This window comes from Thalassoroseus pseudoceratinae (assembly GCF_011634775.1).
Classification (GTDB): Bacteria; Planctomycetota; Planctomycetia; order Planctomycetales; family Planctomycetaceae; genus Thalassoroseus; species Thalassoroseus pseudoceratinae.
Genome location: NZ_JAALXT010000004.1, coordinates 230,686 through 346,028 on the forward strand (window position 1 = coordinate 230,686; position 115,343 = coordinate 346,028).

At 54.4% G+C, this 115,343-nt stretch carries 105 protein-coding genes, 1 tRNA gene and 1 pseudogene (2 of these 107 only partly in view); 33 read left to right on the forward strand and 74 right to left on the reverse strand.

The window, feature by feature from the left end:
* Nucleotides 1-275, forward strand: partial view of an REP-associated tyrosine transposase gene (locus G6R38_RS15210; protein WP_166827304.1) — the 3' portion only. 274 nt of this gene lie to the left of the window's left edge; the window shows 275 of its 549 coding nt (coding positions 275-549); its start codon lies beyond the left edge, outside the window; its stop codon occupies nt 273-275.
* A 111-nt stretch (nt 276-386) separates the two neighbouring features.
* Here G6R38_RS15210 and G6R38_RS15215 read toward each other — a convergent pair whose 3' ends face one another.
* Complete coding sequence (locus G6R38_RS15215) at nt 387-1,067, reverse strand: hypothetical protein (RefSeq protein WP_166827307.1); 681 nt, start codon at nt 1,065-1,067, stop codon at nt 387-389.
* A gap of 366 nt (nt 1,068-1,433) precedes the next feature.
* Nucleotides 1,434-4,424: a vitamin B12-dependent ribonucleotide reductase gene (locus G6R38_RS15220; RefSeq protein ID WP_166827310.1), complete on the reverse strand. Its 2,991-nt coding sequence runs from the start codon at nt 4,422-4,424 to the stop codon at nt 1,434-1,436.
* A 676-nt stretch (nt 4,425-5,100) separates the two neighbouring features.
* Here G6R38_RS15220 and G6R38_RS15225 point away from each other — a divergent pair.
* From G6R38_RS15225 to G6R38_RS15235, 3 genes are read left to right on the forward strand one after another with little or no spacing between them, the layout of a single operon-like run.
* Nucleotides 5,101-5,700 carry a hypothetical protein gene (locus tag G6R38_RS15225; protein ID WP_166827313.1) on the forward strand — a complete coding sequence of 200 codons (600 nt, stop codon included), beginning with the start codon at nt 5,101-5,103 and terminating at the stop codon, nt 5,698-5,700.
* On the forward strand, nt 5,697-6,422 hold the full coding sequence (locus G6R38_RS15230) for a hypothetical protein (RefSeq protein ID WP_166827316.1): 726 nt from the start codon (nt 5,697-5,699) through the stop codon (nt 6,420-6,422). Before G6R38_RS15225 ends, G6R38_RS15230 begins: the two co-directional genes overlap by 4 nt.
* Nucleotides 6,423-6,438: 16 nt before the next feature.
* Entirely contained in the window at nt 6,439-7,341 is a 903-nt protein-coding gene (locus G6R38_RS15235) for a DUF1559 domain-containing protein (protein ID WP_166829079.1), read from the forward strand.
* A gap of 43 nt (nt 7,342-7,384) precedes the next feature.
* Here the strand turns inward: G6R38_RS15235 and G6R38_RS15240 are convergent, their stop codons facing one another.
* Entirely contained in the window at nt 7,385-8,287 is a 903-nt protein-coding gene (locus G6R38_RS15240) for a DUF58 domain-containing protein (RefSeq protein ID WP_166827319.1), read from the reverse strand.
* Between the two features lie 261 nt (nt 8,288-8,548).
* Between G6R38_RS15240 and G6R38_RS15245 the strand changes: the two genes are divergently transcribed.
* A tRNA-Met gene (locus G6R38_RS15245) sits at nt 8,549-8,622 on the forward strand.
* Between the two features lie 356 nt (nt 8,623-8,978).
* Here the strand turns inward: G6R38_RS15245 and G6R38_RS28450 are convergent.
* A pseudogene (locus G6R38_RS28450) lies at nt 8,979-9,878 on the reverse strand (tyrosine-type recombinase/integrase); the annotation flags it as partial.
* On the opposite strand from G6R38_RS28450, the gene G6R38_RS28055 reads away from it, so the two are divergent.
* Entirely contained in the window at nt 9,780-10,286 is a 507-nt protein-coding gene (locus G6R38_RS28055; RefSeq protein ID WP_240928220.1) for a hypothetical protein, read from the forward strand. The pseudogene G6R38_RS28450 and the gene G6R38_RS28055 overlap by 99 nt on opposite strands.
* A 21-nt stretch (nt 10,287-10,307) precedes the next feature.
* On the opposite strand, the gene G6R38_RS15255 is transcribed toward G6R38_RS28055, so the two are convergent.
* From G6R38_RS15255 to G6R38_RS15270, 4 genes are all read right to left on the reverse strand, one after another.
* Nucleotides 10,308-10,496 carry a carbon storage regulator gene (locus G6R38_RS15255; RefSeq protein WP_166827322.1) on the reverse strand — a complete coding sequence of 63 codons (189 nt, stop codon included), beginning with the start codon at nt 10,494-10,496 and terminating at the stop codon, nt 10,308-10,310.
* 115 nt (nt 10,497-10,611) lie between these two features.
* Nucleotides 10,612-11,205 carry a hypothetical protein gene (locus G6R38_RS15260; protein ID WP_166827325.1) on the reverse strand — a complete coding sequence of 198 codons (594 nt, stop codon included), beginning with the start codon at nt 11,203-11,205 and terminating at the stop codon, nt 10,612-10,614.
* Between the two features lie 70 nt (nt 11,206-11,275).
* Nucleotides 11,276-12,343, reverse strand: coding sequence for a helix-turn-helix domain-containing protein (locus G6R38_RS15265; RefSeq protein ID WP_166827328.1), 1,068 nt, complete (start codon nt 12,341-12,343; stop codon nt 11,276-11,278).
* A 70-nt stretch (nt 12,344-12,413) separates the two neighbouring features.
* Nucleotides 12,414-12,800, reverse strand: coding sequence for a helix-turn-helix transcriptional regulator (locus G6R38_RS15270; RefSeq protein ID WP_166827331.1), 387 nt, complete (start codon nt 12,798-12,800; stop codon nt 12,414-12,416).
* On the opposite strand from G6R38_RS15270, the gene G6R38_RS27860 reads away from it, so the two are divergent.
* Complete coding sequence (locus G6R38_RS27860) at nt 12,799-12,993, forward strand: hypothetical protein (protein WP_206028604.1); 195 nt, start codon at nt 12,799-12,801, stop codon at nt 12,991-12,993. The genes G6R38_RS15270 and G6R38_RS27860 overlap by 2 nt on opposite strands.
* A 96-nt stretch (nt 12,994-13,089) precedes the next feature.
* Here G6R38_RS27860 and G6R38_RS15280 read toward each other — a convergent pair whose 3' ends face one another.
* From G6R38_RS15280 to G6R38_RS15315, 8 genes are all read right to left on the reverse strand, one after another.
* Complete coding sequence (locus G6R38_RS15280; RefSeq protein ID WP_166827337.1) at nt 13,090-14,310, reverse strand: hypothetical protein; 1,221 nt, start codon at nt 14,308-14,310, stop codon at nt 13,090-13,092.
* 266 nt (nt 14,311-14,576) lie between these two features.
* Complete coding sequence (locus G6R38_RS15285) at nt 14,577-15,950, reverse strand: phage integrase SAM-like domain-containing protein (RefSeq protein WP_166827340.1); 1,374 nt, start codon at nt 15,948-15,950, stop codon at nt 14,577-14,579.
* Between the two features lie 250 nt (nt 15,951-16,200).
* Nucleotides 16,201-16,548 carry a DNA mismatch endonuclease Vsr gene (gene vsr / locus G6R38_RS28455; RefSeq protein ID WP_166827344.1) on the reverse strand — a complete coding sequence of 116 codons (348 nt, stop codon included), beginning with the start codon at nt 16,546-16,548 and terminating at the stop codon, nt 16,201-16,203.
* The gene (locus G6R38_RS15295; protein WP_206028605.1) at nt 16,545-17,630 is read right to left on the reverse strand and encodes a DNA cytosine methyltransferase; all 1,086 of its coding nucleotides are present in this window, start codon (nt 17,628-17,630) and stop codon (nt 16,545-16,547) included. Before G6R38_RS15295 ends, vsr begins: the two co-directional genes overlap by 4 nt.
* A complete protein-coding gene (locus G6R38_RS15300) occupies nt 17,627-19,582 on the reverse strand; it encodes an ATP-binding protein (RefSeq protein ID WP_166827348.1) in 1,956 nt (651 codons plus the stop codon). Before G6R38_RS15300 ends, G6R38_RS15295 begins: the two co-directional genes overlap by 4 nt.
* Nucleotides 19,583-20,039: 457 nt before the next feature.
* A complete protein-coding gene (locus tag G6R38_RS15305) occupies nt 20,040-20,609 on the reverse strand; it encodes a hypothetical protein (protein WP_166827351.1) in 570 nt (189 codons plus the stop codon).
* Between the two features lie 86 nt (nt 20,610-20,695).
* Nucleotides 20,696-20,860: a hypothetical protein gene (locus G6R38_RS15310; protein ID WP_166827353.1), complete on the reverse strand. Its 165-nt coding sequence runs from the start codon at nt 20,858-20,860 to the stop codon at nt 20,696-20,698.
* Between the two features lie 34 nt (nt 20,861-20,894).
* Nucleotides 20,895-21,302 (reverse strand): helix-turn-helix domain-containing protein, encoded by a 408-nt coding sequence (locus tag G6R38_RS15315; protein ID WP_166827356.1) that lies wholly within the window; start codon nt 21,300-21,302, stop codon nt 20,895-20,897.
* 369 nt (nt 21,303-21,671) lie between these two features.
* On the opposite strand from G6R38_RS15315, the gene G6R38_RS15320 reads away from it, so the two are divergent.
* Nucleotides 21,672-21,935: a hypothetical protein gene (locus G6R38_RS15320; protein ID WP_166827359.1), complete on the forward strand. Its 264-nt coding sequence runs from the start codon at nt 21,672-21,674 to the stop codon at nt 21,933-21,935.
* Nucleotides 21,936-21,982: 47 nt separating this feature from the next.
* Here G6R38_RS15320 and G6R38_RS15325 read toward each other — a convergent pair whose 3' ends face one another.
* Entirely contained in the window at nt 21,983-22,129 is a 147-nt protein-coding gene (locus tag G6R38_RS15325) for a hypothetical protein (protein ID WP_166827362.1), read from the reverse strand.
* Between the two features lie 662 nt (nt 22,130-22,791).
* Between G6R38_RS15325 and G6R38_RS15330 the strand changes: the two genes are divergently transcribed.
* Nucleotides 22,792-24,384, forward strand: coding sequence for a SulP family inorganic anion transporter (locus G6R38_RS15330; protein WP_166827365.1), 1,593 nt, complete (start codon nt 22,792-22,794; stop codon nt 24,382-24,384).
* A 16-nt stretch (nt 24,385-24,400) separates the two neighbouring features.
* Here G6R38_RS15330 and G6R38_RS15335 read toward each other — a convergent pair whose 3' ends face one another.
* The 4 genes from G6R38_RS15335 to G6R38_RS15350 all read right to left on the reverse strand — a co-directional run bounded on the left by G6R38_RS15335 (nt 24,401) and on the right by G6R38_RS15350 (nt 27,727).
* On the reverse strand, nt 24,401-24,823 hold the full coding sequence (locus G6R38_RS15335; RefSeq protein ID WP_166827368.1) for a hypothetical protein: 423 nt from the start codon (nt 24,821-24,823) through the stop codon (nt 24,401-24,403).
* A 41-nt stretch (nt 24,824-24,864) separates the two neighbouring features.
* Nucleotides 24,865-26,175, reverse strand: coding sequence for a DUF58 domain-containing protein (locus G6R38_RS15340; protein WP_166827371.1), 1,311 nt, complete (start codon nt 26,173-26,175; stop codon nt 24,865-24,867).
* Nucleotides 26,176-26,261: 86 nt separating this feature from the next.
* A complete protein-coding gene (locus tag G6R38_RS15345) occupies nt 26,262-27,221 on the reverse strand; it encodes an AAA family ATPase (protein ID WP_166827374.1) in 960 nt (319 codons plus the stop codon).
* A gap of 179 nt (nt 27,222-27,400) precedes the next feature.
* Nucleotides 27,401-27,727 carry an FHA domain-containing protein gene (locus G6R38_RS15350; RefSeq protein WP_166827377.1) on the reverse strand — a complete coding sequence of 109 codons (327 nt, stop codon included), beginning with the start codon at nt 27,725-27,727 and terminating at the stop codon, nt 27,401-27,403.
* 529 nt (nt 27,728-28,256) lie between these two features.
* Between G6R38_RS15350 and G6R38_RS15355 the strand changes: the two genes are divergently transcribed.
* Complete coding sequence (locus G6R38_RS15355; protein WP_166827380.1) at nt 28,257-28,604, forward strand: hypothetical protein; 348 nt, start codon at nt 28,257-28,259, stop codon at nt 28,602-28,604.
* Here G6R38_RS15355 and G6R38_RS15360 read toward each other — a convergent pair.
* The 10 genes from G6R38_RS15360 to G6R38_RS15405 form a co-directional block, all read right to left on the reverse strand.
* Complete coding sequence (locus G6R38_RS15360) at nt 28,531-29,550, reverse strand: AAA family ATPase (RefSeq protein ID WP_166827383.1); 1,020 nt, start codon at nt 29,548-29,550, stop codon at nt 28,531-28,533. The genes G6R38_RS15355 and G6R38_RS15360 overlap by 74 nt on opposite strands.
* A 43-nt stretch (nt 29,551-29,593) precedes the next feature.
* Nucleotides 29,594-33,145: a hypothetical protein gene (locus G6R38_RS15365; protein WP_166827386.1), complete on the reverse strand. Its 3,552-nt coding sequence runs from the start codon at nt 33,143-33,145 to the stop codon at nt 29,594-29,596.
* 110 nt (nt 33,146-33,255) lie between these two features.
* Complete coding sequence (locus tag G6R38_RS15370; RefSeq protein WP_166827390.1) at nt 33,256-33,522, reverse strand: hypothetical protein; 267 nt, start codon at nt 33,520-33,522, stop codon at nt 33,256-33,258.
* Nucleotides 33,523-33,524: 2 nt separating this feature from the next.
* Entirely contained in the window at nt 33,525-35,657 is a 2,133-nt protein-coding gene (locus tag G6R38_RS15375) for an AAA family ATPase (RefSeq protein ID WP_166827395.1), read from the reverse strand.
* 143 nt (nt 35,658-35,800) lie between these two features.
* On the reverse strand, nt 35,801-36,286 hold the full coding sequence (locus tag G6R38_RS15380) for a hypothetical protein (RefSeq protein WP_166827398.1): 486 nt from the start codon (nt 36,284-36,286) through the stop codon (nt 35,801-35,803).
* Nucleotides 36,287-36,530: 244 nt separating this feature from the next.
* Nucleotides 36,531-37,103 carry a hypothetical protein gene (locus tag G6R38_RS15385; protein ID WP_166827401.1) on the reverse strand — a complete coding sequence of 191 codons (573 nt, stop codon included), beginning with the start codon at nt 37,101-37,103 and terminating at the stop codon, nt 36,531-36,533.
* 47 nt (nt 37,104-37,150) lie between these two features.
* Nucleotides 37,151-38,200, reverse strand: coding sequence for a hypothetical protein (locus tag G6R38_RS15390; RefSeq protein ID WP_166827404.1), 1,050 nt, complete (start codon nt 38,198-38,200; stop codon nt 37,151-37,153).
* A gap of 94 nt (nt 38,201-38,294) precedes the next feature.
* Nucleotides 38,295-38,933, reverse strand: coding sequence for a 4Fe-4S single cluster domain-containing protein (locus G6R38_RS15395; RefSeq protein ID WP_166827407.1), 639 nt, complete (start codon nt 38,931-38,933; stop codon nt 38,295-38,297).
* A gap of 55 nt (nt 38,934-38,988) precedes the next feature.
* Complete coding sequence (locus G6R38_RS15400; RefSeq protein ID WP_166827410.1) at nt 38,989-40,143, reverse strand: acyltransferase family protein; 1,155 nt, start codon at nt 40,141-40,143, stop codon at nt 38,989-38,991.
* A gap of 286 nt (nt 40,144-40,429) precedes the next feature.
* A complete protein-coding gene (locus G6R38_RS15405; RefSeq protein WP_166827414.1) occupies nt 40,430-41,026 on the reverse strand; it encodes an HNH endonuclease in 597 nt (198 codons plus the stop codon).
* A gap of 638 nt (nt 41,027-41,664) precedes the next feature.
* Here G6R38_RS15405 and G6R38_RS15410 point away from each other — a divergent pair.
* Entirely contained in the window at nt 41,665-43,419 is a 1,755-nt protein-coding gene (locus G6R38_RS15410; protein WP_166827417.1) for a M48 family metalloprotease, read from the forward strand.
* A gap of 116 nt (nt 43,420-43,535) precedes the next feature.
* Nucleotides 43,536-43,982: a hypothetical protein gene (locus G6R38_RS15415; RefSeq protein ID WP_166827420.1), complete on the forward strand. Its 447-nt coding sequence runs from the start codon at nt 43,536-43,538 to the stop codon at nt 43,980-43,982.
* A 99-nt stretch (nt 43,983-44,081) separates the two neighbouring features.
* Here the strand turns inward: G6R38_RS15415 and G6R38_RS15420 are convergent, their stop codons facing one another.
* The 4 genes from G6R38_RS15420 to G6R38_RS15435 form a co-directional block, all read right to left on the reverse strand.
* Complete coding sequence (locus tag G6R38_RS15420; RefSeq protein WP_166827423.1) at nt 44,082-45,011, reverse strand: DNA integrity scanning protein DisA nucleotide-binding domain protein; 930 nt, start codon at nt 45,009-45,011, stop codon at nt 44,082-44,084.
* A gap of 69 nt (nt 45,012-45,080) precedes the next feature.
* The gene (locus G6R38_RS15425) at nt 45,081-45,986 is read right to left on the reverse strand and encodes a hypothetical protein (RefSeq protein WP_166827425.1); all 906 of its coding nucleotides are present in this window, start codon (nt 45,984-45,986) and stop codon (nt 45,081-45,083) included.
* A 185-nt stretch (nt 45,987-46,171) separates the two neighbouring features.
* Nucleotides 46,172-48,220, reverse strand: coding sequence for a methionine--tRNA ligase (gene metG, locus G6R38_RS15430; protein WP_166827428.1), 2,049 nt, complete (start codon nt 48,218-48,220; stop codon nt 46,172-46,174).
* 178 nt (nt 48,221-48,398) lie between these two features.
* On the reverse strand, nt 48,399-49,424 hold the full coding sequence (locus G6R38_RS15435; protein ID WP_166827432.1) for a DUF1573 domain-containing protein: 1,026 nt from the start codon (nt 49,422-49,424) through the stop codon (nt 48,399-48,401).
* 564 nt (nt 49,425-49,988) lie between these two features.
* On the opposite strand from G6R38_RS15435, the gene G6R38_RS15440 reads away from it, so the two are divergent.
* Nucleotides 49,989-52,139, forward strand: a complete 2,151-nt coding sequence (locus G6R38_RS15440; RefSeq protein ID WP_240928222.1) for a thioredoxin-like domain-containing protein — start codon at nt 49,989-49,991, stop codon at nt 52,137-52,139.
* 60 nt (nt 52,140-52,199) lie between these two features.
* Here the strand turns inward: G6R38_RS15440 and G6R38_RS15445 are convergent, their stop codons facing one another.
* Nucleotides 52,200-52,661: a PEGA domain-containing protein gene (locus G6R38_RS15445; protein WP_166827437.1), complete on the reverse strand. Its 462-nt coding sequence runs from the start codon at nt 52,659-52,661 to the stop codon at nt 52,200-52,202.
* 407 nt (nt 52,662-53,068) lie between these two features.
* Here G6R38_RS15445 and G6R38_RS15450 point away from each other — a divergent pair, with 407 nt between their 5' ends.
* The 6 genes from G6R38_RS15450 (at nt 53,069) to pheS (ending at nt 58,936) form a co-directional block, all read left to right on the forward strand.
* The gene (locus G6R38_RS15450) at nt 53,069-54,376 is read left to right on the forward strand and encodes a PP2C family protein-serine/threonine phosphatase (protein ID WP_166827440.1); all 1,308 of its coding nucleotides are present in this window, start codon (nt 53,069-53,071) and stop codon (nt 54,374-54,376) included.
* 98 nt (nt 54,377-54,474) lie between these two features.
* Nucleotides 54,475-55,734: a glutamate-5-semialdehyde dehydrogenase gene (locus tag G6R38_RS15455; protein ID WP_166827443.1), complete on the forward strand. Its 1,260-nt coding sequence runs from the start codon at nt 54,475-54,477 to the stop codon at nt 55,732-55,734.
* Nucleotides 55,735-55,769: 35 nt separating this feature from the next.
* Nucleotides 55,770-56,846 carry a flagellar motor switch protein FliM gene (fliM, locus tag G6R38_RS15460; RefSeq protein WP_166827446.1) on the forward strand — a complete coding sequence of 359 codons (1,077 nt, stop codon included), beginning with the start codon at nt 55,770-55,772 and terminating at the stop codon, nt 56,844-56,846.
* A gap of 150 nt (nt 56,847-56,996) precedes the next feature.
* Entirely contained in the window at nt 56,997-57,197 is a 201-nt protein-coding gene (rpmI, locus tag G6R38_RS15465; protein ID WP_166827449.1) for a 50S ribosomal protein L35, read from the forward strand.
* Between the two features lie 87 nt (nt 57,198-57,284).
* Nucleotides 57,285-57,641, forward strand: coding sequence for a 50S ribosomal protein L20 (rplT, locus tag G6R38_RS15470; RefSeq protein ID WP_166827452.1), 357 nt, complete (start codon nt 57,285-57,287; stop codon nt 57,639-57,641).
* A gap of 293 nt (nt 57,642-57,934) precedes the next feature.
* Nucleotides 57,935-58,936 (forward strand): phenylalanine--tRNA ligase subunit alpha, encoded by a 1,002-nt coding sequence (gene pheS, locus G6R38_RS15475; protein WP_166827455.1) that lies wholly within the window; start codon nt 57,935-57,937, stop codon nt 58,934-58,936.
* Nucleotides 58,937-59,012: 76 nt separating this feature from the next.
* Here pheS and G6R38_RS15480 read toward each other — a convergent pair whose 3' ends face one another.
* Both G6R38_RS15480 and G6R38_RS15485 read right to left on the reverse strand, forming a co-directional pair.
* On the reverse strand, nt 59,013-59,453 hold the full coding sequence (locus G6R38_RS15480; RefSeq protein WP_166827458.1) for a hypothetical protein: 441 nt from the start codon (nt 59,451-59,453) through the stop codon (nt 59,013-59,015).
* Between the two features lie 204 nt (nt 59,454-59,657).
* Nucleotides 59,658-60,929: an outer membrane protein assembly factor BamB family protein gene (locus tag G6R38_RS15485; protein ID WP_166827461.1), complete on the reverse strand. Its 1,272-nt coding sequence runs from the start codon at nt 60,927-60,929 to the stop codon at nt 59,658-59,660.
* 405 nt (nt 60,930-61,334) lie between these two features.
* Between G6R38_RS15485 and G6R38_RS15490 the strand changes: the two genes are divergently transcribed.
* Nucleotides 61,335-63,404, forward strand: coding sequence for a sigma 54-interacting transcriptional regulator (locus tag G6R38_RS15490; RefSeq protein ID WP_166827464.1), 2,070 nt, complete (start codon nt 61,335-61,337; stop codon nt 63,402-63,404).
* 349 nt (nt 63,405-63,753) lie between these two features.
* On the forward strand, nt 63,754-64,062 hold the full coding sequence (locus tag G6R38_RS15495; protein WP_166827467.1) for a hypothetical protein: 309 nt from the start codon (nt 63,754-63,756) through the stop codon (nt 64,060-64,062).
* A gap of 209 nt (nt 64,063-64,271) precedes the next feature.
* On the opposite strand, the gene G6R38_RS15500 is transcribed toward G6R38_RS15495, so the two are convergent.
* On the reverse strand, nt 64,272-64,433 hold the full coding sequence (locus G6R38_RS15500; protein ID WP_166827470.1) for a hypothetical protein: 162 nt from the start codon (nt 64,431-64,433) through the stop codon (nt 64,272-64,274).
* An 86-nt stretch (nt 64,434-64,519) separates the two neighbouring features.
* Between G6R38_RS15500 and G6R38_RS15505 the strand changes: the two genes are divergently transcribed.
* Nucleotides 64,520-64,720, forward strand: a complete 201-nt coding sequence (locus G6R38_RS15505) for a hypothetical protein (protein WP_166827473.1) — start codon at nt 64,520-64,522, stop codon at nt 64,718-64,720.
* A 4-nt stretch (nt 64,721-64,724) separates the two neighbouring features.
* Here the strand turns inward: G6R38_RS15505 and G6R38_RS15510 are convergent, their stop codons facing one another.
* From G6R38_RS15510 to G6R38_RS15525, 4 genes are all read right to left on the reverse strand, one after another.
* Nucleotides 64,725-65,969: a PQQ-binding-like beta-propeller repeat protein gene (locus G6R38_RS15510; protein WP_240928223.1), complete on the reverse strand. Its 1,245-nt coding sequence runs from the start codon at nt 65,967-65,969 to the stop codon at nt 64,725-64,727.
* 58 nt (nt 65,970-66,027) lie between these two features.
* On the reverse strand, nt 66,028-66,507 hold the full coding sequence (locus tag G6R38_RS15515) for a GreA/GreB family elongation factor (protein ID WP_166827477.1): 480 nt from the start codon (nt 66,505-66,507) through the stop codon (nt 66,028-66,030).
* 233 nt (nt 66,508-66,740) lie between these two features.
* Nucleotides 66,741-67,880, reverse strand: coding sequence for a Gfo/Idh/MocA family protein (locus tag G6R38_RS15520; RefSeq protein ID WP_166827481.1), 1,140 nt, complete (start codon nt 67,878-67,880; stop codon nt 66,741-66,743).
* 61 nt (nt 67,881-67,941) lie between these two features.
* Nucleotides 67,942-68,973 (reverse strand): sugar phosphate isomerase/epimerase family protein, encoded by a 1,032-nt coding sequence (locus tag G6R38_RS15525; protein WP_166827484.1) that lies wholly within the window; start codon nt 68,971-68,973, stop codon nt 67,942-67,944.
* 802 nt (nt 68,974-69,775) lie between these two features.
* Between G6R38_RS15525 and argC the strand changes: the two genes are divergently transcribed.
* Together argC and argJ are read left to right on the forward strand one after the other, a co-directional pair.
* Entirely contained in the window at nt 69,776-70,783 is a 1,008-nt protein-coding gene (gene argC, locus G6R38_RS15530) for an N-acetyl-gamma-glutamyl-phosphate reductase (RefSeq protein ID WP_166827487.1), read from the forward strand.
* Between the two features lie 14 nt (nt 70,784-70,797).
* A complete protein-coding gene (argJ, locus tag G6R38_RS15535; RefSeq protein ID WP_166827490.1) occupies nt 70,798-71,997 on the forward strand; it encodes a bifunctional glutamate N-acetyltransferase/amino-acid acetyltransferase ArgJ in 1,200 nt (399 codons plus the stop codon).
* Between the two features lie 6 nt (nt 71,998-72,003).
* Here argJ and G6R38_RS15540 read toward each other — a convergent pair whose 3' ends face one another.
* Nucleotides 72,004-74,664 (reverse strand): BamA/TamA family outer membrane protein, encoded by a 2,661-nt coding sequence (locus G6R38_RS15540; RefSeq protein WP_166827493.1) that lies wholly within the window; start codon nt 74,662-74,664, stop codon nt 72,004-72,006.
* 191 nt (nt 74,665-74,855) lie between these two features.
* Here G6R38_RS15540 and pruA point away from each other — a divergent pair, with 191 nt between their 5' ends.
* The gene (gene pruA, locus G6R38_RS15545; RefSeq protein ID WP_240928224.1) at nt 74,856-77,885 is read left to right on the forward strand and encodes an L-glutamate gamma-semialdehyde dehydrogenase; all 3,030 of its coding nucleotides are present in this window, start codon (nt 74,856-74,858) and stop codon (nt 77,883-77,885) included.
* A gap of 97 nt (nt 77,886-77,982) precedes the next feature.
* Here pruA and G6R38_RS15550 read toward each other — a convergent pair whose 3' ends face one another.
* Nucleotides 77,983-78,399 carry a carboxypeptidase regulatory-like domain-containing protein gene (locus G6R38_RS15550; RefSeq protein WP_166827524.1) on the reverse strand — a complete coding sequence of 139 codons (417 nt, stop codon included), beginning with the start codon at nt 78,397-78,399 and terminating at the stop codon, nt 77,983-77,985.
* 59 nt (nt 78,400-78,458) lie between these two features.
* Complete coding sequence (locus G6R38_RS15555) at nt 78,459-79,427, reverse strand: DUF1559 domain-containing protein (RefSeq protein ID WP_166827528.1); 969 nt, start codon at nt 79,425-79,427, stop codon at nt 78,459-78,461.
* A 472-nt stretch (nt 79,428-79,899) separates the two neighbouring features.
* On the opposite strand from G6R38_RS15555, the gene G6R38_RS15560 reads away from it, so the two are divergent.
* Nucleotides 79,900-81,240, forward strand: a complete 1,341-nt coding sequence (locus tag G6R38_RS15560; RefSeq protein WP_166827531.1) for a DUF1501 domain-containing protein — start codon at nt 79,900-79,902, stop codon at nt 81,238-81,240.
* Nucleotides 81,241-81,244: 4 nt separating this feature from the next.
* On the opposite strand, the gene G6R38_RS15565 is transcribed toward G6R38_RS15560, so the two are convergent.
* Nucleotides 81,245-83,149 (reverse strand): 6-phosphogluconolactonase, encoded by a 1,905-nt coding sequence (locus G6R38_RS15565; RefSeq protein WP_166829091.1) that lies wholly within the window; start codon nt 83,147-83,149, stop codon nt 81,245-81,247.
* Between the two features lie 210 nt (nt 83,150-83,359).
* Between G6R38_RS15565 and G6R38_RS15570 the strand changes: the two genes are divergently transcribed.
* The 5 genes from G6R38_RS15570 (at nt 83,360) to G6R38_RS15590 (ending at nt 88,547) form a co-directional block, all read left to right on the forward strand.
* On the forward strand, nt 83,360-84,142 hold the full coding sequence (locus G6R38_RS15570) for a PIG-L deacetylase family protein (RefSeq protein WP_166827534.1): 783 nt from the start codon (nt 83,360-83,362) through the stop codon (nt 84,140-84,142).
* Between the two features lie 121 nt (nt 84,143-84,263).
* Nucleotides 84,264-84,509, forward strand: a complete 246-nt coding sequence (locus G6R38_RS15575) for a hypothetical protein (protein WP_166827537.1) — start codon at nt 84,264-84,266, stop codon at nt 84,507-84,509.
* A 343-nt stretch (nt 84,510-84,852) separates the two neighbouring features.
* Complete coding sequence (locus tag G6R38_RS15580) at nt 84,853-85,632, forward strand: C39 family peptidase (RefSeq protein ID WP_166827541.1); 780 nt, start codon at nt 84,853-84,855, stop codon at nt 85,630-85,632.
* Nucleotides 85,633-85,647: 15 nt separating this feature from the next.
* Nucleotides 85,648-86,640 carry a sugar kinase gene (locus G6R38_RS15585; protein WP_166827546.1) on the forward strand — a complete coding sequence of 331 codons (993 nt, stop codon included), beginning with the start codon at nt 85,648-85,650 and terminating at the stop codon, nt 86,638-86,640.
* Nucleotides 86,641-86,756: 116 nt separating this feature from the next.
* A complete protein-coding gene (locus G6R38_RS15590) occupies nt 86,757-88,547 on the forward strand; it encodes an L-lactate permease (RefSeq protein ID WP_166827550.1) in 1,791 nt (596 codons plus the stop codon).
* 26 nt (nt 88,548-88,573) lie between these two features.
* Here the strand turns inward: G6R38_RS15590 and G6R38_RS15595 are convergent, their stop codons facing one another.
* From G6R38_RS15595 to G6R38_RS15715, 25 genes are all read right to left on the reverse strand, one after another.
* Nucleotides 88,574-89,710 carry an EscU/YscU/HrcU family type III secretion system export apparatus switch protein gene (locus G6R38_RS15595; RefSeq protein ID WP_166827556.1) on the reverse strand — a complete coding sequence of 379 codons (1,137 nt, stop codon included), beginning with the start codon at nt 89,708-89,710 and terminating at the stop codon, nt 88,574-88,576.
* A gap of 9 nt (nt 89,711-89,719) precedes the next feature.
* Nucleotides 89,720-90,691, reverse strand: a complete 972-nt coding sequence (locus G6R38_RS15600) for a flagellar biosynthetic protein FliR (protein ID WP_166827560.1) — start codon at nt 90,689-90,691, stop codon at nt 89,720-89,722.
* An 11-nt stretch (nt 90,692-90,702) separates the two neighbouring features.
* Nucleotides 90,703-90,984 (reverse strand): flagellar biosynthesis protein FliQ, encoded by a 282-nt coding sequence (gene fliQ / locus G6R38_RS15605; RefSeq protein WP_166827565.1) that lies wholly within the window; start codon nt 90,982-90,984, stop codon nt 90,703-90,705.
* A 114-nt stretch (nt 90,985-91,098) separates the two neighbouring features.
* Nucleotides 91,099-92,103 carry a flagellar type III secretion system pore protein FliP gene (fliP, locus tag G6R38_RS15610; protein WP_315852355.1) on the reverse strand — a complete coding sequence of 335 codons (1,005 nt, stop codon included), beginning with the start codon at nt 92,101-92,103 and terminating at the stop codon, nt 91,099-91,101.
* Nucleotides 92,048-92,626, reverse strand: a complete 579-nt coding sequence (locus tag G6R38_RS15615) for a FliO/MopB family protein (protein WP_166827592.1) — start codon at nt 92,624-92,626, stop codon at nt 92,048-92,050. Before G6R38_RS15615 ends, fliP begins: the two co-directional genes overlap by 56 nt.
* Before the next feature lie 329 nt (nt 92,627-92,955).
* The gene (fliN, locus tag G6R38_RS15620) at nt 92,956-93,510 is read right to left on the reverse strand and encodes a flagellar motor switch protein FliN (protein ID WP_206028606.1); all 555 of its coding nucleotides are present in this window, start codon (nt 93,508-93,510) and stop codon (nt 92,956-92,958) included.
* Nucleotides 93,511-93,668: 158 nt separating this feature from the next.
* Nucleotides 93,669-94,118 (reverse strand): flagellar basal body-associated FliL family protein, encoded by a 450-nt coding sequence (locus G6R38_RS15625; protein ID WP_166827595.1) that lies wholly within the window; start codon nt 94,116-94,118, stop codon nt 93,669-93,671.
* Between the two features lie 184 nt (nt 94,119-94,302).
* Complete coding sequence (locus G6R38_RS15630; protein ID WP_166827598.1) at nt 94,303-95,073, reverse strand: OmpA/MotB family protein; 771 nt, start codon at nt 95,071-95,073, stop codon at nt 94,303-94,305.
* A 181-nt stretch (nt 95,074-95,254) separates the two neighbouring features.
* Nucleotides 95,255-96,046, reverse strand: a complete 792-nt coding sequence (locus tag G6R38_RS15635) for a motility protein A (protein WP_166827601.1) — start codon at nt 96,044-96,046, stop codon at nt 95,255-95,257.
* Nucleotides 96,047-96,271: 225 nt separating this feature from the next.
* On the reverse strand, nt 96,272-96,490 hold the full coding sequence (locus tag G6R38_RS15640) for a flagellar FlbD family protein (protein WP_166827604.1): 219 nt from the start codon (nt 96,488-96,490) through the stop codon (nt 96,272-96,274).
* An 11-nt stretch (nt 96,491-96,501) separates the two neighbouring features.
* Nucleotides 96,502-98,199 (reverse strand): flagellar hook-basal body complex protein, encoded by a 1,698-nt coding sequence (locus G6R38_RS15645; protein ID WP_166827607.1) that lies wholly within the window; start codon nt 98,197-98,199, stop codon nt 96,502-96,504.
* A gap of 141 nt (nt 98,200-98,340) precedes the next feature.
* Nucleotides 98,341-98,763, reverse strand: coding sequence for a flagellar hook assembly protein FlgD (locus G6R38_RS15650; protein ID WP_166827610.1), 423 nt, complete (start codon nt 98,761-98,763; stop codon nt 98,341-98,343).
* A gap of 50 nt (nt 98,764-98,813) precedes the next feature.
* A complete protein-coding gene (locus G6R38_RS15655) occupies nt 98,814-100,592 on the reverse strand; it encodes a flagellar hook-length control protein FliK (RefSeq protein ID WP_166827613.1) in 1,779 nt (592 codons plus the stop codon).
* A gap of 47 nt (nt 100,593-100,639) precedes the next feature.
* Complete coding sequence (locus G6R38_RS15660) at nt 100,640-101,302, reverse strand: hypothetical protein (RefSeq protein ID WP_166827616.1); 663 nt, start codon at nt 101,300-101,302, stop codon at nt 100,640-100,642.
* Entirely contained in the window at nt 101,299-101,745 is a 447-nt protein-coding gene (gene fliJ / locus G6R38_RS15665; protein ID WP_166827619.1) for a flagellar export protein FliJ, read from the reverse strand. The genes G6R38_RS15660 and fliJ overlap by 4 nt, the downstream gene beginning before the upstream one ends.
* Before the next feature lie 56 nt (nt 101,746-101,801).
* Complete coding sequence (locus G6R38_RS15670) at nt 101,802-103,151, reverse strand: FliI/YscN family ATPase (RefSeq protein ID WP_166827622.1); 1,350 nt, start codon at nt 103,149-103,151, stop codon at nt 101,802-101,804.
* Complete coding sequence (locus G6R38_RS15675; RefSeq protein WP_166827625.1) at nt 103,148-103,870, reverse strand: FliH/SctL family protein; 723 nt, start codon at nt 103,868-103,870, stop codon at nt 103,148-103,150. The genes G6R38_RS15670 and G6R38_RS15675 overlap by 4 nt, the downstream gene beginning before the upstream one ends.
* 132 nt (nt 103,871-104,002) lie before the next feature.
* Complete coding sequence (gene fliG / locus G6R38_RS15680; RefSeq protein WP_166827628.1) at nt 104,003-104,998, reverse strand: flagellar motor switch protein FliG; 996 nt, start codon at nt 104,996-104,998, stop codon at nt 104,003-104,005.
* 55 nt (nt 104,999-105,053) lie between these two features.
* Entirely contained in the window at nt 105,054-106,667 is a 1,614-nt protein-coding gene (locus G6R38_RS15685) for a hypothetical protein (protein ID WP_166827631.1), read from the reverse strand.
* A 78-nt stretch (nt 106,668-106,745) separates the two neighbouring features.
* Nucleotides 106,746-107,054, reverse strand: a complete 309-nt coding sequence (fliE, locus tag G6R38_RS15690) for a flagellar hook-basal body complex protein FliE (protein ID WP_166827634.1) — start codon at nt 107,052-107,054, stop codon at nt 106,746-106,748.
* 27 nt (nt 107,055-107,081) lie between these two features.
* On the reverse strand, nt 107,082-107,492 hold the full coding sequence (gene flgC / locus G6R38_RS15695) for a flagellar basal body rod protein FlgC (RefSeq protein ID WP_166827637.1): 411 nt from the start codon (nt 107,490-107,492) through the stop codon (nt 107,082-107,084).
* Nucleotides 107,493-107,610: 118 nt separating this feature from the next.
* On the reverse strand, nt 107,611-108,048 hold the full coding sequence (gene flgB, locus G6R38_RS15700; protein WP_166827640.1) for a flagellar basal body rod protein FlgB: 438 nt from the start codon (nt 108,046-108,048) through the stop codon (nt 107,611-107,613).
* A 16-nt stretch (nt 108,049-108,064) separates the two neighbouring features.
* Entirely contained in the window at nt 108,065-108,514 is a 450-nt protein-coding gene (locus tag G6R38_RS15705; RefSeq protein ID WP_166827643.1) for a hypothetical protein, read from the reverse strand.
* Nucleotides 108,515-108,524: 10 nt separating this feature from the next.
* Nucleotides 108,525-111,020 (reverse strand): tetratricopeptide repeat protein, encoded by a 2,496-nt coding sequence (locus tag G6R38_RS15710; RefSeq protein ID WP_166827647.1) that lies wholly within the window; start codon nt 111,018-111,020, stop codon nt 108,525-108,527.
* 195 nt (nt 111,021-111,215) lie between these two features.
* Nucleotides 111,216-111,863 carry a protein-L-isoaspartate(D-aspartate) O-methyltransferase gene (locus tag G6R38_RS15715; RefSeq protein ID WP_166827651.1) on the reverse strand — a complete coding sequence of 216 codons (648 nt, stop codon included), beginning with the start codon at nt 111,861-111,863 and terminating at the stop codon, nt 111,216-111,218.
* A 126-nt stretch (nt 111,864-111,989) separates the two neighbouring features.
* Here G6R38_RS15715 and G6R38_RS15720 point away from each other — a divergent pair, with 126 nt between their 5' ends.
* On the forward strand, nt 111,990-112,790 hold the full coding sequence (locus tag G6R38_RS15720; protein ID WP_166827656.1) for a hypothetical protein: 801 nt from the start codon (nt 111,990-111,992) through the stop codon (nt 112,788-112,790).
* 27 nt (nt 112,791-112,817) lie between these two features.
* Here the strand turns inward: G6R38_RS15720 and G6R38_RS15725 are convergent, their stop codons facing one another.
* The gene (locus G6R38_RS15725; protein ID WP_166827659.1) at nt 112,818-113,957 is read right to left on the reverse strand and encodes a mechanosensitive ion channel family protein; all 1,140 of its coding nucleotides are present in this window, start codon (nt 113,955-113,957) and stop codon (nt 112,818-112,820) included.
* A 339-nt stretch (nt 113,958-114,296) separates the two neighbouring features.
* On the opposite strand from G6R38_RS15725, the gene G6R38_RS15730 reads away from it, so the two are divergent.
* Nucleotides 114,297-114,899, forward strand: coding sequence for a hypothetical protein (locus G6R38_RS15730; RefSeq protein WP_166827663.1), 603 nt, complete (start codon nt 114,297-114,299; stop codon nt 114,897-114,899).
* A gap of 103 nt (nt 114,900-115,002) precedes the next feature.
* Here G6R38_RS15730 and G6R38_RS15735 read toward each other — a convergent pair whose 3' ends face one another.
* Nucleotides 115,003-115,343, reverse strand: partial view of a hypothetical protein gene (locus G6R38_RS15735; protein WP_166827666.1) — the 3' portion only. It continues 52 nt past the right edge of the window; the window shows 341 of its 393 coding nt (coding positions 53-393); the start codon falls outside the window, past its right edge — the gene reads right to left on this strand; it ends in the stop codon at nt 115,003-115,005.

The window sequence follows — 115,343 nt, forward strand, 5'->3', positions numbered from 1 at the left end:
GAAGCACGGAGGGAGAAATCACAACAAGCCGTGATCGCAAAGGTGAACGCGGCTTATGGCAGAGACGATTCTACGAACACACCTGCCGCGATGAAGCCGACTTGAAGCGATGTGTCGACTATTGCCACGTCAATCCGCTCAAGCATGGATTGGTCGAACGGGTCGTGGATTGGCCGTGGTCCTCATTTCATCGCTACGTCCGCCAAGGCGAATACCCACCCGATTGGGCCAGTTCCGCCAATTGGTACGGCGACGAATTCAAGCACGCCGAATAAGAACAAAGTCGGCCATCCTCGTAGGCTGGGTTAGCAAAGCGTAACCCAGCATTTGGCGCGGTATTGGTACATTGAAAAGCTGGGACTCGTCCCAGCCTACGTTACTGATTGCTAGAGGTTGTACGGGATGGTCGCGTTCTCTTCTCCATGTGAAAGCCATATATCGGCGCCGTGCCAATTGGGGAAAGGCATTGCAATACAATGAACTTTGTGTTCTCGAACGAATAGAAAATGCTTTGGACGATAGGAGTATCTAGTTTTCAATTCTTCATGCACATTCACGTCTGGAAAAACGACGAGCCGTAATCTGAGTCCTCCAAGTGTGATTGTCACCCCCGACACGATGTTTGCTGATGCATGTAGTTGAACAGAGGTTGCCGATTCAGTGCGAAAGCAAGAGCCGTCCGGCGACCCACCAAATGTTGGCATATATAACCCAAGCGGTGATGTGTAGTCACTGTAGAAAAGATTTCCAATATAGGGTGGAAGCTCGAATTCAGGCGGGCAGATGTTAGTCTGCTTTGATTTATAGACCATAATCATGGTCTTGAGCATCCAACGCTCGATATCCATTCCACTAAAAAAGTATAGTTGTTGCGAAGGCATATCTTCGCATAAGGAGTTATGGATAGTTGTAAAAGCACGGAAGAAACGTGCTGCAGCAGAATCGATTGGAGACAACGCCGTATTGTGTCGACGGCAAAGCGCCTTTGTCGTGAGCGAGCTACTTCCAAGTGAAAGTTGAGCCGAAAAGTTTGGAGATTCAAATTGAATCTTTCGGTCATCAAGCACTTTGAGAACCGCACGGGAGATGATGTGATCTCCTGAGATTTTTTTGCAACAGTCTCCTGTCCATCGGAATACACATTTTCGATTGGAGTGATGTGTTGTTGGTCGTGGTGGCGTCAGGTTTGCTGGCCTCAGTTGCACATTTCCATCACGCAGGCAGCACGCTCCAAACTTCTTTCCGCTGCCACAGCCACATGGCGAGTCAGGTGGATATACTAGTTCGAATTTTGGAGGCGTAACTGCCATAAGGTATTGTCACAAATGCAACGGTATTAGCGAGTAGGCTGGGTTAGCGGAGCGTAACCCAGCTTTTTGTTGCGTGTTGATACCTCGAAGAGCTGGGACTTGTCCCAGCCTACCGTTCTACGACTAACTACAGCCCATTGAGTTCCCGCAGTTATGGCATAGGTAACAATTCCCGTTACGGACTGTAATGGCTCCGCAGTTGTCGCAGGTGGGGGCGTCGGATTGGAAGCGGGCGAATTGTTCGCTGCGGTTGTTGTCCGGGGCGGCTAGGCTTTCCCGTTCAATCGTGAGCGTGGCGGTGGGTTCGGGTTTGGGGCCGTGTCCGTTGCCATTGCCGTTCCCATTTCCATTCCCGTTGGACTTAGTCGGTTTGCGACCGGTGAGTTCCCGGTTGATCGCCTTCTCGATGTAGTTCTGAACGGCGGCGGGGGTGTCGGGGACATCGTCGGCCGCAACATCGCGGTTAGGTGTGTTCGCTTCGCGGTAGCCGGCGAGGAATTGAATGCCCATCCAACGGTAGATGTAGTCCACCACGCTTTTCGCCTGGGGGATGTCCGGGTTGCCGGTCCAGCCGGACGGCTCGAACCGCATGTGCGTGAACTTGTTGATCAGCACTTCCAACGGCACACCATATTGCAACGCCATGCTGGTGAGCGTGCCGATGGTGTCCATCAAACCGCCGATGGTGGAACCTTCCTTCGCCATCGTGACGAACAACTCGCCCGGTGCACCGTCTTCGAACAGACCAACGGTGATGTACCCTTCGTGTCCGCCCACGCTGAACTTGTGCGTGATGCTCTGACGAGTCGAAGGCAACCGACGCCGCACAATCTTGCGAGCCGATTCGTAATCGACCGGAGTCGGTTCGGCGGGTTTGGCTTCCTCCGCTTTTTTGCCTTCCTTCTTCTTCGTGTTGAGCGGTTGAGATTGCTTGGAACCGTCGCGGTAAATGGCGAGGGCTTTGAGTCCCATCTTCCAACCAGCGGTGTAAGCCTCTTCGATGTCTTCGACGGTCGAATCGGCAGGCATGTTGACGGTCTTCGAGATGGCTCCCGAGAGGAACGGTTGAGCGGCCGCCATCATCGTGACGTGAGCGAGCCACTGAATGCTGCGAGTGCCATTCGCTGGTTTGAAAGCACAATCGAAGACGGGCAGATGCTCTTCTTTGAGATCGGCAGCACCTTCGATGGTGTCGTTCTCGTCGATGTGGGCCACAATGCGATCGATAGCGGCTTGGCTGTAACCCAAGTTCGACAACGCCATCGGCACGGTGCGGTTGACGATTTTCATCATCCCACCACCGGCGAGCTGCTTGTACTTGACGAGAGCGATATCCGGCTCGATACCGGTGGTGTCGCAATCCATCATGAACGCGATGGTGCCGGTCGGTGCAAGTACCGTCGCTTGAGCGTTGCGATAGCCGTACTTCTCACCACTGCTGACCACGGCATCCCAGACGCTTTTGGCGGCATCGCGGAGGTAATCGGGACAGGAGGAGTGAATGTCGTTGACGGCATCGCGGTGCATCCGCATGACATCGAGGAACGGTTCGGCGTTGCGTTCGTAGTCTTCGAACGGCCCCATGTGCCCAGCGATTTCGCTGCTGGTGAGGTACGCTTGGCCGTTGAGCAGGGCGGTGAGGGCACCACACAGACCGCGACCTTCATCGCTGTCGTAAGCGTAGCCCATCGACATGATCAAGCTGCCGAGGTTCGCGTAACCCAAGCCGAGCGGTCGGTAGATGTGGCTGTTCTTGGCGATCTCAGCCGTCGGGTAACTGGCATGATCGACGAGAATTTCCTGAGCGGTAATGAAGATCGCACAGGCACGGCGGAACCGTTCGACATCGAACGTGCCGTCTTCTTTGACGCACTTCTTGAGGTTGATGCTTGCCAGATTGCAGGCGGAATCGTCGAGGAACATGTATTCGCTACACGGATTCGACGAGTTGATCGGAGCGGTGTTCTTACACGTATGCCACTTTTGAATCGTGTCTTCGTACTGGACGCCCGGGTCACCACAGTACCACGTGCCCGAAGCGATTTCGTGCATCAGGTAAGAGGCGTCGTATTCCGGGCCGTCGACGCTGGGGTCCGTCACCCACCGCGTCGTCCATTTGCCGCCGGCTTCCAACGTCATCATGAAGCGATCACTGAGACGCACGGAGAAGTTGGAGTTCTGGAACATGATCGAACCGTACGCTTCACCGTTGAAGCTGGAATCGTATTCGCCGGAGTCGATCAGCGTGCGGGCTTTGTTCTCTTCGTTGGTCTTGGCTTGGATGAATTCCAGAACATCGGGGTGCCAATCCTTGAGGGTTTCCATCTTGGCGGCACGACGGGTCTTCCCACCGCTTTTGACGACCGCACCGATTTGGTCGTAAACCCGCATGAAGGACAGCGGACCGGATGGCTTCCCACCGCCGGAGAGTTTCTCGCGGCTGGAGCGGATCGTGCTGTTGTCCGTTCCCGTACCAGAACCGAACTTGAACAGCATCCCCTCGGCGCGTGCTCGATCGAGAATGGAGTCCATGTTGTCGTCAACGGATTGAATGAAACACGCCGACCCTTGCGGGTATTCATACGACGACGGTGCCCGCTCAACTTGCTTGGTCTGCTTATTGAAGTAGTAGTTGCCAATGCTGCCTTTGATGCCGTACTCGTGAAACAGACCGACATTGAACCACACCGGTGAGTTGAACGCCCCGTGCTGATGAACGCACAACCAGGCAAGTTCTTTGTAGAAGTTCTCGGCGTCGGCATCAGATGCGAAATAGCCGTCGGCTTTCCCCCAGTCGGCGATAGTGCGTGCGACCCGGTGAACGACCTGTCGGACGCTGGTTTCCCGTTCTTCGGTGCCAGGTTCACCGTAGAAATATTTGCTGACCACCACATTGGTCGCGAGCGGCGACCACGACTTGGGGACCTCACAGTCAGTTTGTTCAAAGATCAGATCGCCGTTTTCGTCTTTGATCTGAGCGGTTCGGTGGGTCCATTCGACGGTATCAAACGGATCAGCACCTTCAGGGCAGAAATATGGTTCAACACGTTGGGCAGTCGTTTGAGAAGCGGTGGATTCAGCAGAGGAAATGGGGGAATCCGACTGAAATTGCATGAGAGGTCCTTCAGTGCAATAAATCAAAGAGGGTGAACGGCGATTGTGAAGAAATTGCGAATCCGTCAGCGACTCGATCGTAGCGGGTCGAGACGTCGGTCTCCGTTCCAAACGTATTGCAGCGTGTGATGCATTCACATTCCATTAACAATCTCTCAGTAGATTGTCCAGCGGAATGGACCACAATCGGTGGGTGGAGTTATCAACAAGATACCCACATATTGTGGGCATCCATCCTCTCAGATCTCGATCAATCTTTCAACATAATCATGAAGAATCTTCACAAAGATTGGTCGGTTCCGAGGGCCCACCGGGAGGGAAACAATGCTCAAAGCCAAGACTCCGGAGCACTTACATTCTTTCGACCGGCGGAATTTTTTTTGGCGAATCGCGAGCTTGAACTGCCACACAGATTAAACATACGTACCGCAATCTATCCACAATTGAATTTGGTGTCAAAAAGAATCGACCAAATGTGCGGAGATCTATGGTCTGGACGCGGAAAATTCTGCGACAACAACAAAGCCAAATGCATAATCCGACACCCAACACAAGCACAGTCCCGGGTGTTTCCATCGGACAATTGCACTTTCTGCTGTCCAAAACACCCCTAGAGTTGCAACGCTGTGCCATTTGGGTAGACTGCATCTGCCACACGACTTGCAAGGGGATTTTGATGGACTCACTCCGATTGCCGATGAACCCCACGTTGCGACACGCCGCGCGTTTGCCGTCCAGAACGGAGCAGTGGGCAACGATGGCCGACTACGTCATGCTTGTCGGTTTTGGCGTCTTTGCTGCGACGTTCACGATTCTGGCAGACTTCAGCCTGAAGCTGCCTGGCCACGCGATCTTGCGAGTTGCGTTGCCGTTCGCCTGCGGATTGGCTCTTGTCCCGCGACATGGAGCCGGGTCCATTATGGGATTGGGAGCACTTTTGGGAGCAGGGGCATGGATCGGCATCGGTCATCGTGAACTCGGTCCAGGAGCGACAACAAGCCTGCTGCTCACCGGCCCAATACTGGACTTGATGCTCCGACGTACGAAACCGAACCAATCGTTGTATTGGCGAATGGCCATGGCCGGTCTGCTGGCCAACGCGGGAGCGTTTTTCGTTCGAGGCGCGGTGAAGTGGGTGGAATCTCCGGGAGCGGGCAAACCGATCTTCGCTATCTGGAGTGGCAAAGCTCTGGTCACTTATAGTCTCTGCGGTTTGATTGCGGGGTTGATCAGTGCATTTCTGGTGTTTCGTTGGCGCTCGGATTCGTCCTCATGACGGACACACTGTTCCTGGTTGGTCTGGATGACACCGACACGTTGACCTCGCCCGGTACAAATCGGTTGGCCAAAGAAATCGTTGACGAACTCTCCGACCGGTTCACTTGCGAGATGATTCTTCGACATCAACTCCTCGACGACCCTCGAGTTCCCTACACGAGCAAGAACGGTTCCGCCTCAATTTGGTTGCGTGCGTGCCCGCATGTTGAATCATCGCCGGAAGCTCTCCGAGATGAACTCCAAGACCGTATGCGGCACGGTCTGCAAACACGCTTCGTCACCGGCAGCGACCCCGGCTTGGTGGTGACCACACGTGTTCCGCCAGCCGTCGTTGAATTTGGAAAACGCTGTCAAAGAGAGGTCGTTCGTCAACCCGATGCACGCGAACTCGCCAACGAGTGCGGTTTGATGCTCGAAGGGTTGGGTGGAACGGAAGACGGCGTAATTGGGGCGCTAGCTGCAATCGGACTCGCCGCGACTCGGTCGGATGGGCGAATTGTCCGGCTGGGAGACCGTCGCGACGAAATCAACGGTCCCCATGCGGTCACAGAACTCCACAATCGCGGCGTAGTCGTTCGCGAAATGTCGAACCAGCGAATCGTCAACAGCGGTACAGTCGAAGTCGGCAAGAAGTTGCGAGCAAATCTTCGTGATGGTCAACCGACTCTGTTTGTTGAGTCGAACGATTCAGAACACTGGCAAGCGTTGAAGCTGCCTTGAAAGTCCAGAGATTTCAATGACGCACCACATAGCCCCCCACAATCGTCGTGGTTTCACACTGATTGAGTTACTAGTGGTCATCGCCATCATCGCCATCCTCATCGCTTTGTTGCTACCGGCTGTGCAACAGGCTCGCGAGGCGGCCCGTCGTGCTCAGTGCAAGAACAATCAGCGTCAGCTTGGGCTCGCAATCCACAACTATCAGGGCACGTACAATAAATTCCCAACTGGAGTACTCGGCACGTCCGGCACATCGAGCGCGAGCGAACCGCTGCATACTTGGTGCACCCTGATTCTGCCATTCGTCGAACAGAACAACCTCCACGATTCCTATAACTTCGGTGTTCCCTACGATGACCCTGCGAACGCGGACGAAGTCATCGTTCAAATTGGAACGTACCTTTGCCCCTCGCAACCGGAAGACGGAATCGTCGACAACCTCTACGGTCCGAACCACTACGCAGGAAACGCGGGAACAACACCGGGAACCGATGACGGAATCTTGTTCCCCATGTCATCCATTAGCTTTCGCGACATCACCGACGGAACCTCGAACACGCTGGCCGCCGGCGAGTTGTCCTTCGAATTCGGTGGTTGGGCACGTGGTGCCTACGGGGGCGGAAGCGGAGGTGGTGGTGGAGGCGGCGGAGGCGGTGGAGGAGGCGGGCAGGGGTTTGCTCGGGGCGTGCTGCGATGGTGGAAAGGCAGCCCGAACTGTGCCGTCGCCGGTCTCAACCCCAAGCCCTCAACGTGTTCCAACAATGTCGAACAGCGATTTCAATTTTCCAGTCCACACCCCGGTGGCGTGCACTTCACGTTTGCCGACGGTCACGCGACATTTCTGAGTGAAAACATCAATATCGACACGCTCGAAGCGCTCACGACCCGCAACGGCGGTGAAGTCATTCCCGAGTACTAGAGCAAGATTTCACGATGTCCGACATTTTGGAACATCGCCCCGATCACCGAATTCGTTCCCGTCGCCGAGTGAGAATAGCCCGCAACGCGACGTCCAACGGCCAATCCGTCCGCACGAAAACGTAATCCATATGTAGGCTTCGACACCCCACACGGACCTGCGACAAAAAGCTCTCGAATTCTTGCCGATACGCCTTCCGCAACGCCTTTGGATCCGTCATCTGATTTCCTGCCTGCTCAAGCCCCTTGAACAGCGTGGGGTCTTCGAAGGGGAAGTCTTGCTCAGCCGGGTCGACAATGTGCAGCACACTGACGTCGTGTCGACGATGACGGAAATGCTTCAACCCCAGCAATAACGACTCAGGGTCGTCGAACAGGTCGCTCATCAGAATCACCAAACCGCGTTTACGGATTCGCTCGGCGAGACTGTGCAAAATCGGCCCCAACGCCGTCTCCCCGGTCGCCGGTGCCGTTTCCAACACATGCAAAACATGCTTCAAATGTGACGGCTGACTCGATGAACGCAGGAAATTCGAGACGTCCCGATCAAACGTCGCCAAACCGACCGCATCCTGCTGTTGCACCACTAACCATGCCAGCGCCGCTGACAAATGCCGAGCGTAGTCCAGCTTCGACATGGGCACACCGTCCGAACGATACTGCATCGATTCACTCGTATCCGCGAGCAGCCAACACGCGAAGTTGGTCTCTTGCTCGTACTGTTTGAGGTAAATCCGATCGCTCTTGCCATAGACCTTCCAATCTACATACCGCAAGTCATCACCCGGCACATACTCGCGGTGCTCAGCGAACTCAACCGAAAACCCGTGAAACGGACTTTGATGAGCCCCCGAAACGTACCCCTCAACGATCAATCGCGCTTTCAAATCCAACCCGCTCAGCCGAGCGAGGGTCGCGGGATCCAAATAATTCGGTGACTCAGCCACTTCGCGACCCCGTATCCTGAAAATTTGTCGACACTCGAATGCACCCGCACCCGATGAAAAGCGATTGAGGGAAACAACTCCAAAAATCCCCCCGCAAAAACGAGCGGATGCGTTTGCCCGAACTCATCCGATTCACTATAATCCGCTCTTCCTCGAAGTGAAACAATCACCCACCAGGGAAATTGTCTCAAATCGCAGGGAGCGATCAGGCCAGGCAGTGTTGTCCGTCGATAACAACAATACCTAGCATGCCCCAAGTTTGGCGGTGTAGCTCAGTTGGTTAGAGCAGCGGAATCATAATCCGCGTGTCGGGGGTTCGAGTCCCTCCACCGCTACTTTCACTTTCACCGGATATAGGCGGACAAGAGCGGTCCAAACCCTTGTTTTCATGGGGTTTGGGCCGTTCTTCTTTGATCGATTCGGCCTGCGGATTTCCGCTCGTTTCGGACATGGGCGGACATGCCCGGCCGTCAGCTTGTACAAGAAAATGGCAAGCTTTCGGGTTCGCATCGGCGGCGGAGTCGTGATCGGTGCCCGTCGCTCGAAGCAGTTGTACAGATGTTTCCGGTCGGTTGGGCGAACTGCTCGGTACATTCGGAAGTTCATCCAATGCCCCGGCCATGTCACGAACCGACAGGTGCGTGTACCGGTCCATCGTAAGTGTGATCGTCGAATGCCGGGCAAGTTGCTGGGCGGTCTTGGGATGCACGCCAGCGGCCGCCAGCGATGAAATGAAGTGATGTCGCAGGGCGTGGAAATCGAACACGCGGCCATCACTGTCGGTGGCTTGCAGAATGTCCGACCGTTCGCGTCGCTGGCGTTCAGCTTCATTGGGGGCGGTTTTCAGCCAAGCTTTGCGAGCGTCGGATAGATCCTTGCGAAGCATTCGGGCAGCCCGTTCGATCCACGTTCCCGGCCACAACGGGCTATTGTCGTCACTGTCGCGACAGTCGAGCCACCCCTGGAGAGTTGCGGCCACGTCGGGGCGGAGCGGTTGCACGTCCATCCGACGGCGTTTCGAATAGGCGGCTTCAATGGTGACTGTCGGCGTCTCGCCATCGAAGTCGAAACTTCCCGGTGTAAGGCTCGCCAGTTCGTTTGCTCGCAGTCCGCCATACGCGGCGGTGAGATAGAGCATCACCCGATCCTCTCCCGAGAGCCCGCGAAACGATCGAGAGGATTTGGAAGTCGTTTCGATCAGCCAACGGAATTCCTCCGGATCGGCACTGCGGCGTTCCCGGCGAACATCGGTTCGTGGGTTCTGACCGGTTAAATGGTCGAGTGTGTTTTCCGGCCAGCGGCGTTCCTTGGCTAGCCATGTTCCAAACTGCTTCATCGCGGCCAGATAGTAGTTGCTCGTCTTGATACCGATGTGTTCGGCGTCACGTTCGTCCGCCAACCAAGCGGCCACCCGATGGGCTTGGATATCCGCCAGTCGATCGAAACCGCAGCCGTCACAAATTGACTGCACACGGTAGCAGGTTTGTTTGACGTGCTTGGGACTATTTCCCTTCGCCTCGAGATGGCGGCGGAAGTCTGCCAAGTGTTCCGACAGCGGGCGTTTGCGGTGATCTTCGAACGGGTCGACCATCCCTTGTCGCTGGCGTTCGGCTTTGCGTTTGAGTTCGACCAGCATGGTCTCCGCAGCGTCCTTGTCAGTCGCGAGCGGAACTTTCTGCAGAACATCATCGGCGTCCCGGTACCGCCCGTAATACTTCTTCGACTCGAGCTGGTAGCGTTGCCCGTCATCGGTCAGTGGGGCGGTGATGGTTCGGCCGCTTCGTTGCTTGAACCGGACGAATCGCTGGGCGGACTTCACGCCGTTCCGCGTCACCGTCTTGGTGACAATTTCGGCATCGGCGGGAACGGGTTTCGTGTAGGTCTGTTTGAAGACTTGGGCCATGAATGGTCATCCCTTCTGGAACACGCCGGCCGACCGCCGGCCCGGGTTCCAGACCAGACCGACAGCCAACCGGCAAAGGATTGGACGGTATTGTAACTTCCATCCGGTCGAATGCGATCAACTTGTCAATTCGGGACCGGATGCAGGAACTTCTTCCTCTCGATTTAAATCGACGCGGCTGACGGGAATCTCCCGGGGAGCTTCGATACCAAGCTTCACAGCTCGTCGAGAGAGCTGCAGAACTTTGATGGTGATGTCTTCACCGATGAAAACCGTCTCGCCATGCAATCGCGTTAAGACTAACATTCGTGAAATCCTTCTGATGACGTGGGTTTGGATGCGGCCGGCCTGCAACGCGGTGCAGGTCGGCCGGTTTGTTTTGCCAACTGTCGCGGCGGAGCACGAGCTGAACACGGTCGCATTAGGGTTGCTCCCGTTGCTGAAGTTTCAGCAGGAGTACACGGCGGCAGACTTTATCGCTGCGGACCGTGTCCGCCGTCCAATCCCGACCGAACGCGGACGGCCAACCGGGAAAGGCAGAACTAGCAAGCAATTCGATTTCCTCGACGGCAAACGTGTCGAGCTTCTCCCCAAATTGCCATTCTCGCTCGATGTTCGCACTGCGTTCGTTTTGCCGAACAGCCCCCGGCGGTAGTGCACCCTGTGATCCGGCAAGCGGAACGCCTCTCGTCTTCTCTGGAATGTTCCGGGCGAACTCGGCCGTCACGTAAACCCGAGCGTGATGGCCTGAATCGGTCGAGCGTTTCCGGCTGGTTCTGACGATGCGACCTTGGCTTTCGAGTTCGATTCGTCGTGGTCGTTCGCTGTTGCCGTCCATCCTCAAGGCGGCCTGAATTTCCGCGTCTGTGGCTCCGTGCCGTCCTTGGCTGCGAACGAAATTGAAAATGCGTTCGCGGTGATCGTTCGTGGAATGGCGGTCTCTTTCCTGTCCTCCGTGAACCGCTGGGGCGGGTTTCCGTTCGGAAGCTTCTTCGTCGCCGAATAGATTTTTCATGGCTCAACATGGCTCCGTCGATGGCCAATACAATCGAACAATCGCAATTGGAATTCCGGGTCAGAACGCTTCATCGGTGGGCGGCCTTTGAGTAGGCTTCCGCCAACTGCTTTCCGAAACGTTCGAGGAACGCCGCGGTGTCGTGCTGGCCGATCTGTTCCCACGCTGGCCACAGTCGGTCATCGTAGGTCCGCAGCGTCTTGACCAGGGCTTCGAGTTGCCGCGGAGTACGTTCGCGAAATCGCTTCAGCCGTTCGATTTCGCCATCCGTTTCGGTCCCGGATTCAGTCGCTTCGAGGTACTCGGCGGATGGCTTCGACCAGAGTTTCGGGTCGTCGATCGACTGCCCCGGTCGAAGTTCCCGGATTCGCCGATGGAGTTCGCCCGGTCCCCATGCTGGCGTTCCGTCCGGCGTGCATTTCGAACGGCAATAGTCGATCACTTCATGGACAAATCCCGCCGAACAGCCGGCTCCGCGAGCGGAGTCCAGTGCAGACCGGGGGTGCAGAATTCCAAACTCTTTCAATTCCCCCTCCACCATCTCCCAACTTCCCGGCGTCGCGGGCTTAGGGGGTGGCTTAGAAAGATGCTTAGACAAAGCTTCTGGGTGCAAAATATGCGGGTGTGGGGTGCATATTTTGCAGGGGTCACCCGCAGGATTTGCGGGGGTGGGGTGCAAACTATGCGCCCCCTCGGCGTTGGCTTGCCGGTGTGCGAGGTACTTCCGATAGGTCCGAAACTGGCTTTGGCAGCCATCATGATTGGAGTTCCACAACTGGCGAACACGCCACTCGAATTCCGCGGCGTCTCGCATCTCGGCGATGCGAAGGCGGTACGTGTTGCAGGAGCGACCGGGCCGCGGTCCGTAGACGATCAGAAAACCGAGGCGCTCGGCTTCTCTGATGGCGTTCTGAACCGTCCGGTTGGATTTCACGGACATTTCGCGGGCAATCGTCGCAATGGTCAGAAAGCATTCGGTCCCATTGCTGGCGTGATCCATGAGTACACGCAGGAGGTGTTTCACGTTCGAGTCATCAGTTAGCCATTCGCGGAGGATGCGACGCCGGCCACTGAAGTCGAGTTGGAGTTGGGGGTCTGGGCGATCCGACTTGCCGCCAGAGCGTCTTGAGCTTTCCATAGTCGTGATGATCCTTCATCGGGCATCGAAACCCGACGAACGCGCATAACGTGGCGGTGTTCGTCGAGACTCATCGAGACGGTCGGCGGGCGAGCCGGTCATTTCTTTGCGCTTCCAGTGCTTCCCATTCCTTGCGGTCTGGGAGTTCTCCGGTTCGGTGGGCGGACGCCAACCAGCGGACGATCGTTTCTCGGAGCCAACGCGGCGCCCTCGTTCCCAGATTGATCGGGCGGGGCAGTTTGCCAGCGTTATTCCACCGACGGATCGAGCGAACATCCACACGCAATTCGCGGGCGAGCTCTTCCTGCGTGAGCGTCAGCGGCGGGGCGGTCGGTTCACTCGGCTTGTCGTCGCCAGCGGGATCGGCGGCGGGAGCATGCGGTGAATCGGTGTCGGTCGTGTCGGTTTCGCCGTGCGGGTCGTCTGCACGCACAACGCGGAGAGGACTACCCGACATGGCGTGCCTCCTTCGCCGACTCGAGCCAGCCGCGTTCCCGAAGTGCATCGATGATCCGCGGAACCTCCTGCGAAGTGATCGCACGTTTTCCGCCGAACCGTTCCGGCTCTGGCACATTGCCGTCTTCGAACAGGCGTTGAACCCGCCAAGTCTCTACGCCGACGAGTTTGGCGACTTGTCGCGTCGTCAGTAAAGCAGCCATTGAAAAACCCCTGTGTGTTGAAGGTCACAACAGGAGCATTTTCAGGAGGTCACCGGGTGACAGAGCAACGGGTGACAAGGGGTGATATCACCCCCTATTTTGTTGTGCTTCGAGATTTTTCCGCGCCCGCTTAATGGCGTTATAGACCACATCACGCCCGTTCTTCGTCCCGTCTGTTTTGATCTTCTTCCATTTCTTCGGACAGATGCTCCGTCGTTCTTCGTCGGTCTTGGCGTTCCATCGATCGCGAATCTGGGCAGGCGTCAGGCCTTCGTTGCGCCATTCAAGAAACAAATGGTCCCGGCCTTCCGCGGGCGGCCTTTGCCGGGTTTGTTTGGCAGGCTGATGGCCTTGTTCATTGCAAACCTGTGCACTATTCGACAAGTCCGACAATGCTACTGCAGAAACGTAAATCAACGTATCTGAGTCTGGAAGCCGAACCGCCAGCGGCCCTACGCCATCGTCGTGCTTGTAATCGGATCGAGGCGCAGGTTCCACGCTCAGCGGTGTCGATGGTGTTGGTAGTGGGCTTTCACTTCTCGGAAAGCGCAGACGGAGCATGTCAAGCAAATGCTGAAATTCATCGAGATTCTGCACCGCTAGTGGTAGGGGAGGCAAGTCCTTAGATGATCGACGCCCAATCGACCAAAGTCGACGGAGTACGCGTTGGTAAAAGGTGGTAGCGAGTTGTTCGCGAGCGGTACCGGGAAAACTTTCAAGCCAGTCAAACCATTTACTGCGATGTGAACCCAACGCTTCGACACCTCGCGTCAACGGAGTGGAATTCCCTAGCAAATAAAGAAATTCTGGTTCGTGAAATTCGGGGATCGTCGGCAGCTGGTACGCTGAGTTGTCAAGCGGACACTGGATGCAGCCGCGTGGAATGAAGATGTTGCGAGCTTCCGAGCCAACAGCTTCAAGGCACACGTGGATCGCGTCAACAGCCGCAGGCTGCCTCTTGAAACTAGAGTTTTCCACATGAGGGGCACAAAGCTGAAATACTTCAATCCAGTCACCGAGGTTGCTGCGCGTTACTGCCTGTTCTGCTAGAAACGCGATCGACTCAAAAAGCATAGCCATCGCAGTCTCGAAGAGTTCTTTCAGCAACCTCACGCCGTTCCCTTGCAGCGGGCCTGGCAGCTGCGAAACATTGAACATTGCATAACGATGAGCATACCTCAACGCTTTCAAGAATCGTGCGGTTTCAACTTGAACCAGCTGGGGCGTGGTTCGGTTCGATGGTTCCCATAGTGGCTTGAAAAGCAGGCTGTACTGCATCGACTCCGCCCATTCAAACTCCGGCGGCAACTTCCCACTCATTGCCTCCACAAAGCTGTCCGGGTAACGGATCGACTGACGCACGCTCGCGCTCATCTTTGGGCTTTCTTGTTTCTTTAGAGGGGTCGGCGGGCGGGGCACGAGGAAAACAAGAAAACCGCGGCCTCACCGCCCTCCGTTTACATGCCCTCGTTGTGATCAGTAACGTGGGCAACCCGTGGTTTGCATGATGCGGAACCGAGTGCGGGTTTTCAATCCCATTCTCAGATCCTTCGATTTACAAGCTCGAGCGGCCACTAACCGGCGTCCCGGTGGGTTTTCTGAACCGAAGACGGCGGCGCAGGCCGCGGTAACACATCTGCGGCGTGGATAGTGTTCGTGATTCTCGGATCGAGATACGCTTTCGTCGTCGCTTGCGATGAATGCCCCAAATGATGGGTCGCGGCGGCGATCCCTTGTTCTCTCGCCAAATAACTGGCACTGGTCCGACGGATTTTATGGAACAAGTCGCGTTGCCCGTGCGGGAGCGCAGCGGATTCCAAGAGCCCTCGAAGTTCCCGACAGCACCAACGCTGAGCCATTCGAGTGCTGAGCTGCCAGGGAACCGGAAACAAGGACTCGGAGGTGAAGTTGACCACCGCCGCCAATGCCGTGACGGTTTCACCATGCAGACGGAAGAGCTGTTCGGCCTTCTGTTTTTGATGATCTGCAGGAACCCGCAACCATCCCGTGACCAAATCCACGTTGGCAGGTTTTAGGTGCAGCGTAGCCGTCAGACGCAAACCAGTGTCATAGAGTGTCAGCAGTAACGCCCGCCACCAACGATTCGCGGGAATGCCTTCGATGGAGCCTTTGCAATTGTCCGCAGCCTCCAGCAATTGCCCGAACTCCTCGATCGTCCAACACTGGGGAAGGCGTTTCGGCGTCGGCAGCATTTCAACATCCCGGGGAAGTTCGTCGACCTTCCGTTTCTTCCAAGCGAAACGCCAGACCGCCAGGATGTTTCGCAGTGAGATGTTGGCCGTCGCCGGCGACTTGCCTTGTCCGTGTAGCCACAACGCGAATCGCTCCAGCAGATCGTCAGAGAGATTTGTGAAACGAACTTCCGCGCCGTGAAACACAGCCAGTTGATTCAACGAAGTCTGCATTCGTTCGGTTGACTTCTTGGACCGATGTTCCAGCCGCCGCGGATAGTAGACCGTTTCGAAGAAGTGCCGGAGAGTGCATTCGGAGTTGTCTGAGATGCGATAGAACTCATCGGGTTTCGGTTTCCTGATCCCACCGCACTGGCGGCAGAGGTCGCCTTTGTGAACAATCTTGGTAAAGCCTTCCGGCGTGAAAGGGTTGTCCTCGAGAAGTCGCTCAGATACGGCCGCGTTGAAGAATCCCGCCGCTCGCCGATAAGCACGTTGGACGGTCGCGTCGGCCAGCTTGCGTTCGCCCGCCAGATAGTCGCGGAACTTATTCGTGTCATCCCGGGTGATCGAACTGAGCAGCGTTCTGTCGCCGAAGAATGCGAGCAAGTCACGGTACACCTGCCACAACATCCGCTGCGCGCCGGGCTTGAGTTCCGTTCGGCTTTCGATGTGAGAAGTGAGAAATTCGGAGAGGGTCACATCGTCAGGATGTGGATACGCGGCGATCTCGCCGCTACGATGGGGTGCAGCCATTTTCGTCTCCATGTTAGACGGATTTGGATAGGGGCGCCGGGGGCCGCAATCCCCCGGCGTTCTGCTTTCATCACACCGGACTCCGAGCTGAAAGTCAACGGACAGAGAGTGGAGCCAACTTGAATGCATATGATCTCGACCATCCGCGACGCTGACACGCTAGAGTCGTCCGTGACGGCATTCATTCGTTCCGCCGCATAGTGACGGTAGTGCGAACACGCTCAATGGCCTCGTCAAAGTTAGCGTCGAGTTACTGTTCCCAGATACGGATCACACACGACCCGTCGGCCCGCAGACGCCGAAAGTTACGACGGTCACGTACCCGGGTCTGGGCGATTTTCTTTCGCCAAAATTCCGACAGAGAATCTTCCCATTTCGGGAAACGCCATCCGTGCCAGAAGTCGCCGTCGATGGATACGGCGACCTTTTCTGTTGGGAAAACTACATCCGGCCGACCTGGAAGACTGCGAACGTGTTTGCGAAAACGGAAGTCTTCGGCGTGGAGTGCCGAGCGGACACGGCATTCCAGTTTCGTGTCGCATCCCTTCACGCGGGACACACAGTGGCTTCGTTGCGCGGGCGTCAAGTTGTCAGTCATGCCGGACCGGATTTCAGATGTTTCCGAATTTGTCGTGCATGTGCGGCGACGAGCGCCGGTGGAAAGGCGTTGCCGATCATCTGAGCAGCCGCGAATTTTCCTCGCTTCAACGAAAACCAATATGTAAGTGGAAAACTCTGCAACAATGCTGCTTCACGCAACGTTATCGTACGGTCGGCCTCTGGATGCAGAAAACGCCCTTTCGAGGGATTCACGCAGCCGCCGGTGATTGTTGGGGCAACATCATCCCATGCCATTCGGCCGTAGACATCTTTAAAGCCATTGCATCGGCGGTGGCAGGCTAGTTGATGCTCGTCGCCTGCATCCATCCGGCTCCCACCATCGCGAGGTATCATTGCAATCAGCCGAGCGATTTTTTCGCTACGTACTTCCGGAAGGTCATGCAGAGCATCACCCGAACGACCCGCTTCACTTAACGATGCGATTGTGCTTCGAACGGTGCAGGGCACTTTCGATTGATTGGGTTCGGGAAATCTAATCGTACCGATGCGACTAGCGATTAAAATCACGCGTCGTCGTCGTTGAGGAACACCGAATTCAGCCGCGTTTACAACCTTTGGTTGACCGTAGTAACCAAGTTCTTTCAATTCTCGACGGACGCGGGAAAAGCGATAGTCACGTCGTAGGTGAGGTACATTCTCAATCATCACAACCCGCGGTTGCATAATGCGAGCAAACCTTACGATCTCGAAAACAAGGTCTTTATTTGCCTTTTCATATAGTCGCTTCCCACCGTTAAGTCGCTTCAGGCTAGAAAATGCTTGGCACGGCGGGCATCCGCTGAGTAGGTCTAGCTCGCGCGGTTGTAGGCCAACGGCATCAAGTACGGCGCTCGGATCGACATCGCGGATATCGTCGGCCCACACTTTGACCGTCCGGTGATTTTCTTTGAAGGTCTCAACGGCCAATGGATCGTTCTCGATGCCAGCAACTACTCGGAACCTCGCATTGCGCAAGCCCAGTGTGGTACCGCCACATCCGCTATATAAATCCACGGCAGTCGGCCAGCGTTGATTGCACGCCGGAAGCTCTGCGCCCACACATTTCAGTGAATCGTTCACGGATCCGACTCCCCAACTCCGCCTGCCCGATCCTCTGCCGAACGATGCGAAGAATCAGTTTCTAAGATGTGACGTGTCCTTGCTACTTCCTTTTGCTTGGCTAGGAAGTAAGAGTTTTCAAAGTCACCCTCTAAGACTGCACGATAATGTTCGTAAAACATTTTCGCTCTACGGAACAACTCGGTCCAGGTCAGTACTTTGAAGGTCTCCTGTTTCAGATACTCATCCCATTTCACTTTAGGGACATCTATTTTCCCTCCGTAAACCAAAACCCTTTGGCAATTCTCGTGAGCACGCATCAGTTCAATTTGATAGTCCTCCAGTCTTCGCAGTTCCGGGAACGAGACCGCGACTCCGGGACGTTTCATTTCGATAATGATTAAATTCGTTGTGTCCTTCTCAAAAGCCAAGAAGTCTACTCGTTTCAGTTTCATTTCTTCAGGGCAATCCCGCCGACCCCACTCTCGGAGCTGCGCTCCCACATGTTTCTCCTCTGTGAAAACCTGCCAATCTGGGTCGAACAGCCAAGGATATTGTGCGAGCAAGTCGTGCAAATTGTCGTAACTCAGTTTTGACGCTGTTTCGGGTGCATTGCCGATTATCATTCGGTGGAGTTTATCAATGATGCCCAGTCGCCCCTTTACGATTTCCAAAATGGCCCTGCTTTCAAGAACTTTCCAATCGTGCAAACGGGCGAGTGTTTCCTCGAGTCGGTCTGGATCATCGCTAGCGTCTTGAATGTCTTCAATCACATCATGGAAGGTTCGGAACTCGTAAGCCCTGATCAACGAACTGGCTAATTCTCGTGTCCGGTTGTCATCTCGGTCTGACTTTTGTCCCAGCACTTTTAGAAAGCTGCTGATTTGTCTCTTATTACTTGGGTCGAGCATCGCAAGTCGAGGTGCGAATTCAGAGTCGTTTAGGATCCACTGCTGTAGTTTCCCCCCCATCATTTCACCGCATTCAACGAGCAGCCGTCGAGTCAAAGCTTCTCCCCAAACACGTAGCGGTCGCAATTCTTCCTTTTCCCAATCCAATTCCTGGCGATCCGTAGAAATGAGGTCGGTTTCAAGGTCGTCGAGATAATCGGCAATGATCTCTCCATGAAGATAGCGGGTTGAGTGTTGAGAAGACGCAGTGGATTCGACTCGAAAAAAAAACGGCGGTGCTTGAGCGGTTCGCCCATGCGCGTATATTGCGAAGCCTTGTGACTCAGCTGATCGTATTGCACGCTCAGCGAAGGCGTAACGGTACCTGACAATCTCGCCGCCAGGTAATTCTTCCTCCTGAAATTCGCCGTCATCTGGGAATTCGTGCATTGTCGGTATTTCGGGATCTGATAGTGGTTCTGCGTTGATTTGAACCTGCATCTCGCCCCGAGTAGTTCGAGAGAATCTCCGTGCAAGCGTCACGCGCAATGACTCAATATCGATCGGAGTTGTATGTCTCAAACCGGAAAGCTCGATGCATGTGCCTGACTCCGGCCATCCCTCTCGTCGTGGTGCTTCACTCCACCGAAACTCAATATCTTCTGCCTCACCGTCGACCGTTCGTAAACTTTCCAACGGCATTTCGAATCGGATTGCGTTTGCCATATTGGAAGTCCAGGTGGTAATAATTACACGGGACGCCAGCCCGAATCCCGCCAGTTTACCAATGCCTTTTCGTCCCATCACTTTGCGGCCGTGGCTTATGTCTCCCCCCTCCGCACGACGATTCCGGCCAACAACTAAGTAACTATCTTCGATCGTCGCGGCGTTCATGCCCTCACCGTCATCGAGCACCTCAATGATGCTATCCAACTGCGAGTAATCACTCTCTGACGGTATTGTCACCCGGACATTTTTTGCTCCAGCGTCCCAGCAGTTTGCAATCAACTCGGCGATTGAAGGAGCGCGATGCTTGTACATCTGCGTGCCTAAGTGTTCAATCGTTCGGCCAAGAATCTTCATTCGAAAGATCCCGTCCGGAGTTGGTTTCGTTCCGGTTTTCGCCATAAAACGCCTCTGAAGTTGACTTGGCCGCGCGTACCAAGAGCCGCCCCGATTGTTGTCACACACGCGCAGGGACGGCTCCTGTAATCCCACGTTGGGGATGTGGTCGGTGAATTGGCTCCAGCGTGTGTGACGCGTACTATTCTGCGGGCGGTTGGGACGGTGTTCAAGTATTCCAAGTGAAAGAATCTGGTTTCTTTGAAGACACCGCGCGGTCGTGCTGGTTGCGTTGCGAAGAGTGACCAACCAGATGCATGTTTCGGATTGCGGTCTTAGCTCATCCCAACATGAGGAACGGGGAGCGGCGGGACCTTTGCCACTCCCCGGAGGAACCCCGAACTTTGGGGATGCGCGGAATATCGAATCAGAAGGGAGTCCGGTCAATACGCGATGTGCGGACTATGAATTGGCAGGATCAAACACCGGCTGCTGCTGCGCGTTGTCGCAACTTCTGCATTTGCTCTTTGATCCGCTTCATGGCGGTTGCGTTCTCGCGGACCTGGTCGGCCCGGTCGTTCGACGTGCTCGCTTCCAGCCTGGCTGCCAAGACTTCCGGGTGCCCGACGATCATTGCTTGCGTGATCTTGCCCGGTACGTTCGCGGTCGCAGCGGCATCGATAAAACCGATGCCAACCAAACGCTGGCGCACATCGGCTTGCAATTCTTCGGCACGCGCGAACGCGGCGGAACGAGCGGTGGAGCCTTCTTTCTGCTCGGCTTCGTAGTAGGCTTGCAGGTCGATCCGGAGTTCAAGTTCTTCTTTGAGAATGTCGAAGAACATGCTCTGAGGCATGTCCGCTAAGAAGATACCTTCACTCGACACGACTTCAATCGGTGTTTCGGTCATCTGGCGTTCTGCTTCGTCCCAACCGTCGCGATGGGTTTGCAGTTGCTCGATCCGTTTCACGAGTTCGGCGCGAGTTTTGGCGGTCGGTTTCGAGTGCCAGGGCATTTCGGGTGGCTGCGGGATGCGTGTCCATTGCATCGGGGGTTCCTCCATGATGGTTGGGTGAAAGAGCGGAACGGCAACCGATGGGTTACACGCTCCGCAGTTGAGCTTCGGTTCGGCAGTTACTTCTTCTTCTTTGGGCGGCGGTTCGGCAACTCCATGCTGGCAGCAAACGCTGCCTCTCCGGTGTTTAACCCGGCCATCTGGAACCTGCGTGCGCGGGCTCCAAATTTCGCTTCGCTCAATTTGCGTCGGCGACGCGAATGAGCATTCCTGTCGGTCTTCATGCTGGTTTTTCCTTCTAGCGGTTCACGATTGATGCTACCCAACATCGGGCGGCGGCGTTTCGGTTGATATGGTTTCGGCGAACAACTGCTTGGCCAACTCGCAGCCGGCTTCGGTCAATCGGACGTGTGTCGTCCGGAACCGGCGTTCGGTTGAGCAACAATTTACACGACGCAACAGACCGTCGGCTTCGAGGCGTTTCAACGTTCGGCTAAACGAAACCGTTTCCGAGTGACTCGGCGGTCGATTCAACCAGTCAGCCAGATCGTAGCGAATCCCGAACCGTCGGTGGTCGCGCATCGAAAATCCGGCTTGCTGAATCTCCCGGAATTCTCGCGTGACTCGGCAAACCTCCACCCATCGCTTCGGAATGACTGCAGCTCGTGCTTGAACCGCAACCAAAACGAGCTTGGCGTTCTCGCTGAGTTTCTGCCGCGTTTGCATTTTTTTTCGTCCCGGTCGGTTGATAAAGAAAGACAGTTACACACTGCGACGCCCACGGCTGGGCGAAACGATTTCGATTCAAAAAGTAGTACCTATGGGGGGCTGTGTTGACTTGAGCTGGCTCGATGAGTGTGTGATAGCTATTGCCCTCTATATATAGGCGGGGATGGGTACCTCGCTCATCGATCGAGTCGTGCAGCTTGATGAAATGGGCAGCTAGTGTGGTTTGGGTAAGACCATTCGCGACGCCACAAAAGTCGTGTTTCCGCGGTTCGGACGAGCGACTACCATTGCTTTGGACCAGCGGCTCAACACATCGAAGTCCAGGTCAGTACGGCAATTACCGTCACGGCAGCACAGGTCGAGCTTATGAGCCTGATCACACAATCACGCGAAGAGCGAGTCGCAGAACGGGACGACTGGCTTGAACAGTTCCGAATTGAATTTCTTCGGGAAGCGCGGGTACTTGGCGAAGACGGCGACCAACTATTTTCGATCCTCGTGCTGCGTACGATCTCGGAGCAACCCTGGCGTTCAATCGCTCGTTGCTTCCAACTGCACAAAAACACGGTGCAACGAAAATACGCGGCGGCGGCCACGATTGCACAGCAGATGGGTTGGCAGGACTTATGACCCCGGTGGAGATTTCGGGGTTGGTGTGCATATCCGACGCACGGGAACTACGGGCCTGTCGGATCGGCGGCGCTGACCATCGCAAGTATTCCGGCTTTGATCGCATCCGGCAGTTCCGACCATGCGGAAACTACGCGGGAGAGGTCGGGATCCGTGGGCAGGGCGTCGTGGCAAGCTTTTGTACAAGAACTCACCGGCGGTTCTTCTAAGTGTTTGTCGTCAGTCACTTTGGGGAATTTCGCCTTCGGAATCATAATCCGCGTGTCGGGGGTTCGAGTCCCTCCACCGCTACCTTTTCTTTAGCTAATGCGAATTGCGGACGGCTCAGACCTGCGTTGTCAGGGTTTGAGCCGTTTTTCTTTTGGAAGTTGCTCTCTTGGGGCACTTCCTCGTTTTCCATAGGTCGTGTGGTCAGACTGCGTGAAAACGCATGAAGCTTTGAGAAATTCACGCTCTTAACGGTGGTGTGGATGTCCTTCGTTCAGTTTTTCGCAAAACTTAACGTGACATTCCGTCCCAGACCCGCTATTCTCTCAGTCCTCGCCCGGATTCCGACCAAACTCTGTAACTCACCAATATGTTTCGACGTGACTAAGCTCTCACCACCGTGATGCTCTCATCCATTGCACCCGGAATGGTCATCTCAAAATACGCACCACCAACGATGGTTTGGTCGGTTGTTTAGCGTGTTTCCAGATTGGTCGTCCTGGCACCGCTGTCATCATTGCTGATTCTCTTGCCTTAGCGCTCACGATCGCGAAATCAGTGTTCGCCGATTTGTAGTTTCGTGGAAGTCCTGTTCATACGCTGACGGTGCGCGTCGTTGGCCTACTCTCTTGTTGGAAGTTGTTGTTCGATGTTTGATTTGTCTGCAGCCCGCCAAGCGGGTGTCAAAGATGAAATTCTGTCCGGCCTGACCGTGGCGTTGGCGTTGGTGCCGGAAGCCGTTGCCTTTGCATTGATCGCCGGGGTTTCACCGTTAACCGGTCTCTACGCAGCCTTCACCGTTGGTTTGATTACTTCGATTTTCGGCGGCCGGCCCGGCATGATCTCTGGTGCCACGGGGGCGATGGCTGTTGTGGTGGTCACATTGGTGAAAGATCACGGTGTCGATTACCTGTTCCCGGCCGTGGTATTGGCCGGGCTCATTCAGATTTGCGTTGGTCTTGCACGTCTTGGGAAGTTTGTGCGTCTGGTGCCACACTCCGTGATGCTCGGCTTTGTCAACGGATTAGCCATTGTGATCTTCATGGCTCAACTCCCGAACTTTCAGGTCACAACGGCTGTTGTTAGTGAAAGCGGTCAAACGGTCGCGACGGAGACATCTTGGATGACGGGAACTCCACTGGTGATTATGCTGAGTCTGGTCGGTCTCACAATGCTGATCATCTACGGATTGCCACGCATCACGCGGGCCATTCCCGCATCGCTTGCGGCGATTCTCTCCGTATCGCTGATTGCCGGATTTGCACTGCCAATGTTCGGATTGGAAACGCCCACCGTGCGTGACTTGGCTGGCTCCATCAAAGGTGGTTTTCCCAAGTTTCAGTTCCCAAGTGGCGACATGACATGGGCTACTCTGTTCAGCCAAGAGACATTGCTCCTTATTCTTCCGTACTCGTTGATTCTTGCCGGTGTTGGCCTGATTGAATCATTGATGACGCTCACCCTGATCGACGAAATCACCGAAACCCGCGGGCGTGGCAATCGGGAGTGTATCGGGCAGGGGATGGCGAACGTGGTCACGGGTATGTTTGGCGGGATGGGCGGATGTGCCATGATTGGTCAAAGCCTGATTAACGTCAATTCCGGTGGTCGGCGGCGACTGTCCGGCATTGTGGCGGCGGTCTTCTTGCTGATGTTCGTGATGTTTCTTTCTCCGCTCATCGAGCGAATCCCAATGGCCGCGCTTGTCGGTGTGATGTTCGCCGTGGCAATCGGAACCTTTGAATGGGCGACTGTTCGCACGTGGCGAAAGATTCCCGCGAGTGACGTCCTCGTGACGGTGATCGTGACAGGCGTGACCGTGTTTGCCCATAACCTCGCCTTGGCAGTATTGATTGGCGTGATTGTTTCGGCTCTTGTTTTCGCCTGGCAGCATGCCACACATTTGAGTGCAGCCGTCCAAACGACCGACAACGGTGCGAAACAATACCAGTTGCACGGCCCGTTGTTCTTCGCATCAGTCGCGAGTTTTCGTGACTTGTTCGACCCCGCCAATGACCCTGAGGAAGTTATCATCGACTTCTATTTTACGCGGGTCTACGACCAATCGGCACTCGAAGCCATTCACGCGGTTGCCGAACGATATGACCGAATGAACAAACGATTGCGGCTACAACATCTCAGCCCGGAATGCCGCACACTCTTGCAACGCGTGCAGAAGTTCATCGAGGTCAACATCTCCGAAGATCCGCACTATCACGTTTCAACCGATCAAGCGATTTGACCTCTATCGCTCATCACTAGTTTCGCGTTTGATCCGCGTTGGACTCAATGCTTTGGCATCGGTATAGCGATCGGATCAATACGCGACCTGTTTCGAGTGGTTTCGTCCCACCTGGAAACGCATGCTCGTTGAGTTCGCTGGTCCTCACATGACGGAACGACCTACGTTTGTCATTAGAATAGTCCCAAAGATCTTCGGGAACGAGCCGACCGTCGACCTCAACGACTTCCCAAGTAAACCAGAACATATCCGCGTCTTCAGGATTCTTCAGGAGGGCGACAGGCGTTCCATCGATCAAGACAAACCATTCATCAAACTCATCCACAGCAGGTTCAGGTGAATCGGGCTTCTTATTCCTCCACTCATCAAAGAGGATGCATAAGAATATTAAGACGAGTTCGAATGCCACTGCCGTCAAGATTTGCATTGGTATCGGCATCACGATGCCCCAGCCCGATACACGTTGATGTCTAGTGAACTCTACAACAAGTGTCTCGCTTTGATGTCGAGGTATTGATTGATGAGGCTCGAGGAGAGGTCTTCGGGTAGACAGTCGACGACCTTTAGACCAGCATGCTCGAGCCGAGCGACTTGCTGCGTTTGGGCGGCGATCATTTCGGCGGCAGCGGCAATCTGAAAGGCTTCCACACCGGTTTCCGGCTGGGTATCGAGGCGTTCATAGAGCGGAACGTTTCGCAGGAACGCACCGAGCACAAGATGCGGTGTTTTTAGTTGCCGCAGTGCCGTTGCAACCGATTTCATGTGGACCTCGTCGAGCGAATGCGTCAACAGAACAACTAATGCACGACGACGGTGACGCAACCGAAGTTGCTGAACCATCTGCGTGTAATCGGTGGCGTCGAGTGTCGGCGTGAGATCGTAGGTTTGCCGGACAAGTGATTGAATCGCCGTCGCTCCTCGCAAGAGCGGCACCCAACGATCCGGCTTGCGTCCGCAAACCAGCATGCCGACCGAATCGCCTTGTCGAAGAGCCACGTAACTCAGCAGAATCGCGGCATTCAACGCTCGATCGAAGTGCGTGATGCCTTCAGACTCGTTGCACATGGAACGGCCGCTATCGAGCAGAAAAATGATCGTCTGATTCTTCTCGACAACGTACTCACGGCTGATCAACTCCCGTTGCTTGGAAGTTGCTTTCCAATCGATCGTGCGGTATTCGTCGCCACGACGGTACTCGCGAAGCCGATCGAAATCAGTCCCACGACCACGCAACCGGGACAATCGCACCCCCGCTTGCGAAAGTCGGTTTTGTCTCGCGAGAAGTTCCACGCCGTGGACCGCGCGGATGTCTGGGAAGATTCGCACCGTTTGTGGGAGTTGGCGTTCTTCTTGGATCGTCCACAATCGGAGTTGACTGCGAAGCCGCAAAAACACCGAGCCAAAGTGATTCGGGCCGCGACGATGCGGACGGATATGGTAAACAACGCTCTGCGTGCGTTCGGAACGCAAGCGCACGGAGAACGGCAGATCAATGGTGTCACATGGAGCAGGGGGCTCGTCGTGAACTTCGAGGAAGACCGAAAAGCGATTGGAATTCCGAAACCACAATGTCACCGCGTTGGTCGCCCCTACGCTGAAGACTTCGGCCGCCTCACGCTCAACGGTAATGCGATTCAACCGAGGCGAGATCAATAAATCGATCACCGCAACGGCGAGGACCGACATCGTCAATAGCACGCCCGCTGAGATCAACACGGGCTTGAAAATTCCCACAACCAGCGGCACCCCCGCGATCGCGAACAAGGCCAATAAGAATCCGCGGGGCATCATGGGAGTTGTCCGTCGCTGGTGATGAGCCGTCGAGATTCGTTGACCACACACATCTGACAACGGATGACGAACGACAATCTACAAACTTATTGCCTTGGCGCTTCCACACTGTCCAGAATTTCTTGGATCACATCATCCACGCCGACGCCCTCGATTTCTACATCGGGTCGGAGTCGCAAACGATGTCGCAGAACCCAGGGCGCGAGTTGTTTGATGTCGTCGGGAACCACGAAATCTCGTCCACGGCAAGCCGCAAGCGCGCGCCCCGCGATGAGCATGTTCACACCGGCTCGCGGGCTTGCACCGACTTCGACAGCATGCCAACGCCGTGTGCGACTGACCAAAGCAGTGATGTATCGAATGATCGACGGTTCAACAATCACCTCACGACAGACGGACTGCACTTCGGGAATGTCGCTGGCTTGGAGGACGGTCGTCACGTCGAACAGATCCAAGTTGCGTGTGTCGCGTCCGGCAGCGTAGTGGCCGAGAATGTCGGCTTCTTGGTCCTCGCTGGGGTAATCAACCAAGAGCTTGAACATGAAGCGATCCAACTGGGCTTCCGGCAGTGGATACGTTCCTTCTTGCTCCAAGGGGTTCTGAGTGGAAATCGTGATGAAAGGCGGTTCCAAACGGTATGTTGTCCCATCGACCGTGACTTGTCGTTCCTGCATCGCTTCGAGCAATGCGGACTGCGTTTTCGCCGGCGCACGGTTGATTTCATCCGCCAGCAGCAGATTTGTGAAAATCGGCCCGCGGTTGAAATGGAACTCGCCCGAATTCATCTCGTAGACCGAATGCCCGGTAATGTCGGATGGCATCAGGTCCGGAGTGAACTGGATTCGGCAGAATTCGCAGGACAACACACGACTCAAGGTGTTGACGAGCAGCGTCTTCCCAAGACCGGGCACGCCTTCGATCAGGATGTTGCCTTCGCAAAACAATCCAACCAAGGTCGCTTCGATCAATTCATCTTGGCCGACCATGACCTTGCCCACTTCGGCCAACGCGCGGTCGAAGATGGTTTCAATCTGTCCAATATGCATCGGCCAACCAAGTGGGTTTGTTGTCAGGTTTTCGTTGTGGGCGTTCTCGCCAGCTCTGACGCTCGATGGCGTTATACCCACAGACTTCGTGGGATTCCCGTTTGCTTCGAGTGTGAGAAGTCGCACTCGAGTGCACGCGAATCCAACTGTTACCTTTTACCCACAACAAACCACCCAAATCAACCGTGATAGAGGATGTCGCGAGGACGTTGCACTGTGAGGCGTTCGTAGGAAATTACGAACTCAACCTCTCCCAGCCGCAACCGATCGCCGGGCAACAAGGGGGCTTCACAAACTTTCTGATCGTTGACGAAGGTTCCCCCCATCGATTCCAAGTCACGGACACGCAGGGTGTCGTCTTCGATGGCCATTTCGCAGTGATGTCCGTCTAAGGCATCGCCGATGTGTTCGGCGTCGTCGGAACTTCCGAGGACGGCCGGAAAGCGATCAAGGACCACACGCTGAAATTGACGGGAGCCGTTCTGTCGATACAAGCGGACGCGCATAGGTACAAATGAAGAGTCAGAGGTATCGGACTAGAGCGCTATGGAAATGGTTTCCTCAGGCGTTTTCGTGTGGGGATCCTAAAAACGGCTGAGCAGCTCTTCGACCTCAATGTGGTATCAGCAATCCGTTTCTTGACCATTTCATAGAGGGGATAGACCTCAGCAAAACACAATTTCTCAGGGAATTCAACGGCAGATTCGGCGTTTACGGGGAATTTCCCGATTTTACCCTCCGATTGTCTCCTACGAGTTGACCCTAACCAACATTAGTTCACATTGACGATCGGTCAACACCGTTTGGAACATCGACGGTTTCGCTTCGCGAGAGTGTATCTAATACGGATTTCTTGCAAGATTCGTTGAGAACAGACGCCTTTACGGAATGAACCTGGCCACCCATAGCCACCAATAAATTTGTTGATGTGACTCCCCAGCCACCAATTCGACTGATTTCACTTTGAGCTTTGGTCGATGGTATGACACAGAAGATTAGTCGGAGTACGCACCGAATCGATTTGGGCCATACCAAATGAGAGTCGCTCTTTCCTTCAATCTGTTCCTCCTTGCCTGTCCATTGCTGACGGGGTGCCAGTTGCATTCCGTTGGGCACGATGCTCTCCAGGCACACGCGGAGGTTGAAGACAGCTACGCCGATGTCGTAGATGCGATCGGGCAACTCAGTCCCGTGGCCCGTCCTTGGCACGACGAAGACCGGTTGGCTTACTACTCGCGTCCGAAGTACCTGCGGACGGCGGCGGCGGAAGTGGATCACGCCTATGTGGTAGAACCGCCGGAATCTTCGCTCACAGCCCCAACAGCGTCGGCACCTTCTCCCGTAACAGGGCCATCTCCTGGTGTGTTTCACCCAGGTAGGTAAGAAGTTGGAGATCGTCGCGATTGACGGTTCCACCATGCATCAGCCATGCCCGCACACGAAGTAACTTATAGAGCTTGACCAACTTGCGATCGCTGATGAACAGCCGGTCCTCCCGAACGAGCGTTTTCACGAGCCGTTGATATTCCCGAAAGACATCGTCCGGGAAAAACAATTGGCGGTCGTTCCGCGGTTCGCCTTGGCTGGCATGCTCTCGCTGACCAAATAGGTAAGTCAGATACCGCCCGGCCTTCAGAATGTCTTCCAGCGTCGCGTGCCCTTCCATCCATGGGCGTTGATTGAGTGAACGATGCACTTCAGCGTCCAAGCCGGCATCGATCAACGCGGTGAAGTGGTCATCCGCGACGGATAGACTTTCCGCCTTCAACACGAAACGGTCTTTGAGGGCCGACAACTCACCATGCTCTGGAACCTCGTTGGTCGCGGCGAACAGGATTCGCAAATTGACCGGCTGCGGTTTCCCGTCTTGGTAGAACTTCTTCTCGTTGATGATGGTCAACAAGATATTCAAAATCGCCGAGTTCGATTTGAAAATCTCGTCCAAGAATGCCAGCCGAGCCGTTGGCAACTTGCCTTGTTCACGCCGGATGTACCGCCCCTCGCGGAGCTTGTTGATGTCGATCGGTCCGACGATTTCACTTGGCTCGGTGAACCGGGTGAGCATGTACTCGAAATAATCGTCTTCCGGCAAACCGATTGCATCCTTGAACTTCAAGATTAAATCGCTCTTCGCCGTTCCAGGCGGACCGACGATGAGCAACGGTTCCTGAGCGACGGCGGAAACCACCATCAGATCGATCAACGATTGCTTCTGAACCAGAAACCGTCCCAAACTGGTCCGCAACCGATTGAGTCGCCCGCGAATTTCTTCGGCTTGGTCGCGAAGTTCTTCAAAGGTCCAATCTTCCGTCGACGCTGCTGTGCTCATGGTGTTCCGTGAAGTCGGAGATGCAAAGTTCTATCGGGCTGACTCAAATTCCAGCAACATTACGGGCGTGTTCCACATCGTGATGAATGCGGCGGCGAATGAAGTATTCATGCTCTTCTAGCAACTGTCGACCTTTGCGGTCGAGCGTGAAGTCATCACTAATCATTGCCAGCACGACGGTTTCGACAACGTCCAGCAGGGCGGGGGAATAGTACCGTTCACACGCATCCATAGCCCCACGGATCATGTTGCCGCCAGCTTTTGGTTGTGCAATTTGATCAAGCTTGTCAAACACTTCCTCGAATCGCGGCAATGCGAATTCGACCGGGGCTTGTTCCAAAGTGGCCAGATACACACGAAGTAAGCCCAACCGTTCCAATGGCTTGAGAGTCTTTTGCTGGAACAGAAACTCACAAACCTCGTTGACGGTTGCTTTGGCATCATCATGCTGGCCGAGGTAAAACCGACCAGCGGCGACATTCAACATCAGAAAATGCCGACGCTTCGTGTTGATCAATTCGCGTTCAGCGTCGGCTGCATCTGCGTTTGCCACTGAACCCGTCTTGGCGGTTTTCGACCGGCTTCGCGATTTTGTGGTTTCTTCGGTTTGATCGAATTGGTTCGCTTTGACCAACCGTTCGATTTGGTCGAGCATCTCGGCAACTTCCGAACGCATCCCCAATTTTCGCAACCCGTGAACCGCTCGTTTGATGAGTGCACCGAAGGTTTCCGCCGTCTCGGATCGACTGGCCTTTTCGAACAACACATGAAGCCGATTCCAGAACGTCTGGACTGGACCGCTGAGCCCAAAGTGGGCGGCCACCTCGATGGATTGTTCCAGAAGCACGGCTTGCTGGTTGGCATCCACGAGCTCGTCGAGTGTCGGCAACACCCGATCCAGCAACTCCCGCGCGTGCGACTCCCCCAATCGCGGTGCGAATTCGAGAGCCGATGTCAGAAGCACTTTGCCACCGAGCGGGTCAAAATCGATAGGGGCGGTGTTACCATGCTCGTCGAGCAGGTCGAGTAGTTTCGTCGCCAACGCATCCCGATCGTTGAGATCGATTAACTGTTCCAATTGGCTCGCGAGTCCGGACTCAGACGAGGTTTGATTCCCTTGGTAGAACCGTGCCCAAGCGTTGACCTGCTCGTGCGGATGCAAAATTCTCGATTGCCGCCGTAGCTTGTTCAAATAATAACCGGCTTCGCGGCGAGACTTCTTCTCCGCCACCGACAGGCCATCGGTCGGTTCAAAGAACGTGAGCAACTCTTCCGAGAGACGATTACCAGCAGCTTGCCCGTCCAAGGCCTGTTCGATGCGTTGCCCAAACGCGTCTGCCACCCACTGGTGAACCACATCCGGTTGGTCTCCGGTGTTGAGCAAGTCCTCCCGCACGGTGTGAAGCAACTCCCGAGCTTCATCGCTGCGGTTCATTCGAGCCAAACCGTAAGCGGTGATGAGATTTGCATACGCCGCCGTCTTAGCATTTTTCAGTGTTGGACGGGTTTCGCTTTCTTCCTCGACCCAATGGCGGATTTTCGGTTGCAATTCGACAAGTCTCTGGCCGATGGTTCGATATCGGTCGCCGGTCCGGTTGCTGGTTGACCGCAGGAATGCGGGCAGGTCAAGTTCGGGGGTCAATCCTTGTGCGTAAAGCCGTTCCAAAATTCGGTCGCGTGCCCGAGCCAAGGCCAAGACATCGTTGTCGGCAAGTTGTGAAAACGAAAGCCAAGCCAGCCATGCCACGCGGATCGGCAGCAACGATTCCGAACGCTCCAAGACGGTTTGCACACGCGGCAAATTCTCGGCATTGTCGATTCCCGATCCCGAACTCGCCGCTGCAATCAGATGAGCCGCCAATAGGTTGACTTCGCTCGGGCTCAATCGGTTTTTGGCGACCAGGGCTTCGAAGTCATCACCGCCGACGGCCGGCTCGCCACTCGACTTCGTTTCCAGATCGAACCAAGCATCGGCCACCTCTGCCGACACGGATGGTTCATCCCAGACCGCGTTCGCCCAGCAGAGTGCTGCATCGGTATTTTGTGACAATCCGGCGTAAGTCGCGGCCAACTCCTGCCACAACTCTCGCCGTTCGGGAGAATCGAATTCCGCGTCCGAATCGTGAAATGCCTGTCGTAGTTCCTGAAGACGAACCTCCAACTCCGACGGTTTCACCACTCTCCGAGTCCGACGAGAACTCTTCGGACTGGCTGTCGGAGCCGGCACCGCCACGGCCTTTTTCACGCTTTCCGATTTCTGAGATGGCCGCCGCTCTTTCGTTTCCGTCGATGCCGAACCTTGCGATTGTTGCTCCGGTTCGCTGCGAGTCGGAGCGGCATCGCGTTCCGATCGCCCATCGCCACACACGAACTTTTCGAAGTCGAACTGCATCGACTGCGTCCATTCCTCTAGTGCTTTCCGGTCGTTATCCAATACGTAATCGACCCAATCCGCGAGCGGACGGAACGCCGAATCCGAAAGGCTCTGCGGTTGAAATGAAGAATCGTCCGTCGGCATCAACCAGGTGATTTCCGCGGAATCGTTCGCAAGCAGATTCTTGACAGCGTCTCGACGTAAGGGGGGATGAATTCGCCGACCAACCGGCACGAACAGGTTCGGCAACTTCAAATACGGTCGGCAAGCCACTCCGTCCAGGACCAAAACCGGCGGCCCCGAACTTCCGGGACGTGCCCGCACAACAACCGTTCGCGATCTATCTGCAGATTCCAAATCCCCGACGGCAAACGCCAACCGGGAAATCAACCGATCGTCCGAATTCCGAACCAGATCGTCGAGTTGTTCGGCTCCCTTTTCCGTCAACACCCAAAGTTCCGCAGCATCGTCGGCGTGCCCGTTCACCAATTGCAGCGAGACGTTCAAACGGTCGTCGAGGTCAGCGGCCGAAAGCGATTGCGGGTCGGTCGGCAAATGCAGATCGAGCAGCTCGTAGATATCACGAAACCGACCTTCATCAAGCGTTGTCCATGAACCGTCCGCAGCGATCAACACCACCTGACCGTTCGGTGCCATCACCTGCGAAGCCAACGGGTGCCGATATCCGAACTCCACCCAAACCCGAGAGCCGGTTTCCACAAACGCCCGCGGACGAGAATCCGACTCGGATTCATCCTCCAACGCCCGCAACAACGAGTAATACGGCGGACCGACAACATGCAGTAACGCCACTTCGCCGCCAGCGGCCTTCACCCGCCGAAAACCCTGACGATCGTTTCCCAACCGCAACATCTCCGTGGCAATGTCGGCCAACTGCGTTGGGTCCGGCAGTAGAAACAAGACAGGCGTGCGATCTGCGAGTTGCGGTGCGGTAGCCGTTGCTTCCGCTGGAATGACCTCTGGCCAACACGACACGCTTTCGGGCGAACCACCCGATCCGCGAAAACTCTTTCGCTCGAGAATTCCCAGTTCCTTTAGAGCGTTCGCGTCGAAATTGGCATCGTCATCAAGCGGACGCACCCAAACCCGACCGTCATCGGCAGTTGCTGTTTCCGCCGGTTGCGTGCTGACCTCTGGCGGGATGACGCCGGACGTCAACGCTAGCGAAAGCACATCGAGATTCGGAAACAAAAGGATCATGAGCGACGAGTCGGATCAGTCTTGCAGGTTCAAACATATCACCGAAGCGATAGTATAGAAGCTCGCGACCGCTTCGCCCACTCTGCTCGGTTCCGCTGGAAACAAAACCGTCAGGCTCCCTCGGAGTGTTCTTCCCGATTCGCAGCCGGAGAGCCGATCGGGATTTCGGGAATATCGACTTCTTCCTCACGTTCGACGATCAATTTCCCCGCTTCGCCTTCGGAAAGCAAACCGCCTTCGATCAGCCGATCAACCAATTGCCGATGCATCTGCTCGTGTTCGTGCGGCAGCGAATCCGCATCGGATTCCAGCGTGACCACAATGTCCTTCTTGTTCGTTTTGGGATCGACCCGCAGCGTGATGGTCATTTCAGCCATGTTTATTGTTCGCTCTTTTCTTCGCTCGGAATGTCGCGACCGGTGATCTCGCCCAGCGTTTTTGCGTCGATCACTTTCTTCTCCAACAGCAAGTCCCGCAAGGTCTCAACGAGTGTTTGATTCTCTTTCAGGAAATCGGAAGCCCGTGAACATGCCTCCGCCAGGAGTGTTTTCACGCTGTCATCGAGGCGTTCAAGTTGCGTTGGCGACAGTGACCGATACCGCCCCGGAAAGCGTTCGTCGTCTGACTCATACCGCACAATTCCAACGTCATCGCCGCCCATGCCGAACTCTTCGACGAGTGCCCTCGCGATTTGAGTAGCACGCCGAAGATCATCCGCCGAACCAATCGAAAGATCATCACACAGCAGTCGTTCGGCTTCGCGACCACCCATCAGAATACATAGGTCATCGAGCAGTTGCCCACGTGTGACAACGTATTTGTTGGTCGGGTCTTGATACTTGACGAATCCGAGCGCCCCGGCGGCATCGCCTTGGATCGAAATTCGCTCAATCGGCGTCGCATGCTCGCAAAACAGCGAACAAATTGCATGACCCGCTTCGTGCGTGGCGACCACGGTTTCCTCGCGTTTGGTCATTTGTGGACGGTCGATCCACTCGGTGAGTGCCCGTTCGATGTCTTCGGGTGACGTTGGTCGGTCGATGTCCTCTCGCAAGCGAATCCGCGCGAGTGCCCGACAGAGTGCATTGATATGGTCGCCACTAAAGCGTGTGCCCAGGACCGCTCCCTCGACGAAATCGCCGGTGCGTTTGACGGCGTATTCCAGCGTGGTGTCGGTCATGTCGAGATTCATCGAGCGATTATAAATCTCCAAAATCGCCCGACGATCATCACGACCGGGATAGGGGATGTGCAGATGAAACTCAAACCGCCCCGGTCGCAAGAGAGCCGGATCGAGACTTTCCACAAAGTTTGTTGTGCCAACTACGAACACGAGTTCTTCGGAGTGGAACCCGTCCATCTCGGTCAGCAACTGGTTGACCATCGAGTGTTCCACCCCCGAACCCGTGTAAGTCCCGCGAGCGGCGGCGAAGGAATCGAGTTCGTCGAACACAATAATCGATGGGGCACTTTGCCGAGCGCGATGGAAGATCAACCGCAGGTTTTCTTCACTCTCGCCAACCCATCGACTTTTGAGTTCCGGTCCGGAGACGACCGTAATCGCCGCCCCCAGTGCCGTTGCCATGCCCTTTGCGAACAGCGTTTTCCCCGTTCCCGGCGGTCCCCAGAAAATCATGCCTCGCGGGATCAGCGATTCCATCTTTTTGATTTGGTCGGGATCGGTCTGTTTGTCCTTGGCTTGCAGGACATCCAGAATCTCGGCCCGCAACCGTTTCTTGACTTTCGCATAGCCGCCGACGTCGTCTTCGAGATCGACGTTCGGAACTTCCAAAGTCCCGCCGAGCGTGGCTTGTCGAACTTGCTCGATGGCGTGTCGCGGGTTGTTCGGGTAGTCCTCACCTTCCAGCGTCGAAAGCATCTTCCGCAACCGGGCAGCGTTCATGCCGGAGACGTGTTTATACAGTGCCCACGGATTGAAATCCTTGCCGAACTTACGGGCCTCCTTTTGCGTGATGAGATGCTGCAATCGCTCGCGACCGATGCCGAGCAAGCTGTACCGCTTCGGAAAGAGATTCTCGATCACTTGCGGCAACGGAAACGACGGATCTTTGAACCCCAGCCAAACGAGTTCCGGATTTTCGTAGAGCAGGGGAATGACTTCACGTGCTTCCGATGTGAGCCCGCCTTGACTCGTCGTGAGCAAATCCAAGTGAGGCAACACAACGACACGTTTCTCGACCGCACCGCGAACGGCGTTTCGCAATTGCGAGATCAACGTGCCCACAAACGACGGCGGCCCCATCGCCCCGGCTGACTCATTCGGATTCGGTCGCCCGTCGAGAAACAAACATTTGAGATCATGTTCTCTTAGTCTTCCTCGTACCGACATAAACACAAAGGGAGCCAAGTCCTTCTCACACTCCACCAACGCCGGCAACCCCCGCACCAAGTCCCCCGCCATCCCCGCGAGTTCATGCGGATAAGCGAGATCCACCGCTTGTGGCGTTGAAAGCTCTTGTGGTAGTGATGATTCAGGAACTAGTGTCGACATGAAAACTCTATCTTTCAGGGCAGTCTCTTAATTCAGCATCGTAGGTCAGGCTGTGCCTGACATCGCATCAGGAATCGTCAGGCACAGCCTGACCTACTTCAATTGCTTTAGCCAACAGTTCGCGTATTTCCCACCACCGAGGATCATTGAAAGACGGACGCCCTGACCGGGTCTTCAATCGCGCCGAGCAATCGCCGCGCGAACTCCGTAAGCTCATCGATATCAAAATTGTGAGGATCATATATTGTTTCTAGACTTTCGAAATACTCGAACTCCTTTTTAAGATACAGGCGATTCGCCAAAGCTAGGACTTCTCGATCTCCACAAGAAACCTCTAAATAGTTTCCAAGTCCTTGCTCCACCGCTATTTCGAGCGCTTTCTCCAGATTGTGGTTTAGTTTCTTGCAATCATTGCGATTGAATCCTACTGAGCGCAAAAACGCCTTGAATGAGAGTTCAATGGAATGACAAACGAGATAATAAGGTATCGGCGAAAAGCGATTCTTAGGCGGTGCAAACGCATCCGCAGCAGCAAGGAAGTCCGTAGCATAATGCCGCGACCAGTACCCATCGACTCGCATCACCGCTTCATCCGGTTGAATCACGACATTAACACGCTTCTCGTCCATACTACATCTTGCCCTGTTTGTGCCTTACTCTTGAAACTGCTAGAAAACGCTTTGTCGCAGGCTAAGACTTGTCCCAAAATATGACTACGAAGCATGCGGTTCAGCTTGCAATATTGCAGAGTTAACGAGCAATGCATGCTTGCGGATCACTGTTTAGGTGCTCACTTGTAGGGTGCGTAACGCTTCGCTGCACGCACCCTACGACTGACAACTGCCCCCCCACCACTGACAACCCACAAAACAATCAAACCTCTAACACAATCGTCAAGGAGCCGCTTTCGCGGTCTTCGGTGAGTTCTTTGATTTGACCGAGTTGGCTTGCTTTTTCTTTTAATGCATCGGCGGTGACGCGGTTGACGGCTTGGTCGAGGTCGCCTTTGAGGTCTCGCAACTCGGCTTCCAAACGGTCGGTGAGTTCCTTTTGCAATTGGCGTTCTTGTTGGTCGGCTTGACGGTTCATGTCGTCGACGGCTTGTTCCCGCAGCGAGGCTTCGACGTTCTCACGGGTTTGAGCACCCCAATCATCGTAGACGTTGCCGGACTTCTCGGCTTCCAACGTGACTTCATTCTCGGATTCAATGCGAGCCGTCACCGTGGCGGTTTTCGGATCGACTTCCACAACCACGCCGTTCTGTTCGCGTTTGAGCACGTCGCCATCGCGTTCGAAGCCGAGGTTCACCAACTCGGCTTCCAACAACTCGGCCATGCGTTCGGCCGGTAGGATTTCGAGCAGTTCGAGTTGTGTACTGACATGGTCGCTGGCGCGGATGACCCGTTGCAGCGATTCGCTGACTTGAATGCGGTAGGCACGACTCATGAATTCATCCTTTGAATGAGCTTTCGGATTGGACCGGAGCGAATTGCTCAGTTTGCGATATCCGCCTGCGACGCCAACCGACGCGAACGAGCGGTGACGGTGTCGCCGTCGAGTTGTTCCCAATCCAACTTCCAATGCTGGGCGATTTCGTATTCTTCATCATAATAACCGATGCTGCGGGCCCAGTCGTTCCAATTCATCAACCGCTCCGCGAGCGTGAATGTTCCAAACGCCTGCTGATACAATTCCGCACGCTCGGCCATGCGAAAATCGTCGAGGTTGACCTTTTCCAACCACGGCGTTCGAGCGGTTTCGTCATCGGGCAGAAGCTGATTCCAAACATCGAACAAGAAGCGAACTAAATCCCGACGCTGAAGTTTTTCGACCGCCGTGAGATACTCATTCAGCAAATTCCGGTGGAACCGTGACGCAATCAATAACTGAGCCGGTGAACGAATTTCGCGTTTCGCTTGCTCCGTCATGATCCACGAACCAGCCAGACGCGATTGCATCACTTCCAAGATGGCCAAGCCGGCCTCGTCGGTGAGCCAAGGTTCCATGTCGGCCGATTGTTTCGGTGGAGCATCGAGGAAATCACGGGCATGAAGCAACTGAACGAGCAGATTCTCCCGCATGACCGGCCAAGTCTGCAACTCCTTGCCCAACCCGGACTCGTGAAAAGCGTCGTAGATGGCAAAGTGCAGCCAGCGATCACCAAGTGTGAGGCTTTTCAGCGGACGCTTGCGGAAAAATGGATGACCGGCGGAGAATGTTGTCATCCCGATGAGAAATTCAACGGTTCTGGATGAGAAACTCAGTCCCAATCGGTCGCTCGATGTGCGTTCCCAGAGTCGGCCGGTCGCTGAGCGTTCGCCCCGCAGGAAGCGTTCGCGTCGCCAACCGCCCAAACGAGCCAGTGTCGACACCGTGCCTTTCGCGAGGATATCTTCGATCACGACAATGGCATCGCGGCCCAGACATTTCGGAGCATCCATGTCCCGCAGAACGTTTTTCACCGCCCGCTCCGTCGTCCCCCGTCCGAAGACGGCCTGCAAGATTTGCAGCAAGCTGTTTTCAAACCGATTGACGACACGCATGCGAATGCCAGAAGTTCGAGGATGGTTGGCGGAACGTCGAGGATAGCAAACGACACGGAAACTTGCATTTGCCAGACCTGTTCACTCAGCAGGTTCAGCTTTCTGACGAAGGTTTGATTCGCCGCCAGACTCCGACTGCCGATGGGGCGGGAAAACCATTGACGGTCACTTGTCCATTCTGCAAACGAATTTCGAGCGTGTCGGATTCATCCCAAGAGGCGGAGTCCGGATGGTACCGCTCGGTCAGGAAGTGAATTTGCTGGTTTTGTGAGCCGATCCAACGTCGGGTAGTATCCGGTTGGTCGCGGAGATACGGCCCGTCGACGAGCAAGTCCGTCTCGGCGAGTAGTTCCTGCACGTGAGCTTCGGGCCGAGCTTTCAATTCATTCAGAGTGAAGCCGGTGAAGATCATCACGCTGCCGCCATGATCGCGAACCCCGCCCGCAAAGACCTCGACACCCGGATGCGAAAAAGGTTCGCCTCCGAGCAAGGTGACGCCTTCAATATGCGGATTCGCTTCGACCGCGTGGCGGAATTGCGTCAGAAGCTCTGAGACGCCGACCGAATGACCGCCGGAAAAGGGGAGCATTTCGGGGTTGCAACAGCCGGGACAACGGAGCGGGCACCCCTGCAACCACACCGCAAACCGATGCCCGGGACCTTCCGCCTGCGTATCGGCGACGATTTGTGCAACTTGGAGGATAAACGACGATGAGTTCGATGTTTCCGACATGCGGGTATTGTATGACCGCTGTCAAACACGAGACAAGAGCCGGAATCAAGGAAAGCTACTCGGATTGACTGTAGGAGAAATGCCGTTTGAGGCTCAACATGGGACGTTCAACAAGAAGATAGAGGATTGCCGAAACGAGTCCACTCAACGAAACCGTCACCGCAAACAGAACGAACCATGCGGGTAAACCCGAGTTCTTTGATGCTAGTAACAGCTCTTCTCGATATCCCCTCAGAGCGATATAAAAAATGATGTAGTGGCAGACATATAGACCATAACTCAGCTTCGCGACAGGGCGGAAGATCCTCCAGGAAAGAAACCGTACGGGAACGGAGTTGGGATGGCTAATCAGAAACCGCAGTAACGCCGGAAATACAAGGGCGAAGAAACTCGTCAATAAACATGCAGCGAATTTATGAATGCCAGGGAGGTTCTCCAACCCTCGCAAATGCATCAAGGCGAGCAGAACGAGTAGGCCGACCCCGGTGAGCAAACTGTGTAACAACCGTGTATTGACGGCTGCCGGGTTGCGAACCATCCAAGCCACAAGTCCGCCGCCGAGCAGTGCGTCGACTCGTAATGGCGTGGCGGTATAGATAGGAAAACTATGAATACATGAACTAAAGTATAGATTATATTTCCAAGCCATCGATGCACAGATTCCAACCAAACAAATGGTGCCTAGATGTCTAACAGGTATAGTGAAGACCACAAGTGGCCATAGCAAGTAAAACTGCTCTTCAACGGCTAGGGACCAAAAATGATTGATTGTAGCAGGGTATACAAACTGATTGATCTCCCAGATATACCAATTGAACGTGTAGGTCCAACACCAGGGTTCGGCCTGTTGGGGGGTAATTGGGGTGGTGTGAATAAACTGAGGCAAGACCCAAAAAACAACGACCAGCCAAAAGTAATACAGGGGGAACACACGCAGCGTACGGCGTGCGAGGAAAGTCGACCAGCGTTTGGAGTCATCGCGAGTATCTAGCAAGATTCCAGTAATAAGGAACCCCGAAAGAACAAAAAAGAGATCGACGCCGCACCACATTAACCCAACGATCCACGACAACCAAGCCGTAGCACCATCTGTCGGGACCGCCAAGCAGTGGAACAAGAGTACAAAGCCGATGGCAATCGCTCGGAGACCATCGAGTTCCGGTTGATAGATCGCAGACTTCCGCGAACTAGGATGAACATCACTCGTCATTTGCTAGGCCTCCCGGCGAACAAGCAAGCCCGTGGAACTGCAAAACAGACCGCTGAACGCTATGAGTTTTGGTTCGCAAATGCGAGACAATCGCGGACGATAGAAACAGTAAAGATGATTCGAGTGGATCCTGCATAGCGATCATTTTAAGACCGCAAGACAGGCAGACACAAGCGGCAAATTACCGAAGACAATGATTAACGAGCAACTCAAGCCGAGCGACCAGAGCCAAACGCTAGGATTCGTGTTTGGCTCTGGTCTCTGGTGACTCGACTCTGAACTCAACTTAGTCCTGAAGTTCCACGTTCCAGTACGCTTCGCTGATGAATTTGCTCCAACTGTCGATTCGTTCGCCTCGGGTGGCGTAGAATGGTCGCCAGTTGGGGCGGACGGGTTTCTTCAGCAATGGCATCCCGGCTTGATGGGGAGTCATGTTCGCTTTGCGACTATTACAGTCCACACAGGCGAGCACGCAGTTTTCCCAACTCGACGTTCCACCCTCGGATCGGGGGAGAACGTGGTCGATCGTGAGTTCTTCTTTGCCCGGTTGTTCGCCGCAATATTGGCAGGTAAACCGGTCGCGTTTGAAGATGTTTCGACGGCTAAAAGTGACTGTATTCGTCGGAACACGATCGTACCGCGTGAGCGAAATCACCTCCGGCACACGGAGTCGCGAGCTGACGGTCCGCACGACCGGTTCGTCATCTTGCGGAGCGAGTTTCGCCCAATCACTCCAACTGTAAAGCTGATAGTCTTGCGGATCGACAATTCGAGCCGTTCCGTTCCAGACCATCACTAGAGATCGCGAGACCGTCGCCACGCCCACCGGTTGCCAGTTCCGGTTCAGCATCAACGTCGGTCGTTGCAACACCGCCGAGACCATCACGTCCTCCTGGAATTTCACCGAGTTGTTGACCGCTCGGTGTCCGAGTCGGTTCGGTGACCTCAAGGAAATTGACCAAATATGTTTTGGGAATTGCCCGCTCACAACATTTCGGTCGTTGCCCTCAGACGTTTGCCGAAGGGGAAAACCTCAAACTGTGAGTGTTTTGGTCAATCCACAAAAAAACCCGATGCCGAGACGACACCGGGGTCCTATCATGCGGACTGGCCGCTGGACACAATACTCGTCTGCAATCGCCCCGGACACACACCGTAGTCCCGCGTTCGTTTCAGAACGCTGGTTCCCAACGGAGTGGGTCGCAAGAGAGAGATCGCAGATCGTCTTGTCATCGTCGTCTTGGTATGGTTTGCAGGTGTAGACCCGTCTCGCACCGGGAAGGTTCGCGACAGATGTTTAACGCATCCTAGCGAAACGATCGGGAAATTACGCCTTCGGAATTGCGAATTCTTATTCATATATTGTTGACGCGATGACGTCGGTCGGCAAGTCCACGAGGACATTCGAATGATAAATTCAACGCCACGAGAGAATTTCTCTGTCCACGACTTTCGACTTTTCGACATACCAAGGGATACAATCCCACCAGTTCATCGAGTCGGTGGAAAAAGGGAGTTGGTATGAGAACCGTGCTGTTAATGGCTCTAATCGGCCTCGTCGTCACACCGTCGGCTTGGTCGGCAACGCCGATCTTCATGGCGTATTCGAACGAGCAACGAGCAGAGATCGACCTGCAAATAAATGCCGGTCAGCCAAACGAGTCTGGAGCAAAACCGTTCTACGGAGGCTTGGCCGGCTGGGCACTGGTGAAAACGCCGTTCCCGCTGGAAAAACAATTCGAAGAAGCATCTCGGCAACACAAATTGATTCTGAAACGGTCCAGCGTTGTCCCCACGCCACTAATGGCCCAAGCAACGCTCGAACGGCTCGCTGATGAATTGCCATCGACATGGGCCGACCACGATTATGCGTTGATTGTCGTCGACCGTCCCGGTTGGCACGCATGGACGGTCGGCGGACGTTGGTTGTACATTTCTCAGGATTACCTGTCGGCGTTGACGATCGAACCCGAGGCAGCCGAATCCCGATTGGCTTTTGTGCTGGCACGGGAACTTGGACACATGGTCCGCGGGCACTGTCGTCGTGGCTACAAGCTTTTTGCACTTCAGAAGCAAGCCGAATCCAAGATCAAAGTGTCCGTCGATCGGGTTGCCCTGGCTCGATCGGCTCAGGCAGCGGTCAAAATGGCGGGCGGTCTGCTGGAATTCGTGTACTCCGCACAACAGATTCGGCAGGCGGATTTGTTTGCACTTCACCTCCTCCGCAACTCGGGCTACGACTGCGAAGCGGGATTGGATGTCGTCCGCACATGGGTTGCCATCGCGGAAGACAAGGAATCCGATCTGGCGGCCAACGCTCTGCCGACGACTCCGCCCCCCACCGAACGTTTGCGTCACCTCCGCCATGAGTGGGATGGCGTTTACGAAGACACCCAGTATGGACTGTTTCGCTACAATGCGAGGAAAGAAACCTGGAAACCGTTGACGCCGAAATCCTTGCCGGCGGGAAGCCGCCCGATTGTGCTCGTACATGGCATGGAGACGCGGTTGGAGACCTGGAATGCTGTGCTCGCCAAGGTCGCGAGCGATCCAAACCTTCAAAACCGTCCGATTTTGGGTCTGCACTATCCTGGTGACGGCAGTTTGACACGAGCGGCTCACGCACTCCGACGGCTGACAAGGGAAGTCGAAATCCACATTGGTCGAGCGGACTTCCTCTGTCATTCCGCCGGCGGTCTGGTGTTTCGTTACTACGCGGAAGTGCTGGAAGGACCGTACCGGAATGCGTTGCTGGTGGCGACGCCGCATCAGGGGTCGAACCTCGCGAAATTGCGACCGCTTTTGGAAGTTGCTCAGTTCGCCCGTGATCTACGGTTGGGATACTCCGAGGCCCTCCGCCGCACCATCCTTGATGGCGAAGACCAAATCAGTTTTGACCTGGAACCCGAAAGCCTGTTCCTACGCTACTTGACTGAGCAGGGCGGTGATCACACACGTTACACCGTTGTGCGGGGACGCGTTCTCGGACCGCTCGCATCGTTCGCCGTGAGCACAGCCGCCGACCAAATGCGAACCCGCATTATCCGCACATTGACGAAATCGAACACCGACAATCCACGGCAATCCCAACGAAACGCCACCATCGAGCAACTCACGCTCCCCCCGGAAATCCTCGACGGTGACCTTCTCGTCGCCACCCAAAGCGCGATTCTCGCCGGCGTGCGGGAAGACGTTACATTGAAATTCAGCCACGACGATCTCATCCACAAACCGGAAGCCGTGGAAATCCTCGTGGAGTTGTTAAACGGTGGGTAAGTTGTTGGAATCCGTCCGCATCACAGTCGGCATTCCCATCAGCTGGGACGAGTGAAGTATGACCTCTTGATCACGAAGTGACTGGATAAAATCGGAATCGAAGGGCAAGCTACGCCATGACAGAACAAGAGTGGCAACCCAGCGAAGATCCAGATGCTCTTCTTGTCGAGTTCAGGGGTGTCGGGAACGATCCTCGCCTGCGAGAATGGTGTTGCGAGTGTTTGCGACGTGTCTGGGAACATCTTGCCGACGAAGGACGCGAGGCGGTCACGGCTTCCGAGCAATTTGCTCGTGGCGCGATCACGGAAGCTGAGCTAGCCGTTGCTCGCGAAAAAGCGGAGTCGGCCGTTCGCAAGCTGACAAGCTACGGAGAAAAAAACGCACAACGAGCCGCCGCGCAATGTGCTAGCCAGGAAATCGATGCTCTTGGAATCGCCCGCTTCATCGGTTGGGGAGCAGCCTACGCCATCGGTAGCCCCGAGACCTTAGAAGGCCAGCAACAACTTGCCCGAGAACGAAAGGCTCAGCTCGAATTGCTTCGCCAAATCTTCGCAGTGAATTGACGCCAGAAATAAATAGCCCTGCACCGAAATGCCTTAGTCAATTTCGGCTTCTCGATTTCAACCAATCCGGTCCTGGTCCCTGGTCTCTTGTCCCATAAGTCAGTCGTCTTTCGGGGGTTCGGTGTCGAATTCGGTCCATTTCATGCCGCGGTCGACGGGTTCGATGCGGAGGACGACTTTGCCGTCTTGAAAGATTCGCACGGTGCCGGTGGATTCGGAAACCGCGATGGCGATGGCGTCGCTGGATTTGCTGATCGCTGCTGAAGCCCAGTGCCGAGCACCCAAACCGGCCGAGAGTGTCAGCCCTTCGGCAGGTGCGTCGAGAATTCGGCCCGCCGCCGCGACCACCCCTTTGCTGGTGATCACGAATGCCCCGTCGATCTGAGCCAACTCCTTGATGCTCTCGCGAACTTTCGGACTCCGGACCATACACTCTTTCTGAGTGTACCCCTTGAACGGATCGTGCACGCCTTCGTGGGACATCTTCATGACCTGCAGGTGATCGCCGACAACCATCAACGCCCCGACAGGTTTGCCCTCACGACCTTCGCGACCGATCTCGACCGCCAAATCGACGCACATCCGCAGCGTTTCGAGCGGAACTTGCGTTTCGAGCCGTCGCAAATCCCGGGTCGTCAATTTGGCGAGGTGTTCCGCCAGATTGATCATGCTGACGGTGTCAATGTGCTCTCGTTCGAAGAGCGTGTAGACGGCCACGATTCGCGAACCGCTTTGCAAAAACTCGTCCGCAATCGCTTCGAGCAGAGCCTGACTGAGTTGCACCTGCCGAGTTTCCGGTTCGTGCAGCAACGGAACCAAGTCGAGCTCGTGCTCTTTCGCGGCTCGCATCACGTCCGACTTGTCGCTAGAAACCACGAGCCGAACGTCTTTGAGGATAGATTGAACCTCGGCGAAGTCGTACGGTAAGCTAGCCAGCATCACGACGGCTTCGGCATCGACTTCCGAAGCCAGTTTGCGGGCGGCGATGAGCAAACTGCGTAGCTGGGGCGAGATTTCCACGGGGTTCATGCACACAGTGTAGAAAATCGGCCGAACGTTTCAATTCTGCCCGCCCCAATTTCCGGTTGGCTTCGACAATCAACGCTTGACGACGGTGTCTTCACCAGACTCGGGGATCAATTCTTCTTTTCGCAGGCTTACAGCTCGCATCAAGCTATCACTTCCGATCACACCGACTTCGGTGCGATCGATGATCACGGTCCGACTGACGAGTTGTCCCCGCTCGACATCAAACACCAATGTTCCCGATGGAGTCCGTTGCAACAGTTGGACTCGCACGCCGCCATCGTGAACCGGCGTGATCAGCGAAGTTTTGAATTTGATCGTCGCCAAACCATTTTTCAAAGACGACAGTTCGGAAACCCGAAGCAAAGTCACCGTCTGTTCCAAATGCCGGTCGATGTTGACACGAACCTTGAACGATTCACGCCAGGTGTCTCCAACGGTGAGGGGTTTCTCGGGGAAGACGGCGAAGATGTTTTTGGCGGGGTCATTGTCGGCGGTCGGAGAGGTTACGGGCTTGGTGACGCGACGCTGAAGCGACTCGGGCAACAACGGCTTCGACGAGACCAACTCACCGTTCGGCTGGACTTCTAATCGAGCTAGCGGTTTGCCAATGGTTTTTGCGATGGCGGCAAATCGCGGTGACACTTCTTCGTCCAGCGTGCTGTCATAACTTTCCGGTTTAGCGTTACCGAATTGAGCGGACATTTTCACGCGATCGGTGGTCAACTCCAGGGTTGCGATGCCATCCTCGTCGATTTTCACGACGCGATAATGCTGCTCGCTATCCGATTCGTCTTGGACGATTTCCGTTGACCGCCCTTTGACCGTCTTGAGCTTTGTGGAATGCGTCGCGTGGTAACGGACGGTGTCACCGACTTCAAATTTGTATCGCAGACGCATCCCGTCGGCATCGTCTGCGATGGTTGGTCCACCACAGCAAAGGGAGGCAACCGCCAACAAGGTGAGGAGAATACGCATCGGGGGAGGCTCCATCCAGGTGAATCATCGATTCGAGAACTTGGGGTGCCACTGGCTCCGCCAGTGTCTCGGCAACTCATGACTCAGTGTGCCACAGTTCACAGAACTGTGCCACACCGTCTTGAGCGGGTTCTAACAAATCCCCCTCACCGCGGCGAGAGGGATTTTGCAGATTTTTCAATCGGTCAGTGCACCCGCATGCCGGGGGTCGCTCCGTCGTCGGGATTGAGTAGGAAGATATCTTTTCCGCCCGGACCACACGCCAGCACCATGCCTTCGCTGGTACCGAATCGCATTTTCCGGGGCTTCAGGTTGGCACAACAGACGACGAGCCGACCGACCAAATCTTCCGGGTTGTAACAACTCTTGATGCCCGCGAAGACGTTCCGCCGTTCGTCGCCGCCCAAACTGAGCGTGAGTTGCAACAGTTTGTCAGCCCCCTCGACATGACCGGCTGCGATCACGCGGGCAACTCGCATGTCGACTTTCATGAAGTCATCGATCGTGCAGAGTTCGCCGCTCATCGGTTCTTTTTCAAGGGCTTCCGGTCCGTCGTTGTATTGCGAGGCTGCGTCGGCTTTAGCGTCCTCAGCGGCGGCTTCCTGCGATTCATCAATCATGGCTTGAACTTTCTTGGGGTCAACGCGTTTCATCATATGTTGGAAGGGGCCGACCGGCGTTCCCGTAAGCGGGGTTTGCGAGTCGTCCCAGTGTTGAATTTCTTGGCCGAGCAGGGCACCGGTTTGCTCCGCGAGTTTCGGCAGCACCGGCGTCAAGTAGACAACGATCTGCCGAAACAGATTCAGACCGACCGTGCAAATGTCTTTCAGTTCGTCTTGTCGGGATTCATCCTTACGGAGTTTCCACGGCTCGCGATTCTCAATGTACTGATTCGCCGCATCGGCCAGCGAGAGAATTTCCCGCGTGGCGGTGTTGTAGTCACAGCGTTCGTAAGCGTCCGCGATTTTCTCACCGGCTTTCGCCGCATTCGCGAACAACCCGCCGTCATCGGGATACGCTGCCGACAATTCCCCACCGGCGACAAACTTCGCACATCGGCTGGCAATATTGACAACCTTCCCAACGAGGTCCGCATCGACTTTCGTCTGGAAGTCGGTGAGGTTCAAGTCGAGATCGTCGACTCGTGGGCCGAGCTTGGTAGCGTAGTAATACCGAATGTAGGCCGGATCAAGATGATTCAAGTACGTTGATGCATTGACGAAGGTGCCTTTCGACTTCGACATTTTCTCGCCATTCACATTGAGAAAACCGTGAATGTGCACCTTAGTCGGCAGATTGAACCCGGCGGTTTTCAGCATCGCTGGCCAGAACAAGCAGTGAAAATACTGAATGTCTTTGCCGATGAAGTGGTGAATTTCCGCATCGGAGTCGGCTCGCCACCAGGAATCGAAATCTTCGCCTTCCTTCTTGCACCACGCTTTTGTCGATGCCATATAGCCGATCGGAGCATCAAACCACACATACCAGTAGTTGCCGGGACTGTCGGGGATCTCGAAACCGAAATACGGAGCCGGTCGCGAAACGTCCCAATCCCGCAGGGCATCACTGAGGAAGTGCCCGTTCAAATAGTTGGCAACTTCGGATTGGAGATGGTCATCGGACTGTGTCCACTCCGTGAGGAAGTCATGCAGTTGTTCGATCTGGACGAACAAGTGTTTCGCCGTACGGACCTCAGGCGTGGCGCCGGAAAGTTTGCTGACGGGATTGTTCAATTCAGTGGCCGAGTAGGTTGCTCCGCATTTGTCGCAACTGTCGCCATATTGTTTCGATGCACCACAACTCGGGCATTCCCCCTGCACGAAACGATCCGCGAGGAACGTTTCCGCTTCCGGGTCGTAAAGTTGTGTGACGTCCTTTTCGATGATCAAATTGGCCTTCCGCAACGCGGCCCAGATCTCTTCGCAGAGTTCCTGGTTCTCCGAACTGTTCGTGCTACCGAAGTTGTCGAACTCAATGTCGAACCCGCTGAAGTCCCGCAGGTGGGCTTCCTGCATATCCGCGATGACGGCTTCCTCGCTGCGTCCCTCTTGGCGGGCGCGGATCATGATCGCGGTGCCGTGGGTGTCGTCGGCACAGATGTAGAGACAGCGATGCCCCCGCAGTTTTTGGAACCGCACCCAGATGTCCGTCTGGATGTACTCCACGAGATGACCGATGTGAATATGGCCATTCGCGTAGGGCAGGGCGGCGGTGACGAGAATCCGACGGCTCATGAAACGTCCGGGCTAGAACAGCGTAGAAGAAAGAAGATGTGACCAACAACTTGGCCGGTATCATCTTCGACCCCGCCCCGCGTTTCAAGGTTCGCTGGTGATTCGAAATGTGAGAACGCAAAAAGCCCGCCGAACGAGTCGGCGGGCTTTCGATTGTTGGGGTGCCACGATTTTCGACTTAGAACGATGGTCGCCCAACGCTCGTGACGACATCGGCGGAGGCCGTGAATTGCACGGGGTCTTTGCGGCCAGCGATGGTGACGGTGAAGATTTCTTTCACGGTGCCGCGATCTTCCGGGGCGGTGAAGGTTAGCGGGATGATGTGTGTGGTGCGGGCGTTTTTGGGCAAACGAACTTTGAAGCAGCCCAATTCGGACTCGCACTCGACCTTTTCGATCTCGAAGGGTTCTTTGCCACGGATGACCACGCTGAACGGTTTGTCTTGACCGGAATTGACCAAACCAAGTTTCACGTCCGGCGTAGCGACGGTGATGTCGGACTCGACGCGGCCTTGCACCAACAGGGGCACGTATGGTGTCGTGTCGTTTGTGACGAGCATGATTCGCTCACGAATCATGCCGGCGGGGGCATCGGGAGAAACTTTCACGTTGACGACATAATTCGCCGATCCGTTGCCGCGGGACACTTCTTTCACCTCGGCTTTGATGTATTCGCTGCCGGTTTTGACGTCTTTGATTTCCCAGTCACTTCGTCCGGCGTACGCCACGTCGACCGTTTGCTCTTTGCCAGCACCAAGATCGATCGTGCCAAATTCCGCCGCTCCGGGTGTGAATACCACGTCGCTGCGAATATACGCCTTCAACGGCAACTTAACTTCCGCAAAGAATGGACGGTCGAAGGTCACAACCAAATTCGACTTTTTCTCGTGCTTGTGCTTGCGGGTGTCGAGTTTGACTTCGACATACCCTTCTTCCAAGCTTTGGAACGTCGTTTTTGGCGGGTCTTGAGCAATGGAACAACCGCACGTCGTACGGACATTGCTGATGTGCAGCGTCTCTTTGTAGAGGTTCTTGAATTTGAAGCGGTAGCTGACTTCCGCGCCCCGCGCGACGGTGCCGAAGTCATGCTCTTTCTTCTCGAACATCTTCAAGGCCCAGTCGGTACTCTGGGCGGAGAGCAGGGCCGGAGCCGACAACACGACAGTCCAGGCCAGCAAAACGGTGCGTCGAATGGTGCAAACCATGGTAAACTCACGTGTTAGGAACAGCCGTCATCTTGGGATGAGAACGACCGATCAATAGACAACGGTCGGATGAAGCAATCGAAGGGTCGATGAAAAATTCGGGCATTGTGGCACTCCGAATTCGATACCGTCCATGATTGTCAATCCAAGGCGTCCCGCCGTCGGTGGGGTAAATCACAATTTGATCAAAAATCGGCCCACGGGATTGTGGAGAGTGGTTGTGAACTCTGATCGAACACACCTTGCTCTCTATCTCCGAAATTACCCCGTTTGTCGGCATCTGTCAACGTGTTCTTTTTCGGAACACGCGTGGGGTTCTCAATGTTAACTTCAACTCCCTGAATATCTTACGCAATCCCACACAACCGGAATTGAGTTTTTGATTCAATCGCTACAGATAGATCAACACTCACCGATAATTTTAGCGAAAAGCACGCCGTGGGGGTCGGTTTCTAGTTGAAATCCGGATAAACTGACGTTTCGAAAATATCTTGAGACCGCTTCGCCCAGCAACTGCCTGACGACAGTTTCGGCGATTGATCTCCGTCATTGAAGGATCGTGACATGAGTTTAGAGTCTTTGAGTTCGCCCCAATACCGTCGATGGTCGACACGGCTTCTGTTGATGACGCTCTTTGCAATGGCGTTCAGCATTCACTCGACGCCGTCCGCATACGCTCAAGATGACGATCCGGCCCCCGTTGCCGACAAACCGGACAAAACAAAGAAAAAGGAAATCGAATACCCCCTGCAAAATCGTATTCGGATGCCTGCCGACGTATTCGATGGGGCCGTCGATTGGCTGAATGTTTCCGGGCCGATCGAATTGAAGGACCTCCGTGGCAAAATCGTCCTGATCGACTTTTGGACTTATTGTTGCATCAACTGCATCCACGTCTTGCCCGACTTGAAGTATTTGGAAGAGAAATACGAAAACGAATTGGTCGTCATCGGTTGTCACTCGGCGAAGTTCGACAACGAAAAAGAGACTGCCAACATCCGAGATGCAATTTTGCGGTACGAGATCAAGCACCCTGTGATCAACGATGCCAACATGCGGATTTGGCGACGGATCGGTGTGCGGTCGTGGCCGAGTTTGCTCTTGATCGACGCCGAAGGCCAAGCGTGCTTGTTGTTGTCTGGGGAAGGGCACCGGGAAACCCTGGATACCGTAATCGGTGCTCTGGTGAAATATCATCGAGCGACCGGAACGCTGGACGAATCCCCGATGCGGTTCGATCTGGAACAGAACGACACGAAACCCACGTCGTTGCGTTTCCCCGGTAAGGTCCTCGCGGATGCCGACAACGATCGGCTGTTCATTTCCGACAGCAATCACAATCGCATTGTGATCACACGATTGGATGGTGAACTTCTCGATGTGATCGGTTCCGGCAAGATTGGTGAGGCAGATGGTTCCTACGACGAAGCGTCGTTCGATCACCCACAGGGCATGGCGTTGGTTGATCAAACGCTGTACGTAGCCGACACGGAAAACCATCTGATTCGCACGGTCGATTTGCAACGAAAAACCGTCTCCACACTTGCTGGCACAGGTAAGCAAGCCCGTTGGGGAAATCGGGGCGGGAAACTCAAGACCAGTGCCATCAGCAGCCCTTGGGACTTACTACATTTTGATGGCGTGTTGTATATCGCGATGGCGGGTCCGCATCAAATTTGGTCACACAAACTTGGTTCGGATTCGATCGGTGTCTTCTCCGGTAGCGGACGGGAAGACGTCCTCAACGGCCCGCATGCATCAGCCGCGCTGGCTCAACCATCCGGACTCGCCACCGACGGCAAATATCTTTATGTGTGCGACAGCGAAGGTTCATCGATTCGGCAACTTGACCTCGACCCCGACGGCAAAACGGAAACGATTGTCGGTCCGTCGGAAATGCCGCGTGGCCAAACACTGTTTGCCTTCGGAGATATCGACGGCAAGGCCGACGAAGCTCGGTTCCAGCACCCACTCGGTATCGCACACATCGACGGAAAACTCTACGTGGCTGATAGTTACAACCACAAGCTTCGGGAAGTTGACATCAAGACCCGTGAAGTCACGACATGGCTTGGCGATGGAACCCCCGGTGACCAATTGGAACCCGCCGCTCGCGTAAGTGAACCAGCAGGCTTGGCGATTGCCAACGGTCAACTTTACATCGCCGACACCAACAATCACCGGATTCTGGTTGCGGACCTCAAGACAAAGGCCGTCAAACCGCTCGACATCCCGAAACTCTCGCCTCCGAAAATCGCCGACACCGCGAGCGATGACTCTGACACGCCACTGGAAGAAGCGCCTGAGCAAACGGTCGCTGCCAACCGTTCTGTGACCTTGAAGTTCAAACTGAACTTGCCAGAAGGTTACAAGGTCAACAAGCAATTCCCAGCTCGCGTCAAAATCGCTGCAAAGCCGGATCAAACGGTGATCGTGAGCAACCAACTCGACAAACGACAGCCGCTTGATATTGCGGATGGCGAATTGACTTACGCTCTCCCATTAACCGGCAAAGAGGGTTCAACGACCGCCGAGCTTTCTTTGAATTACGGATACTGCCGAGATGGAAAAAGCGGGTTGTGCAAACTCCACTCGGTCCGCTGGACGATTCCACTAACGGTCGCCAAGAACGCGAAAGAGAGTCAGATCAACCTCGCAATGCCGATCCCCAAGACCGCACCGATCGGCGAAGCGAATCCATTCAAGATTGAGTAGTGTCCGCCGATGTCTCGACGAGTGTGTCACGGGTTCCATGAGTTGTGACACACCAATCGACTATGGTCCGATTTGAGATTCGAGTCGCAATCCGTTGGCTCGGTTGCCGAGATCTTCCAGCGGAACCTGGACTTGCGGTTGCATTTGATAGAAGAACTCGTTGCGGTTCGTCGTTTGATGTGGCCACAAGTTGTCTGCGAAGAACTCAATCGGCAAATACTGATACCACGGTCTCGAGACTTTCTGATGAACTGTCAGCGTCTCGAAACCCGGTTTGACGAGTTGAATTTCATGGGTGCCGTAGTAATAAAAATCCATTGAGTACGGTGTGTAACCACGCTCGGTGCCGTCGATCAACACCAACGCGCCGGGCGGATCACTCCGGATTGTGAGCCGACGATGGACACACCCCGTCTGCCAAAAACAAAGGAATGTCAACAGACACAACCCGGCCCACCGCGATCCGATTGCGAATCGTGACGGTTCCGCGTGCTGGGAATTTTCTCGTGCAACGCGTGCCATAGTCGACGGCACCTGTGAGGTAATCGGAATTGGATTGGGAAACCGGGGCAAACCGGTGGCATTCGACGAGTCAGAGATGAGAGCGCGGGATTCTAGCCATCATTGCGAATCTCGCCAAGACCAAACTGAGACAACTATTCTACACCAAAATCAGAACGGTGATTTCAATAAGTTTCCGCGTTTCGGCTGGCATTTCCCGTCGTTCAACCTCGCCAACTTCCGAAACCGCCCCACAGAGTAAACTCATGGCGGGTCCCCATATCGAAGCTCATGAGGTTAAATGATCCCTTGATGGGACGCTCGAATCCCAAACTCTACCGTTTCATTCAGTAACGACGATGACTTAGAATACAATTTTGATAGAACTCCTCCGAGATCGGCGCTCCTTCTGACCAAGCTAACTCGGCATGCAACATGGACGAAAAATCCAGTACGCCTCTTTGAGCGATGTCGGTTTCCGACGTCGACTTAATCAGGATACGTTTGCGGTCCAAATTGCGTCCGATGCCAAACGGTGGCAGGAGTTTGGTCATCTTTTCTTGGTGGCTGACGGCATGGGCGGACACGCCGTCGGGGAATTGGCCAGCAAAATTGCGGCTGAAACCGTTCCTCATGTGTATTTCAAATCGACAGGGGAATCTCGCGGCGAAGCCCTTCGCGATGCCATCGAACAAGCAAACCATGCCATTCACGAACGTGGCACACAGAACCCCGATTTCCTCAATATGGGAACGACATGCACCGCCGCCGTTCTGGGCCCGGATGGTGTCCTGTTCGGGCATGTCGGCGATAGCCGCGGTTATCGCATTCGGAACGGGCAAATCGAACAACTGACGTTTGACCACAGCCTGCAATGGGAATTGATCCGCACGGGAAAACTATCGGCTGAGGAAGTCCAACTTCGCCAGCCCCGCAATGTGATCACCCGATCTCTTGGACCGTCGGCCAACGTGAATGTCGATATCGAAGGCCCATTCCCGGTTCAAGAAGGCGACACCTATCTACTGTGTTCCGACGGACTTCCGACACACGTCAGCGATGAGGAAATCGGAATCGTCGCCGCGAACTTGCCGGTGGCGGAGGCGTCGCGGTTGCTGTCGCATTTGGCGAATTTACGGGGTGGGACGGACAACACCACCGTCGTGATTTTCCGAATCGGTGAAACGACAAGCCAGAATGTCTTAATACCGCAACCGGAACCGTTGCGAGAAAAATCGGCCCACTCAAGCAACTGGTGGCCGTTGCTCGCGGCTTGGTCGGTAGCGTGTTTCTTTGCCTTCGGTGCGATGGCCTATGGATTTGGGCACCCCGATTGGGGTCGAAACCTGATTGGCCTGAGTGCATTGACGGGCGAAGCCGCCTGTTTGTACTGGCTCCGATCCCGAAACCAGCCTCAACAACCGAAGAGCAAACCGAATCAAGCGTCTTCCGCACCGTACCAAACGGCCCCCGCGATCCTGACCGAAGAATTCCTCAGCGTTCTCACCGGACTCGAACAAGAGTTACAACGCACTGCGGAGGACGAAGCCTGGGAAATCGACTGGAAACGTTACAATCACGCTGTCCAGCAGGCTCAGTCTGCGACCGAAAAGTTACAACTTCAGCAGGCGTTGGATTCCCTAAGCGTCGCGGTGGACGTACTGATGCTAGGCGTGCACCGTTTCCGCCGCCAACGCATGCTCAAGAAGCCCCCGCAAAAGCAACCCCACGATTGAAGGCTGTTTTCGGCGTCGGTGAGAGAAGTCTCGTTGACAGTCTTTCCCCAAGCGTCGATACTGCATCGCTTCATACCGACAGCTTCGATGAGTGCTTTATGAACGATTTGGCAGAATACACAGCGAAAGTCGCCCAGCAAGCGCGAGCGGCATCACGCGAATTGGCATTGGTGACTGGTGAGCAAAAAGCCGGCTGGCTGAGAAAATCCGCCGATGCCCTGCGTTCTCGCACGTCGGAACTTCTGGAAGCCAACGAAAAAGATATCGCACGCGCTCCGGAATATGGTCTGACCTCCGCGGAAATTGATCGGCTGCGTCTGAGTGAGCCCCGTATTGCCGGAATTGCAGAAGCACTGGAACAAATCGCGTTGTTGCCAGACCCGGTTGGTGAGATTATCGAAGGCGGTGTTCGCCCGAACGGCTTGATGGTTTCCCGTGTACGCGTTCCGTTGGGCGTGGTGTTCTTCATTTATGAATCACGTCCTAATGTGACCGTCGATGCCGCTGCGTTGTGCGTCAAGAGTGGCAACGCGGTGATTTTGCGAGGTGGAAAAGAAGCATTCCACAGCAACCAGGCGTTTCACCGGTTGCTTGCCGACACACTCACCGCATGCGAACTGCCGACGAATGCCGTTCAGCTGGTGGAAACCACCGACCGAACTGCCGTCGGGCATTTTCTGAAGCGGTCCGAGTTCATCGACGTGACCATTCCCCGAGGAGGTCGCGGGCTGATCGAACGGGTCACCGCAGAAGCCACGATGCCGGTGATTAAGCACTATGATGGCAACTGTCATGTGTACATCGATGCCCGCGCTGATCTCAAAATGGCCGAGAATATTGTGGTCAATGCGAAGTGCCAGCGACCGGGTGTCTGCAACGCCGCCGAGACGATGCTGGTCCATTCGAGAATTGCAGCGGAGTTTCTACCAGCAGCTGCAACCGCGCTTCGTGACTCGGGCGTGGAACTTCGAGGCTGCCCACGGACTTGCGATATCGTCTCCAATTGCCAACCGGCCACGAAAGAGGACTGGAGGACGGAATACCTCAGTCTCACCCTCGCCGTCAAAGTGGTAGACGACTTAACGGAAGCCATCGGCCACATCAACGAATTCGGCTCTCATCATACGGACGCCATTGTTTCGCAAGACATCACCGCGATTGAGCGATTTTCGGCGGCGGTGGATTCTTCGGCGGTTGTGGTGAATGCATCGACGCGGTTCAACGATGGTGGGGAATTGGGCCTGGGAGCGGAAATCGGAATCAGCACGGACAAGTTCCACGCCCGTGGCCCCTGCGGTTTGCGGGAACTCACCAGCTACAAATACATCGTGCACGGCAACGGTCAGATCCGAAACTGATCCAACCGCAACCGTGAGCAGAGGAGAAGCCAAGGATGGCGGATGTTCTCAGTCAAGGCGAGGTCGAATCGCTCCTGGCGGCGCTCGGGCCTGGCAACAAAAAGAAAAAGAAGAACAAACCGGCGGCCGCTCCCGGAAGTGGCGGACGGGCCATCAACGTCTACGACTTCAAACGGCCCGAACGCGTCAGCAAAGAGCAGATGCGCGCGTTTCAAGCCCTGCACGATGGGTTCGGCCGTGAGTTCGGTGCCTCACTGTCTTCGATGCTGCGGACAATCGTCGAAGTCAAACTCATCAGTGTCGACCAACTGACATACAGTGAGTTTGTCTTCAGCGTCGAAAACCCGACGTGTTTCAACTTAATGCGATCGGACGGACTCGACGGGCACCTGATCCTCGATCTCAACCCGACGATCATCTTTCCGATTTTCGACCGACTTCTTGGTGGCGGGAAAGAGTCGCGACATGCGATCCCTTCGCGACCGCTCACCGACATCGAAACACGCCTCGTCGGTCGCATCACGGACCTTGCTATCAAAGGTCTCGAAAATGCCTGGGACCGGCTGTGTGAACTCAAGCTCTCCGTCGTGCAAGTCGAGAGTAACCCTCAGTTGGTGCAAATTGTTCCGCCGAACGAGGTCATCGTCCTGATCAGCTTTGAACTGACGATGGGCGATACACGCGGAATCATGAACTTGTGCATCCCATTCAACACCATCGAACCGCTGGCGGGGAAACTATCTTCAGACACTTGGTCCGCGTATACGAAAAAATCAGCAGACACTCGGCAACGACTCAACCTGGAAACGCACATGGGCAGCGCGGGAGTCGAGGTCATCGTGCACTTGGCCGAAACCAAAATTTCCGCCGGAGAGTTGGCGACATTGGCTGTTGGCGATATTATCACGACAGAACAGGAACAGACCTCCCCCTTAACTCTCTTGGTGGAAGGTCATCCAATGTTCACCGCCTACCCAGGCGTGTTAAAATGGAAAAAGGCCGTTCGGATTGGTGAGGTCATCTCGCGTCCGCAGGATCTGGTCGAGCAGAAAGTTCGGGAAGCGGAGGCACAAGCCGCTGAATCCGGAGCTTCTATCGAGCCCGCGGGGTGAAACCCCGAGAAATTTGAACGTCGCGCGGATTTTTCCACCCGCACAGGGTATTCATTGCCGACTGGCTTGCTATACTCCTTGTTTCCCCGCTGGAATCGGCGGGCGAATTTCGCATTGAATCAACTTAATTTAGCCTGCAGCGTGCTTGTCATGCCTAAACAAAAAACCCACAAGGGAATGAAGAAGCGTTTTCGTGTGACCGCTTCCGGGAAGATTAAGCATCGTAGCGCTTACCGTGGTCACAAGCTCAGCCACAAAAACGGCAAGCGTAAACGCCATCTTCGTGCCGACAACGTCGTCACGGGAACCGAAGCGAAAACCATTATCGAAGCGTTGGCCCCCGGAATGTAATCCGCTTGGTCTCGGCCAACGAGCCGGCCAAATACCGGGATCGTTTCTGTATTCGTCCTCAACATCGATTGATCCGTTGGATTTGACATGAGAGTTACATCGGGGAAGGCGCGTCATCGCTCCAAGAAGCGTCTGTTCAAAGAAGCCAAGGGCAATCGCGGCGGCCGCGGCAAGTTGCTGCGGAGCGTCAAAGAAACGATCATCCGGTCCCGGCAATTCGCGTATCGAGACCGTCGTGTCAAGAAGCGCGACTTCCGCGCTCTCTGGATCACGCGGATCACAGCGGCTTGCCGTATGAACGGTTTGTCGTACTCCCGATTCATTTTTGGCCTCAAACAGGCTGAAATCGAGCTGAATCGGAAATCACTCAGCGAACTCGCCTACAATGAACCAGAAGTGTTCGCCGAAGTTGTGAACGCTGTCAAAGCCAAGCTGGACGGCTAAGGCAACCAGAACTCGGCAAGTCCCAGGATGCTGGCAAGCGAAGTTCTCGTTCGAACTCCTTGCCGCATCGCCTGCGCAAACTCAGAAGGCCGGAAATTGAGTGTTTGCCAGGGTAGGGGCCTCACACGCTGAATCGCGTTTAGCCTTTGTGTAGCGTTTCTGAACGGGTGGTTCCGAACGAATACGCAGTTGCATGAGCTAGACGGCAACTAGCGGTGGTTTCCGTCTGCGTTTTCGGCCTCCGCATACACGAGCCACCTCAAGCACGACAACTTCTGAACGCGGACCGTCACATGGATGCTTTGGAAGCCTTCTCCGAATACGAAGCCGCTGCCATTGAGGCATTCCGAGCCGCGACATCGGCCGAGGAACTGGAGTCGGCTCGTGTCGAATTTCTCGGCCAAAAGAAGGGCCGGCTTCGCGACCTGCAAAAAGCCGTCGGTAAATCGAAGCCGGAAGATCGGCCGGTCGTTGGCAAAAAGTTCAACGAAGTCAAGCAACGCGTCGGCCAACTTCTCGAAGAACGGCAAGCCGAGCTGGATCAACCGGCGGCGGCACTGACCGCAATTGACCTCACATTGCCCGGTGAACCTCTAGTGCTCGGGCGACGTCATGTGATTACGCAGACAATTGACGAGTTCAAAGAACTCATGGGCCGATTCGGGTTCACTGCGGTCGAAGGTCCGGAAATCGAGGACGAAACCCATAATTTCGTCGCCCTGAACATCCCGGAAGAACACCCGGCTCGCGATCCGCTGGATAACTTCTATTTCGCTGCCGCGGAAGCTGCGGCCGGTGGACCGGTCTTGCTGCGAAGCCAAACATCAACGGTGCAAATTCGGGTGATGGAGCAGAGCAAGCCTCCGATCCGAATTGTCTCATTGGGACGCGTCTACCGACCAGACAAAATTGACGACACCCACCACTTCATGTTCCACCAAATGGAAGGATTGATGGTGGGGGATGACGTCACGATGGCTCAACTGAAGACAGTGCTCAGCCTGTTCGCGAAGTCATATCTTGGCGACGACGTGGAAGTTCGGTTCCGGCCATCGTTCTTCCCATTCACCGAACCGTCTGTCGAAGTGGACGTGAGCTGGCAGGGCGGTTGGATGGAAATTGGCGGCGCCGGAATGGTTGACCCCAACGTGCTTCGCGCAGTCGGGTATGATCCCGAAGAAGTCTCGGGTTTCGCGTTCGGTTTGGGAATTGAACGGTTCTGCATGCGGCGACACAACATCACCGACATCCGCCGATTCCACGAAAACAACGTGCGATTCCTAAGCCAGTTCTAAACCTACGCTTGGTTTCGCATTGCCGCAACCGGCGGGTATGCGCGGGCTGATCTCATGAACTGAAAGCAGTAGGGCGTTAAGACTTTCGGCTCGGTTGTACGAACTGAATCTTGCCGCCGCAGTACTTGCACGCAACTTTCTGACCGATGTATTTCCGGGCAACTCGCAGTTCTTCTTCACACTCGGGACATCGCGTGTAAAAGAACAGCGAGTTCAATACCGGATCGCCCAAATCGGGAATAAACCCTTCGCGACAGAACTTGCAACCGACATGCTCGCCAAGATATTTCTTGGCAATCCGCAGTTCACGCGCGCAATTGGGACAGTCGATAAAGTATCCCTCGGGTTCGACATCCACCATCGTGGCAATCTCCTGAAGCGGAACAAATGCCGGAATATCGACCGTGTCGGTGTGCAAATCGTCGTTGAGTAAGCAACGGCAAGTTCGACACCGGACCAGATTGGCCGGCATGTCATCACCACAGTTCGGGCAATCGCCCCCGGGCCACGCAGGCATGAACGCTTCCTTGGCGTTACAAAGTTCACACGAAACGGAAGACAAGGTCAAATGAGACCATCCCCCCAATTACCAAACACGACATCCCTGGGCCCACGGAAGATTGGAACCGGTTCGTAGTTCATCTTCGGTCTTGATGCGTATTTACCCATGATAACGAATCCATGGGGCGGTTAACATTCTTGGATTGTGAAAACCGGGGTTTTACCGGGCAGCATCCGTTTCGGATTTCGAGGAAACCTTCAACGTCATCAGACGGTGGAACGTGCGAAAGTAGATTTGGTCACCTGAGACCGCGACCGTCGCGTGGCTGGGGTCGCCCAACTCGACTTCACCGAGCTTCTCGAATTCCGGACTGGCCTTCACAATATGAACCGTGCCGGACTCACTCATCGCATAGAGCTTGCCGTCGATGCAAATTGGCGAGCCGCTGTAGTTCCCGCCGACCCGTTGGGTCCAAATGTTCTTTCCGTCTTCCGCCTCGATGCAGCTAACCACACCGTTGTCATTCCAGAGGTAAACATGGTCCCCATGTGCGATCGGCGTGGGAACATATGGCAGAATACGTTCACGCTGATACCGAATTCGATCGGCCCCGTCTTTGAAAGAATCTTTGGTGAGTGAGGGATCGACGGCAATCATCAACGCGCCTTTGCCGCCACCACCGCAACTGGCGAAAATCAAGCCATCGCAATAAACCGGTGACGCCACAGTTCGCATTGGGAATTCGCCGGTCTCCCAATTCTTATGCCCAGTATTCGGATCGAGACTGCTCACGCCCGTGGCTCCGCTGACACAAATGAGTTGGGCCGGTTCACCGTCACGTTCCAGAATCATCGGCGTCGCATAGCTTGTGCGACGGTAATCACGCACGGTACTCCAAACCGTTCGGCCGGTCTTTTTATCGAGTGCGACGATCGAACTTGGCCCCATTTGATCGTTGGGAAGAATCACGAGATCCTTGTAGATAATTGGAGACACACCTTGTCCATGCTGGCTCGTGAATGCCCCTAAACGGCGTCGCCAAACCAATTCTCCGGAGAAGTCGTAAGCCGTGAGCGTGTAGGTTTCTTCATCGGCAAACGCCACATAGACGTGTTTCCCGTCGGTGGTCGGTGTGCTCGACGCCCAACTACTCTTTTCATGTTTGTGACTTCGATTCAACGCAAACATCCGCGACCATTCTTGTTCGCCGGTGATTGCATCCAGACAGAACAAATAGCGGACGGTTCCTTCGTCGATGGCCGACGTGACGAACAATTTGTCGCCCCAAATAATCGGAGAGGAATGGCCAACCCCGGGGAGTTCCACATTCCATTCATAATCTCCCGGACTCCATGTCACAGGAGCCCCCGCCAGCGAGACCACTCCGGTTCCATTGTCTCCACGGAAGCGGGACCAATTCTCGGCGGAAGCCGAGTTGGCAATTGTGCACATTAGGACCAGTAACGTCAGTCGTGAAAAAAGTGGCGACATGTTCGCTCCCGTATAACACGTGAAGATATTGGAAAAAATCACCGTCTGACCGTAGGGTGATCGCTTGGTCATCCGCAACGGTTCCGGTCATAGAATGGACAATCCCACCCGCAAGTGCAATGGTGACGCATCGGAACTGACCAACGTGTAACGGTTGTGATTAGTGAGTTGGGAACCTTCGCGCGCTATCGGTCTTGAACGGTGCGTTCGGAATGGGGTATCCTATGAGAGCTAGGCACGTCGAATTCCGCTCGCGACTTGCAAGTAATGGCCAGTACGGTTCCAACATACTCCAAGCAGGCACAGTCCCGTGGGGGTACCGCCACCAACAGGACATTTCGCAGCCATCGCGGAAACAGACGACCACAATAGGTCGAGTGTCTCCTTTCTATTCCGACTCCGATCATGTCACCAAGCTCTGATCCTTTGACAGCCACATCCGAAACAACCGCTTATCTCGTCGTACGTGATGGTTCGACGTGGCGGGATGTCTTTCGTCTGTTGCCCGGTCAAGTCACCACACTTGGGCGAGCCCCGACCAATCGCGTCGTCTTGCGTGACGATGTCTGCAGCCGGAATCACTGCGAAATCTTTTACAGTGAATCCGCATGGACGCTACGCGATTTGAAAAGTCGCAACGGAACACTGGTCAACGGCGACTTGGTTCATGACGACTGGGAACTCCGAGAAGGGCAGGTCATTCAGATCGGCTCGTGTGCGATTGGTTTCACGCACGACATTTCCAAACCCTTCGAGGCATTTGAAAACGATCTCTTGGAGAAACCGGCTGGCGATACCGTGGCTGGCTATTCCGGTGCGAATGCGGCAGACGATCAATCCGGAAGTTCGGTGTTGGAAGGTGGCGAGATCGTCCATCGGGCATCGAGTTCGCGGTATGGCCGCACGGAATCGGATGAACTGGAACTCTCGGAACGAACCAATTTCGAGTTGGCTCATCTCTACCGCTTCGGTCTCGACATGGGTTCCGCAAAAGATGCGGTCTCGTTGTGTCGGACGGGCATCGAAGGTTTGCGATCCACCACCAACGCTGGGATCGGTGCGATCTTTCTACTCGCCGAACCTGTCACACGCAACGCCGATCCGGAACAACTGTCTCTCGTCGCTTACGATTGCGCGGAAGATCAAACGCTGGAACGCGTCTCTACGAGTCTGTCCCGCATTGTCTTGGAAAGTCGAGAAGCGATCCTTGCCAGAGACGTGACCGACGACAGCGCTTTGGCTGAAAGCGAAAGCCTGAACAATTTTGCCGTCGAAAGCGTGCTGTGTGCACCGATACAATTCGAGCAAACGATCTACGGCGTGATCCACTTGTACGCCTTGAGTATGGACAATCGGCTTTCCCCTGATGACCTGGAGTTTACCCTCGCCGTCGCCGACCAGATGGCTCTTGCATTGAAGAGCCTGACAGAACGGGAGTCCCTCGCCACGACGGCAGCGCGGTATCGGGACGAAAATGTCACGCTGCGTCGTCAATTGGAACTCGACAGCCAGTTGGTCGGGAAGAGTGCCGCCATTCGTAGCTTACGCGAGACGATCACGCGAATCGCTCCAACGGATGCAACTACGCTGATCCGAGGCGAAAGCGGGGTGGGCAAGGAGTTGGTTGCTCGAGCGATTCACGAAAACAGCGGCCGACGTCGCGGGCCATTTGTCTGCATGAATTGTGCCGCGCTCAACGAGAGTCTTTTAGAAAGTGAGCTGTTCGGCCACGAGAAAGGCTCGTTCACCGGTGCGGTGGGTCGAAAGTCGGGGAAATTTGAACAAGCAACGCAAGGGACCCTGTTCCTTGACGAAGTCGGCGAGATGAGCCCCATCATCCAAGCCAAGTTTCTCCGCGTCCTGGAAGGGCACGCATTTGAGCGGGTTGGCGGGCATGAACCGATCACCGTCAACGTTCGCGTGGTTGCAGCGACCAACCGCGATTTGGAAGAAGCAGTTGCCACGGGCGACTTCCGGAAGGACTTGTACTTTCGGTTGCACGTGGTCGAGATTTCCGTGGTTCCCCTCCGAGAGCGTAAATCGGATGTTCCACTCTTGGCCGACTATTTTCTCGACCGCAGTGCCCGACGATCCAAACGCAACGTCACAGGATTCAGCCGTCAAGCCCTGCAAATTTTGATGGACTACGATTGGCCTGGGAACGTTCGCGAGTTGCAGAATGTGGTCGAACGGGCCGTCATTTTGTGTCGCCAAACAGAAGTCCAGGCCGAAGATGTCCACCTTTCCGGTTTGGGCGTCTCCGAAAGTTCCCAGACCTTGCCCACCACCCATTCCGGGCAATCGGAATACCGCGAAATCTCTCTGGAACAACACGAAAAAGAACACATTCTCGCCACACTGGAGCACACGGAGTGGAACAAGTCGAAAGCGGCTCAAATATTGGGTATCGAGCGATCGACACTTGACCGAAAACTGAAACGTTACGACGTGCAACGCCCTACACCGGGGGGGTAGTACAAGCTATGTGGCTCTTGTCCACCTGATCCTGGTTGTCAACTGCTCAGTAAATCCATTGCGATGTGAATTTTTCTTGGATTTTTGTTGACAATTCTCCGATCTGCCCTGACAATCCTGTCACCATATAAGTTTTGGTCCAGCCCAAACTCTGCCCGCGTACGGCACACTTACTCTCCGCGTTTCCCCGTGAGTGTGCCATCAGCGCGAGTCTTCCTTCCGGGGAAAATCATGGCCTTCTCACCGGATGCCATAAGAATTTTCCCACATTGTTCCTGAGCGCGTGTAGTTTATTGGTCTGGACATTCTTTCTCCCACACAAGCTGACGATTTTAGGAGGTCAGGGACTGTGAGCAATGCTTCGTTCTCATATCAAGCCGACGACGAGTTAGAGCGACTCCCGGAAGATCAAGGTGTCGCGTACATCTCGGATTATGAAGGCTACTTCGAAGATGAAGACTTCGATCCACTCAGCCTAAACCCACACACCCCGACTGAGGCAAAACCCGGATCGGAAGACAAGGTCAAAATGCTCGCCGCCCGATACGCCGCCGGTCTGCCGCTTTGGCACGACAGCGACTGTTACGACCACGGTCCTGAACATATCGAGGACGAGGAAGACGAGTTCGACGACGCTCTGGAATTTCTCGAAGACTAGTCGCCGAGATTGCTAACGACCATTTTTCAAGCCTCCGATTTTGTCGGAGGCTTTCTTTGCGCGCAGACCTTTGGAAATGCGACAACTGATTAAGTCCATCTGGGAAATTTCGACGGACCGAACGGCAAAACGATCATAGAGTGTGTGAGAGGAACTAAGTTTTTCACCGTTGATCGAAATTTGCCAAGTCGGGCAGGAAACCCAATCAATCATGAGGCAAACTCAATCAGACCGTATGCCAACCGCCGTTCCGGTCTTTCGGTTTCTTCCGATTTTGGCATGTGACTTGCGAAGATTTCGTTTGAACCGATGCCCTGGGCATCAAGACTACCGAACTTCACGGTTCCACCGTTCTCTTTCCTGACTCCCATTCGGAAATCATTCGCCTGGAGATATGATGTCGACCTACTGCCTCGATTTTGCATTGACGACTGATCCATCCGGAACCGTTGGCGCCGTGGCTTCAGCGGATGAGATGCTCCACAGCGTTCGATCCCTGACTGGCCAGCGAGTTCGCCGACTGGAGATCCTCTGCGAGGGAAACCACATTCTCGTAACGGGGATCTGCCGCGATTGGGAAACGAAACAACTCGTCACACAAGCCATTCGCAGCGCGGAACCCGGTGTGCTGGTCCAGAACGAAATCCGGATTCACTGAGTTCTCAGGGAGTCGCCGAGACACGGTACAACTGTGTCTCAGTGCGGATTAGCAGGTCTTTCTCAGCAACCGCATACGAAGCCAACGTGCGTTCCTTCATGTCATTTTCAGCGAGGACTTCGTATTCCTTCGAGGCTCGAACGACGGTCCCGACGCCTTGCTCACTCTGGAAATAAACGCGTCCCTCACTATACAACGGCGACGCGGAATAATTCCCACCAAGCCGCTTCTGCCAATGGACGGTCCCCGTCGCCGCGTCTACACAGGTCCCGATACCACGATCACTGACGAGGAACACCATCCCGTCAACATAGACAACCGATGGCGTATGCGGGGCACCTCGTTGGAGTTTCCAAACGATTTCAGCCTCGGAATCTTGCGTGCCGGGACGAATGGCCAAGAGCTGAGACGTGTTGTAACTTGTGGCGAGATAGAGCAATCCGCCACCGTACACCGGACGCGGAATCACCGAGTAGCCGGAGTAGGGCAGTGACCACAGTTCCCGACCATCCTGTGGTGCGTATGCGACGACCTGATCGGTCGCGGGGCTGATGATCTGGGTTTGGCCGTCCACTTCGATCGCCAACGGCGTGCTAAAGGAGAACTTCCGAGAATTCTTGATGGCCGGCCGATCTTTTTTCCACCGAATCTTCCCGGTCGATTTGTCCAGGGCGACCACAAATTGCACATCGGAACCGTCACAACTGAAAACCAGCAAATCATCGACCAGAATCGGTGACCCGCCGGTCCCGTGTTGCATGCGGTAGTCAATTCCCGTCTGACGCCAGAGAACTTTGCCATCGGTTGTCAGGGCAGCGGTTCCGTAGGCACCGAAGTGGACGAAGATATGTTCGCCATCGGTGATCGGCGTTGGGCTGGCGTGGCTGTTCTTTTTGTGCATCGAAGTGTCTCGCGGCGCGAAGACTTCGACATTCCAGTTGGGTTTTCCCGTCGCGACATCGAACGACAACACGCGAAGCTTCTGGGGACCGGATTGATCATCCTCCGCCCCGACCGCTGTCGTCAGGAAGATTTGCTCACCAAGCACGATCGGCGAAGACCACCCCAAACCGGGAACCGGTGTCTTCCAGACGACGTTCTTGTCTGGCGACCATTCGACTGGCAACCCGCTGACTGTGGCGATGCCTTCACCAGTCGGCCCACGAAACTCCGGCCAATTGGCGGACTGCCCCATTGTTGGCCAAACGAGAACCCAAACGAGTGCGGCGATCGAAAAATGATTCTTCATGACAACTTTCCGTGAGTCAGAACGGAGGGCAATCGGTTTGGGCAGGGACGGCCCCGAACTATTCGGGATCCTCGATCTTCGTGATTTCCATATTGAGTTTGCCACTCGGAATCTCAATCTCGACCTGATCACCAACCTTCTTGCCGGTGAGTCCTTCTGCGATCGGGCTATTGGTGAGGATCTTCATCGGCTCACAAGAGTAATCTTCCTCGCCCGGACCGACGAGTTCGTATTGCTCTTCCATTCCGTCGGACAGATCTTTGACGGTCACGACCGAACCGAATCCGACAACCCCCTTGGGCATCGCCGAGCGATCGACGATATAGCAGCTGGCGAGCTTGCTTTTGAGCTGGTGAATTTTCGCCTGGATCATGCCCTGGGTTTCGCGTTGCCCGTGGTATTCGGCGTTTTCGCTGAGGTCGCCTTCTTCACGAGCGAGCTTGATCAGCTCGGCAACTTCGGATTTCTGGACTTCGAGCTTGGCAATGTCCTCTTTGAGTTTGTCGTAGCCTTCTCGGCTGATGGGTTGCCGATCCATGACGGTCTCCGCAAGAGTGATTTTCTAGGCGGTTGAGAAACACCGATCACGATGAAAAATCGTCGCGTCAAACACTCCGCAACTGCGAGAGCCGAAAACGCGAAGCAATTACCGCGAACGGTCATGTGTCAACGAAAGCCACGATGGCCGGTGCGCGCAGGCACTCGACCATCGTGGCGTGTCGTTTGAAAGTTGAACTATCGTAGCGACTTAATCGCCGGACATGCAAGCAGCTAACTAATTTCCACCCACGAATGATCATGAGCGCTCTTTAGCACGGCGTCGCAAATCTTTTGCGTTTCCAAGGCATCGCGGAACGTCGGTGCGACAGGATTTCCTTTTTCGTAGCCAGCGAGGAAATCGGCAACCTGGTGAATGAAGCTGTGTTCGTAGCCGATCTGCAAGCCCGGGACCCACCAGTGATCGAGATACGGCTGATCGCCATCGGAAACGTGAATGTTCCGCCAACCACGAACCACGGAATCATCGGCGTGATCGAAGTATTCCAGTCGGTGCAGGTCGTGCAAATCCCATTTGAGCGACGCTTTCTCACCATTCACTTCGAAGGTGTAGAGAGCCTTGTGACCGCGAGCGTATCGTGTGGACTCGAACAGCCCCAGCGAACCGTTCTGGAAGTGACACATGAAAGAACAAGCATCGTCGATTTTGACGGGTTTCTTCTCGCCGGTTTCGGCATCGGGCCGCTCTTTTACGAACGTCTCGGTCATGGCGCTGACGTCTTTGACGAGACCGTTCAGCCAAACCGCGGTGTCGATGCAGTGAGCGAGCAAGTCCCCCGTCACACCGGAACCGGCGGCATCAGCGTCGAGTCGCCAAGTGGCGGCACCACCTTGCGGGACGTCTTCGTTGATTGTCCAGTCTTGGAGGAAGTTTGCACGATAGTGGAAGATACGACCCAAGCGGCCTTCGTCAATCAACTGCTTCGCGAGCGTGACGGCGGGAAGTCGGCGGTAGTTGTACCACACGATGTTCGGAACGCCGGCCTTCTCGACCGCTTCGCACATTTCCTCGCCTTCAGCGACATCCATCGCGAGTGGCTTTTCACAAAGAATCGCCTTACCAGCTTCCGCCGCAGCAATCGCAATTTCCTTGTGCAAATTGTTCGGCGTACAGATATCGACTGCATCGATATCGTCTCGCTTCAGCATTTCCCTCCAATCGGTTTCGACGGACTCATAACCCCAAGTGTCCGCGAATACCTGGGCCTTGTCTTTGTTCCGAGCACAAACAGCTTTCAGGACCGGCTTGTACTCAAGTTCTGGGAAAAAGTGATTCGCCGAGGCATACGCATTCGTGTGCGCTTTGCCCATAAACCCATAACCAATCATGCCGATATTGAGCGGCTTCGTCATTGTTCTTGACTCCTAAAAGTTTGATTTTGTTTCATGTATCGCATGCAGTGCGGGAAAGTTTTCAACTCCAGCCGTGTGCGTCGCGGACTTCCATCATGGTTTTGAGGATGGTGTTCCAGGTTTCCGGTTTTTCGAGCATCGCGTTGGGGAACATGCAACCGTCCCAGCAGATGTGTTCGATGCCACGTGATTGTGCGTCTTCGAGCCAATAGCCCGAACACTTCACGATATCGAGTTTGCCGTTCGGATCGTCGGCGGGGCAGTGGCGACCGGTTTTGTCGTGACTGCCAGTGCCATGCACGCTGCCGTCATTCTGGGCAACATGGAAATCGATCGTCCACGGCCGCAGGGCATCGGTCATTTGTTTGTAGGCGGCCCAGAATTCCTCTTCCGAGTAACCTTCGCTGAGCAATTTGTGCTCCGGGGCGTTGACGCCGAGGAGATACAAATACGTGTGAGCCAAGTCCGCTTGGAAGCCGAGCGTTTCAGGCATGTCGACGGCTTCGAGCAAGTCGACCATGTTCTTCCAAGAGTGCATTCCCGCCCAGCAAATCTCGCCTTCCGCGGCTAACCGTTCACCATGATCGGCGGCGATCTTGGCGGCTTTTTGGAAGGTGTCGGCGATCCGCTTCGTGTTGGCTTCCGGGTCTTTGTACCACTCGTCCGGTCCACCGGCGGAGTCGATGCGAATCACACCGTACTTCCGCACGCCATGCTCGTTGAACACTTTCGCGATGCGACAGGCTTTCTCAATGGCAGTGAGGAACTTTTGCTGTTGCTCGTCATCACCCATGGCCGAATCACCAACGGTTCCCGGCCAAATCGGAGCCACGAGCGAACCGACCGTGAGGTTGTGTCCCGCGATTTTGTCCGCGATGGCTTTCAATTCGTCATCGCTGGCATCGGGGTCGGTGTGGGGATGAAATAGGAAGTAGTCGATTCCCTCAAACTTTTGGCCATCGACTTCGGCGGCGGCGGTCAGTTCAAGCATACGATCGAGACTAATCGGTGGTTCGGCATCTGGCTCGTCGCCGCCTTTCCCAACCAATCCTGGCCACATGGCGTTGTGCAATTTCGGAAGCGTGTGGGGCATTTTCGTGTTTTCCTTCTCGGCAATTGTCGACCGAAACAAATCCAAACCGACGGCATGCTGCCGGCTTGGGGACAATGGGCATGTCGGTTAATTCATGAAGTATCGCGTTGGACGCAGTTTCCGGCTCGGTCGAAGTCAGAAAGACTGGCGTCTTCCGGCGGGAAGGCCGGTTGAAATCTTGTGTGGCTCGTGTGAACCGGCATTCTGACTGTTTCGGCTGGGAATTTCAAAGCCGTGAGAAATCCGAGTCAATCGAAGACGTTTCCATGTGACAACTTCGGTTTCGGCGAATGGCTGGGGACGGTCAAATCGCTTATGATAGATGCATCGAACACCGTCCTTGACGCGAGAATAGTTGACCTGAGCACCGTAACCACTCCTGTGCGGAGCGATTTGAACTCATCGACGGTGAATTCGTAGGAAATCCTGTGAGAGGTGAACAAACCGTGTGGACTGCTGGGAAAATCCTTGCGGCGGTTCGAGCATACGCGAAAACCAATGGCGACTGGGCGTTTTTCGATAGAGACGGCTACCATTGTCAGGTCGAAGCCGCGAACCGAATACGATACCCAGTTGTCTCTCAAATCTCGGCAAGGTGGTTGGTGAGGGTGTTCAGACTGGCCATGCAACGTGTCTGGATTGAACCGGGGAGCGATTAACACGACGCCTCGCTGACGATCAACGGCAACTTGACCGGCGACGATGTCTTGCCAAATTTTGCCGCACCGATTGCGAATCTTGTTCCCAATACGCAACAATCCGCCTAAATCGATTTCTTGTTTTGAGCTTGGACACAATCATCATGACCCGCGTGGCAATTTTGGGGGCAACCGGTTACACGGCTTACGAATTGATCCGTATTCTCCTGCGGCATCCGCAAGTGGAGATCACCGCGGTCACCAGCCGAACCGACACGCGGCACATTACAGCCGTGCATCCGGCGTTCCATGGGATGCTCAATCTTTCGCTGGAGAACCTTTCCGCAGACGAATTAGCCAAGCGGGCGGACTATGTGTTCTGCTGCCTTCCGCACGGCGCTAGCATGGAAACGATTCCCAAGCTGATGTCCGCCGGGGCGAAAGTCGTTGATTTGAGTGCCGACTACCGCCTCGATAGCCCCGCCGTTTATGAGCAGTGGTATGGCCTGGTGCACACCGATCCGACACGGTTGGGTGATGCGGTCTACGGTTTGCCGGAACTCTTTGCCGACAAAATTGCGGGGCAAGATCTGATCGCCAATCCCGGCTGTTACACCAGCACCTCGATTTTGGCTCTCGCACCGCTACTGGCTCAGAAGCTGATCAAGCCGCAGGGCATTATCATCGATGCAAAGAGTGGAGTCAGTGGAGCAGGGCGGACACCAAAGTTGACGAACTTGTATTCCGAGGTCAACGAAAGTTTCACCGCGTATGGGGTGGGAAACCATCGCCACACACCCGAGATCGAACAGGTGCTCACTACGGTTTCCGAGCAAGAAGTCGGCGTGACCTTCACACCACACTTGGTTCCGATGGACCGTGGAATTCTTTGCACCATTTATGCTCAGCAAACTGGTGATCTCGGTCAAACGGAATTGCTGGAACGAGTCCGTGCGTTCTACAGCGGCAAACCGTTCGTGCGGGTGGTCGAGCACATTCCCGTCACGAAACACGTGGCTCACACCAATTACTGCGACATCACCGTGCGTCTTTCCCGAGGACAGTTGATCGTGTTCGCCGCACTCGACAACCTCGTCAAAGGAGCCGCCGGAGTCGCGGTGCAGAATTTCAATTTACTCGCGGGTTATTCGGAAACGACAGCCCTCATCTAAGTAGAGAGCGATCAATGTCTGAGGAAATTTCGTTGCCACAAGGGTTTCAGGCGACTGGTCTGCATTGTGGAGTGAAATCCGATAGTAGTCTCAACGACCTCGCGGTTTTCGCTTCCGAACGACCATGTGCATCGGCTGGTGTGTTCACGCAGAACCGCGTTGTCGGAGCGCCGGTGACGATCTCCCGCGAACGCACACCGAGTGCGTCGGCACGAGCTGTTGTGATTAACTCCGGCAACGCCAATGCCTGTACCGGACAACGCGGACTAGACGATGCCCGCACGATGACCCAGCAAGTCGCCGAACGCCTAAACTGCCCAGCGGATGACGTATTGGTTTGCTCGACCGGTATCATCGGGCATTTCTTGCCGATGGACAAACTCAGCGACGGCATTCCTCAGGCGATGAACAATCTCGCGGCGGACACGTCCCACTTCGAAGCCGCCGCCCGAGGAATGATGACGACCGATACCTTTCCGAAGATCGGTTCACGGACTGTGAACATTGGCGGGAAGCCGGTCACACTTTTCGGTGCCGCCAAGGGGGCGGCAATGATTGCTCCGAATATGGCGACGATGCTCTGCGTTGTCCTCACCGACGCCGCTCTCACGGTCGCAGATGCCGAACGGATGTTGAAACACTCCGTCGATCGCAGTTTCAACAGCATCAGTGTCGATGGCCATACCAGTACCAGCGACACGGTTCTGCTACTCGCCAATGGAGCGGCTGAAGTCGGCCCGACAAATGCCGACGAATCGCAGGCCTTGCTCGAAGCGCTCGACGATCTGACGGCGGAACTCGCTCAGATGATCATCCGTGATGCCGAGGGAGCGGATCACTTCATCACGCTCGACGTCACCGGCTTGGCCACCCGCGAAGACGCCTACCAAGTCGCCAAAACGATCGCCGAATCCGCCTTGGTGAAAACAGCCATCGCCGGAGCCGACCCGAATTGGGGTCGCATCATCTCCGCCGCCGGATACAGTGGCATTCCCGTTGACCCGGAAAAAATGACGCTCCACATCAACGGCACGCGCATCTTCCAAAACGGCTCCCCAACCGACTACGATGACGCCACCGTCTCCCAAACCTTGCGAGACAACCGTGAGGTCCACATCGAACTCGAATGCGGCCTGGGCGATGCAAACGTACGTTTCTGGACCAGCGATCTGACCCAAGAATACGTGCGACTGAACTCGGAATACACGACGTGATCAACTCTACAAAGACGGTTCAATCAGCGGGTCATCCATTGGCAAAAGAGAATTCGTGCCTTTGGATGGATCGACGAACTGGATGTTCGAGCCATCTTTAAATTGCGGCATGAGCTTGTCGAAAGAATATTCTTCGAAGTCGACTTGCATGAATTCCGCAGGTTTGGGTAGGTGGCTTTTCAACCGAGTTTCAACCAACTCACGCAGACCGGATTCCCACGCCAACACGATTGATTCGATCAATTGCTCTCGCGGTCGATCTTTCGGCACGGCCTGAATTCGAGCGAACAGCGTCCGACATTGTTCCCGCTGTTTGTCGGACTTGATCGCGGCAAGAAGTTCCTCGATTTCTTCCGGTGTGAATTCCTGCAAGGCGGTAAAAATCGGATCGCAGACTTTTAGGAACATCGCATCTTTCGACAAAACCGGCTTCAACTCCCGTCGCAGCGATTCGGTATCTAACCGACTCACGCCAGCTTTGGCAAATTCGATTGCTTGCGGTGACTTCACCAACGCGAACAATTCAGAAACATACAAACACGTCAGCGGTCCACAATCGTCGGCTTGCAGTAATTGAGAAAGGTTTTGCCCCGCCTCCGCAAACCGTCCCGTACAGAACAAAGCCACATTCCATCCAACGCGTCCGGGGGCTGTGTCTTGGTCGAACAGGGCATTGCTGATTTGAAACACCCCACGCGAAATCGGCTTGGCCATCCCAAACAACATCTCGTTCAATCCTGGTAGGCGAATTTCGCTGCCATCGGTCGGGGACGGCAGTGTGAATTCTGCCTGCTCGTCGTTCTGCTTCCAGACTTCTTGGCTGAGTGTCTCAAGTCCCGAAAAAGCATTGTGACGAGAGAGGTTTCGGAGACACAAAATCAACGCCCGATTTTGCGACGTCTCGGAAACCCGATTCTTTTGGGTGGCTGCGGAGGTATCGCTGACGAGAACCAATTCCTCGAACAGAAACCCGACCCATGTCGACAGAGGTGTGGTTTGAGATCCTGAGGTGAACTCTTGGGTTTCTTGACGGATTGATTGGAGTCGCCGCTGAAATTCGCCCGGTACGATGGTCACATTCGGTTTCGCCCCTACAGGAGCTTTTCTGTTGAAAGCATGGAAGCCCATCGGCCGACCCGTTGCAAAATCCATGCGGGCCGGGTTTTCCGGCGAGCCGTACACGACTTCGTCGCCCTCGCGATGAGGGTTGTCCTCCTCATCCCGTCCGGCCGCGATGGCATGACTGGCCGGATATTGAAAATCAAACCACTGATCAGGGGCCGGTTCCCCGAACTCATCGTTGACTCCAACAAAGTTCGGCATGCGATGACTGTGAATCCCACAACCGCCTTGCAATGAATGCATCCAGCATTGATTTTCCTCATCCCATTTGTACCGCAAACCGAGTGACAGACGGATGTTGCCGGGAGACTGCAAACGAACGCGGTTGCGACTATGCCAAGAAATCATTTCCCAGCGGTCTTCCTCCAAAATGAGTGTCCATCGGAGTCGCCTTCCTTCATCGCGAGATTGCGATTCGACATCGAGTAGAATTCCGTTTTGAGAAGATGCGATGACGGTTTCTCGCAACGTCGACTCGAAAACCCCCTTTTGACCGACATCGTCCGCCGCTTTCGATTTCTCGGCTTGATACACCAGATCGTCGTCAGATTGATGCCAATTCTGCCACCACATCGAATGACGCAACATCGCTTGATCGATCTCCGTCAACTCCTCGCCCAAATACGGGCCGCGAGGTTGTTCAATGACTTCAACGACTAGCTCGCACGGCAACTCTTTGGCGATCGAGGGTAGAACGTACAGGCGAGCTTCGAGGAAACAATAGGAGTCCAGCAATTTTTCTCGCCATGCATCAAGTCGGGTTTGGCTAATACGCTCACCGGTTTCGATCCCAAGGAACTTACGAATTTGATCGGGGCTATGATGCTCCACCCCATGAAAGGTGACCGTCTTGACGACCGCGGTCGGACCTTCGTTCGTGATCGTGATTTCCAGATTCGCTTTGTCTTCGACGAGAACCAATCGGCATTCGAATTCCGGATAGAAGAACCCCTGAGCTTTCAAACCAGTGGCAATAGTCTCGTGAAGATGTTTTTCGGGATCGAGATGAAAGTTCGCCCACTCATCGCGATTCCATTTTTTCAGATCGCTTTGAATCTCGTCCGCGGGGACCGCTTTCTTTTCTATCTGCGCCGCCAAGTACCGAGCTTGCTTGGCGAAGGCGGATTCGTTGGAGGGATTTTCGACGAACTCCGTTAACGCCGCCCCGTCCACACTCTCCGGTCCACGGACCGTCACCGCGCCAGCGCGATAACGCGGGCCTTCGGTAATGTGGACTTGAACGTGATCTTTGCAAAAGTTCACGTCGACTTCCGGCTTCGTAAAACCGGCTTGTTTGTAGCCGTCGATCAAGCGACCGGAGAGCACGAGGGCGAATTCGGTGCGTTCGACGTCTGCGGCAGCGGCGAGAAGGTAATCGAAATCGTTCGCAAGTGCATCCCGAAGTTGCTCGGCTGTGAAGGTTTTTAGTCCTTCGAATCTGATTCGTTCCAGTTCACCCAGGTTGCCGACGAGTTCGGCGACCAATGCCGATCGACTGAGGCTGAAGATAACGAAACACAGGGAAAACAATCGCCAACCGTTCATCTGTCGGCCTCCTTGCCAACTTGGGGAGTTGGTTCTGGTTGGATGTTTAGTTCTGCACACCGGGATTGTGGTTTGGGGGTAAAAACTGGTCAAGATCGATCGTGTCTCTGCCGCTCACGCGGTCCCGTTGCTACAATCCCGTTTTGGACTTTTGGGTGTGGATGACTCAATCGGCAAAGGATGCAACACGCGTGGCGGATACGGAGAAAGTGAAATCGGTGGCCGATATCAATGCGGAGACGCAGCGGATCGGTCAGCGGGTTTGGGATCAGATGGAGCGTCGAACGCCGTCGATATTTGATCGGCGATGGTGGGACGATCGGATTCTGTCTTGGGCGATGTCGGATGAATCGGTCAAGGTGCAGATGTTTCGATTCGTCGATGTGCTGCCGATGCTCAAAACACATGAGCAAATCACGCAGCATCTCCAAGAGTACTTCGACGATGTGCGGCGGTTTCTGCCGTGGGCGGCTCGGATCGGCTTGGACATCTCCCGCCCGAATACGGTGATGGGGCGGATTGTCGCCGTCAATGCCCGCTCGAACGCTCGCAACATGGCTCAGCGATTCATCGCCGGCTCGAACGTCGACGAGGTACTCCAATCGGTTTCGAAACTACGGAAGCAGGGGTTCGCGTTCACGTTGGATTTGCTCGGCGAAGCGGTCATCAGCGAACCGGAAGCCGAGGCGTATCAAGAGCAGTATCTCGATTTGATCAACGGACTCGGCCCGCATGTGAATGCGTGGTCGGAAAACATGCAGATCGACACCGACCAATACGGTCCGATCCCGCGAATGCAGTTCTCGGTCAAGTTGTCCTCTTTATACAGCCAATTCAAATCGGTTGATCCGCAGGGCACGGCCGAAGGTGTGAAAGAGCGGTTGCGTCCGATCTTGCGGGCGGCTCGTGAGCAAGATGCGTACATCCATGTCGACATGGAAAGTTACGCGACTAAAGACCTCACGCTGGAGATCTTCAAAGACGTCTTCATGGAAGACGAATTCCGCGATTTCCCGGACGTGGGCATCGTTATTCAGGCGTATTTGCCGGAAGCCGAGCAGGACTTGCAAGGGCTGCTCGAATGGGTTCGCGAACGCGGCACACCGATCTGGGTGCGACTCGTGAAGGGAGCCTACTGGGATTACGAAACCGTCCACGCCAAAGCCGCCGGTTGGCCCGTTCCCGTTTATCGCCAGAAATGGCAATCCGACGAGAACTTCGAACGGCAAACGCGGTTTCTGTTCGAACACTACGACGAACTCCGGCCGCAGATTGCCAGTCACAACTTGCGAAGTTTGTCGCACGCCATTGCAGTCGCCAAGCATTTGGACGTTCCCAACTCGGCCTGGGAAATTCAAATGCTTTACGGCATGGGTGGCGAGATGGCTCAGATTTTTGAGGAAATGGGCTACCGCGTCCGTGTCTACACACCATTCGGTGAACTCATTCCCGGCATGGCATATTTGGTTCGACGATTGCTTGAAAATACGTCGAATGATTCCTTCCTACGACAGAGTTTCCGCGAACACGTTTCGATTGAGGATTTGTTGATGAGCCCCACGGAAGTCGGCCAGAAAACCCCGCCCCCCGCCGAAGAACCCGTTCCCGCATTCGTGAATGAACCGCATTCGGACTTCAGCGACAAAACCGTCCGTGCCGCCATGCAGGAGGCGCTCGACGATGTGGAGGCTCAACTCGGGCGGGAGTATTCGCTGGTCATCAACGGACGGGCGATTGACTCGAACAAGACCATCACGTCACGGAACCCGTCCAAGAAATCGCAGATTGTCGGACGGGTCGCCTCGGCGTCCCCGGATCATGCGACCGAAGCGATTTCAGCGGCACGGCGGGGGTTCAAAAGTTGGTCACGCACCGACCCCGAACACCGGGCGGAATATTTGGAACTCGTCGCCCGCGAGATGCGAGAACGCAAATACGAACTCGCCGCGTGGGAAGTTTACGAGTGTGGCAAACCCTGGGCGGAAGCCGATGCGGACGTCGCGGAGGCGATCGACTTCTGCATGTACTACGCCATGCAAATGCGAGAAATGGCCAAACCTCGCAACGTCGATGTGCCCGGCGAAGAAAACGAATACTTCTACCGACCGCGTGGCGTGGCCGTGGTGATTGCCCCGTGGAATTTCCCGCTCGCAATCCTCACCGGCATGACGGCGGCGGCACTGGTCACCGGCAACACGGTGGTGATGAAACCGGCGGAACAATCCCCGGTCATCGCCGCCAAGTTGATGCAAATTTTTCAGGACATCGGCCTTCCCGACGGAGTCGTGCATTACCTGCCCGGCATTGGTGAGGAAGTCGGTCCGGAACTTGTGGGCAGCCCAGAGGTCGATTTGATTGCCTTCACGGGATCACGCACGGTGGGACTGGGAATTTACGAACAAGCGGCTCAAACCGATCCACGTCAGGAGAACATCAAGCACGTGATCGCCGAACTCGGTGGGAAAAACGCGATCATTATCGACAGCGATGCCGACCTCGATGAAGCCGTGACCGGTGTGATTCAAAGTGCTTTCGGATATTCCGGCCAGAAATGTTCGGCGTGTTCGCGAGCAATCGTTTTGGATGACGTCTACGATGCCTTTCTCGAACGATTGGTCACAGCGACAGAGAGTTTAAAGGTCGGACCGGCGAACGATCCTGGCACATCAGTCGGACCGGTCATCGATCAGGAAGCGTTCAACCGCATCCGCGAAACGATTGATTCAGAGAAAGAAACGGAAGATGAAGACCAGGAACTCGCGCTCGCCGGCGATGACGGACCTGGTAAGAAGGAAGGGTACTACATCGGTCCACACATTTTCTCGAATGTGAACCCGAGTTCGACGCTCGCTCAGGACGAAATCTTCGGCCCGGTTCTTGCGGTGATCAAGGCGAAGGACATGGACGAGGCGTTCGACATCGCCAACGGCACCGAATTCGCGCTCACCGGCGGCATGTTCAGTCGCAGCCCGAAGAACTTGTTGCGGGCACGTCAAGAATTCCAGGTCGGTAACTTGTACCTGAACCGCAATTGCACGGGAGCACTCGTCGATCGCCAACCATTCGGAGGCTACAAGATGAGCGGACTCGGCAGCAAAGCCGGTGGACCGGATTATCTGTTGCAGTTCCTGATCCCGGTCAACATCACCGAAAATACCCTCCGCCGCGGCTTTGCACCGCCAAGCGAAGACGACGAACCGGCGACAACAGATACCGAGTAGTCACCTCAATAGGTAGTATCCATCAGTTGATCAATGAAAGCAGCATCGTTGGGAAGGTCTCCCACCGATGCTGTTTTTTGTTTGCCAACGAAAAACACTATTCGCTTTTCATTTCGACTGCCACCGTATTCGAACCTTCTTTGACTTCAACTTTAATATCCGTCATCGATTCGTTGCGGTACTTGTCGGGGATTGATTGATCCACAACAACCGGTGGCGGTGGAGAACCGTCGGTCGGCATCGGTGGTGCAACAGGCGTTACGAATACGGAATACGTTCCGACTTGAATCGGCTCGGAAATCGAAAATTTCCCACCAGTACTGATCTCCGCATTTCCGGCTTGCCCGGTTTGTAGATCAATCAAATTGACGATGCCTTTTTCGTACGGTTCACCGTCAAGCGTAACCGTGCCCTCCACAGTTCCCGTGGCCGGACCGGAAGAGCAACCACTGATGACGCTCAGCGTGAGCGCAAACATCGTGCAGGCGAGAGTATGACACACCAACCGTTTCATAGGTTATCAACGCTTCCTATATGAAAAGTGAAATGAAAAAACGGACCGTGTCTGGTTGGTTAATAGTCGCCGATGACTTCGCCGTCCCACTTGATGCACAACCGCTTGAGGGTCATGAAATCGATGTTGTCGGTCATGAAGAACACACTTCCGTCAGTCCGCAAGACGTTCAATCCACCAGGGTGGAATGAATTGATGATGGTGTTATTGCGATACATCGTGTCCGTTGCACCGGTCTGGACGATATCGGAGTTCGGAGCGAATCGGACACAAGTCGTCCCCGATTGCCAAAGGTCACTACAACTTGACGCGGTAATTGGATTCTCATGACGAGCACCATGCCATCCACCATAATAGTTCGCGGTACGGTTCTGGCCATTTGTGAAGCCGGACTGCTCAGCAATGATGATCGTATTGGATGTGCCATCAGTGGCGGATTCGATGCCGTTCACTTCGTTGGCTGACAGCATTCCGTTGTTACACGACCAACCATGGCCACAGTCTCGATATCCCATATCAGGACCAGGCACGGGTGGGGCCGCTCCTTGGATTCCAACATACTGGTGATTCAATCCCCGTTCGGGATTCGACCAGCTATGCGGGTTATCAAAAGGATCAAGCACACTTGACGGACACAAGAATGTGTCAATTTGCAATCCACGCAACACTTCGTTGCCAGCGTAGCTGTTGCCGGCGAAACTTGAACCGTTCGTGAAATCCAGTTGGTCGAACACATTGTTTTGCTCAAGCCCTGGCAGGATGGCCGTTCGCCAGTTCGTGCCGTCTTTGAGAGACCAATCGGCGTTGGTCATTCCATACGCACCGAACGGGAACGACTGATTCACATCGTGATAATTGTGAAGTGCCAGTCCAAGTTGCTTCAAATTGTTGTTGCACTGAGTTCGTCGAGCCGCTTCTCGCGCCTGTTGGACCGCCGGAAGAAGCAGGGCAATCAGGATCGCAATGATTGCGATGACCACAAGCAATTCAATTAGCGTAAATCCACGTCGTTGTTGTCTGTGTCGCATTCGGCCCTCGCATAAGATAAGGATGAAGTGAACCCACGTTTTTGGGTAGAAATGCGAAGCAAGGTACTGAATAATACCTACATTCATCCGCAGTATCTTCGAGAATGGGAAATCTGTCAAAACAAATTAGACATTACCGATAAAAAAGTGCGTTCACTCTGAACGAAGATTCCACACAATTACCACCATCGCGAGTCCAAATCACACAGTCTGACGACGATAGCGGGGCACACGTTGTTGGGATGAGAATAACCGTGACGGCCCTACGGACTTCTCTTGGCATCCTCATGGCCAAAGGGAATTGTGGCGATGATCTCCGAAGGTCGCGGCGAAGAATGCAACGATTGTTTAACACGATCGAATAGCCCACCCCGCCCGATTCGCCAAAACTTGCATCATGGTGTATTGATATATACAATGTTTAAACATCAAATAATCTCCCCGCCGATCCTCATCCTTCCCGAGGGACCAGATGCTTTCCATTACAGGACATGGTGACAAACTGTGTGACGGAGTGACTCGTCGTGATGCCTTGCGATTGGGGGCGTTGTCGGTTGGTGGATTGACGCTGCCGAACTTGCTGCGAGCCGAAGCTGAATCCGGGATTCGCGGTTCGAAGAAGGCCGTCATCATGATCTACATGTGTGGTGCTCCAGGGCATCAAGACATGTACGATCTCAAAATGGATGCTCCAAGCGAAATCCGTGGTGAGTTTCGCCCAATCCCAACCAATGTGCCGGGCATCGAAATCTGCGAACACATGCCGCAACTTGCGACCATCATGGACAAGTGTGTGCCACTACGAAGCGTGTATGGCTCTCCCAACGGAGCGCACGATTCGTTCATCTGCTACACCGGTCACACCACGCGAAACCAACCGGCCGGTGGTTGGCCATCGTTTGGTTCGGTGACATCGAAAGTGCTCGGACCGAAGAATCCCTCGGTTCCGGCGTTCGTGGGGTTGTCTCCCGATGCTCGTCATCCGCCGTACGGTTCACCGGGGCTGCCAGGATTTCTGGGGGTCGGCCATGCGGCATTTCGTCCGTCTGGTCCAAGTCGCCAAGACATGACTCTGCAAGGAATTACGCAAGATCGCCTCGGAGACCGCAAGCGATTGTTGGCGAGTTTCGATAACCTTCGCCGTGACGTGGATGCCTCCGGTACGCTCGATGGGATGGACGCCATCACCGAGCAAGCCTTCGATATTCTCACTTCGAGCAAACTTGCCGATGCTTTGGATATCTCCCAAGAACCCGCGGAAGTTCGCGAACGCTATGGCAAAGGCGATCCGAAAAACTACGGTGACGGAGCCCCACGGAACCAGGAACACTTTTTGATGGCTCGCCGATTGGTCGAAGCGGGTTGTCGAGTGGTGACGCTCAATTTTGGACGTTGGGACTTCCACTCCAACAACTTCAGCGGCATGAAGAAAACGCACCTGCCACAATTCGATCAGGCATTGGCCGCCTTGATTGAGGACCTGCACATTCGCGGATTGGCGGACAATGTCGCAGTAGTCGCTTGGGGGGAATTCGGTCGCACGCCACGGATCAACAAAGATGCCGGTCGCGATCATTGGCCAGCGGTTGGCGGTGGACTCCTGGCTGGTGGCGGCTTCCGCACGGGTCAGGTCATCGGAGCGACTGACCGACTCGGCGGCGAAATCGCTGACCGTCCAGTCCACTTCGCCGAGGTCTTAGCCACTTTGTATCGACATCTCGGCATCAATCCAGAAGCCGTCACACTTCCTGATCTCTCCGGCCGTCCTCAATATCTGCTTGAGAAGACCGAATCACTGCCGGAACTGGTGTAGTTAACTACAGTTGCGAACCAACAAGTCGCACGAAGCCTTCGAGCGCGTAGAACTCCGGTAAACCGAGATCGTTATACACCTTCGCCGTATTCTTGGTGCGTTGTTCGGCTCGAACCCAGAATTCGCGTTCGTCGAGACCGGGGTAGAGAGCGCGGTCTTTCTGGCTTTCATGTTTGAAGATCGCCATCTTCTTTCGCAGCATGACTTCCGGACTCAGCGGAACCGCCCGTTCGATTTCGTATGGTGGAAATTCCTGCCATGCTCCGCGGTACAACCAAACTTCCGGCTGCACCGTTTCGGCGACGACGGGCAGGGCGTGGAGAATCGCTTCGGCACACACGCGATGTGTCCCGTGAGGGTCGGCCAAGTCGCCCGCCATGTAAATCTGATCGGGGTGAACGTCTCGTAGCAACTCGGCGACAATGGAAATGTCGTCGTCACCGATCGGATTTTTCGTGACCGCTCCCGTGCGATAGAACGGCAAGTCCAAGAAGTGAAGCCGACTTCGCGGCACACCGGCCGCTTCCGCCCCTGCAATGGCTTCGGTTTGTCGAATGAGTCCTTTGATCTGCAATGCTTCCGGCGTATCGGGATCACTCGGGCGTTTGGTTTCGATCTCGTGCCGCAAGCGAGTATAGAGTTCGAAACCGTCATCAGTCCCGACACCGAACATTCTTTGGAACTGCTCGACATAGTCAATATGCCGAAGAGCATCGTGGTCAAACACCGCGATGTTCCCGCTGGTCATATACGCAATATGCACCTCGTGTCCTTGCTCGGCGAGCGTAATCAGGGTGCCCCCCATGCTGATCACATCGTCATCCGGATGCGGGCTGAACACGATGATCTTCTGCGGCGAATCTCCTGCCGGCTTCGTACAAATGCCGTCCAAGAGCGATTGAAACACCCGTTCGCGAATCTGCGAGACCGGTCCACGTTCTCGAAGCAATCCATGGAGCCGATGGTGCATGAAATCGCCGGACTCCAACTTCAGCAACGGTTTTCGAACTTCCTCGGCGAGCCAAATGACTGCCCGTTTTTCTTCGGCATCGGTCCAGTCGACATCGGATATCAACCAAGGCGTGGTGATGGCGGTCAACCGTCCGGCAGCGGCTTCATCGGTGACGACCACCGCATTGCGATGCGTTTGTAGAAAACTGGCGGGTACATTCTCACTCACGCCGTCTTCGACAGCTTTGCGAACCACAGAAGCCTTGTGCTCACCAAGTGCCATCACCACAACTTTTCGAGCCGACAGAATCGTGCCCAGCCCGACGGTCACACCTTCGACCGGCACATTTTCCTCGCCGAAGAAATCCGAAGCGGCGGCATGTCGGGTCCGGGGATTCAGGGCCACCAACCGTGTGCGGGAACCGCGTTCACTACCGGGTTCGTTGAACCCCAAATGCCCGTTCCGTCCCACACCGGCCACCAGCAAATCGATTCCACCGGCCTGCTCGATTTCCCGTTCATAATCTTCGCATTGACGCTCAACCTCGGCCGGATTTCCGTCACTGGGAGGGAAATGGATATTTTCCGGCCGAACATTCACATGGTTCAACAGCGATTCCCGCAAGAATCGCTGCTGACTTTGCAACGATTCCGCCGGCATCGGTGACCACTCCGCCAACGCAAATACCACAACCCGCGAAAAGTCGAGTCGATCGTCTTGATGCCATTGCACGAGTTGGCGATACACCGCCGACGGTGTGGACCCCGCCGACAACGCAATCACCGTGGGCATGCCCGCCGAATTGTGCTCCCGAATGAGACTCGCAATGACCAAAGCCACATGCTGACTGGCATCTGTGGGACGACGAAACACCAACGTAGGAACTTTCGTGCACCGCAATCGATGCGGTGGACAAGGACCTGTCGATTGGGCAGTGGACTCAAGTATCGAGGACATAATGACCAAAAACGCCAAGTTCAAACCAAAAAAACAGAAACCCAATGCGTGACTCCAAGACAATGCCATCGGGTTGTGTTATCGTACCGAGCAAACGCGATCGGACCAACGCTCAAAGCGTCTCGGACCGTGCTGTTGGCCGATTGTCGTCTCGAAAACTGAATTTGCGCTTTGTCAATTCAAAATGAAGGTTCGACTTCAGGTTCCAATATGGCCAGTTTGAGTACTCCCCCACGTGTGATGGCAATTCACGCTCATCCGGATGACATCGAGTTCCAATGCGCGGGGACGTTGGCACTTCTGAAAGATGCCGGCTGCGAAATTGTGATGATTACCATGACGCCCGGCGATGGCGGCAGTGCGGAAATGGGCAACGAAGAAATCGCCGCCGTCCGTCGGCAAGAAGCGATCGAGTCCGCCAAACTCCTGGGCGCTGAGTGCGACTGTTTAGAGTTCCGCGATCTCTCAATCGTGCATGACAACGACAGCCGCCGCCGGGTCTCCGAAGCGTTGCGACGACACCGACCGGACATCGTCTTCACCGCGCCGCCGATCGACTACATGAGTGACCACGAAGTCACAAGCCATCTCGTCCGTGACGCGTGTTTCTCGGCTTCGGTCCCCAATTACGCGACCAAGCAATGGGATCCGGCACCGATCACAGAACGGATTCCTTACCTGTACTACGTCGATCCGCTCGAAGGAATCGACTACTTCGGACGGGATATTCCGCCGCAGTTCGTCGTCGACATTTCGACAAAATTCGAACTCCGCCAAAAGATGCTCGCCTGTCACGACAGTCAACGAGCTTGGCTGCGAGCCCAACATGGTGTCGATGAGTACATGACCAGCAGCGAAACCTGGGCGAAGAAACGCGGCAGCCTCATCAATGTGGCTCATGGGGAGGCCTTTCGGCAACACCTTGGGCATCCGTATCCGCACGACAACATCTTGTTGGAACTGCTAGGCGAGAACCTTGTGAAGGCACTTTAGACGGAATCGGTCGCAAAACGCTCGACAGCGCCCGGGAATTCCGGCAGAATGTCCGTTGGTTCACGATTCGAGTTCCATTTCGCACCCGATCAATGGGCGATCTCGGAGGAAAATATCCATCATGACATCAGAAACCTCAGCCACCACGGAATCGGTTGCCGACGCGCAAACGCCAGATACCCCGCCCGAGGGAAAACTGTCCGCCGACGAACCGTATTTCGATGAGGCGGAACTGAAGCAATTTGATGCCGACGATAGCCTCGCGGGGAGCGCCATCGGGAAGATGCTGACAATCCTGTTCCTTTACACGATTGCCGTGATGTCTATCGCAGCGATTTGGACGTACTACGCCATCTACGCTGACTAACCAGAACGAGGATCGGAAGAAATTTCGTTCGGTGCACTCATGAGATTTCTTCCGAATTCGGGAAAACTCGGCGGTGAAGTGACGGTTTCGCTCAAGAAATTCCATCTCTTAGTTAGAGTTGGCAGACGCCTTCGGGTCCGTTTAGGTTGACTTTGCCGATTGTGCAAGTCCATCATTTCGAATCCGAAGGTGAACACCGGATGGAGACGTCTTCGGTCAATCACCACAATCGATTTGACCGATTCGTTCTATCAAACCCAACCAACGCCTTTCTGCGTCGTCGGCTTCTTGCGCGAACCGGCCCAATCGCGACTGGTCACTCACTTCAACAATGGTGACTGCCATGTCCAAAGCATTTCGAACATCCCGACTTTCTCGCCGAGATTATCTCCGCGGTGGTGTCCTCGGTTTTTTCGGCTGGCTGCTCAGCCCGGTTCCCGCCCATGCCGAATCTGCCCGTCACGCTCGTTCGATCGACGATGGTCGCCTAATGGTGCTGCGGAATTTTCCGATCCTCAAGCAGCCCGATCCGATTAGCTGCGGCCCCACATGCTGTTCGATGCTGCTGCAATACTACGGAATTCACGCCAACATCGAAGACGTGAAACAAACCGCTGGCACACGACTGCTCAAATTCGGCAAAGATGAAATCGGATTCACATGGCCCAGTCGCGTGAAAAAAGCGTTGTATGAACATGGCCTCGAATCCGAGATGAAACGTCGTGCGACGCTTTCGGACGTCGTCGATCTCATCAACCGCAACCGTCCACCGATTATGCTGGTTCGCAGTTCCGCTCGGACTTGGCATTACGTCGTGGCGATCGGCCGTCGTGGTAATACACGGTTCCGCGTCGCTGACCCGTTGGGACGTGAATATTGGCTGCGGGCTGAAACCCTGGATCAGGCATGGTCTTTTGACGGGGACCTTCGAGGCCAGAGAATCGAAGGAGCCGAGTGCCAAATCTGTAGCGGCAAAGGTCGAATCGCACTGGCGAAGTGCCTGTTCTGTTCCGGTGATGGCCACCTGCCTGACATCCGACGGAAAGTTGTGGAATCCAACCTCATCGAACGAGTTGCGGCAAGAACGCTCATTCTTCCGTCATACTCGGCGACCCCATCGTAGAAAAACGGCTGACGCATGAAGAAGCCACAGAATGTGGTTGTGTTTGGCGAACTGCTCATGCGTTTGGACGCTTCGCATTCCAACCGCTTTGTGCAAGCCGAAAACTATCAAGCCTCGTTTACCGGTGGCGAGGCAAATGTCGCTGTGGCACTTGCACAATGGGGCATCGTTAGCAGTATTGTCTCACGCGTGCCATCACACTCCATTGGCCAAGCCTGCGTGAATCATTTTCGCCGTTACGGCGTGCGAACAGAGTCCGTCCTTCGCGGTGGCGACCGTCTGGGTTTGTTCTTCGTGGAATCTCCCGTACCGCCACGAAGCGGCCAGGTCATCTACGATCGAGACGCGACCGCATTCCGCACACTTCAACCGGGAGATATCGATTGGGACTTGACTCTCGCCGATGCCGATTGGTTCCACTTCACCGGCACAGCCCCTGCAAACGGCGAGAACGTTCGCGAGGTACTGGCAGAGGGAATCCAAACCGCGCGGAAACGGGGCGTTACGATTAGTTTCGATTGCGGGTACCGCAGCCAACTTTGGACCATCGAAGAAGCTGCCAAAGTTCTCCCACGCTTCATGGAGATGAGCGATGTCTTCATTGGTAGCGAACACGACGCGCGAACCTTCTTTGATGTCCATTCGCAGGGAACAGAGAGTCTGCGTGACCTTAGCGAGAAATACACACTCAAAACGGTCGCATATACCGATCGGAACATCTCCTCGTTAGGTATGCACCGGTATCAAGCCACCATTCATGAGAATGGCAAGACGGCTACCAGTCGCATCCACGAGGTCACGCCTCTAGACCGCATCGGCACGGGAGACGCATTCACCGCCGGACTCGTTCTCGGTCAACTTCAAGAACGGTCCCTGCAAAGTACCGTTGAGTTCGCAACGGCTGCGGCAGCGCTCACACACTCAATACACGGTGACTTTGCCTTGCTTTCAATTGATGAGATTGAAGGCTTGGCAAACGGCGACTCGATCGGACGCATCCGGCGTTGACGATCAACATAGGCAGTCTCGTCGATTCCTAGCCCTTGGATGCACTGACTCGTGAACGAGCCAGCAACCTTGTAAGATGTCAGAGTCCTCTCTGACAAACCTGCAAGGATTCTCTGATGTCACCAGGCCTGCTCGCCGCCCTCGCATTACTACCAATTCTTAGCGTTGTGCTGTTCCTAGTCATCCTGCGATGGCCTGCCAGCCGTGCCATGCCAATTTGCTACATCACAGCAGCTTTCCTGGCATTCTTCGTTTGGCAGATCCCCCTCGACCAAGTCGCCGCTGCTAGTCTGCGGGGGCTAGTGATTGCCGGCGAGCTGCTCTACATCATTCTCGGTGCAATTCTACTGTTGAACACGCTAGAGCAGAGCGGAGCACTCAACACCATCCGTGAGACTTTCCGGAATATTAGTCCTGATCGACGAATTCAAGTCATCATCATTGCTTGGCTATTTGGCTCGTTCATCGAAGGTTCTGCCGGATTCGGAACACCCGCAGCAGTCGCTGTCCCCCTGCTAGTCGGACTTGGATTTCCACCGATGGCCGCAGTTGTCTCTGGGCTGATCATTCAAAGCACGCCCGTCTCGTTCGGAGCCGTTGGCACCCCGATTCTCGTTGGCGTCAACACTGGATTATCCGGTGACGCAACGATCGAGGCATTCGCAATAGAGGCGGGTCGTTCCTGGCCGGAATTCATTGCATCAATCGGTTTTCGGGTTGCGATCATTCACACAATTATCGGAACACTCATTCCACTGGCTCTAGTCGCCATGTTGACGCGATTTTTCGGAAAAAACCGGTCATGGGCAGAAGGCTTGCAAGTTTGGCGATTCGCCGTCTTTGCCGCGTTCGCAATGACGCTTCCTTACCTCGCCGTCGCCTACTTGCTAGGGCCCGAATTCCCTTCGCTCATTGGTGGACTATGTGGCCTAGCGATTGTCATCCCCGCTGCAAACCGACGCTGGTTGCTGCCAGCCGGCGACCTCTGGGACTTCGAGCCGCCCAGCGATTGGGACGCGAGTTGGACCGGGTTGGATGTTAGCAACCGAAAACCGACACCAAGAATTATTACAACGTGGTTAGCATGGACACCCTATCTACTCGTCGCCCTACTACTAGTCGTGACGCGAATCAAATCTCTCCCACTTCTCAATTGGATTCGTTCGTTCCAGATTCCGGTCAAGGAGATACTAGGAACATCAATCTCGAAAACGATTGAGCCCCTCTACCTTCCAGGGACCATCTTCATACTTGTTTCCATGATCACCTTCGTACTGCATCGCATGGCCTGGCGAGATTATCAACATGCTTGGGGACAATCACTTAAGACGCTTGCAAGAGCATCTGTCGCGCTGCTATTCACCGTGCCGATGGTGCAGGTTTTCATCAACACTAGTGGCAGCCAAGCCGGCTACGCGGAGATGCCCATCGCACTCGCCAACGGTGTGGAAAACATCACCGGAGCCGCATGGCCCCTGTTCTCGCCACTGATTGGAGGCATCGGAGCGGCTGTCGCTGGCAGCAATACGATCAGCAACATGATGTTCTCCCTCTTTCAGTTCGAAGTTGGGCTGCGGATTCAGGTCGATCCCGTATGGATTGTCGCGTTGCAAGCCGTCGGCGGCGCTGCGGGGAATACGATTTGCGTTCACAATGTTGTTGCCGCATCTGCAGTTGTTGGACTAATGGGGCAAGAAGGAACGATCATTCGCAAGACAGCGGTGGTCTTCACTTACTATGTTGGTCTCGCAGGTTCCCTTGGCTACGGTATTGTCTGGTGGAACAACCGCGGACCTTGGAACTTCGGCTCAATAGCCTTCTTGACTCTGGCGATCGCAATTATCGTCTGGATCCGACAAAAACTGAAGCACACTAGCAACAGAGCGTCCGACACATTCGATAACTAGATGGGGTGTCACAAGAGGCAACTCCCCTACATTCCTGCCAAGTCTTCAGGCTTCCGGCCAGTGAGACTATACACATAAGCAAGAATCTCAACAAACACCTCATACATCTCGATGGGAACTTCCCGCCCGACTTTGACTTGGTGATACAACGCACGGGCTAATGGCTTCCGTTCAATGATCGGAATGCTATGTGCCGCCGCGATCTGACGAATCTTAAGGGCGATTTCTCCTTGCCCTTTCGCGACCACAATTGGAGCCGCCATCTTCACTGGGTCATACTTGATCGCCACAGAGATGTGAGTCGGGTTGGTAATGACAACGTCAGCAGTCTCGGTTTGCTGAATCTCGCGAGCTTCAGCCAGCTTTCGGTGCACTTCACGACGTCTCTGTCGAATATGCGGATCACCATCAAACTGCTTCATCTCGTCACGAATTTCCTGCTTTGTCATCCGCAGATCTTGCGTATGCTTCCAACGTTGAAACGCCCAATCGGCCACACCAAGCGCGATCAAAGCTGCGGCCATCTGGAACGCAAGTGTGACGAGGCTATCACGAACGCCACTCCATAATTGCCCCGCAACTCGCGTTTCTCGAAACCCTGTCTCCGCGAGTTCAAAGCGATTAGGATCCCATTCGAGGTGGCCCAACTGGAGTAGTGAAGGAAGGATCGTGGAAATAAAGAACACTGCCACTGTCACAACAATCGCAAGCTTACCGACACTCATCCCCAGTTTGGCAACCGCTTGCACCGAATAAATCCGACGAAACCCCGACAGGGGATTCAGGCGGGAAAATTTTGGCTGCAATGCCTCAGTCGAGTATAAGAATCCGACTTGCATGACATTCAGACCGACCGCCGCTAACAACATCAACATCATTAACGGTGCGATCGTCAACAGAAGCCGCTCGGTAGCGTTTCGCAGTAACGCCAAAACGTTATTCTTATCAATCGGAGCGGATGACGCATTGGCTAACGCCTCCGCAAGATGCTCACATAGTGATTGCGTAATCTCAAAACCAAAAACTAGGATCGCTGTCGCGGCCGCCAGCATCAATCCTGAAGCCGTCAAGTCCGAACTTTTCGCAACTTGCCCCTGTTTACGGGCCTCGCGGCGGCGATTCTCTGTGGGTTCTTCGGTGCGATCCTGTGAAGTATCAGCCATAGGGAGAAACTAGGAGTTAGCCATTGCAGTTGTCAAATGGCGAATAGTCAATGGGACAAGATCGATGACTAGCCTCGCCGCGCCCGAGAACGAGAGTGCAAACACAATTAGCGTGGCCGTTGCTCGAATCGGAAAGCCAACAACCAGCACATTGATTTGCGGAGTCGTATGCCCCAAAAACCCCATTACTAATGCGATTAGGGAAGTCGTCGCCAGCACGGGTGCAGCGACCTGGATCGCGATGACGAGCGACTGATGGACTAGATCAATTAGCAAAGAAACAACGCTAGTCGAAACCCAAGCTTCGCCAACCGGCAAGATTTGAAACGTGTCTAACAACGCCGACAGGATCATAAGATGACCGCCGAGGGGTGTCATTACAAGAAACACAGTCATTCCAAACATATAGATTGCCTGGCCACCAAGACCAGAGTTCGTTCCTAACCCTGGGTTGAACACTTCTCCGAGTGCGGTCCCCGCTTGCTGATCGATCATTTCACCGGCGAGCTGCAGACCGCATAAGACGGTAAAAACGCCTAATCCCAATACGAATCCTAATGCGATCTCCCCCAGGATCGTTCGTGTAAAATCGAGAACGGTCAATGGCAGTCGCCAGATCGTTGCGAGTTGCGGAATCCCAACGGAATCCTCACCCCAAATTTCGACCGCAACCCGATATCGCCCCTCCCAGTTCTCAGGAACTTCATCCTGACTAATCCGCTGATCATGATTCCGATCGACAGCAATCAGAACTTTCTCTTCTTGAATCGGAATCAACGGTGCGACGACTACGGAAAGACTTACTGCAAACAGTGCACGAACCTTGATCGGAACGGCCGGCGTCCCAAACAGTGGCCCGAGAATCATTAAGCCACTCAGCCGAATAAAAACCAGCACCCAGATATAGAACCGTACCAGCAGCGTGTCGACTAGACTCGATGACAGAAAGTCTGTGAGTGAGGGTGATTGTAAGAAATCCATAGTCGATTGAATCACGAAGAACTTTGAGTCAGATTGGGTGCCACATTCTCAAAGACTTCTTGCGAGTACTCAACGACCTGCTCAAGCGTCCAAGGAAGCACAAACAGTAGGACAGCCATCATCGCGATGATCTTGGGAACAAAACTGAGTGTTTGATCCTGAAGTTGTGTCACCGCCTGAAAGATGCTGATTGCGAGCCCTACGATCACAGCAGTCAACATCACCGGCAAGCCGATGACGAGGGAAAGCAAAATTGCGGAACGCATCAACTCGGTTGCTTGGTCCGCAGTCATCGAAGTATCCGTTTCTCTAATGATTTCCCACAAGTGACGACTTCGCCAATCCGTGTCTCACCTGTGATTCCCACGCAAAGATTTCGTACGGCGACACTGTCCAGCTATATCTTGCTATCGGACGCTTTCGAGCAGCATCCCCACTGTCAAATACCAGCCATCGATCATGACAAACAAGAGTAGTTTGAATGGTAGTGAGATCAGAACAGGGGGAAGCATCATCATCCCCATACTGATCAGTATCGAAGCAATGACCATATCAATCACGAGGAACGGCAGATACACCTGAAACCCGATGATGAACGCCGTCTTCAACTCACTCAGCATATACGATGACACGAGCACACTGAGTGGAAGGTCATCGTAGCTTTGGGGTTCGACATAATTCTGGAACTCCGGGCTATCAGGAGCTGGACGCTGATATTCAACGAACATCCAAACCGTATCACCATTGCCCGTACGTTCAATCTGGTCTGCCATGAAACGACGAATCGGGGCGGCAGTCCGTTTCCATCCGCGTGCTAGTGTTTCGTCACTAGTGTCGCCCGGCGCGTTGAGCTCTCCACGTGTGTAGGGCACAATCCCTTCGTCATAGGCACGTTTCCAGACAGGCCCCATGACCATCATCGTCAGGAACAAACACAGAGAGATTATCACTTGGTTTGGTGGAAGCTGTTGTGTTCCAAGGGCCTGCCGCAACAACCCCATGACAACGATGAATCGTATGAAACATGTTGTCATAATGAGAACTGACGGAGCTAAACTTAGCACTGTCAGCAGCAATAGAATTTTCAGAGTCGAAGGCAGTCCACGAGGCGACAGCAATTCGGGAGCATCAGGCAGTTGTCCCGGTACGGGCTGTGGTTCAGCAACCTCTTGCTGGGGAGCATTCGGTTGGGCTAGGGGTCGTTGCGGTTGAAAGCCTCTCGGTCCGGGCGTTTGCTGTGAGTAGCCAACGTGAGGCGTGAGAAGTCCGCAAATACCGACGACAAAGACTAGCCAGCGTCCATTCCTAACCAGTGGATTCCGACTAAACAGCTCTGTTAGAGATCGAAAGGTTCGCCTATGCATGAGTACTCGCATAGCCTTCCATGACGGATGGATCATGCTGCTCAACATGTGACGTAGCCTGGTCGTCCTTTGGAGATCGCATCCAGAAATCGCGAAATGTCGCGGAATTGGAAGCGTCTGTCGTCGGCATTGAACATAGTCCATTTAGCACATCGACTTCGGCGGCATCGGAGATCTCTGTCAGGGTGTGCATACCGTGGGGCGAGAACCCGAGCACAATGATTCTTGATCCGCACTTGAGCAGCGTCAAAGAATGCCGACTATCTAACGCCTTCCGCCCTAGGATGTTCACGGCTTGGCTTGGCAGGGTATGAGTACCTACGGGAGAGAATCGCCGCCAGAACTTGGCGATCACGATTATCAATCCAATGACAACAGCCAACGCAACGAGCGTTCCCCACGACGAATTGGAATGACGGCTGGATTGTTCGTTCGCGGTGTTGGCCAAAGGTGAATCAGGCCGTGCCGGTAGGGGTCGACTCGGAACCGCACTCGGTGGCTGTTGAGGACGCTGTATGCGATTCGAGAATGGCGATTCCTGGGCAAATGCGTCGGCTGCTACTACCAGCATCGATACACATATCCCGGTCGCCAACAAAGTGCGACGCATTGCCGATCCTTCCAGAAGAAATTCCCCGGGCCATCCAATGGCTTTTCATTTCACACGAAAGCTAGGGCGAACTGTGTTGCCATCTTGAGGTCGGGCCACCCCAATTTGACACGACTAGCATTCCGCGTCCGAGGGTTTACAACGGATCGGTGGATTCTGTCAAGAACGGATTGCGCGCGAAGTGTTGCGAACGACGCAAAACACGAATCAAATGTCCACGTGAACTCGGGAGTCATATCCGAACGGCAATTCTTGATACCGTCGGGCACAATTCGCTTGGCAACTGCGGTCTAGATTGTTGGCGAGAGAATCTCAGCCACACGCACGCAGAAGTTGTCGTTGAGAACGAGGACTTCACCGCGAGCCACCAGGCGACCATTCACGAGGATATCCACCGGGTCACCCGCAAGTTTGTCGAGTGAAACAACGGACCCCTCTCGCAGCTTGACGACATCCTCGATGAGCAATTCCGTGCGACCGAGTTCAATCCGTAGATCGAGTTCGACATCTTGCAGGAAGTTCAACGGCAACGCCGTACTAGACTGGCCCGCCGCCGAATCGAACGATTCCATCTGATACGGCTTCGCCTGCTCAGCGTTGGGCGAATTTTCGGGCCGTGCACTCCCGCTGAGAGCGGCGGCCAAGTCGGCTTCCGCCTGGTTCAACAGCTCTTCGGTCTGAGATTCAGCCTCGTTCGATTGAGCCTGAGCGAGAAGATCCTCGATCTCCCCCGCATCAATTTGCTCAGACGGTTCAATCGGCGGCTCGGAGGCGGAATCATCCGCTGCCCCCAGCAAGGCTTCTATCTCGTCGGGCCTGAGTAAGTCATCGTCCTGATCGGCCACGTCCGTGTGGTCTCCGCTATCGGCTAGTTCAGCCTAGACTATCAACGTCAATCACTTGATGCACTACACTGACAGGGTAGGGCAACATGCTTTCGCAGTCATACACCCGCCCAAACGGAATCGAACCACGTCGCTGGGCGATTGCGACGAGTGCATCGTTATTGTTCCATCGTGCGAAAATCACTCACAAAGATTTCCGTCACCATGCTTTGTCGCATGACTTTATTGATTTTCTCTTTGATCTGCCGTTTGACGACATTCAGTTCAGGGTCTTGGATGTCTTCCATGCCACAACTCCGAGCAACTCCCACGACCGCCTCTCGGATACGTGCTGGCATCGTCTTGTTGATCGCCTCGTCGAAGTTGATATCTTGCCCCTTTGGAATCCCAGCGACCAACTTAAAGCGGATGTGAATCACCGCTCCCGGAGCCGCCACCCGATTGCTCACATTGAAGGTATCGATTGGAACTTCGACCAAGTCCAGTTCGGGTTCCTCTTCGATGGGGGCTGCTTCTGTCTCGGCTGAAGCGGCTGGCTTGACGAGAAAATACGTCGCACCGGCGGAGCCAAGAATCGAGACGACAGCGACGATGATCAGCTTCAACATATCGAGATCAATGGGTTTGAAGGGTTCATTCCCACGGAAATCAAGACGATCCCGTGGTCCGAAGTAAATGCGAAGTCAGGTTGCTGAAAGGACAATCGACTCACTGAGCAATGTTTAGAGGTTTCTCTCCTTCAACTTAGCATATGGCGAAGGAAACATAGAAAAGTTACGCAAATTAACAGCTTTAGTTTTCAGATTCGTCCGGCTGAGAATTTTCAGCGTTCCTATAACTCGCAATCGTAAATACGTCAACCCGACGATTTTGATCCTGACGGTTCGCTTCACGGGTCAGGAGGTGAGTTTCTGTATCGCCCGCAGCGCTGATTCGCATTTTCTTTCGCCCGACTCCTTCTGCGATCAAGAAGTTCGCGACCACCGTTGCACGCGCAAACGCTAGATCCATTTTGTCCGTCAATACCGGCTGAATCGGTTCATTGCCGGAACGATGGATACCATCGACCGGCAACGGTTCGCGTGTGGTGTGACCTCGAACCACGATCAGGCCATTGTGTTCGATCAGATCCTCGGCGATTGCGCTGAGGTTCTGCTTCATACGGGCTGAGAGCGTTGTCGAGAAACGGTCGAAAAAGACAGGCCCCCCGAGTGTCAAGTGGTTACCGTGATTGATTCGTTCACCGCTTGTATGTTCGCCAGCGTTCCCAGTCGAATCGCGACCAGCCTGTTTGATCCCACCTTCAGACGTGTTTCCTTTGGAGCCACGTTTGCTGAACTCACTTGTCGACTGGAGAGACCGACCGGGCATGCTGGCCCGTCCGTCCGTGTTGCCGAACGACTCGCGTAATGCATCGAGGGCCGCCCGCACTTCGCCGTTATCACTTTTGAGTTCACTCAACGACACCAGCATGATGAAGAAGGTCAGCAGCAACGACATCATATCGCCGTAAGTGACAACCCATTCTGGAACGCCTGGGGCATCATCTTCTTCTGCAGCCATGATTGAACTCTCGATCCTTGAGATGCAGAGCCAACATTCGAATCAACGCACCGGAATCGGCTTTGAATTGAGAGCACCATTCAGTCTTCGGCGTTCATGTTGAATGCAAGTGATCCGATTGGTTCTTCTAGCAAAATGCAGAGGATATTGGTGAACCGAACGCGACGAATTAGCAATCACGTTAGGCCGCGGCGGCTTCCGCGTTCTGATCCGCCTTGGCTCGTTCGGATGGTGGAAGCATCGTCATCAACTTTTGCTCTAACACGCGGGGATTGTCACCATCTTGAATGGCAACCAAGCCACGAACAATCACTTCGCGGACCTCCATCTCCCGCTTGCTGTAAAACGCTAGTTTATCGGCAAATGGCAGAAAGAAGAGGTTAGAAACGATAGCGCCGTAAAGCGTCGTGATCAAAGCCACGGCCATCCCTGGACCAATCGCTTCCGGATCGTCCATATTCCCAAGCATGATGATCAGGCCCATCAGAGTCCCAATCATTCCAAATGCAGGTGCATAGCGACCGACGGTGTCCATCAGTGTCTTACCCGTCTTATGACGATTCACAATGGCATCCATTTCGGCCCGTAGAATCCCCTCCATCAACTCAGTGTCGGTCCCATCCACAGCCATTTGAATTCCAAGCAATATGAATGGGTCTTCGATGTCGTCAGTCCGACCCTCTAACGCTAGGATCCCCTCTCGACGAGCCAGTTCTGCGAACTCAACAAGTTGATGGATAACCGGAGTCAGCGACTGTTGCTTCGGAAAAAAGCTCTTTAGGATGACCTTATGAACTTGGAGCACGGTCCCGATTGGGAACGCAATAAACGTTGCCGCGATTGCCCCTCCGACCACAACGGCTAGCGATGGATAGTCAATAAACGCGGCGAAACTCGACCCCGGTGCAATCATGATGGAGAGGAGGAGCAGGGCAATCCCCGCGACCAATCCTCCGACGGTTGCCTTATCCATCGCTTCGCACTTTCCGCTGAGAACTCACGCTCAAGAAACCAATTAGGAGGGCATTAGACCATCGACATACAATTCTAAGTTCCTGTAGTTGAGACTTAGAACCGCAGAAAGTTCAACTAAGAATTCGAGCGACAAAATGTGACAACGATTCCCGAATCCCCGACAACAAAACGATCCAGCACAACCAGTTGCAATCGACTGTAACTTCAACCGTCTAGGCTATAATCATGCGGCGGGTTTCCCAACGTATTGATCGACCAGATTCCCATTGGTGAGCCGACGGTACGCTAGACTTCGTTTCACGACTTCGGCAACGCTCTCGCGAACGATAAACCGATCATTCGTGGTCAATGTCACAAAAGTGTCAGGACGACTTTCGACCATCCGGATCAACTCCGCATTGACAACAAACTCCTCACCGCCAAGTCGCGTGAGCTTGATCATCGTCACCCTCTCTATCGACCAAGAACAAGAAGCTCGTCGACGAGTGTCTGTACTGAACCGATCACACGAGCGTTCCCACGATAGTTTGTGGAAGCCACAATGAGATCAACAAGATTTCGACCGACATCTGTATTCGATAGTTCAATCGCCCCCGACCGCACGGTGCCGGCCCCGAGGCTTCCCGGTGTCACGATGAATGGGGGACCACTCCCCACACCTTCCATGTAGTTCGACCCGCCGGCTTCAATCAGGCCTTGCGTGTTCGAAAATCGAGCCAGCGTTACTTGCCCGAGGGTCCGAATCACACCATTGTCAAAAATCCCGTTGATTACCCCGGTCTCATCAGTCACAAAGCTTGTGAGTGTCCCCGGCGCCGATCCGTCTTGAGACTCCAAACCGAGGATACTGCCCCCGGAAGACAGACCGGAGACATTCGAAAAGTCCACTTGGATCTGCATGGGGCTAATCGCCGCCGTCGAATTCCGGTCGATTGAGAAGGTTCTCACCCCGTCCCCAACTAATTGTCCCTCGCCATCGAACGTGATTGTGCCGTCGCCTAGCACAGTGCTCAAATCACTATCATCATCGCTCTCGAAGAAATAGCGAAAAGTCGTCGAGCTAGGAGTACTAGACTCAAGATACGAAGACATCCGCACTGTGAGCGGTTCCCCGAGGGAGTCAAACACCACGAAGTCGGTGACTGCACTTTCACCAACGGCTGTTTCCGACTTTTGAAAGGCCAAGCTCGTTGGCTCAATCAACGCCCCGTTTGTTACGGTCAGGTCCGAAGTAGCAACGTTGATGTCATTGGCTGTTCCTCGATTGCCCAAGATCTGAAGTTCACCAGCGCCCGTAATTGTCACGCCCGGATTAGTCCCGGTATTCCCGTCCGCCGGAACCGTCCCGCCGCTGTGGATACCAAGTGCTCCCTGAATCAGATCCATAAGGTCTTGAACGGTCGAGGTGGCTTCAATTGTCATTGACTGTGGTGTCTGTGTCCGACCGCCTTTCCGCCCGCCGAACGAGACAGTTTCCCCAACCGGAAACAGTGCGTTGGCTCCTGAATCCACAAGGTCGACTAATAGGGAACCGGCGTTCGCGGCGCCACCGCTCGAAGAATCCGTCATTGCATCACTTGTCACAAGTGCCCCGTTCGCGCCGACGTCTCCCCCAGGGTACAAAGCACCATTTAACTCGACATTACTAGTGCGTTCAGCAACATTCAACTCACCTAGAGGGATCTGAATATCAGTAAGCTGAGTGGTCACAAGATTGAAGTCTTCGTCGATTCCGTAGCCTTGGACATGTAGTCCATCGGCATTGACCAAGGTACTTGCACTATTCAGCGTGAAGTTACCGTTTCGGCTATAGACGTTTCCAGAAGGCCCATCAAGAATGAAAAGCCCGTCGCCTTCAACCGCCAAATCCGAAGGACTAGTACTGTTTGTAATCGATCCTTGGCTGAAGTCTTTCACAATGGCCGAAACATTAGCCCCCAAACCGATCTGCCTAGGGTTGGTCCCGCCATCGCTGGCTGTGGGACGGGAACCGACAGAAAGCGTTCGCGAGAGCTGAGTCGCGAACTGCACATTCGAGGCTTTGAAGCCTGTTGTGTTCGCATTAGCGATATTGTTGCCCAGGACATCGATTGTGGTTTCATTCAACGCCAAACCATTGAGTGACGTATTCAATGCCGATGTGAGACCCATGTAATCCTCGCTATACTCAACCTACGATTCCAGCGAACAAAGCCGGCATCTTCTATAGTTATCGGCGAATTTGCATTGTTGAACGACCAGAATCTGAATCGCATTGTCAAACTGGACGCCCAAGCGGCATTGCCGAGCGGTCTACGATTCGTGAATCGTATGGACTCCAGAAACCGGGACACTGTCTTCACCGACGCCGATGAAGGCTTGGCCCTCCGCCACAAACGCTCGACTCACCACACCAGACACCTCTCGCGAACCGGCGGCTGTTTGCACAGATGCTGTGATCGTTTTTCCGATAAACGAGGCCGCCGCGGTTAGCTGTTGATTATTGGTAATCGAATTCAGTGTCTCGCCAAGTTCGATATTCGATTGCAGTGACCGCATCTGCGAAATCTGATTTAGTAGCTCGTCGTTGCCAGTGGGTTCGAGTGGGTCTTGATTCTGGAGTTGCGTGATCATCATCTCCAGGAAGGCTTCTGATGTTAGCCCGTTCAAACCTTGCACGCTTTCCGTGCTACTTGCCGATGTGCTTCCGGTGGAGCCGGTTGAGGTCACATTCATGGAGGAATCTCACTCAGAATACAGATTGGACTTGATTGCGACGATTCGCTTTAAACTTCAATATCGATACCGACGAGCGAATGAGTTCGATCGGGGCTGAGAGCGGGCTCTGAAGTGGGTTTCTCGTCGGGCGTTTCTATTCCATCAGACAAGTTTCTCACAGAAGCCGCCGCACGCCGTTGGTCTTGATGCTGTCGTTGTTGTTGAGAGGTGGCCTGATCCTGAGCAAAACTCTGCTGCTGGGAATCACTATTTGAAGACTCGCTACGTTGAATTTCGACTTGTGTCGAACTACCAGTTTGCTGCGAGAGGGCCTCTTGAAGCTGTGGAAGATGATCTAACAACAGACGTTGCGCGGCTGAAGATTCGACTTGCATTTTCGCCGAAACCTGCCCGCCTTGCGTATGCACTTCGATACTCAGCACACCAAGTTCCGGCGGGTCGATCCGAATCCGCAAGGGGCGACTTGACTGTTGACGCCCAGCGGACTCAACGGCTTCCGCCACCCGATCGACAAGAGTCTGCAATCGTGGTGTCGTGTCTCCATCGGTTTTGGCTGTTTCACCACTAGGAGACAACGTAGTCCGATTTGTTACCTGAGGAGCGGTCTCACTGGTTGAGGTGGTTGCCTCCACGGGCTTCACATCAGAACGGCTTGATTCGGGTTCGTTCGCTTGGGTTTCAGAGATCGTACTCGCGGCTAATTGGACATTGCCGCGTCCCCCGTTTCCAGACTGAGAATCAATCGGCTGCGAACCGTTAGCCTGGAAGCTGTTCGGTTGCGAAAGATCACTCTGCACGGTGACAGCCTCGGTGGCTCGCCCGTTTTGCGGTTTCGACGAATGTGCCTCCTCGGCGGAGTCGATCGCTTGTTCCGGTCCCGGTCCCGTGGAATCCTGAGTACCGAGCGTCTCCGAAACCGCTTCGGTGCTGGTGCCAACGGACTCGTTGAGTTTTCGTCGTGACTTGCTACCACCCAAGTCTGGCTGATCCGATGTCGAAGCTACGGAAACCGACTGCTCGACAACATGAGTTGTTTCAGAAGATTGAACAGCATCGCTTTGGATCGTGACGGCATTTTTCTCGGGACCGGTCGCATCGCCTTTAGACTGGGAGGGGGCCTCATCGTTCGTATTTTGTTGTTGGCCTGCGAATGTCTCACCGGGCTCCGAAACGTGACTATTCGTGATTTCGTTTGTGTCGACAGCCGATGAGTCAGCGGGTTCGAAACTTTCCGTATCAACTCCATCTGACTCTTGATTCGCATCGAACAAAGCCGTCAATTCCGCCGACGCAATCTCCTCAATCTCAGTCGGGCTTTCGAGTGCGTCCTCAGTTGTGCCCTCTGGGGGCGTGGTATGTTGGGTCGTCGTATATTGCGCGACCAACCCGACGGGGGCTTTCAGGACGGATTGGTCCGTCGCTGGAGCAGGGGTTGCATCAGTCTTAATCGCGAATCGGAGTGGGCGGCCCGTTGGCTCCGCTGATGCAATGTGTGTCGTAACCGACGGGACGAGACTCTGCTCACCATCAGCAGTCCGGTCTGCATCATCGGCCGACAATTCAAGTTCCGAGTCACGACTGGAAGGTTTCTCGTGGCGAGCAGTATCGGCCCGAGGTTGCGGCCGCTGAATTTCGTTGGATTGCTGGTCGGCTGCCTGCGGCGTAGTGGTGTCTTTGGGTTCGGCTGAGTGTCGTTGCTGGAACTTCTCCGCGAACACTGAAGGCTTGGAATCTTGAGACGAATCCCGATTCGCCGGTCCGGAAAACAATCCCAGAGGGTTTGTCCCCCGAGTCGTCTGCTTCAACAACCCAACTTCACTCGACATCCGGTCGACTCCTGATACCGCACCGGATGCCCGAACGCCCAGACCTTTTACCGAAGTGGTTGCTTTGGTGTTGCAGCGGTCTGTTCAGCAGTTCGAGTGGCGGAGATTTCCGGTTCGCCACGGCTCAATGCGTCAAATATTTGCGCACTCCGCTGCCTCTGTTCGTCGTCACCCTGACTCATTTCCTTGAGGATCTTTCCCAAAGTCTTCGCCGGAAGCTCCTTGAGCAGGACCAAATTTCGATCCAGATCCAATGCCATCAAATAAGGAACGGCATCTCCAGCCGACAGAGAACTCAGGACCGATCGAGCCTGCTCGCTCGCTTCCGACTGGATTTCCTCACGAATTCGTTTGAGCTCCGCTTGGAAGGTTTCATGTTGAGTTTGAAACTCTAGGCGATTTTCCAGGATTCGTTGACGTTCACGGACGATCATCTCCGCTTGCTGTGTGAGTTCGCGCGCTCGCGTTTCGAGGTCGAACGCCCTGAGAACCCGCTGCTGCATAATCAAATTTGTGTCGATGCCACGATCTTCAGGCACCGCCTCGTCAGCGAGAAGTTCAGACGGTTCTTCGTCCCAAGCCAGACGGACACGTTGCAAACGCTCTGGCGTCAGCTCACCGCTAAACCACAGCCAGGCGAGCCCACCTGCTTCAGCAAGCACGATAATCAAGCAACACATCCCGAGTATCGAGATCAGCTTGCGAATCATGATGTTTCCTCGATGGGACGGGTATTGAGCCAGGCTTCATCACGCTGCAACTCGGCCTTTTTCTCTTGATTGAAATAATACTCTTCACTCTGTTTGTCACGAAGTTTCTCGAGCAACCGGACTTCCTGCTCGGCCGTTGCGAGTTCCGCTTGCCGTTGCTCGACAAGTTTGCCAGCCTCGGTCACTTCCTGCTCGGACTGACGCAGATTCTGCCCAAGATGAGCCAAATAATGGCGTTGACGGTTCAAACGATTGATATCAATCCGCCCGCTCCCCATCTGCCGGACTTCCTGTTCATGCCGGTGAATGTCATCAGCCATTTGGTTCCGACGCGTGTCGAGTTCGCGTTGCGACGCAAGGGCATCCGCGAGATCCTGGCGAACAGCATCGCGTTTACGGATACGAAGATCAAGCAGCGCTTGCAGACGAAATCTAAAAGCCATGACCAGCCAGATTGTTAAACAAGAGACACATCCCAATAACGGCAAGACAGCATTCACTAGTTTTTCGCAGTGGAGTCCTTTTTGGCATCCATACGTGGCAAAGATGCCCGCACAGTTTCGAGTTGGCATAACTCCGCGATTGACTGTTTGATTGGTGTTTGCTCAGTCGGAGACTGGTGGAGAAACTTGCGGATCGCATCATCCATTTGCAACGACTGGTCCACAAGAACATCAGAGCCACGACGATAAGCACCGACTGCAATGAGATCCTCTGCTTCCTTGCGTGCCGCTAGCATCCCTCGCAGACTATAAGCAGCTTGACGATGTTGCGGTATCACTAAGTCATTCATGGACCGACTAATACTTTGAAGCACATCAACTGCAGGCCAGTGGGATTGATGCGCTAGCTTACGAGACAACATCACATGGCCATCTAGGATCCCTCGCACAGCATCAGAAACGGGTTCATTCGTATCATCGCCTTCCACAAGGACTGTATACAGCCCAGTGATACTGCCACGCCCATTCAACCCGCTTCTTTCGAGAAGCCTAGGCAGAATCGAGAACACACTCGGCGGATACCCGCGAGTTGCAGGAGGTTCGCCGGCGGCTAAACCAATTTCGCGACCAGCCAAGGCGAAGCGTGTCACACTGTCCATCATGAGCAGCACGTTCTTACCGAGATCCCGAAAGTACTCAGCGATTGCAGTCCCTAGGTAAGCGGCTCTCAGACGCAGAAGCGCCGGTTCATCACCGGTCGCGACGATGACAACACTACGTGCCAAACCTTCTGGTCCGAGATCGCGTTCTAAAAACTCGCGAACTTCACGACCACGTTCACCGACGAGCGTCACGACATTGACGTCTGCCGAGCTAAACTTGGCGATCTGCCCCAAGAGTGTGCTCTTCCCAACACCACTGCCTGCAAAAATTCCGAGTCGTTGACCAACTCCGCATGTGAGAAAACCGTCGATCACCCGCACCCCCGTCTGCAACGGGGTTTGAATTCGCGGCCGCTCCAATGCTGGTGTTGGTGGTGACTGCAAATTGACACATGTGGGGCAGGGCGTACGCGGACCGCCATCAATCAACCTTCCGCGTGCGTCGATGACCCGTCCTAATAATGAGGGACCAACACGAACAGTTGGCGACGATTGCCGCAATCGAACTCGATTCCCTCGCCGAACACCCGCAAGATCGCCATAGGAAAGCAGCAACGCCTCACGATCCCGGAACCCAACAACTTCCGCATCGATAAGCTTTCCATGCCCACGCTCAATCTGACAAACCGCCCCCAGCGGCGCAGGAAATCCCGCAACCGAAGCCGTCAGCCCAACGACTCGTGATATGTGGCCGGAAAGCCCAAAGGGTACAGATTGGGCCAACTGCTGATGATAGTCCATCATAGTTCGTCAGCCTCAGGCAGAAGTTCCTCAATCAAGCGATTGAGTTGCGTTTCGATTCTCGCGTCCATCTCGCCGTGTTCGGTTCGCACCACACACCCGCCGCGGCTGACAGATTCATCATTCAGAATCTTGGCATCACCCGCAGACTGAAACATTGCACTTAGGTCGACTTGTTGCTCATCGAGAAACGCCGCATCTTCGGGGTGAAGATAGATGCAAACACTGTTCTCTCCCGACGCCATCTCTAGTAATTCCTGAAGCAACTGAATGACATTCTCTGGGTGAGCGGCAACTTCCCGCCGAATGATTCGTTCCGCAATCGCAACGGCAAGATGAATCCCTTTTGACTCCCATTCCGATAGCCACTCTAAACGTTGTGCCGCGAGTGTGTCAGCAACTGACTGAATCACAGGGATTGAAGTTCGAGTCTTCGCCTCAACCTGCTTTCGCACCTCGGCATCAATCCGCTTCTGAATTTCCTGTTCTGCTTTCGAGATGCCTGCTTGGTAGCCCGCTTCGTATCCTTCGGTATGTGAGGTTTTCTTCAGTGACTCAACTTCGGCTTGGGCCTCAACAATCATTGCTCGAGTTTGCTGCCGAACTTGCTCAACATACTGCTGACAACGACTCTCAAGATCTTCAAAGTTGTAGGCAACCTCATACTGTAGAGAATGGGCAGTGCCGGCTTTGAGAACACGTTTTGTTTCGGGATTCCCCATAACAGCAGACTTTTACAAGAACAACTCAAGCCAGAAGAACGACAGAACACCGTGATCAACAATCAGAAGAGATAATTCGTCCTGAGCTTCGCGTGATCAAAGCTAAGTAAAACGATCGAATGAGCAGAGCGACTATGAAATGTACTGATCCCCTTCTGCCCCCCCAGACACTTCGATTTCCCCTGACTCTTCCAGCCTACGAACGGTATCCACAATTTCCTGCTGATTCGCCTCCACATCGCTCACTTTGACAGGGCCGAGGTATTCCATTTCTTCTTTCAATAACTCAGCCGCACGTTGCGAAAGATTCCCCAGCACGCGATCGCGGATCTCTTGTGAAGCCCCCTTAAGTGCGAATGACCACTGTTTGCTATCAACCTCTTTGAGCAAGACTTGAATCGCTTTGTCATCAAGCTTCAAGAGATCGTCAAACACAAACATGAGTCGCTTGATCTCATCGACTAATTCGCTGTCATCGTCCTCGAGCGTCTCCAAAATGGCCTTATTGGTCATGCGGTCCGTCACGTTGAGAATCTGAGCGACCATCGGTACCCCACCGGCCTTCTCAAGCTGCTGACTGAATGAAGACTGCATCCGTTTTCGTAGTGTCCGCTCCACGTCTTCAACAACTTCAGGGTTTGTTTGCTCCATGCTCGCCACGCGGCGGATGACCTCGAGCTGTTTACTCGAAGGCAAACCGCTCAAGACTTCAGCCGCGAGTCCCGGTGGCAGGTGAGACATGATCAACGCAATTGTCTGCGGGTGTTCTTCCTGAATGAACGTAATGAGGTTGTCAGCGCCGACCTTCTGAAGAAAGCCAAATGGCACTGAACTCAACGATTGACGAACGTTGTCAAGAATCGCGTCAGCACCGTCTTCCCCGAGCGATTCCCTTAAGAGCTGGTCGGCGAAATCAATCCCGCCACGTTCGATATGGGATCGAACTTTCGCACTCGTCGAGAACTCCTCAATGACACGATCTTGCTCTTCCTCGGGCACATCATTCAATCTGGCAATCTCTAGCATCAATTTCTCAACGAGATCCTTCCGCACCTGCCCTAAGACGGAAGCAGCTAACTGCTTGTCAAGACTGAGAAGCAAAACCGCAGCCTTTCGAACTTCGCTCATCACCGCATCCTTGTCTCAGAGCATCGTTACAGCATCCAACAATACGCCGCCAACATCAGACTTCTTGCAGCCAATCCGAAATAATATTCGCCGCCATCTCAGGGTTCCCTCGTACCATTTCTTGTAGTGTCTCTCGTTTGGTTGGTTCAGGGGCTGGTGCAGCCGTTTCGGTCTCCGACTGAGTTCCACTGTCAAGCAGATCACGACTCAAATCAATTTCCTCGTCTGGCAGTTTCGGAAAGTTTTTCCGAAGCATCCATAGCACGAAAAGAGTGAAACCAGCCAATGCAATGGAACTCCCCCACTGTTCTGTAAAGCTAGTTGCTTGAGTCATCAATGACGGAGAAATGTCGGGAATGTCAGGTTCAATGGCATAATAGCTACTCACATTAATCGCCGAAGCTGGCGAGCCCATCGGAATCAAAACAGCCACCGTTGATTGAACCTTCGCCAACTCCTCGGTTTCAATCACTTTTAGTGCCGCGTCGAATTGTGATTTTTCCTCATCTGTCGTCCCTGGAATCAAGCCTCGCTTTTCGGCAATCGCCTCATAGTAGTCGTGCGGAAGCTTAATCGATACCTGAACCGCTTTCGGCATCGCGGCAAAGAACTCTTGGTTGGTTACTGTGAAAGAGGGAACGGTTGTTGTCGTGGTATCCTCTTCGGCAACAGCGCGTGACCGTTCCGGTTCACTATTCAAATCAAGACTGCGAGGTTGATTGTTCTGAACTCCGGGCTCTCCACTCACACGTTCCTGGCGAAACTTTTCATCACGAATGCGGCTGGCTGAAAAACTTGTGACTGTTTCCTTGGGGTTTAACTTCTGGCTGCGTTCGATATGCGATTTGATATCGTTAATATCGACATTGACGGAGACGATTGCTCCTGGAACATAGGCTAACGCCGCTTGAATCCGCGACTGATACTCCTGAGAAAAGTCGCGAATCCGTCGCATGATGGTCGAATCAAAGGGACTGTTTTCGGGAACCGGTTGATGGGACGTCCCTGTCGACTGATCAAAGATCGTCACGTTCGCCTTCTCAAGATCAGGGATCATCCCCACAACTGCGAGTCGTAACGACTCCACAAGTTGCGGAGTGAGCTGTTTTCCCCGTCGCGGTCGAACGCTTACGGTCGCCGTGACCCGTGTGTCGTTGTGTGGCCAACGTCCCGGTTTCGACCGAGCCCAGACACAACTCGCATGTTCGATGTCGGGAACGGCCTGAATTGTTCTTTGAAGAACATTGGCCAACGCAATACGACTACGCTCCTCTGCCGTCCGAGCACTCTCAAAAACGCCATTGGACTTCTCAAACTGTGTCGCGAGTTCGGAACCCCATCCTTGTGGAAGACTTCCTCCCTCGAGCAGCGCGGCGTTATAACGTTCGGCCTCTGCCTTTGGAACCATCAGTTTCTGACCGTCGCGTGCGAAATCCGAAAGGCCTGCGTCGTTCAGTGTCCGCTCGGCGTTAAGCAACTCCTCCGTGGTAAAGGTCTTTCCCCATGACAACGGGATCCTGGATGTCGTCGGCCCTGCGAACATGAGGTACCCGAATCCCGCGACAAGCAGACAGGCCACGACCACAAGCGTGCCCTGCTGGCTTGGCGGCATCGCTTTGACCGACGCAAGAATACGTCTGCTAACCGTTTCTGGTGGTGTCGCTGCCATGGTTCAGTTCAACTACTTGGAGAGACTCGTGCTAGGACAATCACTGACTTTGAATACTGATTAGATCAACGTTATCATCTACATCCGAATCTGCTGAACCTCGTTATAGGCTTCTAGCATCTTGTTGCGAACTTGTATCATTAGTCGCAATGCCAGATCCGCTTTCTTCACCGCTGACAGCACCTCAACCTGTGTGATGTTCTCACCTAACATTTGACTTTCGATCGCCTGCTGCGATTGATGTTCCAATTCCGCCGTGTTTCCGATCAAATTGACTAGCAGTTCTTGAAAATCCCCAGACGCAGGACTTGTCTGAGAAACCGAACGAGATTCGGTCAAATCCAGCAGTTGCGTCGGAAGTGCAGATGGCGTGATTGGTGAAGTCATCGGCTAACCTATTCTGTCAGTCAATCTCTATGCGATAATCTGCAGGCTCATTTCAGCCAACTGTTTCGTGATTTCCATAGCCGAGATATTTGCCTCATAAGCCCGCCCGGCTTCCATGGCATTGACGAACTCGGTAATCACATCAATGTTCGGATAGGTCACGTATCCATCAGCATCAGCATCGGGATGTCCCGGCTCGTGGACTCGGCGAGTCGGGCTCGATCGGTCAACATCAACGGTATAGCCCACACCGACTCCGGACTGCGGGGATGCCGACTGTGGCTCTGGATGAAACGACACAAAACGCCGCAAGAATGGCGTTGCTTCGCCATCCGCATTTCGAGTCGCGTTCGCATTCGCGATGTTACCGGCGATGGTATCTAGCCGCTGTCGTTGTGCGACTAGCCCGCTTGTACTGATATCCAGTAAACCTAACATCGATCAACTCCCCAATTGGAACCAAGTCAACGTGCTCTTGAAGCCAGACACTAACAACCAGACGACATTGGCGATCGCACCAAGCATCGGAATGTCTTGATAGTCCCGATGCTGTAGACTAAGGCCGTTCGCTAATCACAGCCTGTAGCAAATTTGTCTGAGCTGTCATCAACTCGATGCTAAACTGTTGAAGCATCGAGTTTTTAGTCATCTCAGTCAGTTCCCGTTCAATACTTCGGTTACTTCCGTCCTGAAACGATTGCGATCCTGAGCTGACCTCAACGGCCTCATAGAGTTTCTGAGAGATCGGCTGAGTCATCACAGGAGCAGCCGTATCACCTCGTTCCGATGGCGACGTCGGATTCACTTGATTTCGCCCCGCAATCTGTGCACGCAAGGCCTCCTGAAACTTTTTCACAGGCAGGTCGCGTGTCCGGTAGGACGGTGTATCAATATTTGCAAGGTTTCCCGCCAGAACCTGCTGACGCTTTTCGCCAAAGGCAGCGATTTTCTCGAGCAGCGGTAGGGTACTGTGTGATTCCCAAACTCCTAGCATTTCTTCCTCCAGTCGTCTACTTGACGATATCAATCCGTGAAGCTGGCTCTGAGCTGACCATCGCCTGGTACGCTGCTCGAACATTGCTATTTTGCGATAGCTTCTTGAGCTGAATTGCCGTCTGGTCTCGTTGAGCCATCAGCAATTCTTGACAGTGCGTTTCTTCCTGAGCCAATTCGCTAAAAAGTTGCTCGACTTCACTCAGTTTCGATTCCACCAAACTCCGATCGTTGGGAGAGAGTGTCTGACGAACACGTGGCCATTCTTTGAGGCGTTGGTTGTTCGGAGATGTCGAATCATGCAAACGATCGAGAATACATTGTTTATGCTGCAAGGTTTCGATGAGTTGCGAGTATTGCCCGCTCTCAATCAAGTTTCGCTGCGATTGCGAGAGCTTAATCAATTCAATGCCGTAGTTCTGTCGAATTTCGGCTGCATGCAGAATCTCTTTTGCGACAAGGCTCATCGTGGCACCACTAGTTTTGAGTGACTCGAAGACGAACTTGCAACGCCCAGTCGATCCATTCCATCCATTCGCCTCTCGACCGAAAATTCGTCGACGTAATCTCGAACGCCTCTTCCGGCATACGCTGCAGAATCACTTTCGCCTGCTGCAGCATACTCTGGGCCTGATCTGGCTTTCCAAGTTCGTCGTAAGCCGTGGCAATTTGAAGGTAGGCCGTAAAAATTCGAGGCGTTGTTGGATACTCATTAACCGCTCGATTGAGCGTTTCAATAGCCTGCGCGTATTCTCGGAGGTCAAGTTCAACCTCGCCAAGACTAAACTCACTATCAATGAGGATATGTCTATGAACTTCACTCAGACCGGTCGCATCTTTTTTCGCTTTGAGCCGTTGCCGTAGATTGACTAACAACTGTTTTGAGAGCGCCAAGTGTCGTTGCCGCTCTGCTTGTAATGTTCGTTGCTCAGCATCAATGCTAGTCGCGGTGAGCTGCGAGTTCCGTAAGTTCGCAATGCGGAGATGGGTCTTCGCATAATGGGACTGAACTTCCAAGGCTTCGCTTGAGGTCGGGTATCGCTTCAGATACTCGTCCAAGAATCGAGCAGCCTCACTCAAACGAGCGATCGGCGGGCCGACGGAATCTGATGACTGCTGTTCAACCTCGTCTTGTCCGACTAACAGGTCTGCAGTCGGCAATGGCGAAGTTTCATAAAGCAAACGCCCCAATTGAAATAGAGAGAGCCTCCATTCCTCTGCGTCTGGAGTCAATTCGTCTGAGTTGAGAACAGTTCGCCAGGCTTGCTCCGCTTTCGCGACGTCCCCGTTTTCCAGATAGCACAGACCAATCCAATACGCGGCTTCAAACGCGGCAGGGTCGGTACTATGAAAATTGAGCACTCTGGCAAAGTGTTCGAGCGCCTCGGGAGCACGGTCAAGACAGAGCAACGCCTGCCCCTTCCAAACGTGCGCCAATGGCAACAAACGGTCGGGCTGCGTGCCTAGGAATGTTTCTAGTATCCGCTCAGCGGATGCGTAATCGCGACCTCGGCGGTAGTGGTCTGCACTCTTCCAGAGAGCATCTCCATACTTGGATGACGCAATGAGCTGTTCTGCAAGTTCGGCAAAGGCATCCCCGCTATCTCGCCAACGACTTTCGAGCATAGATTGATGAGACTCACGTTCGTTGATTGGCAACTTGGCGATCTCTTTCTCGATTGATCCGGCCCACTGCTGCGTTGCCCGAGCCTTCAGTTCAAACGCTTCCGTTGTGGTGAATAGCGGAACGAGTGCCTGTGAAAGACTGAGAGCTTCCTCAAAGCGACTGGAATCGATCCAGCTGTTCCAGGCCTTCAGAGTTCGTTTTCGGATCGAATCAACATTGAGCCATTCATTTCGAAAACGGCTGGGATGCTTGATCTTATCGAGAGCCGTCTGAAAGTAGAGAAGTGCTTCTTCGTGACGGTCGGTCTGTTGTAGGAGTTCAGCCACATGAAACTGGGCGGCGAGTCCTTCCTGAGACTCGGGATACTGTCTAGCAATCTTCTCAAAAACATCAATGGCGTACAGTGTTTCGTCGAGCAACTCGTAGCAATACCCGAGCAGCAATTGTGCCGATCGGTTTGTTTTGCTGTCAGTCGCTCGTGAGTCAACAAGTTGTTGTAAAGAGGACTTGGCGAGCGAGAGACTTTGGTCGTCTCCAGCGGCGATGTCAATTTGGATCCGGATCAGTTGCGTCAGCGGATCTTCAAGGTCTGCGATTTCCTCGTCGATGAGCGTACTCGCCTCATTTTTCTGATCGAGTGCCAGTAGCACTCGGGCCTTTTGCAATCTCGCTCGTTTCAGCACGTCGCTTTCGTCTGTTTGATCAGCGAGACTAGCAATGAGCGTATCGCTAAGACTCAACGCCTGAGTAAGTTCACTAGGATCTTGCGACGCCAAAGCCATCTCGATTAATTGCCACGCAACGTCGTCTTTTACTTTGGGATTGATAACCAAGGCTTCCTCCAACAGCGTTTGTGCTTGGTTGGGGTAGCCGATCTGATGGAACGCCGTCCCCGTGGCATAGCACCAATCGGGACGATAATCATCGGGAAGGGAGATGCCTTCCGACATCTCAAGCCAATGCGCACTCTGTTCAAAGAGACGTTGACGGTTCGTTTCGTGTTGGCGGAGCGCGTCACGAAATGCGACCATCCCGAGAATATACTCGGGGGCGCCAGGAAAGTCGGGGTCGCGGAACTCCGTTTGTTGAAGAGCCTTCGCATATGCCTTGGCTTTGCGATCCGCATTGGCCGTATCTTCTTCGAGCCAGATTAAGGCTTGTTCCAGCTTTTGCTCGGGCGTCAGTTCTGGAGGGCGAGTCATCACCCAAAAGACCCCCGCCAAAGCGAGGATGAGCCCAGTCGCAGCGGCTCCGATCTGCATATGAGAAAACCGCCCCAACCGCCCCGTTGCGGAGACGTCTGGTTGCGAGTCTTGCAGATCTGGAATTGGCGGGTCCTGCGACATGATTTCGGAATCGAACGGACTGACTCCCCGACACGGTTTTCAACCGCGCAGTCGGAAAGCGGAAACTGGCAATGAATCGCGGTTTTCGTTACGAACCGAGAGAGTTCTTTTCAGAGAAGCGCGGGACCATACGTCGGACGCGACGATTCTGTCAAGATCGAACCGATGGTGAGACCGGTTGGTCTGAACACCACATTAACCGTCGGATGCGGGCCAGCCTTCGGCACCGATGAGCTTGACGAAGCGGCAATCGCACAGTTTTTCCACGCGAAGTTGTTGAGGAGTTCGCGTGGCCAAGATCAGCGATTGCGATGACTCCTCTCCCACAGGAATCACGATTCGTCCGCCGTTGCGGAGTTGATTCACAAGAGATTGCGGCACCTTCGGAGCGGCAGCAGCGACGAGAATTCCGTCATACGGGCCGAGTTCCGCACAGCCGAGCGTTCCGTCACCAAGACGATACGAAACGTTGGTGATTTGTAAATCTGACAACGTTGACTGAGCTGTTTGCGCGAGTGCTTCGTGCCGCTCGATGCTCACAACATGGCGACAGAGTTGCGACAGAATAGCGGTTTGGTAGCCACTGCCGGTCCCGATTTCCAAGACGGTTTCGTCGCCGGTTAACTCAAACGCTTGCGTCATGAGAGCGACAATGTACGGCTGACTAATGGTTTGACCGCAGTCAATCGGAAGTGCGGTATCTACATACGCCTCTTCCGCGTCCTCATCAAGCACGAATCGCTCTCGAGGAATCTTTGCAATGGCGGCGAGAACACGCTGGTCTTGAATACCTTTGCGTGTCAGGCTTTGAATGAGTTGATCGGAACTTGCATCGTTAGGCATGGCTAGTCACTCGGCAAATATCTCGATCATAGAATCTTAAAGAAGCGGTGAGATTGTTGAGCGATACGGCAACCTCGTTGCATTCAATCGATGTGAAGTCAATCAGTTTCAAGAATGGAGTTCCTGATGCAAATGCGTTTCTTGCAGTTTAGTGCTTGCGTCTTGTGGTGTGCAACGCTTGGTTTGCCCACCTCACTCAAAGCCGACGAACTCACGTCAGCCAAGACCAATAACAATCCAAACACGGAGTTGGTTGTCGATCACGGTTCTCCGAGGCAGAAAACACTGAATCAGAAACTTCGCAACACGATCGTGGAATCGGTAGAGTTCAAGGAGAACACGCTTGAGGAATCGATGAACTGGATCGCGGCGAATTACGATATTCAGATTGTCTACGATGAGCGTTCGCTAGCCGAGGAAGCAATTGATCGCCATGAACCCGAGGTCAATCTCGCGTTGCAGAATATTCGGTTGTCAACGTTGCTCACGCTTTTGTTAGCCCCCTATGATTCGGAATACATATCTGAAGACGGCATTCTCATGGTTACGACACAGAGCGTGGCGAAGAGCAAGCTTGAGACGGTCGTTTACAACATGAGCAGCCTCGAAGATTGCGGATGGAAAGACACGTCGTTGGTTCAGGTATTACTATATCGGCATATACCGAACGCAGTTTGGACTCCCGACGATCCAGAGAAACAAGTTTCCATCGCCCAAAGCACGTTGATCGTCACTCAATCGCAACCAGTGCAACGCGAGATATATCAATTTCTCAAGACACTCAAGCAGGCCCCCAAGCAAGACGCGAAAAAGGCCCGGAAAGGAGCACGACGTCGCAAAAAAGAGAAACAATCTCCAAATGCCAACGGGCGGCTCGTTCCAAGGTCGCGGTCAATTTGGAAAAGGTGGCTTCTTTGGTCCCAATGACTCCTCCGGTGGTGGAGCCGGTCTGTTTTAGTCTGTATTGGGTGGTTGAGTCACGACTTCCGCGAACACCGTTTGCGTGGGATAAGCGAATTCAATGTTTTCGTCAGTGAACTTGTCGAGCAGGTGGTAGTTGATCTTCTGCTGAATATCCATGTAGAGATTGTAGTCGGGCTTCATGACGTAGTAGACGGTTTCATAGAGCAGGGCGGAGTCACCGTAGGACTTGAAGTGTGCTCGATCGAAACGGACGTCATTCTGAGCTTCGACAGCTGTTTTGAGCATGTCCGGAATGGCTTTCACCTGCTCGGAGGGAGTTTGATAGGTCACGCCGATTGTAAATACGATTCGGCGTTCCTGCATGCGTTTGAAGTTGCGAATCCGACTGCTGAGCAAGTCGCTGTTCGGAAAGACGAGTTGCTCCCCTGATAGACTTTGCACGCGAGTCGTTTTGAGCCCGATGTGTTGAACGGTGCCCATCATATCGCCAACGATGATGAAGTCGCCGAGCACGAATGGCTTATCCATCACAATCGAAAGCGAAGCAAACAGGTCGCCCAAGATGTTCTGAGCCGCCAACGCAACTGCAATACCACCAACCCCCAGACTAGCAACCAACGTGGTGACATCCACTCCAAGATTTGATAGCACCATCAACAGGGCGACCGCCCAAAGTGCACAGCGGACTAAAAATGCAATCGCCTTGGCAGTGGTGATAGCACTGGCGTCTTCAGCTCGCAACTTGATGTAGCGTTCCATGCCGAACTTGATCAGGGCGTTCATCCAGATGGCCGCTTGAAGAACCAACGCGACGATGATCGCCGACCGATTGAACTCCACACCACGTCGCGGCAGACTCAGAGCTAGCGTAGCAAGGAACAACGACAGCATTACCAAGAACCAAAAACGGGTGGCCGCGACCATCTTGACCAACCCGTGTGACCAGCAGTTTTCGTCGCGGCGGTCGGCAATCGCTTTGACCCGAAGTCGGATGATGCCTTTGATCGCGGGCAGAAACATGAAGCCTGCCACAAATATTGCAATGGCAGTTGCCCACTGGTGAGCAGTGCTATTCAACAACTGCCCCTCGGGGAGGATTCGATCGACGAAGTCGACAACGGTTTCATGCCAAAATTGATTGAGGCTGTACCACATACTGTCTTTGTCCATGTCGCCTTTTTCCTGGAGAAGTTGTCTTCGTTGGGGTCGACCGGGTCGTATTGTAGCGAATTGAGAGATGTTATGGAAAACGCGTTGTTGACGTTGTATTCACGGATCGTTCGGAAGCTATGACGTGCATTGAGAATTCGGTTTAGGCAAGTTGAGGAGTCCCCGTAATCTGAAACGGTCCCACGTGGGTGTTGTTGAGAATCAACATGGGTTCGAGCGAAAGAGTCTGGATTTCGCGCGCTGAGTTACGGCACATTGGGTAGGTTCATGACATGCCATTCACCGTGAACCGCTGCGGAGGCGGCTCGCGTGATCGAACCTCTACCAAGTGAGAATTCCATGCAACTGTCCCGAAAAGCTTTCCTCGTGGCGACTGTCACCGTGACCCTGATCGGGGCATCGGCGCAGACCGCGGATGCGTGTTTGTTTAGCTGGTTGTTCGGCTGTGGCCGAACGGCTTGCTACCCACCGGCTCCCTGTGGCCCGCCGCCGTGTGCACCATCATGTGCGCCCGCGCCATGCTCGCCGTGTGGTCCGTCACCTTGTGCATCCGGAAACTGTGGGACCGGTTTCGGTCCGGTTGCTCCGGGATATGCACCGACCTACGCACCGACTTCGCCATGTGGTCCAGGTGGATGTGGTGTCGGCTACCGAGGCACCGGCTATCGGGGAACCGGTTACCAGACTGGCGGGTATCAATCGGTTTCGCCCACCATTCCGCCGGTTGTCTACCAACCTCGACCAACGCAAACCAGCTTCTTCCGCCCAACAGCTCCGAGTGTCGCTCCACGAACCGCAACTCGTCGGGCATTCCGTCCGACGCCGGTCGAAACACTGCGACCGATTTCGCTGCCAGCAACACCGGCAACGAACCAACCAACACCTGTGTTCCCTGAGCACGATTCACTCAACACCGGTTGGGAACCAGCACCACGCTACTAAACTCGCGTTGTGAATGTCATTTCAAAATCACGAAGCCCAGCGGTCAAACACCGTCGGGCTTCGTTGCATTTGGGTCGTGCTTGTCGAGAACTCGAATCCGTCCTTAGCTTTCGCCAGATTGCTTGCCGGGACTGTTCTTTGAGCGATTGCGGCGACCCCGTCGCCCTCGACGCTTCTTTCTGGGTTTCGATTCTCGATCGGGTTTCTCTTCGGAATCTTTGGATGCCTCGGGCTTGCCCGGCGTGTTCGGTGTTTTGTCGTCTGGCTGCTCTTCTGTTGTGGCGGGTTGTGGCGGCTTCTCTTGGGGTTCGGCCTCTGAAAGTTTTCTGGCCGGCCGACCACGATAGGTCGTGCGTTGTTTGTCCGCAGCAGCTTCCGAGACCGATTCTGGAATGTTCACCGGTTCGTCCGCGAACTCGTCCTCATCGACCACGATTTCCGCGA

Excerpts from the sequence above, each read along its gene's own strand:
- rplT (WP_166827452.1), top strand. The coding sequence starts at position 57,285 with ATGAGAGTTACATCGGGGAAGGCGCGTCATCGCTCCAAGAAGCGTCTG.
- fliM (WP_166827446.1), top strand. The coding sequence starts at position 55,770 with ATGGCGGATGTTCTCAGTCAAGGCGAGGTCGAATCGCTCCTGGCGGCG.
- G6R38_RS15230 (WP_166827316.1), top strand. The coding sequence starts at position 5,697 with ATGACGGACACACTGTTCCTGGTTGGTCTGGATGACACCGACACGTTG.
- fliP (WP_315852355.1), bottom strand. The coding sequence starts at position 92,103 with ATGTTGAGCAGCATGATCCATCCGTCATGGAAGGCTATGCGAGTACTC.
- G6R38_RS15615 (WP_166827592.1), bottom strand. The coding sequence starts at position 92,626 with ATGCTGGTAGTAGCAGCCGACGCATTTGCCCAGGAATCGCCATTCTCG.
- G6R38_RS15425 (WP_166827425.1), bottom strand. The coding sequence starts at position 45,986 with ATGCGTATTCTCCTCACCTTGTTGGCGGTTGCCTCCCTTTGCTGTGGT.
- G6R38_RS15635 (WP_166827601.1), bottom strand. The coding sequence starts at position 96,046 with ATGGATAAGGCAACCGTCGGAGGATTGGTCGCGGGGATTGCCCTGCTC.
- G6R38_RS15270 (WP_166827331.1), bottom strand. The coding sequence starts at position 12,800 with ATGTCGGGTAGTCCTCTCCGCGTTGTGCGTGCAGACGACCCGCACGGC.
- G6R38_RS15525 (WP_166827484.1), bottom strand. The coding sequence starts at position 68,973 with ATGCCCCACACGCTTCCGAAATTGCACAACGCCATGTGGCCAGGATTG.
- argC (WP_166827487.1), top strand. The coding sequence starts at position 69,776 with ATGACCCGCGTGGCAATTTTGGGGGCAACCGGTTACACGGCTTACGAA.
- G6R38_RS15455 (WP_166827443.1), top strand. The coding sequence starts at position 54,475 with ATGAACGATTTGGCAGAATACACAGCGAAAGTCGCCCAGCAAGCGCGA.
- G6R38_RS15440 (WP_240928222.1), top strand. The coding sequence starts at position 49,989 with ATGAGTTTAGAGTCTTTGAGTTCGCCCCAATACCGTCGATGGTCGACA.
- G6R38_RS15380 (WP_166827398.1), bottom strand. The coding sequence starts at position 36,286 with ATGGACGAGAAGCGTGTTAATGTCGTGATTCAACCGGATGAAGCGGTG.
- G6R38_RS15670 (WP_166827622.1), bottom strand. The coding sequence starts at position 103,151 with ATGATGGACTATCATCAGCAGTTGGCCCAATCTGTACCCTTTGGGCTT.
- G6R38_RS15445 (WP_166827437.1), bottom strand. The coding sequence starts at position 52,661 with ATGGCACGCGTTGCACGAGAAAATTCCCAGCACGCGGAACCGTCACGA.
- G6R38_RS15370 (WP_166827390.1), bottom strand. The coding sequence starts at position 33,522 with ATGGCTGAAATGACCATCACGCTGCGGGTCGATCCCAAAACGAACAAG.
- G6R38_RS15335 (WP_166827368.1), bottom strand. The coding sequence starts at position 24,823 with ATGCCGATACCAATGCAAATCTTGACGGCAGTGGCATTCGAACTCGTC.
- G6R38_RS15555 (WP_166827528.1), bottom strand. The coding sequence starts at position 79,427 with ATGCGACACAGACAACAACGACGTGGATTTACGCTAATTGAATTGCTT.
- G6R38_RS15630 (WP_166827598.1), bottom strand. The coding sequence starts at position 95,073 with ATGGCTGCAGAAGAAGATGATGCCCCAGGCGTTCCAGAATGGGTTGTC.
- G6R38_RS15310 (WP_166827353.1), bottom strand. The coding sequence starts at position 20,860 with ATGAAGACCGACAGGAATGCTCATTCGCGTCGCCGACGCAAATTGAGC.
- G6R38_RS15385 (WP_166827401.1), bottom strand. The coding sequence starts at position 37,103 with ATGAGTCGTGCCTACCGCATTCAAGTCAGCGAATCGCTGCAACGGGTC.
- pheS (WP_166827455.1), top strand. The coding sequence starts at position 57,935 with ATGGATGCTTTGGAAGCCTTCTCCGAATACGAAGCCGCTGCCATTGAG.
- G6R38_RS15720 (WP_166827656.1), top strand. The coding sequence starts at position 111,990 with ATGCAAATGCGTTTCTTGCAGTTTAGTGCTTGCGTCTTGTGGTGTGCA.
- G6R38_RS15540 (WP_166827493.1), bottom strand. The coding sequence starts at position 74,664 with ATGAACGGTTGGCGATTGTTTTCCCTGTGTTTCGTTATCTTCAGCCTC.
- G6R38_RS15595 (WP_166827556.1), bottom strand. The coding sequence starts at position 89,710 with ATGGCTGATACTTCACAGGATCGCACCGAAGAACCCACAGAGAATCGC.
- G6R38_RS15490 (WP_166827464.1), top strand. The coding sequence starts at position 61,335 with ATGTCACCAAGCTCTGATCCTTTGACAGCCACATCCGAAACAACCGCT.
- G6R38_RS15395 (WP_166827407.1), bottom strand. The coding sequence starts at position 38,933 with ATGTCGGAAACATCGAACTCATCGTCGTTTATCCTCCAAGTTGCACAA.
- G6R38_RS15710 (WP_166827647.1), bottom strand. The coding sequence starts at position 111,020 with ATGTCGCAGGACCCGCCAATTCCAGATCTGCAAGACTCGCAACCAGAC.
- G6R38_RS15485 (WP_166827461.1), bottom strand. The coding sequence starts at position 60,929 with ATGTCGCCACTTTTTTCACGACTGACGTTACTGGTCCTAATGTGCACA.
- G6R38_RS15435 (WP_166827432.1), bottom strand. The coding sequence starts at position 49,424 with ATGGTTTGCACCATTCGACGCACCGTTTTGCTGGCCTGGACTGTCGTG.
- G6R38_RS15300 (WP_166827348.1), bottom strand. The coding sequence starts at position 19,582 with ATGAAGATTCTTGGCCGAACGATTGAACACTTAGGCACGCAGATGTAC.
- G6R38_RS15575 (WP_166827537.1), top strand. The coding sequence starts at position 84,264 with ATGACATCAGAAACCTCAGCCACCACGGAATCGGTTGCCGACGCGCAA.
- rpmI (WP_166827449.1), top strand. The coding sequence starts at position 56,997 with ATGCCTAAACAAAAAACCCACAAGGGAATGAAGAAGCGTTTTCGTGTG.
- G6R38_RS15515 (WP_166827477.1), bottom strand. The coding sequence starts at position 66,507 with ATGGATCGGCAACCCATCAGCCGAGAAGGCTACGACAAACTCAAAGAG.
- fliQ (WP_166827565.1), bottom strand. The coding sequence starts at position 90,984 with ATGACTGCGGACCAAGCAACCGAGTTGATGCGTTCCGCAATTTTGCTT.
- G6R38_RS15625 (WP_166827595.1), bottom strand. The coding sequence starts at position 94,118 with ATGTTGAAGCTGATCATCGTCGCTGTCGTCTCGATTCTTGGCTCCGCC.
- G6R38_RS15565 (WP_166829091.1), bottom strand. The coding sequence starts at position 83,149 with ATGTCCTCGATACTTGAGTCCACTGCCCAATCGACAGGTCCTTGTCCA.
- G6R38_RS15705 (WP_166827643.1), bottom strand. The coding sequence starts at position 108,514 with ATGAGCCTTGTCGCAAAAGAGATTCTGCATGCAGCCGAAATTCGACAG.
- G6R38_RS15450 (WP_166827440.1), top strand. The coding sequence starts at position 53,069 with ATGCAACATGGACGAAAAATCCAGTACGCCTCTTTGAGCGATGTCGGT.
- G6R38_RS15715 (WP_166827651.1), bottom strand. The coding sequence starts at position 111,863 with ATGCCTAACGATGCAAGTTCCGATCAACTCATTCAAAGCCTGACACGC.
- G6R38_RS15645 (WP_166827607.1), bottom strand. The coding sequence starts at position 98,199 with ATGGGTCTCACATCGGCATTGAATACGTCACTCAATGGTTTGGCGTTG.
- G6R38_RS15365 (WP_166827386.1), bottom strand. The coding sequence starts at position 33,145 with ATGATCCTTTTGTTTCCGAATCTCGATGTGCTTTCGCTAGCGTTGACG.
- G6R38_RS15640 (WP_166827604.1), bottom strand. The coding sequence starts at position 96,490 with ATGATCAAGCTCACGCGACTTGGCGGTGAGGAGTTTGTTGTCAATGCG.
- G6R38_RS15235 (WP_166829079.1), top strand. The coding sequence starts at position 6,439 with ATGACGCACCACATAGCCCCCCACAATCGTCGTGGTTTCACACTGATT.
- G6R38_RS15510 (WP_240928223.1), bottom strand. The coding sequence starts at position 65,969 with ATGAAGAATCATTTTTCGATCGCCGCACTCGTTTGGGTTCTCGTTTGG.
- G6R38_RS15360 (WP_166827383.1), bottom strand. The coding sequence starts at position 29,550 with ATGAGCACAGCAGCGTCGACGGAAGATTGGACCTTTGAAGAACTTCGC.
- G6R38_RS15725 (WP_166827659.1), bottom strand. The coding sequence starts at position 113,957 with ATGGACAAAGACAGTATGTGGTACAGCCTCAATCAATTTTGGCATGAA.
- G6R38_RS15600 (WP_166827560.1), bottom strand. The coding sequence starts at position 90,691 with ATGGATTTCTTACAATCACCCTCACTCACAGACTTTCTGTCATCGAGT.
- G6R38_RS15405 (WP_166827414.1), bottom strand. The coding sequence starts at position 41,026 with ATGGTCTCGGCGGTGTTGCAACGACCGACGTTGATGCTGAACCGGAAC.
- G6R38_RS27860 (WP_206028604.1), top strand. The coding sequence starts at position 12,799 with ATGGCGTGCCTCCTTCGCCGACTCGAGCCAGCCGCGTTCCCGAAGTGC.
- G6R38_RS15375 (WP_166827395.1), bottom strand. The coding sequence starts at position 35,657 with ATGTCGACACTAGTTCCTGAATCATCACTACCACAAGAGCTTTCAACG.
- G6R38_RS15560 (WP_166827531.1), top strand. The coding sequence starts at position 79,900 with ATGCTTTCCATTACAGGACATGGTGACAAACTGTGTGACGGAGTGACT.
- fliE (WP_166827634.1), bottom strand. The coding sequence starts at position 107,054 with ATGACTTCACCAATCACGCCATCTGCACTTCCGACGCAACTGCTGGAT.
- G6R38_RS15345 (WP_166827374.1), bottom strand. The coding sequence starts at position 27,221 with ATGCATATTGGACAGATTGAAACCATCTTCGACCGCGCGTTGGCCGAA.
- G6R38_RS15320 (WP_166827359.1), top strand. The coding sequence starts at position 21,672 with ATGAGCCTGATCACACAATCACGCGAAGAGCGAGTCGCAGAACGGGAC.
- G6R38_RS15650 (WP_166827610.1), bottom strand. The coding sequence starts at position 98,763 with ATGAATGTGACCTCAACCGGCTCCACCGGAAGCACATCGGCAAGTAGC.
- G6R38_RS15255 (WP_166827322.1), bottom strand. The coding sequence starts at position 10,496 with ATGTTAGTCTTAACGCGATTGCATGGCGAGACGGTTTTCATCGGTGAA.
- G6R38_RS15590 (WP_166827550.1), top strand. The coding sequence starts at position 86,757 with ATGTCACCAGGCCTGCTCGCCGCCCTCGCATTACTACCAATTCTTAGC.
- G6R38_RS15550 (WP_166827524.1), bottom strand. The coding sequence starts at position 78,399 with ATGAAACGGTTGGTGTGTCATACTCTCGCCTGCACGATGTTTGCGCTC.
- G6R38_RS15585 (WP_166827546.1), top strand. The coding sequence starts at position 85,648 with ATGAAGAAGCCACAGAATGTGGTTGTGTTTGGCGAACTGCTCATGCGT.
- flgC (WP_166827637.1), bottom strand. The coding sequence starts at position 107,492 with ATGTTAGGTTTACTGGATATCAGTACAAGCGGGCTAGTCGCACAACGA.
- G6R38_RS15225 (WP_166827313.1), top strand. The coding sequence starts at position 5,101 with ATGGACTCACTCCGATTGCCGATGAACCCCACGTTGCGACACGCCGCG.
- G6R38_RS15305 (WP_166827351.1), bottom strand. The coding sequence starts at position 20,609 with ATGCAATGGACACGCATCCCGCAGCCACCCGAAATGCCCTGGCACTCG.
- argJ (WP_166827490.1), top strand. The coding sequence starts at position 70,798 with ATGTCTGAGGAAATTTCGTTGCCACAAGGGTTTCAGGCGACTGGTCTG.
- vsr (WP_166827344.1), bottom strand. The coding sequence starts at position 16,548 with ATGACTGACAACTTGACGCCCGCGCAACGAAGCCACTGTGTGTCCCGC.
- G6R38_RS15730 (WP_166827663.1), top strand. The coding sequence starts at position 114,297 with ATGCAACTGTCCCGAAAAGCTTTCCTCGTGGCGACTGTCACCGTGACC.
- G6R38_RS15410 (WP_166827417.1), top strand. The coding sequence starts at position 41,665 with ATGAGAACCGTGCTGTTAATGGCTCTAATCGGCCTCGTCGTCACACCG.
- G6R38_RS15660 (WP_166827616.1), bottom strand. The coding sequence starts at position 101,302 with ATGATTCGCAAGCTGATCTCGATACTCGGGATGTGTTGCTTGATTATC.
- G6R38_RS15400 (WP_166827410.1), bottom strand. The coding sequence starts at position 40,143 with ATGACGAGTGATGTTCATCCTAGTTCGCGGAAGTCTGCGATCTATCAA.
- G6R38_RS15340 (WP_166827371.1), bottom strand. The coding sequence starts at position 26,175 with ATGATGCCCCGCGGATTCTTATTGGCCTTGTTCGCGATCGCGGGGGTG.
- G6R38_RS15520 (WP_166827481.1), bottom strand. The coding sequence starts at position 67,880 with ATGACGAAGCCGCTCAATATCGGCATGATTGGTTATGGGTTTATGGGC.
- flgB (WP_166827640.1), bottom strand. The coding sequence starts at position 108,048 with ATGCTAGGAGTTTGGGAATCACACAGTACCCTACCGCTGCTCGAGAAA.
- G6R38_RS15675 (WP_166827625.1), bottom strand. The coding sequence starts at position 103,870 with ATGGGGAATCCCGAAACAAAACGTGTTCTCAAAGCCGGCACTGCCCAT.
- G6R38_RS15220 (WP_166827310.1), bottom strand. The coding sequence starts at position 4,424 with ATGCAATTTCAGTCGGATTCCCCCATTTCCTCTGCTGAATCCACCGCT.
- G6R38_RS15420 (WP_166827423.1), bottom strand. The coding sequence starts at position 45,011 with ATGAACCCCGTGGAAATCTCGCCCCAGCTACGCAGTTTGCTCATCGCC.
- metG (WP_166827428.1), bottom strand. The coding sequence starts at position 48,220 with ATGAGCCGTCGGATTCTCGTCACCGCCGCCCTGCCCTACGCGAATGGC.
- G6R38_RS15260 (WP_166827325.1), bottom strand. The coding sequence starts at position 11,205 with ATGAAAAATCTATTCGGCGACGAAGAAGCTTCCGAACGGAAACCCGCC.
- G6R38_RS15265 (WP_166827328.1), bottom strand. The coding sequence starts at position 12,343 with ATGGAAAGCTCAAGACGCTCTGGCGGCAAGTCGGATCGCCCAGACCCC.
- G6R38_RS15315 (WP_166827356.1), bottom strand. The coding sequence starts at position 21,302 with ATGCAAACGCGGCAGAAACTCAGCGAGAACGCCAAGCTCGTTTTGGTT.
- G6R38_RS15655 (WP_166827613.1), bottom strand. The coding sequence starts at position 100,592 with ATGTCGAGTGAAGTTGGGTTGTTGAAGCAGACGACTCGGGGGACAAAC.
- G6R38_RS15685 (WP_166827631.1), bottom strand. The coding sequence starts at position 106,667 with ATGGCAGCGACACCACCAGAAACGGTTAGCAGACGTATTCTTGCGTCG.
- G6R38_RS15500 (WP_166827470.1), bottom strand. The coding sequence starts at position 64,433 with ATGGGAGTCAGGAAAGAGAACGGTGGAACCGTGAAGTTCGGTAGTCTT.
- G6R38_RS15350 (WP_166827377.1), bottom strand. The coding sequence starts at position 27,727 with ATGCGCGTCCGCTTGTATCGACAGAACGGCTCCCGTCAATTTCAGCGT.
- G6R38_RS15285 (WP_166827340.1), bottom strand. The coding sequence starts at position 15,950 with ATGGCTGCACCCCATCGTAGCGGCGAGATCGCCGCGTATCCACATCCT.
- G6R38_RS15415 (WP_166827420.1), top strand. The coding sequence starts at position 43,536 with ATGACAGAACAAGAGTGGCAACCCAGCGAAGATCCAGATGCTCTTCTT.
- fliG (WP_166827628.1), bottom strand. The coding sequence starts at position 104,998 with ATGAGCGAAGTTCGAAAGGCTGCGGTTTTGCTTCTCAGTCTTGACAAG.
- G6R38_RS15480 (WP_166827458.1), bottom strand. The coding sequence starts at position 59,453 with ATGCCTGCGTGGCCCGGGGGCGATTGCCCGAACTGTGGTGATGACATG.
- G6R38_RS15570 (WP_166827534.1), top strand. The coding sequence starts at position 83,360 with ATGGCCAGTTTGAGTACTCCCCCACGTGTGATGGCAATTCACGCTCAT.
- G6R38_RS15355 (WP_166827380.1), top strand. The coding sequence starts at position 28,257 with ATGAGAGTCGCTCTTTCCTTCAATCTGTTCCTCCTTGCCTGTCCATTG.
- G6R38_RS15390 (WP_166827404.1), bottom strand. The coding sequence starts at position 38,200 with ATGCGTGTCGTCAATCGGTTTGAAAACAGCTTGCTGCAAATCTTGCAG.
- fliJ (WP_166827619.1), bottom strand. The coding sequence starts at position 101,745 with ATGGCTTTTAGATTTCGTCTGCAAGCGCTGCTTGATCTTCGTATCCGT.
- G6R38_RS15580 (WP_166827541.1), top strand. The coding sequence starts at position 84,853 with ATGTCCAAAGCATTTCGAACATCCCGACTTTCTCGCCGAGATTATCTC.
- G6R38_RS15330 (WP_166827365.1), top strand. The coding sequence starts at position 22,792 with ATGTTTGATTTGTCTGCAGCCCGCCAAGCGGGTGTCAAAGATGAAATT.